The organism is Pseudomonas sp. NCIMB 10586, from assembly GCF_023127895.1.
Lineage (GTDB): Bacteria > Pseudomonadota > Gammaproteobacteria > Pseudomonadales > Pseudomonadaceae > Aquipseudomonas > Aquipseudomonas synxantha_A.
This window is the reverse complement of record NZ_SPKQ01000042.1, coordinates 337,568-440,460: the sequence shown is the minus strand read 5'-3', so window position 1 is coordinate 440,460 and position 102,893 is coordinate 337,568. Positions and strand designations below refer to the sequence as shown.

The 102,893-nt window shown below is 59.6% G+C and carries 93 protein-coding genes and 1 pseudogene (1 of these 94 cut by a window edge); 61 read left to right on the top strand and 33 right to left on the bottom strand.

Annotation, left to right across the window (positions count from 1 at the left end; all coding sequences use genetic code 11):
• Positions 1 to 297: 297 nt before the first annotated feature.
• Genes E4P01_RS17345 through E4P01_RS17315 form a run of 7 tightly spaced genes read left to right on the top strand, consistent with a single transcriptional unit; the run spans position 298 to position 8,720 of the window.
• Entirely contained in the window at positions 298 to 1,920 is a 1,623-nt protein-coding gene (locus tag E4P01_RS17345) for a methyl-accepting chemotaxis protein (protein WP_032877491.1), read from the top strand.
• Positions 1,920 to 2,432: a chemotaxis protein CheW gene (locus E4P01_RS17340; protein WP_005785488.1), complete on the top strand. Its 513-nt coding sequence runs from the start codon at positions 1,920 to 1,922 to the stop codon at positions 2,430 to 2,432. Before E4P01_RS17345 ends, E4P01_RS17340 begins: the two co-directional genes overlap by 1 nt.
• A complete protein-coding gene (locus E4P01_RS17335; protein WP_032877489.1) occupies positions 2,429 to 3,685 on the top strand; it encodes a protein-glutamate O-methyltransferase CheR in 1,257 nt (418 codons plus the stop codon). Before E4P01_RS17340 ends, E4P01_RS17335 begins: the two co-directional genes overlap by 4 nt.
• The gene (locus E4P01_RS17330) at positions 3,682 to 4,383 is read left to right on the top strand and encodes a chemotaxis protein CheW (protein ID WP_032877488.1); all 702 of its coding nucleotides are present in this window, start codon (positions 3,682 to 3,684) and stop codon (positions 4,381 to 4,383) included. The genes E4P01_RS17335 and E4P01_RS17330 overlap by 4 nt, the downstream gene beginning before the upstream one ends.
• Positions 4,380 to 6,659, top strand: coding sequence for a hybrid sensor histidine kinase/response regulator (locus E4P01_RS17325; RefSeq protein ID WP_032877487.1), 2,280 nt, complete (start codon positions 4,380 to 4,382; stop codon positions 6,657 to 6,659). Before E4P01_RS17330 ends, E4P01_RS17325 begins: the two co-directional genes overlap by 4 nt.
• Positions 6,656 to 7,666: a chemotaxis response regulator protein-glutamate methylesterase gene (locus E4P01_RS17320; protein ID WP_032877486.1), complete on the top strand. Its 1,011-nt coding sequence runs from the start codon at positions 6,656 to 6,658 to the stop codon at positions 7,664 to 7,666. Before E4P01_RS17325 ends, E4P01_RS17320 begins: the two co-directional genes overlap by 4 nt.
• 52 nt (positions 7,667 to 7,718) lie before the next feature.
• Positions 7,719 to 8,720: a PleD family two-component system response regulator gene (locus E4P01_RS17315; protein WP_032877485.1), complete on the top strand. Its 1,002-nt coding sequence runs from the start codon at positions 7,719 to 7,721 to the stop codon at positions 8,718 to 8,720.
• Positions 8,721 to 8,863: 143 nt separating this feature from the next.
• Here E4P01_RS17315 and E4P01_RS17310 read toward each other — a convergent pair whose 3' ends face one another.
• Entirely contained in the window at positions 8,864 to 9,118 is a 255-nt protein-coding gene (locus E4P01_RS17310) for a bacteriocin immunity protein (protein WP_103733596.1), read from the bottom strand.
• Between the two features lie 44 nt (positions 9,119 to 9,162).
• On the opposite strand from E4P01_RS17310, the pseudogene E4P01_RS17305 reads away from it, so the two are divergent.
• Positions 9,163 to 9,318, top strand: a pseudogene (locus E4P01_RS17305) (diguanylate cyclase); the annotation flags it as partial.
• A gap of 146 nt (positions 9,319 to 9,464) precedes the next feature.
• Here E4P01_RS17305 and E4P01_RS17300 read toward each other — a convergent pair.
• Positions 9,465 to 9,719 (bottom strand): bacteriocin immunity protein, encoded by a 255-nt coding sequence (locus E4P01_RS17300; protein WP_078820448.1) that lies wholly within the window; start codon positions 9,717 to 9,719, stop codon positions 9,465 to 9,467.
• A 1-nt stretch (position 9,720) separates the two neighbouring features.
• A complete protein-coding gene (locus tag E4P01_RS17295) occupies positions 9,721 to 11,988 on the bottom strand; it encodes an S-type pyocin domain-containing protein (protein WP_216090823.1) in 2,268 nt (755 codons plus the stop codon).
• A gap of 535 nt (positions 11,989 to 12,523) precedes the next feature.
• Between E4P01_RS17295 and prfB the strand changes: the two genes are divergently transcribed.
• The 7 genes from prfB (at position 12,524) to E4P01_RS17260 (ending at position 19,153) form a co-directional block, all read left to right on the top strand.
• A protein-coding gene (gene prfB / locus E4P01_RS17290; RefSeq protein ID WP_098465888.1) for a peptide chain release factor 2 occupies positions 12,524 to 13,619 on the top strand; the annotation gives its coding sequence in 2 pieces (ribosomal slippage) (positions 12,524 to 12,595 and positions 12,597 to 13,619; 1,095 coding nt in all).
• Between the two features lie 80 nt (positions 13,620 to 13,699).
• The gene (lysS, locus tag E4P01_RS17285; protein WP_005785507.1) at positions 13,700 to 15,202 is read left to right on the top strand and encodes a lysine--tRNA ligase; all 1,503 of its coding nucleotides are present in this window, start codon (positions 13,700 to 13,702) and stop codon (positions 15,200 to 15,202) included.
• Between the two features lie 84 nt (positions 15,203 to 15,286).
• On the top strand, positions 15,287 to 16,003 hold the full coding sequence (locus E4P01_RS17280) for a TetR family transcriptional regulator (RefSeq protein ID WP_078820451.1): 717 nt from the start codon (positions 15,287 to 15,289) through the stop codon (positions 16,001 to 16,003).
• 53 nt (positions 16,004 to 16,056) lie between these two features.
• On the top strand, positions 16,057 to 17,334 hold the full coding sequence (locus E4P01_RS17275) for a flavohemoglobin expression-modulating QEGLA motif protein (protein WP_005785511.1): 1,278 nt from the start codon (positions 16,057 to 16,059) through the stop codon (positions 17,332 to 17,334).
• Positions 17,335 to 17,442: 108 nt separating this feature from the next.
• Positions 17,443 to 18,348: an alpha/beta hydrolase gene (locus tag E4P01_RS17270; RefSeq protein ID WP_032877483.1), complete on the top strand. Its 906-nt coding sequence runs from the start codon at positions 17,443 to 17,445 to the stop codon at positions 18,346 to 18,348.
• Entirely contained in the window at positions 18,345 to 18,671 is a 327-nt protein-coding gene (locus E4P01_RS17265) for a hypothetical protein (protein ID WP_017529735.1), read from the top strand. The genes E4P01_RS17270 and E4P01_RS17265 overlap by 4 nt, the downstream gene beginning before the upstream one ends.
• A gap of 125 nt (positions 18,672 to 18,796) precedes the next feature.
• Complete coding sequence (locus E4P01_RS17260) at positions 18,797 to 19,153, top strand: hypothetical protein (RefSeq protein ID WP_248130098.1); 357 nt, start codon at positions 18,797 to 18,799, stop codon at positions 19,151 to 19,153.
• Between the two features lie 404 nt (positions 19,154 to 19,557).
• Here E4P01_RS17260 and E4P01_RS17255 read toward each other — a convergent pair whose 3' ends face one another.
• The 3 genes from E4P01_RS17255 to E4P01_RS17245 form a co-directional block, all read right to left on the bottom strand.
• Positions 19,558 to 20,343 (bottom strand): OmpA family protein, encoded by a 786-nt coding sequence (locus tag E4P01_RS17255; RefSeq protein WP_005785517.1) that lies wholly within the window; start codon positions 20,341 to 20,343, stop codon positions 19,558 to 19,560.
• Positions 20,344 to 20,399: 56 nt separating this feature from the next.
• Positions 20,400 to 20,825 (bottom strand): DUF4398 domain-containing protein, encoded by a 426-nt coding sequence (locus E4P01_RS17250; RefSeq protein WP_005785519.1) that lies wholly within the window; start codon positions 20,823 to 20,825, stop codon positions 20,400 to 20,402.
• A gap of 283 nt (positions 20,826 to 21,108) precedes the next feature.
• Positions 21,109 to 21,453 (bottom strand): hypothetical protein, encoded by a 345-nt coding sequence (locus E4P01_RS17245; RefSeq protein WP_005785520.1) that lies wholly within the window; start codon positions 21,451 to 21,453, stop codon positions 21,109 to 21,111.
• Between the two features lie 196 nt (positions 21,454 to 21,649).
• On the opposite strand from E4P01_RS17245, the gene ppc reads away from it, so the two are divergent.
• The 6 genes from ppc to E4P01_RS17215 all read left to right on the top strand — a co-directional run bounded on the left by ppc (position 21,650) and on the right by E4P01_RS17215 (position 28,104).
• Positions 21,650 to 24,295 (top strand): phosphoenolpyruvate carboxylase, encoded by a 2,646-nt coding sequence (gene ppc, locus E4P01_RS17240; RefSeq protein WP_216090825.1) that lies wholly within the window; start codon positions 21,650 to 21,652, stop codon positions 24,293 to 24,295.
• A 280-nt stretch (positions 24,296 to 24,575) separates the two neighbouring features.
• Positions 24,576 to 25,223 (top strand): adenylate kinase, encoded by a 648-nt coding sequence (gene adk, locus E4P01_RS17235; protein ID WP_005785523.1) that lies wholly within the window; start codon positions 24,576 to 24,578, stop codon positions 25,221 to 25,223.
• Positions 25,224 to 25,314: 91 nt separating this feature from the next.
• The gene (gene tsaB, locus E4P01_RS17230; protein ID WP_216090826.1) at positions 25,315 to 26,001 is read left to right on the top strand and encodes a tRNA (adenosine(37)-N6)-threonylcarbamoyltransferase complex dimerization subunit type 1 TsaB; all 687 of its coding nucleotides are present in this window, start codon (positions 25,315 to 25,317) and stop codon (positions 25,999 to 26,001) included.
• A 160-nt stretch (positions 26,002 to 26,161) separates the two neighbouring features.
• A complete protein-coding gene (locus E4P01_RS17225; RefSeq protein WP_032877477.1) occupies positions 26,162 to 26,464 on the top strand; it encodes a hypothetical protein in 303 nt (100 codons plus the stop codon).
• Positions 26,464 to 27,324 (top strand): DUF72 domain-containing protein, encoded by an 861-nt coding sequence (locus tag E4P01_RS17220; RefSeq protein ID WP_216090827.1) that lies wholly within the window; start codon positions 26,464 to 26,466, stop codon positions 27,322 to 27,324. The genes E4P01_RS17225 and E4P01_RS17220 overlap by 1 nt, the downstream gene beginning before the upstream one ends.
• A gap of 81 nt (positions 27,325 to 27,405) precedes the next feature.
• Positions 27,406 to 28,104 (top strand): extensin family protein, encoded by a 699-nt coding sequence (locus E4P01_RS17215; protein ID WP_216090828.1) that lies wholly within the window; start codon positions 27,406 to 27,408, stop codon positions 28,102 to 28,104.
• Positions 28,105 to 28,107: 3 nt separating this feature from the next.
• On the opposite strand, the gene E4P01_RS17210 is transcribed toward E4P01_RS17215, so the two are convergent.
• On the bottom strand, positions 28,108 to 28,728 hold the full coding sequence (locus E4P01_RS17210) for an energy transducer TonB (protein ID WP_216090829.1): 621 nt from the start codon (positions 28,726 to 28,728) through the stop codon (positions 28,108 to 28,110).
• A 96-nt stretch (positions 28,729 to 28,824) separates the two neighbouring features.
• On the opposite strand from E4P01_RS17210, the gene E4P01_RS17205 reads away from it, so the two are divergent.
• Complete coding sequence (locus E4P01_RS17205; protein WP_032877472.1) at positions 28,825 to 29,607, top strand: class I SAM-dependent methyltransferase; 783 nt, start codon at positions 28,825 to 28,827, stop codon at positions 29,605 to 29,607.
• A 91-nt stretch (positions 29,608 to 29,698) separates the two neighbouring features.
• Here E4P01_RS17205 and E4P01_RS17200 read toward each other — a convergent pair whose 3' ends face one another.
• Positions 29,699 to 30,352, bottom strand: coding sequence for a TetR/AcrR family transcriptional regulator (locus E4P01_RS17200; RefSeq protein WP_032877471.1), 654 nt, complete (start codon positions 30,350 to 30,352; stop codon positions 29,699 to 29,701).
• 93 nt (positions 30,353 to 30,445) lie between these two features.
• Here E4P01_RS17200 and E4P01_RS17195 point away from each other — a divergent pair, with 93 nt between their 5' ends.
• From E4P01_RS17195 to E4P01_RS17185, 3 genes are all read left to right on the top strand, one after another.
• Positions 30,446 to 31,546: an efflux RND transporter periplasmic adaptor subunit gene (locus E4P01_RS17195; RefSeq protein WP_032877470.1), complete on the top strand. Its 1,101-nt coding sequence runs from the start codon at positions 30,446 to 30,448 to the stop codon at positions 31,544 to 31,546.
• Positions 31,547 to 31,551: 5 nt separating this feature from the next.
• The gene (locus E4P01_RS17190; RefSeq protein ID WP_216090830.1) at positions 31,552 to 34,617 is read left to right on the top strand and encodes an efflux RND transporter permease subunit; all 3,066 of its coding nucleotides are present in this window, start codon (positions 31,552 to 31,554) and stop codon (positions 34,615 to 34,617) included.
• 235 nt (positions 34,618 to 34,852) lie between these two features.
• Positions 34,853 to 35,104 (top strand): hypothetical protein, encoded by a 252-nt coding sequence (locus E4P01_RS17185; protein WP_143508414.1) that lies wholly within the window; start codon positions 34,853 to 34,855, stop codon positions 35,102 to 35,104.
• Positions 35,105 to 35,185: 81 nt separating this feature from the next.
• Here the strand turns inward: E4P01_RS17185 and E4P01_RS17180 are convergent, their stop codons facing one another.
• The 3 genes from E4P01_RS17180 to plsB are packed head-to-tail and all read right to left on the bottom strand — an operon-like array spanning position 35,186 to position 38,874.
• A complete protein-coding gene (locus E4P01_RS17180; protein WP_005785540.1) occupies positions 35,186 to 35,875 on the bottom strand; it encodes a DUF4197 domain-containing protein in 690 nt (229 codons plus the stop codon).
• Positions 35,876 to 35,901: 26 nt separating this feature from the next.
• Positions 35,902 to 36,303, bottom strand: coding sequence for a YbaY family lipoprotein (locus E4P01_RS17175; RefSeq protein WP_216090831.1), 402 nt, complete (start codon positions 36,301 to 36,303; stop codon positions 35,902 to 35,904).
• 51 nt (positions 36,304 to 36,354) lie between these two features.
• Complete coding sequence (gene plsB, locus E4P01_RS17170) at positions 36,355 to 38,874, bottom strand: glycerol-3-phosphate 1-O-acyltransferase PlsB (protein ID WP_005785543.1); 2,520 nt, start codon at positions 38,872 to 38,874, stop codon at positions 36,355 to 36,357.
• Between the two features lie 180 nt (positions 38,875 to 39,054).
• Here plsB and E4P01_RS17165 point away from each other — a divergent pair, with 180 nt between their 5' ends.
• Positions 39,055 to 39,264: a cold-shock protein gene (locus E4P01_RS17165; RefSeq protein WP_003219353.1), complete on the top strand. Its 210-nt coding sequence runs from the start codon at positions 39,055 to 39,057 to the stop codon at positions 39,262 to 39,264.
• 132 nt (positions 39,265 to 39,396) lie between these two features.
• Here E4P01_RS17165 and E4P01_RS17160 read toward each other — a convergent pair whose 3' ends face one another.
• The 4 genes from E4P01_RS17160 to E4P01_RS17145 all read right to left on the bottom strand — a co-directional run bounded on the left by E4P01_RS17160 (position 39,397) and on the right by E4P01_RS17145 (position 44,636).
• Positions 39,397 to 39,774 carry a hypothetical protein gene (locus tag E4P01_RS17160; RefSeq protein ID WP_216090832.1) on the bottom strand — a complete coding sequence of 126 codons (378 nt, stop codon included), beginning with the start codon at positions 39,772 to 39,774 and terminating at the stop codon, positions 39,397 to 39,399.
• Between the two features lie 55 nt (positions 39,775 to 39,829).
• Positions 39,830 to 40,639, bottom strand: coding sequence for a putative RNA methyltransferase (locus tag E4P01_RS17155; protein WP_122736030.1), 810 nt, complete (start codon positions 40,637 to 40,639; stop codon positions 39,830 to 39,832).
• The gene (gene dapE, locus E4P01_RS17150) at positions 40,639 to 41,790 is read right to left on the bottom strand and encodes a succinyl-diaminopimelate desuccinylase (RefSeq protein ID WP_005785553.1); all 1,152 of its coding nucleotides are present in this window, start codon (positions 41,788 to 41,790) and stop codon (positions 40,639 to 40,641) included. The genes E4P01_RS17155 and dapE overlap by 1 nt, the downstream gene beginning before the upstream one ends.
• 254 nt (positions 41,791 to 42,044) lie before the next feature.
• Positions 42,045 to 44,636, bottom strand: a complete 2,592-nt coding sequence (locus E4P01_RS17145) for a glycosyltransferase (protein ID WP_005785555.1) — start codon at positions 44,634 to 44,636, stop codon at positions 42,045 to 42,047.
• Between the two features lie 217 nt (positions 44,637 to 44,853).
• Between E4P01_RS17145 and tcdA the strand changes: the two genes are divergently transcribed.
• Positions 44,854 to 45,663 (top strand): tRNA cyclic N6-threonylcarbamoyladenosine(37) synthase TcdA, encoded by an 810-nt coding sequence (tcdA, locus tag E4P01_RS17140; RefSeq protein ID WP_005785557.1) that lies wholly within the window; start codon positions 44,854 to 44,856, stop codon positions 45,661 to 45,663.
• Between the two features lie 477 nt (positions 45,664 to 46,140).
• Here the strand turns inward: tcdA and E4P01_RS17135 are convergent, their stop codons facing one another.
• The 4 genes from E4P01_RS17135 to E4P01_RS17120 form a co-directional block, all read right to left on the bottom strand.
• Entirely contained in the window at positions 46,141 to 46,554 is a 414-nt protein-coding gene (locus E4P01_RS17135) for a SufE family protein (protein WP_103733446.1), read from the bottom strand.
• Positions 46,551 to 47,756, bottom strand: coding sequence for a cysteine desulfurase (locus tag E4P01_RS17130; RefSeq protein WP_216090833.1), 1,206 nt, complete (start codon positions 47,754 to 47,756; stop codon positions 46,551 to 46,553). Before E4P01_RS17130 ends, E4P01_RS17135 begins: the two co-directional genes overlap by 4 nt.
• A gap of 68 nt (positions 47,757 to 47,824) precedes the next feature.
• Positions 47,825 to 48,859 carry a 2,3,4,5-tetrahydropyridine-2,6-dicarboxylate N-succinyltransferase gene (gene dapD, locus E4P01_RS17125; RefSeq protein WP_032877456.1) on the bottom strand — a complete coding sequence of 345 codons (1,035 nt, stop codon included), beginning with the start codon at positions 48,857 to 48,859 and terminating at the stop codon, positions 47,825 to 47,827.
• A 31-nt stretch (positions 48,860 to 48,890) separates the two neighbouring features.
• Complete coding sequence (locus E4P01_RS17120) at positions 48,891 to 49,199, bottom strand: arsenate reductase (protein WP_241092152.1); 309 nt, start codon at positions 49,197 to 49,199, stop codon at positions 48,891 to 48,893.
• A gap of 266 nt (positions 49,200 to 49,465) precedes the next feature.
• Between E4P01_RS17120 and E4P01_RS17115 the strand changes: the two genes are divergently transcribed.
• Entirely contained in the window at positions 49,466 to 51,109 is a 1,644-nt protein-coding gene (locus E4P01_RS17115) for a Na+/H+ antiporter (RefSeq protein WP_032877381.1), read from the top strand.
• Here the strand turns inward: E4P01_RS17115 and E4P01_RS17110 are convergent.
• The 4 genes from E4P01_RS17110 to map form a co-directional block, all read right to left on the bottom strand.
• Positions 51,102 to 51,845 carry a M12 family metallopeptidase gene (locus E4P01_RS17110; RefSeq protein WP_179119796.1) on the bottom strand — a complete coding sequence of 248 codons (744 nt, stop codon included), beginning with the start codon at positions 51,843 to 51,845 and terminating at the stop codon, positions 51,102 to 51,104. The two genes, E4P01_RS17115 and E4P01_RS17110, sit on opposite strands and share 8 nt — an antisense overlap.
• Positions 51,846 to 51,969: 124 nt before the next feature.
• The gene (dapC, locus tag E4P01_RS17105; protein WP_078820466.1) at positions 51,970 to 53,169 is read right to left on the bottom strand and encodes a succinyldiaminopimelate transaminase; all 1,200 of its coding nucleotides are present in this window, start codon (positions 53,167 to 53,169) and stop codon (positions 51,970 to 51,972) included.
• 143 nt (positions 53,170 to 53,312) lie between these two features.
• Positions 53,313 to 56,015, bottom strand: a complete 2,703-nt coding sequence (locus tag E4P01_RS17100; RefSeq protein ID WP_032877378.1) for a [protein-PII] uridylyltransferase — start codon at positions 56,013 to 56,015, stop codon at positions 53,313 to 53,315.
• Positions 56,016 to 56,081: 66 nt separating this feature from the next.
• A complete protein-coding gene (map, locus tag E4P01_RS17095) occupies positions 56,082 to 56,864 on the bottom strand; it encodes a type I methionyl aminopeptidase (protein ID WP_032877377.1) in 783 nt (260 codons plus the stop codon).
• Between the two features lie 387 nt (positions 56,865 to 57,251).
• Between map and rpsB the strand changes: the two genes are divergently transcribed.
• The 23 genes from rpsB to ispD all read left to right on the top strand — a co-directional run bounded on the left by rpsB (position 57,252) and on the right by ispD (position 83,406).
• A complete protein-coding gene (rpsB, locus tag E4P01_RS17090) occupies positions 57,252 to 57,989 on the top strand; it encodes a 30S ribosomal protein S2 (RefSeq protein WP_003189158.1) in 738 nt (245 codons plus the stop codon).
• A 191-nt stretch (positions 57,990 to 58,180) separates the two neighbouring features.
• Positions 58,181 to 59,044, top strand: coding sequence for a translation elongation factor Ts (gene tsf / locus E4P01_RS17085; protein WP_005785711.1), 864 nt, complete (start codon positions 58,181 to 58,183; stop codon positions 59,042 to 59,044).
• A gap of 210 nt (positions 59,045 to 59,254) precedes the next feature.
• Complete coding sequence (gene pyrH, locus E4P01_RS17080; protein WP_003189161.1) at positions 59,255 to 59,998, top strand: UMP kinase; 744 nt, start codon at positions 59,255 to 59,257, stop codon at positions 59,996 to 59,998.
• The gene (gene frr / locus E4P01_RS17075; RefSeq protein WP_032877376.1) at positions 59,995 to 60,552 is read left to right on the top strand and encodes a ribosome recycling factor; all 558 of its coding nucleotides are present in this window, start codon (positions 59,995 to 59,997) and stop codon (positions 60,550 to 60,552) included. The genes pyrH and frr overlap by 4 nt, the downstream gene beginning before the upstream one ends.
• A 17-nt stretch (positions 60,553 to 60,569) precedes the next feature.
• Positions 60,570 to 61,325, top strand: a complete 756-nt coding sequence (gene uppS / locus E4P01_RS17070) for a polyprenyl diphosphate synthase (RefSeq protein ID WP_032877375.1) — start codon at positions 60,570 to 60,572, stop codon at positions 61,323 to 61,325.
• A complete protein-coding gene (locus tag E4P01_RS17065) occupies positions 61,326 to 62,132 on the top strand; it encodes a phosphatidate cytidylyltransferase (protein WP_032877374.1) in 807 nt (268 codons plus the stop codon).
• Positions 62,129 to 63,319 carry a 1-deoxy-D-xylulose-5-phosphate reductoisomerase gene (gene ispC / locus E4P01_RS17060; protein WP_216092227.1) on the top strand — a complete coding sequence of 397 codons (1,191 nt, stop codon included), beginning with the start codon at positions 62,129 to 62,131 and terminating at the stop codon, positions 63,317 to 63,319. Before E4P01_RS17065 ends, ispC begins: the two co-directional genes overlap by 4 nt.
• Before the next feature lie 51 nt (positions 63,320 to 63,370).
• Positions 63,371 to 64,723, top strand: a complete 1,353-nt coding sequence (rseP, locus tag E4P01_RS17055) for a sigma E protease regulator RseP (protein ID WP_216090834.1) — start codon at positions 63,371 to 63,373, stop codon at positions 64,721 to 64,723.
• A gap of 74 nt (positions 64,724 to 64,797) precedes the next feature.
• Positions 64,798 to 67,185, top strand: coding sequence for an outer membrane protein assembly factor BamA (gene bamA / locus E4P01_RS17050; protein ID WP_078820469.1), 2,388 nt, complete (start codon positions 64,798 to 64,800; stop codon positions 67,183 to 67,185).
• Positions 67,186 to 67,230: 45 nt separating this feature from the next.
• Positions 67,231 to 67,734, top strand: coding sequence for an OmpH family outer membrane protein (locus tag E4P01_RS17045; RefSeq protein ID WP_003172279.1), 504 nt, complete (start codon positions 67,231 to 67,233; stop codon positions 67,732 to 67,734).
• A gap of 3 nt (positions 67,735 to 67,737) precedes the next feature.
• Positions 67,738 to 68,793: a UDP-3-O-(3-hydroxymyristoyl)glucosamine N-acyltransferase gene (gene lpxD, locus E4P01_RS17040; RefSeq protein WP_005785724.1), complete on the top strand. Its 1,056-nt coding sequence runs from the start codon at positions 67,738 to 67,740 to the stop codon at positions 68,791 to 68,793.
• Positions 68,794 to 68,904: 111 nt separating this feature from the next.
• Entirely contained in the window at positions 68,905 to 69,345 is a 441-nt protein-coding gene (gene fabZ, locus E4P01_RS17035) for a 3-hydroxyacyl-ACP dehydratase FabZ (protein WP_005785726.1), read from the top strand.
• A complete protein-coding gene (gene lpxA / locus E4P01_RS17030; protein ID WP_005785728.1) occupies positions 69,342 to 70,118 on the top strand; it encodes an acyl-ACP--UDP-N-acetylglucosamine O-acyltransferase in 777 nt (258 codons plus the stop codon). Before fabZ ends, lpxA begins: the two co-directional genes overlap by 4 nt.
• A 2-nt stretch (positions 70,119 to 70,120) precedes the next feature.
• Positions 70,121 to 71,260, top strand: a complete 1,140-nt coding sequence (gene lpxB, locus E4P01_RS17025; protein WP_032877371.1) for a lipid-A-disaccharide synthase — start codon at positions 70,121 to 70,123, stop codon at positions 71,258 to 71,260.
• The gene (gene rnhB, locus E4P01_RS17020; protein ID WP_216090835.1) at positions 71,257 to 71,889 is read left to right on the top strand and encodes a ribonuclease HII; all 633 of its coding nucleotides are present in this window, start codon (positions 71,257 to 71,259) and stop codon (positions 71,887 to 71,889) included. The genes lpxB and rnhB overlap by 4 nt, the downstream gene beginning before the upstream one ends.
• Positions 71,890 to 71,965: 76 nt before the next feature.
• The gene (dnaE, locus tag E4P01_RS17015) at positions 71,966 to 75,487 is read left to right on the top strand and encodes a DNA polymerase III subunit alpha (protein WP_032877369.1); all 3,522 of its coding nucleotides are present in this window, start codon (positions 71,966 to 71,968) and stop codon (positions 75,485 to 75,487) included.
• A gap of 128 nt (positions 75,488 to 75,615) precedes the next feature.
• Entirely contained in the window at positions 75,616 to 76,563 is a 948-nt protein-coding gene (locus E4P01_RS17010; RefSeq protein ID WP_003189182.1) for an acetyl-CoA carboxylase carboxyltransferase subunit alpha, read from the top strand.
• A gap of 163 nt (positions 76,564 to 76,726) precedes the next feature.
• Positions 76,727 to 78,046 (top strand): tRNA lysidine(34) synthetase TilS, encoded by a 1,320-nt coding sequence (gene tilS, locus E4P01_RS17005; protein WP_078820473.1) that lies wholly within the window; start codon positions 76,727 to 76,729, stop codon positions 78,044 to 78,046.
• A gap of 273 nt (positions 78,047 to 78,319) precedes the next feature.
• Entirely contained in the window at positions 78,320 to 79,951 is a 1,632-nt protein-coding gene (locus E4P01_RS17000) for a CTP synthase (RefSeq protein WP_005785740.1), read from the top strand.
• Positions 79,952 to 79,956: 5 nt separating this feature from the next.
• Complete coding sequence (kdsA, locus tag E4P01_RS16995; RefSeq protein WP_003189190.1) at positions 79,957 to 80,802, top strand: 3-deoxy-8-phosphooctulonate synthase; 846 nt, start codon at positions 79,957 to 79,959, stop codon at positions 80,800 to 80,802.
• A 157-nt stretch (positions 80,803 to 80,959) separates the two neighbouring features.
• The gene (eno, locus tag E4P01_RS16990) at positions 80,960 to 82,249 is read left to right on the top strand and encodes a phosphopyruvate hydratase (protein WP_032877366.1); all 1,290 of its coding nucleotides are present in this window, start codon (positions 80,960 to 80,962) and stop codon (positions 82,247 to 82,249) included.
• Positions 82,250 to 82,420: 171 nt separating this feature from the next.
• Positions 82,421 to 82,699, top strand: a complete 279-nt coding sequence (gene ftsB, locus E4P01_RS16985) for a cell division protein FtsB (protein WP_003189195.1) — start codon at positions 82,421 to 82,423, stop codon at positions 82,697 to 82,699.
• Positions 82,696 to 83,406 carry a 2-C-methyl-D-erythritol 4-phosphate cytidylyltransferase gene (gene ispD / locus E4P01_RS16980; RefSeq protein ID WP_005785745.1) on the top strand — a complete coding sequence of 237 codons (711 nt, stop codon included), beginning with the start codon at positions 82,696 to 82,698 and terminating at the stop codon, positions 83,404 to 83,406. The genes ftsB and ispD overlap by 4 nt, the downstream gene beginning before the upstream one ends.
• Positions 83,407 to 83,409: 3 nt before the next feature.
• On the opposite strand, the gene E4P01_RS16975 is transcribed toward ispD, so the two are convergent.
• Both E4P01_RS16975 and E4P01_RS16970 read right to left on the bottom strand, forming a co-directional pair.
• Positions 83,410 to 86,430, bottom strand: a complete 3,021-nt coding sequence (locus E4P01_RS16975; RefSeq protein ID WP_216090836.1) for a membrane-targeted effector domain-containing toxin — start codon at positions 86,428 to 86,430, stop codon at positions 83,410 to 83,412.
• A 69-nt stretch (positions 86,431 to 86,499) separates the two neighbouring features.
• The gene (locus E4P01_RS16970; RefSeq protein WP_005785749.1) at positions 86,500 to 87,396 is read right to left on the bottom strand and encodes a LysR substrate-binding domain-containing protein; all 897 of its coding nucleotides are present in this window, start codon (positions 87,394 to 87,396) and stop codon (positions 86,500 to 86,502) included.
• Positions 87,397 to 87,505: 109 nt separating this feature from the next.
• Here E4P01_RS16970 and E4P01_RS16965 point away from each other — a divergent pair, with 109 nt between their 5' ends.
• From E4P01_RS16965 to rpoS, 8 genes are all read left to right on the top strand, one after another.
• Entirely contained in the window at positions 87,506 to 88,618 is a 1,113-nt protein-coding gene (locus E4P01_RS16965; protein WP_005785751.1) for an S-(hydroxymethyl)glutathione dehydrogenase/class III alcohol dehydrogenase, read from the top strand.
• An 8-nt stretch (positions 88,619 to 88,626) separates the two neighbouring features.
• On the top strand, positions 88,627 to 89,472 hold the full coding sequence (fghA, locus tag E4P01_RS16960) for an S-formylglutathione hydrolase (RefSeq protein ID WP_032877364.1): 846 nt from the start codon (positions 88,627 to 88,629) through the stop codon (positions 89,470 to 89,472).
• A 54-nt stretch (positions 89,473 to 89,526) separates the two neighbouring features.
• Positions 89,527 to 90,000 (top strand): 2-C-methyl-D-erythritol 2,4-cyclodiphosphate synthase, encoded by a 474-nt coding sequence (ispF, locus tag E4P01_RS16955; RefSeq protein WP_032877363.1) that lies wholly within the window; start codon positions 89,527 to 89,529, stop codon positions 89,998 to 90,000.
• On the top strand, positions 89,997 to 91,055 hold the full coding sequence (gene truD / locus E4P01_RS16950) for a tRNA pseudouridine(13) synthase TruD (RefSeq protein WP_032877362.1): 1,059 nt from the start codon (positions 89,997 to 89,999) through the stop codon (positions 91,053 to 91,055). The genes ispF and truD overlap by 4 nt, the downstream gene beginning before the upstream one ends.
• Positions 91,043 to 91,792: a 5'/3'-nucleotidase SurE gene (gene surE, locus E4P01_RS16945; protein ID WP_005785760.1), complete on the top strand. Its 750-nt coding sequence runs from the start codon at positions 91,043 to 91,045 to the stop codon at positions 91,790 to 91,792. The genes truD and surE overlap by 13 nt, the downstream gene beginning before the upstream one ends.
• 41 nt (positions 91,793 to 91,833) lie before the next feature.
• Positions 91,834 to 92,469, top strand: a complete 636-nt coding sequence (locus E4P01_RS16940) for a protein-L-isoaspartate(D-aspartate) O-methyltransferase (RefSeq protein WP_010176736.1) — start codon at positions 91,834 to 91,836, stop codon at positions 92,467 to 92,469.
• Positions 92,470 to 92,678: 209 nt separating this feature from the next.
• Complete coding sequence (locus E4P01_RS16935) at positions 92,679 to 93,515, top strand: peptidoglycan DD-metalloendopeptidase family protein (protein ID WP_032877360.1); 837 nt, start codon at positions 92,679 to 92,681, stop codon at positions 93,513 to 93,515.
• Between the two features lie 106 nt (positions 93,516 to 93,621).
• Complete coding sequence (rpoS, locus tag E4P01_RS16930) at positions 93,622 to 94,629, top strand: RNA polymerase sigma factor RpoS (protein ID WP_032877359.1); 1,008 nt, start codon at positions 93,622 to 93,624, stop codon at positions 94,627 to 94,629.
• Positions 94,630 to 94,779: 150 nt separating this feature from the next.
• Here rpoS and E4P01_RS16925 read toward each other — a convergent pair whose 3' ends face one another.
• Complete coding sequence (locus E4P01_RS16925; RefSeq protein WP_002554837.1) at positions 94,780 to 94,989, bottom strand: cold-shock protein; 210 nt, start codon at positions 94,987 to 94,989, stop codon at positions 94,780 to 94,782.
• 387 nt (positions 94,990 to 95,376) lie between these two features.
• On the opposite strand from E4P01_RS16925, the gene dcd reads away from it, so the two are divergent.
• Both dcd and E4P01_RS16915 read left to right on the top strand, forming a co-directional pair.
• Positions 95,377 to 95,943: a dCTP deaminase gene (gene dcd / locus E4P01_RS16920; RefSeq protein ID WP_003189215.1), complete on the top strand. Its 567-nt coding sequence runs from the start codon at positions 95,377 to 95,379 to the stop codon at positions 95,941 to 95,943.
• Positions 95,944 to 96,051: 108 nt separating this feature from the next.
• Entirely contained in the window at positions 96,052 to 96,252 is a 201-nt protein-coding gene (locus tag E4P01_RS16915) for a hypothetical protein (protein ID WP_032877358.1), read from the top strand.
• 23 nt (positions 96,253 to 96,275) lie between these two features.
• Here the strand turns inward: E4P01_RS16915 and pdeM are convergent, their stop codons facing one another.
• The 7 genes in view from pdeM to E4P01_RS16880 are tightly spaced (at most 57 nt apart) and all read right to left on the bottom strand, a layout consistent with a single transcriptional unit that may run on beyond the window.
• Positions 96,276 to 96,926, bottom strand: coding sequence for a ligase-associated DNA damage response endonuclease PdeM (gene pdeM, locus E4P01_RS16910; protein WP_078820477.1), 651 nt, complete (start codon positions 96,924 to 96,926; stop codon positions 96,276 to 96,278).
• A complete protein-coding gene (locus tag E4P01_RS16905) occupies positions 96,926 to 99,406 on the bottom strand; it encodes a ligase-associated DNA damage response DEXH box helicase (protein WP_216090837.1) in 2,481 nt (826 codons plus the stop codon). Before E4P01_RS16905 ends, pdeM begins: the two co-directional genes overlap by 1 nt.
• Before the next feature lie 57 nt (positions 99,407 to 99,463).
• Entirely contained in the window at positions 99,464 to 100,228 is a 765-nt protein-coding gene (locus E4P01_RS16900; RefSeq protein WP_005785775.1) for an ATP-binding cassette domain-containing protein, read from the bottom strand.
• A 13-nt stretch (positions 100,229 to 100,241) separates the two neighbouring features.
• Positions 100,242 to 101,360 carry a succinylglutamate desuccinylase/aspartoacylase family protein gene (locus E4P01_RS16895; protein WP_216090838.1) on the bottom strand — a complete coding sequence of 373 codons (1,119 nt, stop codon included), beginning with the start codon at positions 101,358 to 101,360 and terminating at the stop codon, positions 100,242 to 100,244.
• A 9-nt stretch (positions 101,361 to 101,369) separates the two neighbouring features.
• Entirely contained in the window at positions 101,370 to 102,080 is a 711-nt protein-coding gene (locus E4P01_RS16890; protein WP_005785779.1) for an ABC transporter permease, read from the bottom strand.
• Positions 102,077 to 102,805 (bottom strand): ABC transporter permease, encoded by a 729-nt coding sequence (locus tag E4P01_RS16885; RefSeq protein ID WP_005785781.1) that lies wholly within the window; start codon positions 102,803 to 102,805, stop codon positions 102,077 to 102,079. Before E4P01_RS16885 ends, E4P01_RS16890 begins: the two co-directional genes overlap by 4 nt.
• Positions 102,806 to 102,861: 56 nt before the next feature.
• Positions 102,862 to 102,893: the final stretch of a transporter substrate-binding domain-containing protein gene (locus E4P01_RS16880; protein WP_005785784.1), read on the bottom strand. Its footprint extends 748 nt past the window's final position; the window shows 32 of its 780 coding nt (coding positions 749-780); its start codon lies off the right edge, out of view — the gene reads right to left on this strand; its stop codon occupies positions 102,862 to 102,864.

The following is a 102,893-nucleotide window of genomic DNA, read 5'->3' as shown; positions in this document are numbered from 1 at the left end:
ATTCCGGGCTCTTTTCCAAAAGTGACCCGCTGTAAAAGCGGAACCAATAGCAACCGTTACCGCAGCAATGGATATGTACTCGGTCTGATCCAAGATCCCGGTCGACTACAAGACCGCCATCGGGAGCAAGCCCCCCTCCCACATTTGAACTGCGGCCCATCAGTTGGATCTCCCTAGGCACACGTACCACCCATCCCACTTACGCATTCTGTGGATCCCCCCTCAAAAGCGTTGATAAACCCGAGCATCCGCTCAGCTATACTCCCCTCCATTTGAATGCCCCTGTGAGGAATTACTGTGAAGAACTGGACCCTGCGCCAAAGGATTTTGGCGAGCTTTGCGGTAATTATCGCCATCATGCTGCTGATGGTGGTGCTCTCCTATTCGCGCCTGCTCAAGATCGAAGCCAGCGAAAACTCCGTGCGCGACGACGCCGTGCCCGGCGTGTTTTTCAGTTCGATGATCCGCAGTGCCTGGGTCGACAGCTACCTGCAAACCCAGGAACTGGTCGGGATCCACGAAAACCAGGGCATTTCCGATGAAGACAAGCAGGACTACAAGTCATTCGAAGCGCGGCTTGAGCAGCACATGGCCAGTTACGCGGGCACGATCAATATCACCCAGGATCGCACCGAATTCGATGCCTTCGAAAAACTGCACCAGAACTACAACGCCATTCTTGCCCAGGTCCTGGCGGCTCATCAGAGCAACAACCCGGCCGAGGCGCTGAGGCTGTTCAACGAGCAACTGACCCCCGCCTGGACCGCAGGCCGCATGAAGCTCAACGACATCATCAATGAGAACAAACAGGTAGCCGACAATGCCACCGCTGCCATCGATGATGCCGTAGCAGCGGCAAAGGTCAGCATGGGCGTCTCGCTGCTGCTGGCGATTCTCGCCGCGGCGCTGTGCGGCCTGTTGCTGATGCGCGCGATCATGGCGCCGATGCAGCGTATCGTGCAGATCCTCGAAGTCATGCGTACCGGCGACCTGAGCAAGCGCCTGAACCTGGAGCGCAAGGACGAATTCAACGCGGTCGAAACCGGCTTCAACGACATGATGACCGAGCTGACTGCCCTGGTGTCCCAGGCGCAGCGTTCGTCGGTGCAGGTCACCACCTCGGTCACCGAGATCGCCGCGACCTCCAAGCAGCAACAGGCCACCGCCACGGAAACCGCAGCCACCACCACGGAAATCGGCGCCACCTCCCGCGAGATTGCGGCCACGTCCAAGGACCTGGTGCGTACCATGACCGAAGTGTCCACCGCCGCCGACCAGGCCTCGGTGGCCGCCGGTTCCGGCCAGCAGGGCCTGGCACGCATGGAAGAGACCATGCACTCGGTGATGGGCGCCGCCGACCTGGTCAACGCCAAGCTGGCGATCCTCAATGAGAAGGCCGGCAACATCAACCAGGTGGTGGTGACCATCGTCAAGGTGGCTGACCAGACCAATCTGTTGTCTCTCAATGCCGCCATCGAGGCGGAGAAAGCTGGTGAGTACGGTCGCGGCTTTGCCGTGGTGGCCACCGAAGTGCGCCGCCTGGCCGACCAGACTGCCGTGGCAACCTACGACATCGAGCAAATGGTGCGTGAGATCCAGTCAGCGGTGTCGGCGGGCGTGATGGGCATGGACAAGTTCTCCGAGGAAGTCCGCCGGGGTATGTTCGAAGTGCAGCAAGTGGGCGAGCAACTGTCGCAGATCATCCACCAGGTACAGGCCCTGGCGCCGCGGGTGTTGATGGTCAACGAAGGCATGCAGGCCCAGGCCACCGGCGCCGAACAGATCAACCACGCGCTGGTGCAACTGGGCGATGCCAGCAGCCAGACCGTCGAATCCCTGCGTCAGGCCAGCTTTGCCATTGATGAGCTGAGCCAGGTCGCGGTGGGTCTGCGCAGTGGCGTGTCGCGTTTCAAAGTCTGATGAGCGATCTCGCGGCTAAACGCGTCGCCGTCCCGGCAGCGAAAACGGCGTTGTTCCTGGTGTTTCGCATCGGCAACGAACGCTTTGCCCTCAAGGCCACCGAAGTGGCGGAGGTGCTGCCGCGCCTGCCGCTCAAACCCATCGCCCATGCACCACTGTGGGTGGCGGGTATCTTTGCGCATCGCGGCGCGCTGGTGCCGGTAATCGATGTCAGTGCCCTGACGTTCGGCACCCCGGCCCAGGCTCGCACCAGCACGCGGCTGGTGCTGGTCAACTACCAGCCGCAACCCTGGAGTGAAGCGCGTGGGCTGGGGCTGATCCTGGAGCAGGCCACCGACACCCTGCGTTGCGACCCCGCCGAGTTCCAGCCTTATGGCGTGGACAACCAGCAGGCGCCCTACCTGGGGCCGGTACGCGAGGATGCACAGGGCTTGATGCAGTGGATTGGCATTGCCGAACTGCTGAGCGCTGAAGTACGCGCCTTGTTGTTTTGCGCCGAGTTAAGCCTATGAGCAGTGACCCGCGTTTTTCGGCGTTCTTGAAAGAACGCATCGGCCTGGACGTTGCCTCGGTGGGCGAGGCGATCATCGAGCGTGCGGTGCGCCAGCGCTGCCAAGCCTCCCAGGCGCAGTCGACGGAGGCCTACTGGCAGCTCCTGCAACATTCCCACGACGAGCAGCAGGCACTGATCGAAGCGGTGATCGTTCCCGAGACCTGGTTTTTCCGCTATCCCGAATCCTTCGCGACCTTGGCTCGCCTGGCCCTGCTGCGCCTGGCCGAGATCAAGCAGATGCGCGCGCTGCGCATCCTCAGCCTGCCGTGTTCGACTGGCGAAGAGCCCTATTCGATTGCCATGGCCTTGTTGGATGCGGGCCTGGCGCCCCATCAGTTCAAGGTTCAGGGGATGGACGTCAGCCCGCTGTCGGTGGAACGTGCCCGGCGCGGTGTGTACGGCAAGAACTCGTTTCGCGGGGCCGATCTCGAATTTCGCGACCGCCACTTCACAGAAGAAACGGGCGGTTACCGCATCGCCGACCGGGTGCGCGAGCAAGTGCGTCTGCAAGTGGGCAACTTGCTCGACCCGACACTGCTGGCCAACGAGCCGACCTACGATTTTGTGTTCTGCCGCAACCTATTGATCTACTTCGACCAGCCGACCCAGAAGCAAGTCTTTGATGTGCTCAAGGAACTGACTCATGTGGACGGTGTGCTGTTTATCGGCCCGGCCGAGGGCAGCCTGCTGGGGCGCCATGGCATGCGTTCGATTGGCGTGCCGCAATCCTTTGCCTTCAGTCGACACATAGAGCAGACCCCGCCGCCGGTATTCGTGCCGATGCCTGCGCCAGCACCGCAGCGCAGTGCAGCACCGATACCACTCAAGCCGCGTCCGTTCAGCACGGTCAGCACTCAGGTGCCGCCGGTCAAGGTGCCCCACACCGACGCAGGGGATTTGCTCGGCCAGATCGCGACCCTGGCCAATGAAGGCAAAAGTGCCGAGGCCCGGGCCGCCTGTGAGCGTTATTTAAGCAGCCACCCGCCGGTTGCCCAGGTGTTCTACTGGTTGGGGTTGCTCAGCGATGTTGCCGGCAGCGCCTTGGAAGCCCAGGGGTATTACCGAAAAGCCTTGTACCTGGAACCGCAGCATTCGCAGGCCTTGATGCATCTGGCTGCGTTGCTCGAATCCCAGGGCGACAGTGCGGGAGCGCGCCGGCTACAGGCCCGCGCCGCCCGTAGCGAGCGAGCACACAGTGAGTCCGAACGATGAACAGCCCTGACGCGCTCGACACCGCAGGCCTGGACCTGACGCTGACCGATACCCAAGCCATCGATGACTGCTGGAACCGTATCGGCATTCATGGCGACAGGTCCTGCCCACTGCTGGACGAGCATATTCACTGCCGCAACTGCTCGGTGTATTCCGCCGCCGCCACGCGCCTGCTCGACCGCTATGCCCTGCAGCAGGATGATCAGCGCCCGCAGGCCGCCGCCGAAGCGGGTAGCGAGGTGGTCACCCGTTCGCTGTTGATGTTCCGCCTCGGTGAAGAATGGCTCGGTATCGCCACCCGCTGCCTGGTGGAAGTGGCGCCATTGCAACCGATCCACTCCTTGCCGCACCAGCGTTCCCGTGCGCTGCTGGGGGTGGCCAACGTGCGAGGTGCGCTGGTGGCGTGCCTGTCGCTGGTGGAACTGCTGGGCCTGGACAGCACCAGCAGCGTGCCCAGTGGCGGGCGGATCATGCCGCGCATGTTGATCATTGCCGCCCAGGACGGTCCGATCGTCGTGCCGGTGGATGAAGTGGATGGCATTCATGCCATCGATGAGCGCACCTTGAACGCGGCCTCGGCCTCCGGTACCCAGGCCAGCGCACGCTATACCCAAGGTGTGTTGCAGTTCAAAGGCCGCAGCCTGCGCTGGCTGGACGAAACGCAATTGTTGTCCGCCGTGACCCGGAGCCTCGCATGACCCCCGATCAGATGCGTGATGCCTCGCTGTTGGAGCTGTTCAGCCTGGAGGCCGATGCGCAAACCCAGGTCTTGAGCGCCGGCCTGCTGGCCCTGGAGCGCAACCCGACCCAGGCGGATCAACTTGAAGCCTGTATGCGCGCCGCACATTCGCTCAAGGGCGCGGCGCGGATTGTTGGCGTGGATGCCGGGGTCAGCGTGGCCCACGTCATGGAGGATTGCCTGGTCAGCGCCCAGGAAGGTCGTCTGTACCTGCAACCGGAACATATCGATGCGTTGTTGCAAGGCACTGACCTGCTGATGCGTATCGCCACACCAGGCAACAGCGTGGGGCCGTTGGATATCCAGGCGTACGTGGCGTTGATGGAGCGTCTGCTTGACCCGGCGCAGCCACCCGCTACGCCTGCGCCAAAAGCTGAGCCCGAGCCTGCTCCGGCGCCTATCGTTGAAGCATTGCCGCAAGAGCCAGAGGTTGCACCGCCCGTCAGCAGTGAGCCACCGCGTCAGAACAAGCGCATCACCGAGGGTGGCGAGCGTGTGCTGCGGGTCACCGCCGAGCGCTTGAACAGCCTGTTGGACCTGTCGAGCAAGTCCCTGGTGGAAACCCAGCGGCTCAAGCCTCACCTGGCCAGTATGCAACGCCTCAAGCGCATTCAAAGCAACAGCCTGCGCGCCCTCGATACCCTGGACGGTCACCTCAAGCACCTGGATTTGAATCTTGAGACTCAGGAAGCCCTGGCCGATACCCGCCGCTTGTTGAGCGAAGCTCAGGCACTGCTGGCGGATAAAAACGCGGAACTTGACGAGTACGCCTGGCAGGCAGGCCAGCGCGCCCAGGTGCTATACGACACCGCGCTGGCCTGCCGCATGCGACCGTTTGCCGACGTGCTGGCGGGGCAGGTGCGCATGGTGCGTGACCTCGGTCGCAGCCTGGGCAAGCAAGTGCGCCTGGAAATCGAAGGCGAAAAGACCCAGGTCGATCGAGACGTCCTGGAAAAACTTGAAGCACCGCTCACTCATTTACTGCGCAATGCTGTCGACCACGGCATCGAAACGCCCGAGCAGCGGCTGCTGGCAGGCAAACCGGCGGAAGGCCTGATCCGCCTGCGTGCGTCCCATCAAGCCGGGTTGCTGGTACTGGAATTGAGCGACGACGGCAATGGTGTCGACCTGGAGCGCCTGCGCGGCACCATTGTCGAACGTAATCTGTCGCCGGTGGAAACTGCCCTGCGCCTGAGCGAAGAGGAACTCCTGACGTTCCTGTTCCTGCCGGGGTTCAGCTTGCGCGACAAGGTCACCGAGGTGTCCGGTCGTGGCGTTGGCCTGGATGCGGTGCAGCACATGGTTCGCCAACTGCGTGGCGCGGTGGTACTGGAGCAGACGGCGGGGCAGGGCAGTCGCTTCCATCTGGAAGTGCCGTTGACCTTGTCGGTGGTGCGCAGCCTGGTGGTGGACGTGGGCGAAGAAGCCTATGCCTTCCCCCTGGCCCACATTGAACGCATGTGTGACCTGGCTCCCGACGACATTGTGCAACTGGAAGGCCGCCAGCATTTCTGGCACGAGGGCCGGCATGTGGGCCTGGTTGCCGCCAGCCAGTTGCTGCAGCGCCCACCGGGGCAGAGTCCTTCGCAAACCCTGAAAGTCGTGGTGATCCGCGAGCGCGATGCCGTGTACGGGATTGCCGTGGAGCGCTTTATCGGTGAACGCACCCTGGTGGTGTTGCCGCTGGATGATCGTCTGGGCAAGGTCCAGGATATTTCCGCAGGGGCCTTGCTCGATGACGGCTCGGTGGTGTTGATCGTCGATGTCGAAGACATGTTGCGTTCGGTGGATAAATTGCTCAACACCGGCCGCCTGGAACGTATCGCCCGGCGCAGCCAGCAGGCCACCGAAGCACCGCGCAAGCGCGTGCTGGTGGTAGACGACTCGCTGACCGTACGCGAGCTGCAACGCAAATTATTACTCAATCGTGGTTATGAAGTCGCTGTTGCGGTCGATGGCATGGATGGCTGGAACGCATTGCGCTCCGAGGACTTCGACCTGCTTATCACTGATATTGATATGCCTCGCATGGACGGTATTGAATTGGTCACACTTTTGCGTCGTGACAGTCGCCTGCAATCGTTGCCGGTGATGGTGGTTTCCTACAAGGATCGTGAAGAAGACCGACGTCGTGGACTCGACGCGGGCGCCGACTATTATTTAGCCAAAGCCAGTTTTCATGACGACGCCTTGCTCGACGCCGTGGTTGAACTGATTGGAGGCGCCCGGGCATGAGGATTGCGATCGTCAATGACATGCCCCTGGCGATAGAGGCCTTGCGCCGCGCCTTGAGCTTTGAGCCCGCCCACGAGGTGGTGTGGGTGGCCAGCAATGGCCTGGAAGCGGTGCGGCGCTGTGCCGAGCTGACCCCGGACCTGATCCTGATGGACCTGATCATGCCGGTGATGGATGGGGTGGAGGCTACCCGGCAGATCATGGCCGACACGCCTTGCCCTATCGTGATCGTTACTGTCGACCGGCAGGCCAACGTCAGCCGCGTATTCGAAGCCATGGGCCACGGAGCGCTGGATGTGGTGGATACCCCGGCGCTGGGCGTAGGCAACCCCAAGGATGCGGCGGCACCGCTATTGCGCAAGATCCTCAATATCGGTTGGTTGATCGGCCAGCGCGGCACGCGCGTGCGTGCCGAAACCCCACCGCAACGGGTCACCGGCAAGCGTCAACGGCTAGTGGCCATTGGTTCTTCAGCGGGTGGGCCGGCGGCCCTCGAGGTTCTGCTCAAGGGCTTGCCGCGGGATTTTCCCGCCGCCATCGTGCTGGTGCAGCATGTGGACCAGGTCTTCGCCGCCGGCATGGCCGAGTGGCTGAGCAGCGCCTCCGGCCTGCCCGTGCGCCTGGCCTGTGAGGGCGAGCCGCCCCAGGCCGGCGTGGTATTGCTGGCCGGCACCAACCACCATATTCGCTTGTTGAAAAATGGCACGCTAGCCTATACCGCAGAGCCGGTGAACGAGATTTACCGGCCCTCCATCGACGTGTTTTTCGAAAGCGTCGCCAGTTACTGGACCGGTGACGCCGTCGGCGTACTACTGACCGGCATGGGGCGCGACGGGGCCCAGGGCCTCAAGCTGATGCGCGAACAAGGATATTTGACCATCGCCCAGGATCAGCAGAGCTCGGCGGTGTACGGCATGCCCAAAGCGGCGGCGGCGATTGATGCTGCTGTTGAAATTCGCCCACTGGATAGAATTGCGCCCCGATTGCTGGAGGTCTTTGCAAAATGATCGAAAATCTCCCGCCGTGCTGGCTTGCAGGTAGTAATTCAGGTGACTGCACATGAATGATTTACAACTCGACGACTTCAAGACCGATGAGAACGCCGCCATGGTGCTGCTGGTCGACGATCAGGCCATGATCGGCGAAGCCGTGCGGCGCGGCCTGGCCCATGAAGAAAACATCGACTTCCACTTTTGCGCCGACCCGCACCAGGCGATTGCCCAGGCGATCCGCATCAAGCCGACGGTGATCCTGCAGGACCTTGTAATGCCCGGCCTCGACGGCCTGACCTTGGTGCGTGAGTACCGCAATCACCCGGCGACCGCGAATATCCCGATCATCGTGCTGTCCACCAAGGAAGACCCGCTGATCAAGAGTGCGGCCTTTGCGGCCGGCGCCAACGATTACCTGGTCAAGCTGCCCGACAACATCGAGCTGGTGGCGCGTATCCGCTATCACTCGCGCTCCTACATGACCCTGTTGCAGCGTGACGCGGCTTACCGTGCGCTGCGGGTCAGCCAGCAACAGTTGCTGGATACCAACCTGGTGCTGCAACGCCTGATGAACTCCGACGGCCTGACCGGGCTGTCCAACCGCCGCCACTTCGACGAATACCTGGAATTGGAGTGGCGCCGTGCCATGCGCGACCAGACCCAACTGTCGCTGCTGATGATCGACGTGGACTTCTTCAAGACCTACAACGACAGCTTCGGCCACGTCGAAGGCGATGAAGCCTTGCGCAAAGTCGCCGCCGCTATCCGCGACGCCAGCAGCCGCCCTTCGGACTTGCCGGCGCGCTACGGCGGAGAAGAATTTGCCCTGGTCCTGCCCAACACGTCGCCGGGCGGTGCGCGCTTGGTGGCAGAAAAACTGCGTATGGCAGTTGCAGCTCTGAAAATCCCGCACATTGCCCCGGCAGAAGGGGCGAGCCTGACCATCAGCATTGGCCTGTCGACCTTGACGCCGGTGCAGGGCACGGACTGCCGGCAGTTGATCATGGCGGCGGACAAGGGGCTGTATACGGCCAAGCATAATGGGCGTAATCAGGTTGGTATCGAGTAATTAGAGGCCAATTCCAATGTGAGAGGGGGACTTCCCCCTTGCACTCATGAGTTTCGTACTCATCCGAATTGATTACATATGAAAGTTTTTGAGCTAAGAAATCTGCCATCGTTGTAGAGCCGATGGCAGGGGGCAGGACGGCGTTATTCTATTCTGAATCCAGGCTTGCCATTATTCGCCCGCCACTCTTTGACCTCTTTTACAATGCCTTCTGGGCTGTCCTCTCTGCCATCTCTTGGGTAGTAGATTAGATCTGCTCCGTCCGGGTGCTCCGTCAGGCGTTCAAACTCGAAAACCATTTCAATGTCTTCTTCTTCGGTGCGAACGCTGCTGTCACAAAGAGAGATTACAAAGCTTAAAAATTCGCTTTCTGTGTACTCGGAAATTGAGGTTTTCATCTTAATTACCTTTGCCGTGAATACGCTTGTGAAGTTTTGGAGCATCAGCCCCGGCTGAAGGTGCCAGCCTGACCATCAGTATTGGGCTGTCGACGTTGACGCCGATCTAGGGTACGGACTGCCGGCAGTTGATCATGGCGGCGGACAAGGGGCTGTATACGGCCAAGCATAATGGGCGCAATCAGGTGGGGATTGAGTGAGTTGGGACCAGCGTAACTCCAGGTGAGGAATTTATGCCCATCCTACACCTGGAATTTCAAAGCTTGTGAGTTGAGTGCGAATGAAGAAAGGTTGAAACAAGAACTCCGCCATCAATGCCTAGCCGATGACGGAGTTTGCCGGGGCGTTACCCCTCTTTAAAGCCAGGCTTACCATTAGCGGCGCGCCATTCTTTGACTTCTTTTACGATGCCTTCAGGGCTGTCTTCTCTGTCATCTCTCGGATAATAGACGAGATCTGATCCGTCAGGATGTTCTGTAAGGCGCGTGAACTCTAATAGCATTTCGTCATCTTCTTCCTCAGTACGAGCACTCGCGTCACAAAGAGAGATTACGAAGTTTAAAAATTCGGTTTCTGTGTACTCGGAAATTGAAGTTTTCATCCTAGTTACCTTTACCATGAATTTGTTTGTGGAGTTTTGGCGTGACTATGTAGATGTTGTCTATGTCGAAAACGTCTCCGCCTTTGGAGATGAATATCTTATGGTGGAGCTCGAATTTACCAGATTTTCCTGCATGCTCTAATTCGCTTGTATATGGGGCTTTGCCGTTAAGTATTCTTTGTAGGTTTTGACGGTTGAACTGATTCGCCAGTTCCGAGTCGTTCGCAATAGATTTCCAGAAGGCTTCGCGAAATGCTCTGAAGTTTTTAAACTCCTGACCTTTAAGCTTGTCGGCAATTTGCGAAGGTATAGGGGAGCCTTCCCCTTGTGAGGCCGCTCCTAGCCAGGAGCCGGTTATAGATTGCCCGTTGCCTGTCACAACTCCTGGGTCTTCCCGTCGATCCCTGAAAAACACATAGATGGGAGGTAAGCCAGAGTTGACCGGGAAGACAGTGATGAAGTCGTCAAATCCCGCCTCAGCAGCGGCCGGAAAACTGTCAATCCTTCCTTCAACGGGAGTTACGGTAGCTCCCGCATAGACAGGCGGTTCAGGTTGATCAACGGGCAGCGTTGTTGAGCTATCCCCAGGGGCAACGATAGGTGTCCAGATCAACGTTCTTGGTGGAATGTCACTTGTCGTGACGGTGTATACCTTCTGCCCAGGATCATAGGTCGCAGCAACCACCTTGACCTTGGAAGGCACGCTTGTACCGTCGGCAGTGACCACGAATACTTCTGACCGCCCATCGGTAGCCGTCTTCGAACTCATTCGAACCGGCAGGTCGATTGTGCCGTTGACTGCCGAGGTTATCGTCGACTCGTTGAGGTCTGGTACCAAGGTTGAGATCGGTGTACCAAGCGCATAACGCTCTGGAAGTTCTCCATTTGCGAGTTTGGGGGAATAGACCAACGCTGAAACACCGACCATTAAGCCACTCGCGGTACTTGCGACCAACTCCGTCAATGCGGCCACTGCTGACCGAATAGCAGCTTGCAGCGTGATGGTAATCCCTTCTGCTGTAGCGATAGTCCCGACTGAGGTCATGACTATCGCTTGAGTCGCAGCAGCGGTGCCCGACAGTCGATAGGTATTGGTTACTCGTACCGCTTCAATACGCGCCTGGGCCGTGGCTACCTGCTGCGCACGTCCCGCGAGGTCGCTGATTGCATTGGAGGCGTTGGCAAGAAACCGCGCGGACTCTGACTTCAGCACAAAATCATGGTGGCTGAGCCATCTCACCCCAAGCGCGGTGTTCTGCTGCAGATAAATAAGTTGTTTCAGCCCCTCAAGCTCGGGTTTGCTCAGTGGCGGTGTAACCCGTGGGTTGGCTGCGGGATAATAAATCATCAACCCGTTCCGGTTTATGGCTAACGGTGGGTCGATAGGTTTGATCGCAGCCATCGTTTCTTCGATCATTTTGTCCAGCGTGTGTTTGTAAAGCATGAGGGTCTGGTCGGGTGTCAATCCAACGACAGAACCTGCAAGAGAGGCGAGTTCCACCTGCAAATATTCCGGCAGCAACTGCACCTGAATTTCCAACTCATCGGCAATGGCCTTCAGATACTCATTGTGTAAATTTGCCCAGCCAGGATCATGTTCGGCTAAATTGGCCTCCAGCGTTTGCCGGGCCTTTGCCAACCCTGAAAGTTTTTCAGCCAGAATGTCTATGGAGAGCGAGAGAGCCTTGAGTTCTTGCGCGGCTCTCCAAACGTTGTCGTAAAGTGTGTACGTATCGCCCAAATTTTTTATCGGGTCAGAGGATGCAAGCGTTTCACGTAGTTTTGTATAGGTTAAGTTTTCCATCAGATAAAAAGGGCTTTGATCATAGAGCCCATAGATGAGTGGCGCAGTATTGGCGTATTTGGTTTTTTTCGCATCGATGATTTCAAGTGCGATTTTTTGATCGAGAATGGCTGAGGCTGTCTCTGTGAGTGGCTGTGAAGCTTTCGCGGCTTGCTGTTTCTCTGCGAGTTCGCGTTCAGTTTCAGTCGTTAGCGTTGCGAACCGTGCGCTGTACTCTGCGTCAATCAAGGATTGGTTGTACTTTTGCTCTCCAATGAAATCAGCGGTGGTGCTAGGGAAGTCAAACTGCTTGAAGCGGCTCCGGTCTCCTTCACCTCGACGAGGCCCTTCTTGAAGGCCCCAGCCATCTCCACTTCCTGCGTAGCCTCCGCCTTCGCCACCCCAATAAGTATTTCGTCTCCAGGCGGTAATTATCGTGGGTTTGAGTTCTAAAGGTTGTCCTGGTTGCCACCCTTGCTGGGCCATAGGGTCTCTCCGTTTTTTGTGAGAGTGATCGAGTTTGAAAGTTTGTACGTCCTGAAGAAAAAGCTCAGTCGCTTTGATCGAACTTATTTGAGCGGGAAGGAATAAAAAACTGATGGCGTTTTGATTTGATTTTATGTCTGTAGGAGTATTTGTAAGACAGGTCTGAAACTGATGTATTTATATTCTTGTATATTTGTGACTTGAGTCTTGGGGCGATTTGGCTAGAAACCTAATTGTTTGTTTTTGTTAGGGTGGGTTGGATTGTGCTCTTTTAGGCGGGCTCTGATTTTGATGTTCAGATTGTTTGTATAAACAGATGAACGGTCATTTTTCAGCGAGTAGTAGGTGTGGTTTTTCTAACGCGGGGTATCGCCCTCCCGCAGGAAACGCTTTGGTGGTCGCGCATCTGTTAGCGAAGCTAGCATGAGGAGAGGAAGCGCCGCCTTGGCAGAATCGGCCAAGCGGACTGCCGTTCCCAGCCGTTTGCCGTTATACTCGCCGGCTTTCAAAAGTTCGCCAACGAGTGCTGCCCGCCATGGAAATCAACCCGATCCTTAACACCATCAAGGACCTGTCCGAGCGCTCCGAAACTATTCGGGGGTATCTTTGACTACGATCAAAAGCATGAGCGTCTGACCGAGGTCAACCGCGAGCTTGAAGATCCGAGTGTCTGGAACAAACCTGAATACGCCCAGGAACTGGGGCGCGAGCGCGCTGCGCTGGCGCAGATCGTCGACACCCTCGACGAGCTGAACACCGGTCTGGCCGATTGCCGTGACCTGCTGGACATGGCTGTCGAAGAAAATGATGAAGGCGCAGTGGGCGATGTCGTCGCCGAGCTGGCCCGTCTCGAGGAAAACCTCGCCAAGCTCGAATTCCGCCGCATGTTCAGCCATGAAATGGACCCGAACAACGCCTACCTGGACATCCAGGCCGGTTCCGGCGGCACCGAGGCCCAGGACTGGGCCAACATCCTGCTGCGCATGTACCTGCGCTGGGCCGACAAGCGCGGTTTCGACGCGACCATCATGGAACTGTCCGCCGGTGAAGTCGCCGGTATCAAGGGCGCGACCGTGCATATCAAGGGTGAATACGCCTTTGGCTGGCTGCGTACCGAAATCGGTGTGCACCGCCTGGTGCGCAAGAGCCCGTTCGACTCCGGCAACCGTCGTCACACTTCGTTCTCCGCCGTTTTCGTCTCGCCAGAGATCGACGACAAGGTGGAAATCGAGATCAACCCAGCCGACCTGCGCATCGACACCTACCGTTCCTCCGGTGCCGGTGGTCAGCACGTAAACACCACTGACTCGGCCGTACGTATTACCCACGTACCGACCAACACCGTGGTCAGTTGCCAGAACGAACGTTCCCAGCACGCCAACAAGGATACCGCCATGAAAATGCTGCGGGCCAAGTTGTACGAGCAGGAAATGCAGAAGCGCAACGCCGCTTCCCAGGCGCTGGAAGACACCAAGTCGGATATCGGCTGGGGTCACCAGATCCGTTCGTATGTACTCGATGCGTCGCGGATCAAGGATCTGCGCACCAACATCGAACGCAGCGACTGCGACAAGGTACTCGACGGTGATATCGACGAATACCTGGAAGCCAGCCTGAAATCCGGCCTGTAACACCCCTGTAGGAGCGAGCTTGCTCGCGATCCCCAGCCGAAGGCTGGGGAAAACGTACCTGTGATGGAATTTCAAAAGACATGAGCGACCAACAACTCGACCCGCAAGCCCTGCAACAGGAAGAAAACTCCCTGATCGCCCTGCGCAAGGAAAAGCTTGCTGCCGAGCGCGCCAAGGGTAACGCCTTCCCCAACGACTTCCGCCGCGACAACTACTGCGATGCCTTGCAGAAACAGTACGCGGACAAGACCAAGGAAGAGCTGGCAGAAGCGGCGATCCCGGTCAAGGTGGCAGGTCGCATCATGCTCAACCGTGGCTCGTTCATGGTGATTCAGGACATGACCGGGCGTATCCAGGTCTACGTCAACCGTAAAACCCTCTCGGAAGAAACCCTGGCCTCGGTGAAAACCTGGGACATGGGTGACATCATCGCCGCAGAAGGCACCCTGGCCCGTTCCGGCAAGGGCGACCTGTACGTCGAAATGACCAGCGTGCGCCTGCTGACCAAGTCCTTGCGCCCTCTGCCGGACAAGCACCACGGCCTGACCGACACCGAGCAGCGCTATCGCCAGCGTTACGTTGACCTGATCGTCAACGAAGACGTGCGCCAGACCTTCCGTGTGCGTTCGCAAGTCATTGCCCACATCCGCAGCTTCCTGATGCAGCGTGACTTCCTGGAAGTGGAAACGCCGATGCTGCAAACCATCCCCGGTGGTGCCGCAGCCAAGCCATTTGAAACCCACCACAACGCGCTGGACATGGAAATGTTCCTGCGTATCGCGCCGGAGCTGTACCTCAAGCGTCTGGTGGTCGGCGGGTTTGAGAAGGTGTTCGAGATCAACCGCAACTTCCGTAACGAAGGCGTCTCGACCCGTCACAACCCTGAATTCACCATGTTGGAGTTCTACCAGGCCTACGCCGACTACGAAGACAACATGGACCTGACCGAAGAACTGTTCCGTGAACTGGCGCAGCTTGTTCTGGGGACTACCGACGTGCCGTACGGCGACAAGGTGTTCCACTTCGGCGAGCCGTTCGTGCGTCTGTCGGTGTTCGACTCGATCCTCAAGTACAACCCTGAGCTGACCGCTGACGATCTGAACGACATCGACAAGGCTCGCGCCATCGCCAAGAAAGCCGGCGCCAAGGTGTTGGGCTTTGAAGGCCTGGGCAAATTGCAGGTGATGATTTTCGAAGAGCTGGTCGAGCACAAGCTGGAGCAGCCACACTTCATTACCCAGTACCCGTTCGAAGTGTCGCCGCTGGCGCGTCGCAACGACGACAACCCGAACGTCACTGACCGTTTCGAACTGTTCATCGGCGGCCGCGAAATCGCCAACGCCTACTCCGAGCTTAACGACGCGGAAGATCAGGCCGAGCGCTTCATGGCTCAGGTGGCCGACAAGGACGCCGGTGATGACGAAGCCATGCACTACGACGCCGACTTCGTACGTGCCCTGGAGTACGGCATGCCGCCGACTGCCGGTGAAGGCATCGGCATCGACCGGCTGGTGATGTTGTTGACCAACTCGCCATCGATCCGCGATGTGATCCTGTTCCCGCACATGCGGCCACAAGCGTAACCGTTGCGAAATCCGAAGCCGCCTTTTATAAGGCGGCTTTTTTATGTGGCGTATTCCAGCGTCACTTTTAAAGGAAGAAGTGTGGTGAACCGCGTAATGGCTCAAGAAGGTGCCGCCGGCATTGCTGCTGCCGTGGCTGAAAGCGTTCAGTACCAGGGCCGCAAGGCCAGCCGCCGGGGCAGCGAACAACGCCGCCAGGACATTCTCGATGCGGCCATGCGCATCGTGGTGCGCGAAGGGGTGCGTGCCGTACGCCATCGAGCCGTCGCGGCGGAGGCGGGTGTGCCGTTGTCGGCCACCACCTACTATTTCAAGGATATCGATGACCTGCTCACCGACACCTTCGCCCAATACGTCGAACGTAGCGCGGCCTTCATGGGCAAACTGTGGGTGCGTAACGAGGGCTTGTTGCGCGAGATGGTTGCCTATGGCGATGGCAGCCCGCAGTCGCGCGCGCAACTGGCCGATGACATTGCCCGGCTGACCGCCGATTACGTGCTGCGCCAGCTGACCAATCGCCGCGAATACCTGATGGCCGAGCAGGCGTTTCGACAGGAGGCCCTGCTGAACCCGCGACTGGCTGAACTGGTGCGCTCCCATCAACAGATTCTGTTGCAGGGCACCGGGCAGTTTTTTCAGGTGTTGGGCTCCCGTGAGCCGCAGCAGGATGCCAAGGTGTTGACGGCTATCATCAGTCGGATGGAATATCAGGGCCTGTTGGGCGGCGCAGAGCCTCTGACCGGTGAAGAGATGCTTGAAATCCTCAAGCGTTACATGCACCTGGTATTGGCCTCGGTCTGACAGCATTCGAGCAAAGCCTGACAACGCTCAACGTTTAAAGAGGAAAACACCGGGTGGACGATTACCAGCAGACGATACGCAGCTTGTCCGATCGCATTGTGCTGGCGCAGACACCGATCCGGGTTCTCGACGCAGTAAAGTGGGACGAGAACATCCGCCAGGGATTCCTCAAGGCCAAGGGCAAAGCCATGCCTGCCGTGGACCGCGATTACTACCTGAACCGGCCCCTGTCTTTCGATTCCAGTGCGGTGAAGCTGGAGTTCCAGAACATCGAGCGCGACATCACCCGCCGCCTGGGCCAGTTCAGCCCGGTGGGGCAGATCATGCGGCGCATGTGCCGCGAATACCGCATGGTGGTGCGTATGCTTGAAGCGCGCGGCACCGAGGACTTTGGCCTGATATCCCAGGAACTGTACGGCGCTGCCTCCGATGCGTTCCACGCCGGCGACCCGACCCTGGCAGACCTGGGGCTGATGCTGTCGGACTACCTGAACAATATCGATGGCCGGGGCGATCTGAAGGACGAAGCCAAGACCCTCACCGCCAAGGATGCGGTGAGCCTGCTGCAAACGCGTCTGAACAAGGTGTTTGGCGAGGCAGAAGAGACCATCCGCGTGTTCGAGTCCGACGGTATCGTCGCGGATGCGGCGGCGGGCGCCGACTATATCAAGATCCGCGCCGACGCGATGTTCAACGACCGCGACGTGCGCGCCCTGGAAGTGCATGAAGGGCTGGTGCATGTGGGCACCACGCTCAATGGCCAGAACCAGCCAATCTGCACGTTCCTGTCCAAGGGTCCGCCGTCGTCCACCGTGACCCAGGAGGGCCTGGCGATCCTGATGGAAATCATCACGTTTGCCTCCTATCCCAGCCGCTTGCGTAAATTGACCAACCGTACCCGCGCCATCCATATGGTGGAGGAGGGCGCCGACTTCCTGCAGGTGTTCGAGTTCTTCCGTGAGCAAGGCTTTGAAATGGCCGAAAGCTATGGCAACGCCAGCCGGGTGTTCCGTGGTTCAGTGCCGACCGGTCTGCCGTTTACCAAGGATTTGTCCTACCTCAAGGGCTTTATCATGGTCTACAACTACATCCAGCTCGCCGTGCGCAAAGGCAAGTTGGAACAAGTGCCGCTGCTGTTCTGTGGCAAGACCACCCTGGAAGACATGCGCACCCTGCGCCAACTGGTAGACGAGGGGCTGGTGGTACCGCCCAAGTACCTGCCGGAGCAGTTTCGCGATATGAACGCGCTGGCGGCGTGGATGTGTTTTTCCAACTTCCTCAACCACTTGAGCCTGGATCGGATCGAGGCGGATTACTCCAATATCCTTTAGGTATTTCATTGAAGCAACCGGGTCACCGTGTGGGAGGGGGCTTGCCCCCTCCCACCATTGGATCTTCACAAGGCTTCAGGTTTCAACTCACCTACGAGGTTTCAACGGATGAGAATCCTCGGCATTTTATGCCTGCTACTCACATTGAACGGCTGCAGCTCCTTGCTGTTCTATCCCGAGCCGGGCCTGCCCTTCACGCCGGAAAAAGCCCGCCTGCAATACCGCGACGTCACTATCACCACTGCTGACGGCCTCAAGCTCCACGCCTGGTGGTTGCCGGCTAAACCCGGCGTACCTCTGAAGGGAACGGTGCTGCACCTGCACGGCAACGGCGGTAATCTCGCCTGGCACCTGGGCGGCAGTTGGTGGTTGCCGGAGCAAGGCTATCAAGTGCTGTTGCTCGATTATCGCGGCTATGGGCTTTCGCAAGGCAAACCGTCCTTGCCGGCGATCTATCAGGATATAGACGCAGCATTCAGCTGGCTCGACAAAGCTCCTGAAACCCAGGGGCAACCGTTGATTGTGCTCGGCCAAAGCCTGGGCGGCGCGCTGGCGGTGCATTACCTGGCGGCCCATCCGGCGCGTCAACCCCAGCTCAAGGCGCTGATACTGGATGGCGTACCCGCCAGTTATCGTGACGTAGGACAATTCGCCCTGAGCACGTCCTGGTTAACCTGGCCGTTGCAGGTGCCCCTGTCGTGGCTGGTGCCCGACGCCGACAGTGCAATCAATGCCATGCCCCAACTGACCGGTGTGCCAAAACTGTTGTTCCACAGCCTGGATGATCCCATCGTGCCAGTGGCCAATGGCATCCGCCTGTATCAAGTGGCCCCTGCGCCAAGGGTGTTGCAACTGACCCGTGGCGGCCATGTGCAGACGTTTGCCGACAAGACCTGGCAAACCGTCATGCTGCGTTACCTGGACGACCCGCAGCACTTCAACGGCCTGCGCCGGCTGGGCGAGATTCCGAATTATCCAATTCCTAAAGTTGATTCATCAGAGAGCCCGCAATGAGTGAAGAACGCAACATGATCCCGCTGATCCTCACCGGCATCGGCACTATCATCGGTACCGTTGGGTGCTTGTGGTATTACGGCTACCTGCACTTCGCCAAGCCGCAAGACGCGTTGCTGCTCAGCGACTTCACCATGCTCAAAACCGTGCCGGGGGAGGATTACAAAATTTCCCTGACCCCTGCCGCGCAGGTGGCGCAGTGCGTTGACGGCGTGTTGGTGATGTTTGATACCGAGCAAAAAGGCTTGAGCGGCGTGCTGGTGAACAACAAGAAGCAGGCCGTGCGTTGCATGGGGCAGGAAACTCCGCAACTGCAGCAGTGAGTCCTAACACCACCGTTGTATGAAAACGTCCTTCAAGTCTCCTGATTAGTCAGGCGAGGTCTGTCCGAATCTATATAGCCTGGAACCATCTGTACTCGCTTGCCACAGATCGTGGACTGATCAGCTTGTCTGATCAGTGCATTGTATTAACTAATCTGGAGTACGAGTTTATGGACGGTATCGGCGGTTCACTTTCAGTTGGCGCGGGCTATTCAGTTGGCTCCGAGGCACCCTCGCAGGGCCTGGATCAGCTAATTCAGGACATCCGGGATAAAATTCAAGCCAAGCGCGGCGAAGGTTCGCAGGGTTCGGGCGGGGCCCAGGGGGCTGGAGGCGGGGAGAGCCTTGAAGAACTGCTCGAAAAGCTGAAGAAGTTGTTGGAAGAAAGAGCCGCCCTGGAGGCAAAAGACCCAGGTGGCACATCTGGCCAAGGCCGGATTCAGATGGGCGGCGGCCACAGCCCGGGCTCTATCGCGTTTTAATCCCCTGCCTTTGAAAGCCTGCCAGTGATTTGGGGGGGGGGCATGAGTGTGGCCGGCCCACGGCGTGCCGGTGCCACCACAGTATCTCCTCAAGAAGTCGCCTGGAACTGAATTGCGTAAACCGCCACAAACGGTGGTGTGACTTCTTTACAGCGGGGCTGGGACGGTGGTGATAAATATTGATGCGATACGCAATATGCTGGCGATGGTCAGGGCGCATCAGGCGTTAGAACGACAAGATGCGCTGGAGCAGGCGCGTAACAAGTCGGCAGGCAGTTCGGCGCAGGGTTGCAAAGACCCCGGCATGATAAAACCGCCTGATGAAGACACAGATCGCCCAATCAATTTTTCCTAGCCAAAAAAAACCCACCGCGAGGTGGGTTTTTTTATCCGGCAACAATCAATCAGTTAGCAACGGAAGACCGTGGCTTGACTGGCTGGTTGTCGTTGGAGATGGTCACTTCAACGCGACGGTTCATGGCACGGCCCGAAACGCTGCCGTTGTCGGCAACTGGATATTCCTTGCCGTAGCCCTGGGTCACGATGCGCGAGATATCCACGCCTTGTTGAGCCAGTGCACGTTGCACGGAAGCTGCGCGACGCTCCGACAGGCTCTGGTTGTACGAGTCGGAACCCGTGCTGTCGGTGTAGCCTTCAACGATCACTTTACGATCCGGGTTATCGCGCAGGAACTGCGCCAGCTTGGTGATGTTCACCAGGCCGCTGGATTTCAGGTCGGACTTGTTGGTGGCGAACAGTACGTCACCGAAAGTCACCAGGGTGCCGCGATCGGTTTGCTTGGCGTTCAAGCTGTTTTGCAGTTGCTTGATTTGCGCGTCACGGGCGTCCAGCAGGGCTCGGGCACGTTCGTCACCGGCATTTTTCAGCTTGGCTTCGGATTCGCGCAGGACGATGGTGTCCTTGGCAACTTCAACACGCTGGTTGGTCAGGTAAGCGAGTTGGTCGACTTTCTTCTCGTCTTCGTTGTCGCGGTATGCCTTGTCAGCCTTGTCCAGCCATTCGCTGGCGTCTTTGGTTTCCAGGGCTGCCAGTTTGGTGGCTTGCGGGTTGGTTTGCAGGGCCGAGAAGTTAGTCCGTGCATTTTCCAGGTTCGCGTTCGGCGGGGTGGAGCAGGCCGCCAAGGCAACGCTCATCGCTAGCAGGGCAGGGATCATCAATTGTTTACGCATAGTCGTGTCGTCCTTTCAATTCGATATCAGGTGCGATGCAATCAAGGGGCAGTGGCTTACTTCTGCATGATTGCAGCTGGGCGCATGCCTTCCTTACGCAGTTCTTCAACAGCCTTCTGGGAATCCTTCACAGCCTGTTGAGCCTTGGCAGCCTGGGCTTTACGCTCGGCGACGCGGGCGTCCCATTCGGCTTGTTCAGCCAGCTGACGAGCTTTCTCGTAGTTCTTGTCGTGCATCGCGATTTCAGCTTCTTTGAGCTTGTCCTGAGCCGACTTCATTTCCACGGCTGCAAACTCGGTACCGCCAGCGCTCACGGCGCTGTTAACGGCCGATTGGGTCACGGCGTACTGCTCGGTTGGAGGGTTGCCGGCGCAGCCTGCCAGAACGAAGCTGGTGCCGATTGCCAGCGCGGCCAATTTGAGCCCGCGCAGGTGGTTAAACGAGGATTTGGCGGTGCTGGTGTTCATCGTCTTCAACTCCATTGGATAACTCCTGAAAAACATCAAAATCCATCGTGGCGTATCGGTTGCGGGCCCGGCGGTAAAGCTCATGAGGCCAGTTCAAACGACCGTTCCACAAGTGATGGCTACTGGCTGTGACCTGAGGCTTTTTTCAAAAGTTCAGCGGATATGGCGAATTGCCTGAAAAAATATCTGACTGAGTGGTCAGTGTTCAAAAGATGGAACTTTCGCAGCGCGCAGCGGTACTCCGAGCCTGTAAAAAGCCCGGAATACCTGGGTTGGATTGACGTCAATAAAATGTTGTTCAGTGTTTCTGTTCGTCAGCGCTGGCGGACAAATCATGTAAATAGCGGCGGGACAACGTCAGAAACCGGGGTGTGAGCCCCACGTCTTCATACAGCGGGTCCCCCTCTTCATCGGTGGCAATCACTTGGTCGCCCTTGATATAGGGAAAGCTTTCTTCCAGCTCTTCAAGGGCGGCGCCGATCAGCTCGCCGAGCAGTTCTTCGACGTGGCGCTTGGGGTACATCTCGGCAATGGCGGCCAGCCTTGCGGCAGATTCCACATCCAGATGAATCGCGTACTCAGTCTTGGTCAGGCGACCCTTGGCGGTTTCTTCCCAATGCTGGGCCAGTTCTCGAATTTTCATGGCTACCTCAATAAGCCTGCGTTGGCAGGCGGTGATGAGTGACCAGCCGCCTGCGTGAATAACGCGACGGCTCATGCTTGAGACTAGCTTTAAGCCACAAGGTTTAAAGTCGTTTGCGTTCGGCCTTGTCAGAAACCGACGCCGACGGCACTCTGGAACACCTGCGCGTCCCGGATTTCTGGCTGGAGATTGGCTGATGAGTGATATCGATGCACGCTTGCGTGAGGATGTTCACCTGCTGGGTGAACTGTTGGGCAACACCATTCGAGAGCAGTACGGCGATGACTTTCTCGACAAGATCGAGCAAATCCGCAAAGGCGCCAAGGCTGACCGCCGCGGCGCCGTCTCGGACAAGGCGGCCGGCGACGAACTGAGCGCCAGCTTGAATCAGTTGCAAGAGGACGAGTTGCTGCCTGTTGCCCGGGCCTTTAACCAGTTCCTCAACCTGGCCAACATTGCCGAACAATATCAACTGATTCATCGGCGCGATGAATCGCAACCAGCGCCTTTTGAGTCCCGGGTGTTGCCGGAGTTGCTGGCGCGCCTGAAAAGCGAAGGGCACAGCCATGAATCCCTGGCCCGGCAGTTGGCACGGTTGGAGATCGAGCTGGTGCTCACCGCCCACCCCACCGAAGTGGCTCGCCGTACCCTGATCCAGAAATACGATGCCATCGCCGCGCAACTGGCCCTCCAGGACCACCGTGACCTCACCAGCGCCGAACGCGAGCAGATCCGCGAACGCTTGCAACGGCTGATCGCCGAAGCCTGGCACACCGAAGAAATTCGCCGCATCCGGCCCACCCCGGTGGACGAAGCCAAGTGGGGCTTTGCGGTGATCGAACATTCGCTGTGGCACGCCATTCCCAATTACCTGCGCAAGGCTGACCAGGCCCTGCACGCTGCTACCGGCTTGCGCCTGCCCCTGGAGGCTGCGCCGATTCGCTTTGCCTCGTGGATGGGCGGCGATCGTGACGGCAACCCCAATGTCACCGCGCCGGTTACCCGCGAGGTGCTGTTGTTGGCGCGCTGGATGGCAGCGGATTTGTACTTGCGCGACATCGATCAGCTGGCCTCCGAGCTGTCGATGCAACAGGCCAGCCCGGCGTTGCAAGCCAAGGTCGGCGACAGCGTCGAACCCTATCGCGCCTTGCTCAAGCAACTGCGCGAACGCCTGCGCGCCACGCGCCAGTGGGCCCACGCTTCGTTGACGGCCAGCACCCCGGCGCCTGCCGAAGTGTTGCAGAACAACCGCGACCTGCTGGACCCGCTGGAGTTGTGCTACCAGTCCCTGCATGAATGCGGTATGGGCGTGATCGCCGATGGGCCGCTGCTCGACTGCTTGCGCCGTGCGGTGACCTTCGGGCTGTTCCTGGTGCGCCTGGATGTGCGTCAGGACTCCAGCCGTCACTCGGCGGCCATGACTGAAATCACTGACTACCTGGGCCTTGGGCGTTATGAGGATTGGGACGAAGACGCACGCATCAGCTTCCTGACCCAGGAACTGGCCAGTCGTCGGCCGTTGCTGCCGGGGTATTTCAAAGCGTCGGCAGACACCGCCGAGGTGCTCAATACCTGCAAGGAAATCGCCGCCGCACCGGCTGCCTCATTGGGCTCGTATGTTATCTCCATGGCGGGTGCCGCCTCGGATGTGCTGGCGGTGCAGTTGCTGTTGAAAGAGTCGGGCGTACAACGACCGATGCGTGTGGTGCCGTTGTTCGAAACGCTGGCTGACCTGGATAACGCCGGGCCGGTGATGGAGCGGCTGTTGCAACTGCCGGGTTATCGCGCGCGGTTGCAGGGGCCTCAGGAAGTGATGATCGGCTACTCCGACTCGGCCAAGGACGCAGGCACTACCGCCGCCGCCTGGGCGCAATACCGGGCGCAGGAGCGTCTGGTCGATATCTGCCGCGAACAGCAGGTGGAACTGCTGTTGTTCCATGGTCGTGGTGGCACCGTTGGTCGTGGCGGCGGCCCGGCCCACGCGGCGATCCTGTCGCAGCCGCCGGGCTCGGTGGCAGGGCGTTTCCGCACCACGGAACAAGGCGAGATGATCCGCTTCAAATTCGGCCTGCCGGATATCGCCGAGCAGAACCTCAACCTGTATCTGGCCGCCGTGCTGGAAGCGACACTGCTGCCGCCGCCACCACCGGAGCCTGCCTGGCGTCACTTGATGGACGAATTGGCGGCAGACGGTGTCAGCGCTTACCGCGCCGTGGTGCGGGAAAATCCGCAGTTCGTCGAGTATTTTCGCCAGTCCACGCCGGAGCAGGAGTTGGGCCGTTTGCCCCTGGGCAGCCGCCCGGCCAAGCGTCGCGCAGGTGGGATTGAAAGCTTGCGCGCGATCCCGTGGATCTTCGGCTGGACCCAGACGCGCCTGATGCTGCCTGCCTGGCTCGGCTGGGAGGCGGCATTGAGCAAGGCGCTGGAGCGGGGGGAAGGTGAGTTGCTGGCGCAGATGCGTGAACAGTGGCCGTTTTTCCGCACGCGCATCGACATGCTGGAAATGGTGCTGGCCAAGGCCGATGCCGATATCGCCCGTCTTTATGATGAGCGCCTGGTGCAGCCAGACCTGCTGCCATTGGGTGCGCATTTACGCGACCTATTGTCGCAGGCCTGTAATGTGGTGCTTGGCTTGACCGGCCAGTCGCAGTTGCTGGCCCATAGCCCTGACACCTTGGAGTTCATCCGCCTGCGCAACACCTACCTAGACCCGTTGCACCTGTTGCAGGCCGAGTTGCTGGCGCGGTCCCGTCGGCAAGAGGCGGCGCAAGACAGCCCTCTGGAACAGGCGCTGCTGGTGTCCGTGGCCGGTATTGCCGCCGGTTTGCGCAACACCGGTTGAGGTTTCTTGCGTGTTCTCAACGGCTTGCGGATCAACCACGACGACCGTCCTGAAAAGGGCGGTCGTTGTTTGAGGAGGCAGGTTGCGCTCAGGCACACCCTGTCGCTGACGTATGCCGGGTGCGGGTTTCTCCTACTTTTGGCGGCTTGTATGGTGAGGGCCCGCTGTGTATCTTGATCAGCCTTTGGCCGTTTGATCGGCCTGGACCCATATTTTTACGAGATTGGCCCCACGCGGCGAATCCGAGCGTCATCTCTATAAAAAATTGAGGAGCACATCGATGCGCGTCATTCTGCTGGGAGCTCCCGGGGCCGGTAAAGGTACTCAGGCAAAGTTCATCACTGAAAAATTCGGCATTCCACAAATCTCCACCGGCGACATGCTGCGTGCTGCTGTCAAAGCCGGCACCGAGCTGGGCCTGATCGCCAAGAGCGTGATGGACAGCGGCGGCCTGGTCTCCGATGATCTGATCATCAACCTGGTCAAGGAACGCATCAGCCAGGAAGATTGCAAGAACGGCTTCCTGTTCGACGGTTTCCCTCGCACCATTCCCCAGGCTGAAGCCTTGGTGAAGGCGGGTGTTGAGTTGGATGCGGTGGTTGAAATCGCCGTAGAAGACGAAGAAATCGTCCAGCGTATTGCCGGTCGTCGCGTTCACGAAGGCTCGGGCCGCGTTTACCACATCGTCTACAACCCGCCAAAAGTGGCAGGCAAGGACGATGTCACCGGTGAAGACCTGGTGCAGCGTAAAGACGACACCGAAGAAACCGTGCGTCATCGCCTGTCGGTCTATCACTCCCAGACCAAGCCACTGGTGGACTTCTACCAGAAGTTGTCCGCGGCCCAAGGCAAGCCGAAGTACAGCCATATCCCTGGCGTGGGTTCGGTAGAAGCCATTACCGCCAAGGTGATGCAAGCACTGAGCTGATCCCGCCATCAGCTTTGCGTACAACGGCCCGCTTGCGGGCCGTTGTTGTTTATACTGGCGCACTTTTTTCCCGATTTGGACACCCACACCGATGAGCACCCTGCTGGCCCTGGACACCGCGACTGAAGCTTGCTCCGTTGCCTTGCTGCACGATGGCAAGGTAACGAGCCACTACGAGGTGATCCCGCGCCTGCACGCGCAGAAGTTGCTGCCGATGATCAAGCAGTTGCTCGAAGACGCCGGTATCACCCTGGCTGCCGTGGATGCCATCGCCTTTGGTCGCGGCCCCGGTGCCTTTACTGGTGTGCGCATTGCCATTGGCGTGGTGCAGGGCCTGGCGTTTGCGTTGGAGCGCCCGGTGTTACCGGTGTCCAACCTTGCCGTGCTGGCCCAGCGCGCACTGCGTGAACGCGGCGCCACGCAAGTGGCCGCGGCGATTGATGCGCGGATGGATGAAGTCTATTGGGGCTGCTACCGCGAAACTGCCGGTGAAATGCGTCTGGTGGGCGTGGAGGCAGTGCAGCCGCCAGAAGCGGCAGGGTTGCCGGCTGATGCCAGCGGTGAGTGGTTCGGTGCCGGCACCGGCTGGGGTTATGGCGAACGCATCGACGTGCATTTGGTAGGGCAGGACGCTGCGATGTTGCCCCATGCCGAAGATCTGCTGGCGTTGGCACGTTTTGCATTCGAACGCGGTGAGGCGGTCCCGGCGGATCAAGCGGCACCGGTTTACCTGCGCGATAAAGTGGCGCAGACAAAGGCCGAGCGCGGAATTATTTGACGCCAAAAATGTGGGCATTCGGTGGCAAATTTCGCCAATCGTCAGAATTTGCCGCGGTTTTTAAACCTTTTACAAATTATGTGTTCTAGTTATCACCAGAGCATTTGCGCACTACGGAAAGTGCCGCTAAATTGCCATCATTGATACCGAGTCTGCATGTATGCGTATAGACGGCTTCTCCTCACAGTCCTACCCTCTCAAGCGTAAGCCACGCAAGGCGAACGTGACGGTAGACGAGTCCGTAGAGGATTCGCCGGACTTCATTGAAGTCCACGCTGATTCGCCCTCCAGCGCCAAGGGGGCCGGGAGCGCACGTATCAGCGGCGTTCCTGCCCGCCAGCAAGACATGGTCTTCCCCCGCTCCATGAGCAAAAGCGTTGCCACCGCCCTGGCCAGTTACCTGACCACCGCCGGCTTTGTCGAATGGGATATGGAAGTGCTGGGTCTCGACATTCATATCTGATGGGTTTGCCTTATTACATTGGTTGCCCGTCCTGGAGTGAAAACGCCTGGCGCGAGTACCTGTACCCGGTGGAGGCGCGTTCCAGCGATTACCTCGGGCTCTATTCTCAAGTCTTCAATGCGGTTGAAGGCAATACCACGTTTTATGCTCGACCTTCGGCCGCTACCGTGCAGCGCTGGGCCGAGATCATGCCGGCTGACTTTCGCTTCACCGCCAAATTCCCAGGGGATATCAGCCATGCGGGTGACTTGCGTGAGCAATTGCCCGCGGCAGAGAGTTTTGTCAGTTTGATGAGCCCTTTGGGTGAGCGCGTTTCACCGCTGTGGCTGCAGCTCTCAAAAGCGTTTACCCCGCAGCGCCTGGCCGAACTGGCCGGTTTCCTCGATGGCATTGATCGTCCATTGGCCGTGGAAGTCCGGCACGAGCAGTTCTTCGCCAAGGGAGACGCCGAGCGTATGCTCAACCGCCTGTTGCGCGATCGTGGCGTCGAGCGCATCTGCCTCGACCCTCGCGCCCTGTTCAGTTGTACGTCAACCTCGGCGGCAGTGCTGCACGCCCAGTCCAAAAAGCCCAAGGTGCCACCGCGACCGGCGGCGCTGACCCAGTTTCCCCAGGTGCGCTTCATCGGGCATCCGGAGCTGGAGGCCAATGACCCGTTCCTGATCCCATGGGTGGAAAAGATCGCCAGTTGGATCGAAGAGGGACGCACGCCGTACATATTCCTGCACACCTCGGACAACCGCCTCGCGGCACAACTGGCGTTGCGCTTTCATGCACAGCTGATGGCGCGCCTGCCCGGCCTGCCGCCGCTGCCCACCCTGCATCGAGAGCCCGTTGCGCAGCAACTGGGGTTACTCTAGGGGGCGTTCTCAATTAGTTTCCCCGGCGGGGAAACTAATTGAGAACGCCCCCTAGACATCCGATTTTTCAAGGATTGAGTCGTGGGTTCGATAAAAGTGCTGGGCCTGCTGTTGCTGCTGGCGGGCGCTTTCGCGCTGGGCGTCTGGCGTGGCTGGGTGCCGATGCCGGCTGAGTGGAACCCCTGGGCACCCCTGGATGTGCGCGCCAGTCCCAACCTGCTCACGCGCTACAAGCTCAGCCGTTTGCAGGATGATCCGGCGCTGTGTGACCAGGTCTTGAAAACTGCCGGCCTGCGGGTGAGCCGTCAGGCGGATACCGCTGCCGATGCGGCGTGCCCGTTGCGCAATGTCCTGCGTGTGCAGGGCGCTGAGGTGGCTCTGAGCAGCAGCTTTCTGGCCAGTTGCCCCCTGGCTGTGGCGTTCGCGTTGTTCGAGCGTCACAGCCTGCAACCGGCGGCCCAGGCAGTGTTCGGCCAGGCGGTGAGTCGGGTCGAGCATTTGGGCAGCTTTGCCTGCCGTAATGTTTACAACCGTGTCGACGGGCGCCTGAGCCAACATGCCTCGGCCAATGCCTTGGATATCTCCGGTTTTCGTCTGGCGGACGGGCGCAGCATCAGCGTGTTGAAGGATTGGCCGGGGGAGGGCGACAGTGCGCGTTTCCTGCGCTTGGTGCGCGATGGTGCCTGTGATGATTTCAACGTGGTGCTGAGCCCGGATTACAACGCTGCTCACCGCAACCATTTTCACCTGGATATGGGGCGATGGTGGGTGTGTCGCTGAGGCTTAAGCGGCCAGGCGCAGGTTGTGGGTCACCAGTGGGCGCGCCCAGTAGTAGTCGAAATCCAGCGCCTTCTGTTGCGCCATCAATTCTTCTTCGGGGTATGGCTCGGCAGCCGGTGGCAACAGGTCCAGTTCGAACTCGGCAATCGGCAAGTGCAGTGTGCGTGGCTCGGGGGCCGGGCCGGGCTCTGGTAGTGGTTGGCCGGCGTTCAGCACAATCGGGCGGACCCAACCGCTGTCGAAGTCCTGCTGGCGCTGCTGGGCGACGAGTTCTTCTTCCGGGAAGGGTATCGGCGCCGGTGGCAGCAACTCGGTTTCGAATTCGGCAATCGGCAGGAACAGCGGCTCAGGCGGGGCGATCTCGGTGTCTTTCACGTCACACTCACGCTGGGTGAGGATCTGCGAGAGCATGTCGGCGCCTTCGCCGGGTTCGACCGAAGGGTCGGCAGGTGCAGGCGCCTTGGCGGCCAGTGCCTGCGGCGCTTCACCTAGCTGTTCGGCCAGCGCCCGGGCGAAGAAGTCCTGCCACACATGACTCACCCCGGCCAGCGCTTGAGTATTGCGCAGGCCGTAGTGGTTGTGGGTCGGCAGTACACCGATGGTTAGGGGAAGAATGTCTGACATTTTTCTCGGTCGACGCTCAGCTCTGGCAAAATACCTGACTGCTGTTTTTATCGGCCGCTGTTTGCCGATCCTTAATATTTTTGAGCGTAGCGATTGATGAACGAACAACCAGCGGCCAGCCGCATCCAGGTCGAGGCGTTGGCCGACAGTTTCCAGGCCTGCGCCGAGCAGTGGGCTTCGCTGCTGGGCTTGCCTTTACAGGTGGCGGATGCGGATTTTTCCCTGCAAGTGGGCGAGCAGGGCCTGCAATTGCAGCAGCTTGGGCCCGATGCGCCGGGGCCGGTGCGGGTCGACTTTGTCGAAGGCGGCGCGGCACATCGGCGTTTATATGGCGGTGGCAGTGGGCAAATGATCGCCAAGGCCGTGGGCATCGCCCAAGGCGTACGGCCCAAGGTGCTGGACGCCACGGCCGGGTTGGGCAAGGACGCGTTCGTATTGGCCAGCCTGGGGTGCGAGATGAGCCTGATCGAACGCCAGCCGTTGATCGGTGCCTTGCTCGAAGACGGCCTGGCACGCGCTGCGCAGGATTTTGAAGTGGCACCGATTGTGGCGCGCATGAAGCTGCTCAAGGGCAACTCCATCGATGTGATGCTCAATTGGGAGGGCGAGCCGCCCCAGGTGATCTACCTGGACCCGATGTTTCCACACCGTGAGAAAACCGCCCTGGTGAAGAAGGAAATGCGCCTGTTTCGACCGTTGGTGGGCGATGATCCGGATGCACCGGCCTTGCTCGCTGCCGCCCTGGCTTTGGCCAGCCACCGTGTGGTGGTCAAGCGCCCGCGCAAGGCGCCGTGCATTGACGGGCCCAAGCCGAGTCATGCGTTGGATGGCAAGTCCAGCCGCTACGATATTTATCCCAAGAAAGCGCTCAAGCCATAAGCTGCAAGCAACAGCACTCATATTCGTGATGCTGCGAGATCCAAATGTGGGAGGGGGCTTGCTCCCGATGGTTACGGTCGGTTGCTGCACCCTACGCTGTTGTCGAGACCGGGCTGCGATAGGCCCGCATAAACAACTTCACCACGTCCTGCACATGTTCTTCTGCCTCTTCTGCGCTCAGTTGCCCGCCGCAGCCGTACAACAGGCGAAAGTTCGCCGTGCCCTTGAGCAGGCAAAAGAAGTGCTCCGCCGCTTTGAAGGGGTTGTCGATGTGTAAGGCACCGCTCTGGTCGATCTTGCCGAGCAGGCGCTCCATGCCTTGCAACATGCGCATGGGGCCGGCTTCGAAGAAGATCCGCGAGAGCTTCACGTCCTGATTGCCGGTGGTCATCATCAGGCGATGCAGGTTCACCGACTCCTCGCTGTTGATCAGCCGATGAAAGCCCCGTGCGATGTTCAGCAATACCGTCTCTACGGGCATGCCTTCGGGGAGCTCGAAATACATCACCGGCAATTGCTCTTCACATTTGGCCACTACCGCCGCGGTGAACAACGTCTCTTTATCGGTGAAGTGGCTGTAGACGGTGAGTTTCGAGACGCCCGCCGCAAGCGCGACGGCATCCATGCTGGTGTTCGCGTAGCCATTGCCCAGGAACAGGGATTTCGCGGCTTCGAGGATTGCCTGGCGTTTTGCCATGTCCTTGGGACGCCCGGGGCTGGCGGTGTTCACAGGATTGTCGGACATTTTCACCTTTAATACTGGACTGGCGAGTTTGGTATTAATAACATACCGGCCAGTATAATTATTCCAAGCTCCATTTGCGAAAGGTCCTTCAGCATGCGCAGCGCGTTCCTGCCCCTTGCTTTGCCTGTCAGCCTGGTCTTTTTATTGGCCGCCTGCGGCCATGAAGAAGCGACCCAGGCCACCGTCCGCCCCGCCATGGTGGTGCAGCCGCAGCCCTCGGCACAGGCAATGGACAGCTACCCCGGTGAAGTACGTGCCCGTTATGAGCCGGACCTGGCCTTTCGCATCGGCGGCAAAGTCAGCAAGCGGCTGGTGGAAGAGGGCGAGCGGGTCAAGGCCAACCAGCCACTGGCTGAACTTGACCCCCAGGATGTGCGCCTGCAACTGGAAGCCAGTCGTGCCCAAGTGGCCGGCGCTGAGGCCAATCTGAACCTGGTGCGCGCTGAGCGCGATCGCTACAAGACCCTGATGGACCGTCAGATGGTCAGCCGCTCGCAGTACGACAACGCCGAAAACCTCTACCGAGCAGGTGAAGCGCGCCTGAAGCAGATCAAGGCCGAGTTCGACGTGTCGAGCAACCAGGCCGGATATGCCGTGCTGCGCGCGCCCCAGGACGGTGTGGTCGCCAAGCGTGCTGTCGAAGTCGGCCAAGTGGTCTCGGCGGGGCAGACCGTGTTCACCCTGGCCACCGATGGTGAGCGCGAAGTGCTGATCAGCCTGCCCGAGCAAGGCTTCGGCCGCTTCAAGGTCGGCCAGCCGGTGTCGGTAGAGTTGTGGAGCCAGCCCGAACAGCGCTTCGCCGGACGCATCCGTGAACTGTCACCCGCAGCCGACCCGAAATCCCGCACCTTCGCCGCCCGTGTAGCCTTCACCGGCGGTAAAGTCCCTGCCGAACTGGGCCAGAGCGCGCGCGTATTCATACAAACCGACGGCGTCATTGCGCTCTCGGTACCGCTGTCTGCCCTCAGCGCAGAGAACGGCGCGTCCTTCGTCTGGCGGGTAAAGCCGGACAACACCCTTGAGCGTACGACGGTGCGCATTGGTGCGTTCGGTGAAAAAAACGTGCCGGTGCTCGAAGGCTTGGCTCCCACCGACTGGGTGGTCGCCGCAGGCGTGCATGTGCTGCATGAGGGCCAGCAAGTGCGCCCTGTGGATCGCTCCAACCGTGTCGTGAATCTGGCGGCCAAGGAGTAATCCCGATGGGTTTCAATCTTTCCGAATGGGCGCTGCGTAATCGCCAGATCGTACTGTTTTTGATGATCCTGCTGGCCGTGGTCGGCACCTTGTCCTACACCAAGCTGGGGCAAAGCGAGGACCCGCCCTTTACCTTCAAGGCCATGGTGATCAAGACCAACTGGCCCGGCGCCACGGCCCAGGAGGTGTCGCGCCAAGTTACCGAACGCATCGAGAAAAAATTGATGGAGACCGGTGAGTACGAGCGCATTGTGTCTTTCTCGCGCCCTGGCGAATCCCAGGTCACTTTCATCGCCCGCGACTCGATGCGTTCGGCGCAAATTCCTGAGTTGTGGTACCAGGTGCGCAAGAAAATCAGCGACATCCGCCACACCTTGCCACCGGATATCCAGGGGCCATTTTTCAACGACGAGTTCGGCACCACCTTCGGCAATATCTACGCCCTGACCGGCGATGGTTTTGACTATGCGGTGCTCAAGGACTACGCCGACCGCATCCAGATTCAGCTGCAACGGGTGCCGGACGTGGGCAAGGTCGAGTTGCTTGGCCTGCAGGACGAGAAGATCTGGATCGAACTGTCCAACCTCAAGCTTGCCACCCTGGGTTTGCCGTTGGCCGCAGTACAGCAGGCGTTGCAGGAACAAAATGCCGTATCGACCGCCGGCTTTTTTGAAACCCCGAGCGAGCGTGTGCAGTTGCGCGTGTCGGGCAACTTCAAAACCGTGGAGCAGATTCGCGACTTCCCGATTCGAGTGGGCGATCGCACCTTTCGTATCGGAGACGTGGCCGATATCCATCGGGGCTTCAACGACCCACCGGCACCGCGCATGCGTTATATGGGCGCGGACGCCATCGGCCTGGCCGTGGCCATGCGCGACGGTGGGGATATTCTGGTACTGGGCAAAGCTCTTGAGAGTGAATTCGCACGCCTGCAAAAGAACCTTCCTGCGGGCATGGAGCTGCGCAAGGTGTCCGACCAACCGGCAGCGGTGAAGACCAGCGTCGGCGAATTCGTCCAGGTGCTCGCCGAGGCATTGGCCATTGTATTGCTGGTGAGTTTTTTCTCCCTCGGTGTGCGCACCGGCATGGTGGTCGCCCTGGCGATCCCGCTGGTACTGGCGATGACATTTGCCAGCATGTATTACCTGGGCATCGGCCTGCACAAGATTTCCCTTGGCGCTCTGGTGCTGGCCCTGGGTTTGCTGGTGGATGACGCGATCATCGCTGTGGAAATGATGGCGATCAAAATGGAGCAGGGCTACGACCGGCTCAAGGCTGCGAGCTTCGCCTGGACCAGCACAGCATTCCCCATGCTCACCGGTACCTTGATCACGGCGGCGGGTTTTTTGCCGATTGCCACTGCGCAGTCGAGCACCGGTGAATACACCCGCTCGATCTTCCAGGTGGTGACCATTGCCTTATTGGCCTCCTGGGTGGCTGCCGTGGTCTTTGTACCGTATCTCGGGGAAAAGCTGCTGCCGGACCTGGCGAAAATTCACGCGGCCAAGCACGGCACCGACGGCCCGGATCCCTACGGCACGCCTTTCTACCAGCGTGTAAGACGTTTGGTGGAGTGGTGTATACGTCGGCGCAAGACGGTCATCGTGTTGACCCTGCTGTTGTTTATCGGCTCGGTCGCGTTGTTCCGCTTTGTACCGCAGCAGTTCTTCCCTGCTTCCGGGCGCCTGGAACTGATGGTCGACCTGAAACTGGCCGAAGGCGCCTCCCTGAGCAACACCGCCGAGCAGGTCAAGCGTCTGGAGGTATTGCTCAAGGCGCACGCGGGTATCGACAACTATGTGGCCTACGTGGGCACCGGCTCGCCGCGGTTCTACCTGCCGCTGGACCAGCAACTGCCGGCCGCCAGCTTCGCGCAGTTCGTGGTGTTGGCCAACACCATCGAGGAGCGTGAAAGCCTGCGCACCTGGCTGATTGAAACGCTCAACGAGCAGTTCCCCGAGCTGCGCTCGCGGGTCACTCGCCTGGAGAATGGCCCGCCCGTGGGCTATCCGGTGCAGTTTCGCGTGACCGGCGAACACATCGAAGAGGTCCGCGCCCTGGCCCGCAAAGTGGCGGCCAAGGTGCGCGAAAACACCCACGTGGTTAACGTGCATCTGGACTGGGAAGAGCCGAGCAAAATCGTGTATCTGAATATCGACCAGGACCGGGCGCGCGCCCTTGGCGTGAGTACTGCCAACCTGTCGAAATTCCTGCAGAGTTCCCTGACCGGTTCCAGCGTCAGCCAATACCGGGAGGACAACGAATTGATCGAGATCCTCCTGCGCGGTACCGTCCACGAACGCACCGAGTTGTCGCTGCTGCCGAGCCTTGCCGTACCCACCGACAATGGTAAAAGCGTGGCGCTGTCGCAGATCGCCACCCTCGAATACGGTTTCGAAGAAGGCATCATCTGGCACCGCAACCGCCTGCCGACCGTGACCGTGCGTGCCGATATCTACGGCAAGGAACAACCGGCGACCTTGGTGCAGCAGATCCTGCCGACGCTCACAGGTGTGCGTGCCGAACTGCCGGACGGTTACCTGTTGGAAGTGGGTGGCACCGTCGAAGACTCTGCTCGCGGGCAAAACTCGGTGAAGGCCGGCGTGCCGCTGTTCATCGTGGTGGTGCTGACTTTGCTGATGCTGCAATTGCGCAGTTTCTCACGCACGGCGATGGTTTTTCTGACTGCCCCCCTGGGCCTGATCGGTGTGACCTTGTTCCTGCTGGTATTCCGCCAACCCTTTGGCTTCGTCGCCATGCTCGGCACGATCGCGTTGTCGGGAATGATCATGCGTAACTCGGTCATTCTGGTGGACCAGATCGAGCAGGACATCAAGGCCGGACTGGCGCCGTGGCAGGCGATTATCGAAGCGACCGTGCGACGCTTTCGTCCGATTGTGCTGACGGCCCTGGCGGCGGTACTGGCGATGATCCCACTGTCGCGCAGCGTGTTTTTCGGGCCCATGGCTGTGGCGATCATGGGCGGGTTGATTGTGGCGACGGCGTTGACGCTGTTGTTTTTGCCGGCGTTGTACGCGGCGTGGTTCAGAGTCAGGAAGGAGGTAGCGTAGCGAGGTGTTTGCTGTTTCCCGTACATGTGTTTTTTGCGGGTTTCTCTGCCAGGCCGGTGCCTGGCCATCCCCTGATTCCCACCGGGCAGTATTTACATACCAATGCAAACACGCAGTCGCTCAGATGGAACGCTTGCCCTTGTAACTCCACTCAGGCAATGCCTGACGGACAGGCAGAGGACTTGGCACTGCCATGTGGCGGCCAGGCCTTTTCATTGAGTTCATGGAGTTTTACATGTCGTTCTTTAATGCGATTGCGGCTTTCAAAGGGGCTTTTCTCGGGGCCTTGCTGGGTAATCATGCGCCGCGAAATGATTTCGCGGTTACCCAACCGTATAGACCTCATCATGGCAGTTCAGGTCATTACCACCGCCCGCATTTTAGCTATGCCCAACCCACCAGGTATCACAACCCGTCATACCTGCATCAACAACCGGTCAACGGGTATCAATCACCCAGCAGACCTTTGTATCCGCTGTTTCGTTAAACCCGTGACAGGCTTGACCTGAAACAACTGCGCCAAGGCCCGTTACCAGCGGCCTTGGCGCAGTAGGGTCGTAGTGCGGGGTTACAGCGCTCCAAACACCTTCTTTGCCAAACTGGTGGCAGCAGCCGCCGGATTCTTGCGAATCGTCTCTTCCTGCTGCGCAATCATCTTGAACAAACCATCCAGCGCTTGCTCGGTCACGTAGTTTTCGACGTTGGCGCTCTTGGCATCCACGGCGCCGAAGGCCGCGGCCTTGCCGGCCAGGGCGTTGTACTGCTGAGCCACGCCGACCTTGTCGGTAGCGGCCTTGACGATGGGCAGGAACTTGGCGCGGATTTCCTCTCGGCTGCTTTTGTTCAGGTATTGGGTGGCAGAGTCCTGACCACCGCTGAGAATGCCCTTGGCGTCGGTCACGCTCATGTTTTTCACCGCATTGACCAGAATCGGCTGGGCCTGGGTCACGGCGGTTTCAGCCGCTGCGTTCATGCTGGTTTCCAGCTGTGTGACCTGGTCACCCATGCCGAACATTTTCAGCTTGTCGGCGACTTTGCCGAGCTTGCCTGGCAGGCCGATTTTTACTTCCGGGTTGTTGCTGAAACCACCGGGCTTGCCCAGTTGTTTGACGGCAATCTGCGCACCTTGGGTCAAGGCATCCTTCAGGCCGCCGCTGGCGTCGCCCTGGGACAGGCTGCCAAGGTCGAGGGCCATGGCGTTGGCACCGAACAGCAAGCCGGCACACAGGGCGGTGAGGCGAAGAGATTTGCGGAGCATGGGCGCTTCCTTATGACGTGAATTGATCAGTGTGCGACCGCATCAACCCGCAGGCGCAACGGTTGTGGATCCTGGCCATTGAGTTGCACGGCGTGCCGCTCTGTAGTGATGAACAGTAACTTGCCCTCCAATTCGATGCGAGCGCTGACCGAGTAAGTATGGCCTGGCTTGACCTGGGCCGGGTCGTAGCTCAGGTGAAACGGCAACGGCACCTGGCCTTTGACCGGGCCTTTCTGTTCGGCGAGGGTCACGGCCGGGGCGTCCATGAGGGACACATCTTGCAGGCTGACGCTCAAGGTGGCAGCAGGCGGCAGGGCAATACGTTGCAGATAGAACACTTCGCCGTCGAGGCTGGCTTTTGGGGTTGGGGTCATTGATTGGCAGGCTCCGAGCAGGGCGGTCAGGCCCAGGAGAATGATCTTTTTCATGGTGCAGCTCCTTTTCAACGGCGCCGGAATCCGCCCGGCGCCTCAGTCAATCTAACGGCTTTGTTCAGGTGTGACCGCTTCTGCTTGCGCCAGCGCTTCGGCTGCGCCATCTACGCGGTGCAAGGCCACCTGGCGGATCGACAGGCGAATATCGGCCGGCAGCACGCGTTTGGCGGCGCCTTCAGCCAGTTCGCCGAGCAGGTCGTGATAGCCCAACTTGCCGGCTTCATCGCGACGCAGCACATCTTGCTCCAGCAACGTCTGAATAAAATGTCGGAAAAGACTCTTGTCGAAGAATTCCGGGGCGTTGAGACCGTGCAGGATTGATAGGCGCTGGGCCATGATCGTGCACAGGTCTTCCAGTTCTTCGGCGCTGATGCTGTTCTGGCCGCTGTTGAGCAGCAGCGATATCGCCATGTAGAACCGTTGCAGGGTCTGGGCGATGCTCTTGGACAACAGCGTCAACAGCACAAATTGTCGCGAACTCGGCGCCGGGCGCAGGTACACAGCGTTTTCGAAGCGCAGCAGGCCTTGTTCGACAAACGCGTCCAGCCACTGGTCGACCACGGTGTCCAACTCCTCCAGCGACCAGCGGATAAACAGCTCCGATTGCAGGTACGGGTAGAGCGCACGGGTGTAGCGCAGGATCTGTTCGCGGCTCATCCGCGAGCTGCTCTGGAAGAAGCTCGCCAGCAACGCCGGCAGGGCGAAGATATGCAGCACGTTGTTGCGGTAGTAGGTCATCAGGACGGCGTTCTGTTCGTCCAGGTAGACAATCTTGCCCAAGGCGTCGCTTTGTTCCGACAGCAGCTTCATGTCCTTGACGTGCTTGATCAGCGCCAGGCCATCGCCCTCCGGCAAGGTCGTGTGGGGCGAGTAGGGAACGCGACGCAGCAGCGCCAGGTACAGGTCGAGCTGGCGCGCCATGGCTTGTTCATCCAGGGCCAGGCGTGTGGTCGACAGCAGGGCCAGGGCCACCAGGTTCACCGGGTTGATCGCCGCGGCTTCGTTCAAGTGCCGCGCCACCTGCTCGCCAAGGCGGTTGGTGGTTTCGTTGAGCCACGCCGGCTTGTAGTTCGGGCCCAGTTCCTGGGCGCGCCAGTCCGGTTGCTCGGCGTCGAGAAATTCGGCCAGCTTGATCGGCTCACCGAAGTTGACCGCGACCTGGCCGAAGCGCTGCTTGAGGGCGCCGACCACTTTGAAAATATCGAAGATCGACTCTTTCTTCTTGCTCGCGCCACGCAATTCGCCGAGGTAGGTGCGGCCTTCGAGCACGCGTTCATAGCCGATATACACCGGCACGAACACGATCGGCATACGCGAGGAGCGCAGGAAGCTGCGCAGGGTAATCGCCAGCATCCCGGTTTTCGGTTGCAGCATACGCCCCGTGCGCGAGCGGCCGCCTTCGACGAAGTACTCCACCGGGAACCCCTTGGTGAACAGGGTGTGCAGGTATTCATTGAACACCGAGGTGTACAGCGGGTTGCCCTTGAAGGTGCGGCGCATGAAGAACGCACCGCCACGGCGCAGCAGGCTGCCGATCACTGGCATGTTGAGGTTGATACCGGCCGCGATGTGCGGCGGGGTCAGGCCGTTCTTGAACAGCAGGTACGACAGCAGCAGGTAGTCGATGTGGCTGCGGTGGCAAGGCACATAGATCACCTCGTAGCCTTGGGCCACCTTCTGCACGCCTTCGATGTTATTGACCTTGATACCGTCGTAGATCTTGTTCCAGAACCAGCTCAGCACCACTTCCAGAAAACGGATCGCGGTGTAGGTGTAGTCCGAGGCAATCTCGTTGCCGTAGCGCAGCGCCAGGGCCTTGGCTTTTTCCGCAGAGATTTTTTCTCGTTCGGCTTCATCAACAATGGCCTGGCGCACCAGCGGCATATTCACCAGCCCCTTCACCAGGTTACGGCGGTGAGACAGGTCGGGACCGATCACTGCCGTCTTCAGGTTACGAAAGTGCACGCGCAGGATGCGCTGGGCCATGCGCACGGTGCGTTCGTGACCTTTATTGTGCTCGATCAATTCACGCAGGTTGATTGGCGCGGAGAATTGCACGCGGGTCTTGCGCCCCAGGATCAGGATGCTCAGCAACCGGCGCAGACGCCCGGTCACTGCCCAACTGTCGGCAAACAGCAGTTTCCACGGGCTGGACTCGCTTGCAGGAGACTGGCCCCAGAACACGCTGACGGGAATGATTTGTGCATTCTCTTCGGCGTGCTCGGTGAGGGTATTGACCAGGCGTGTCAGGGTGGGCGGTGCACCGCGCTTGTCCTGGCGGCCGAGCCAATCCGGATCCGGCGTGAGATAGAAGAACGCCGCGGGCTCCATCAATGGGCCTACCGACACTGGCAGCACCGGGCGCGGCAAGCCGGCCTTGGTGCACTCGGCATCGACCACCGCCAACTCGGTGAGGGAGGGTGATTGCAGGACGTAGAAAACCGGCCGGCTGCGGTCCAGGTTAAGGGTGAGGGACGACTGGTTGATCGTCTCCGAGCGAACCCAGAGGTACAACAGTCGGCGCAAGGTGCCAAACACCAGACGGCGGAACGGGGAGCGGGTCATAGGCGAACTGCTTCAAGTGGAAAAAACCGAGCAGATGCTCGGGCAGGTAGTGTGCCGTATTCACCGAAAATCGGCAAAAAAGCAGCGATGTAAACTTGAGTTGATGGTTTTTGAGCCTGTCTTATACTCGGCAGTTCAATACGTGCGACTCAACAATAAAAAACCAGTGGGAGTGAACAGATGGCAACGCGCGAAACCGGCAATGTGAAGTGGTTCAACGATGCAAAGGGCTACGGCTTTATCCAGCGTGAAGACGGCAAGGACGTGTTTGTGCACTACCGCGCGATTCGCGGTGAAGGCCACCGCTCGTTGGCCGAAGGCCAGCAGGTGGAATACGCCGTGGTCACGGGCGAGAAGGGCTTGCAGGCCGAGGATGTGGTGGGCCTGTAGGGTTACCATCGAGCAAATGTGGGAGGGGGCTTGCTCCCGATTGCAGAGTGTCAGTCACTAAATATATAGACTGACCCACTGCTATCGGGAGCAAGCCCCCTCCCACATTTTGATTGGGTTTACAGATCAGGATCAGGTGGTCTTCCAGGTGATCTGCTCTTCACCGTCTACGCTGATGCGAATCCAGGTATCGGCACTTTCCTCGCCTTCTTCCTCAACCCACGTCCCCGGTGCGCAGCGCACTTCAACATTCAATGCGGCAAACGCGGCGCGGGCGCAGGCGATGTCGTCGTCCCACGGGGTCTGGTCGCTTTCCAGGTACAGGCTGTTCCATTTGCCTACAGCCTTGGGTAGCCAGGTAACTGGCACGCTGCCGGCCTTGCACTTGTAGGTCTGGCCTCTCTGGACCCAGTCGGAGCAAGAGCCCAGGGCGGCGCCCAGCCAGGCGGCGATGGCCTTGTGATCGACGTCGGCGTCTTTCAGGTAAATCTCGATATCGGGTTGGCGCATGGATGTTCCTCGTTGCGGGATTCGAAAATCCATTCGCGGATATTTGTAAAGTCAGCTATTGAAGCACGAAATAATCGTAGCGCATCGACACCGTGACCTGCAGCGGCTCGGCCGCCTCGATCACTTCGGCGCGGCGCTCGGCACTGGCCCGCCAGCCATGAGGCGTCATGGCCAGCAGGTTGGCGCGGTCGGCAGGCTCGGCCAGGCTCAGGGTGAACTCAAGGGTTTCACTGTGCGCCAGGCTCATGCCCTCCGGCACCAGGGCCAGGTGTTTATCATCGGTGTACTCGCGCACTTCGTCGTACAGGCGCTCGCGCAGTTCCATCAAGTGGCCGCTGGTCGGGCCGACCTTCATCAAGCCGCCGCCGGGGCTGAGCAGGCGCTTGGCTTCTTGCCAGTCCAACGGGCTGAACACGCTCGCGAGGAACTGGCAGCTGGCATCGGCCAAGGGTACTCGGGCCATGCTGGCGATCAACCAGGTCAGCGCCGGGTTGCGTTTGCACGCGCGCTTGACCGCTTCCTTGGATATATCCAGGGCATAGCCATCAGCGTCGGGCAGCGCCTCGGCGATTTGCGCGGTGTAGTAACCCTCGCCACAGCCGATGTCGACCCAGCGCTGCGGTGCGCGCTCGGCGGCCAGTGCGGCCAGGCGCTTGGCCACCGGGGCATAGTGCCCGGCGTTGAGGAAGTCGCGGCGTGCCTCGACCATGGCCAGGTTGTCGCCCGGGTCGCGGCTGTTCTTGTGCTGCACCGGCAACAGGTTCAGGTAGCCCTGGCGCGCACGGTCGAAACGGTGCCCGACCGGGCACGCCACGCCATTGTCCACCGCGTTGAGCGGTGCGCTGCAAATGGGGCAGGCAAGCATCAGGCGAGCAACTTGATCAGGGTCTGGTAATAGATTTCGGTCAGCACATCGAGGTCGCTGGCCAGGATGCGTTCGTTGACCTGGTGGATGGTCGCGTTGACCGGGCCCAGCTCGACCACCTGGGTGCCCAGCGTGGCGATAAAGCGCCCATCGGAAGTACCGCCGCTGGTGGACGCCTTGGTCTCACGCCCGGTGATCGCCTTGATACTGGCAGATACTGCATCCAGCAGCGCACCCGGCTCGGTGAGGAACGGCAGGCCCGACAGCGCCCAATCCACATGCCAGTCCAGGCCATGTTTATCCAGGATGGCCGCGACCCGCTGTTGCAGGCCCTCGACGGTGGATTCGGTCGAGAAGCGGAAGTTGAACACCGCCGTCAGGTCGCCGGGGATCACGTTGGTGGCGCCGGTGCCGGAATTGAGGTTGGAAATCTGGAAGCTGGTCGGCGGGAAGAAGGCGTTGCCGTCATCCCAATGCTCGGCAGCCAACTCGGCCAGAGCCGCTGCAGCCAGGTGGATCGGGTTCTTCGCCAGGTGCGGGTAAGCCACGTGGCCCTGTACGCCGCGTACGGTCAAGGTGGCACCGAGGGAGCCACGACGGCCGTTCTTGACCACATCGCCCACCAGGGTGGTGCTCGACGGTTCGCCGACGATGCACCAGTCCAGGCGTTCCTTGCGTGCAGCCAGGCGTTCGATTACGGCCTTGGTGCCGTGATGCGCCGGGCCTTCTTCGTCGCTGGTGATCAGGAAGGCGACCGAGCCCTTGTGGTCCGGGTAGTCGGTGACAAAGCGTTCCGCCGCCACCAGCATCGCCGCCAGGCTGCCTTTCATGTCTGCCGCGCCACGGCCGCAAAGCATGCCGTTTTCATCGATCAAGGCGTCGAATGGGTCGTTCTGCCAGGCCTGCACCGGGCCGGTCGGCACCACGTCGGTATGGCCGGCGAAGCACAGCACCGGGCCTTCGTGCTTGCCGTGGGTGGCCCAGAAATTGTCTACGTCTTCGATACGCATCGGTTCAAGCGCAAAACCGGCGTCGCCCAGGCGCTGCATCATCAGCTTCTGGCAATCGGCATCGATCGGCGTGACCGAGGGGCGACGGATCAGGTCGATGGCCAGTTGAAGGGTCGGCGAAAGGTCGGCATGGGCCGTCATGGGGAAACTCCGGAAAGCGTGTGATGGGCGCAGGACGAATGTGGAAATATCGAGCCTGGAGCGACGCAATTCCAATGTGGGAGCTGGCTTGCCTGCGATAGCATCACTGCGGTGTGCCTGTCAGACAGCGGCGTCTGCATCGCAGGCAAGCCAGCCCCCACATAGAATTGGGCCAGGCCAAGTCTCACAAAAGGGCCGTTATCTTATAGCAAAACGGCGGCCAGAGGCCGCCGTTTAGTGCATTGCGCAAGTTTTTACACAGCCGTGGCGGGCTCAGCCTTCGGCGCCGGTTTCGGCAGCGACGACAAGAACGCCATGATCAGCGCAGCCACGTAGGGCAGCGACTGCACCAGCAACATCACGACCCAGAAGCGAATGTCATTGCTTGGCAGGCCCTGCACCAGGTAGATCCCCAGCGCGGCGCCCCACAGCAGCAGCATGATGAACATTTCTTCGCGGGCTTCAGAGATCGCTACCCAGAAGCCATGGTTGTCCGCGTTTTTCGGCGTGCGAAAGAACGGAATGCTGGTGGTGAAGAAGCCATACAACACCGCCTTGGCGATGGTATGGGACAACGCCAACCCGGCCAGGGCCGCGCAGAACGCATCTTTCAAGTTCACCCCTACGGCACGACGGTAGAGGAAGATGATCTTGCCGACCTTGAACACGAACAACGCCAACGGCGGGATTGCGAAAATCAGCAACGGCGGGTCGACCCGTGTCGGCACGATGATCATCGCCGCCGACCACAACAGCGCGCCGACGGTAAAGAAGATGTTCATGCCATCCGCTACCCACGGCAACCAGCCCGCGAGGAAGTGGTAGCGCTGGCCGCGAGTCAATTCGGTGTCTTTGCCACGTATCAGGCTGGCGGTGTGACGCTTGATAATCTGGATCGCGCCGTAGGCCCAGCGGAAACGCTGTTTCTTGAAGTCGATAAAGGTATCCGGCATCAGGCCCTTGCCGTAGCTGTCGTGGTAGTACGCTGCCGACAAGCCTTTCTCGAACACGCGCAGGCCCAGTTCGGCGTCTTCACAGATGCACCAGTCGGCCCAGCCCAGTTCCTCAAGCACCGAGCGACGGGTCATGGTCATGGTGCCGTGCTGAATGATCGCGTCACGGTCGTTGCGGGTAACCATGCCGATATGGAAGAAGCCTTTGTATTCGGCGTAGCAGAGCTTCTTGAAGGTGCTTTCGTTCTGGTCGCGGTAATCCTGGGGCGACTGCACCACGGCGATTTTCGGATCGGCGAAGTGCGGCACCATGTGCTTGAGCCAGTTGGGTGACACGCAGTAGTCCGAGTCGATCACCGCGATCACTTCGGCATCCTTGGCGGTGTGCGGGATCAGATAATTCAACGCGCCCCCCTTGAAACCAGCCAGGGGTGCGACGTGGAAAAACTTGAAGCGCGGGCCCAGGGTTTCGCAGTAGTCGCGCACCGGTTCCCATACCGCCGGGTCCTTGGTGTTGTTGTCGATGATCAGGACTTCGTAGTCCGGATAGTCGAGGGCAGCCAGAGCGTCGAGGGTCTGTTTGACCATCTCCGGTGGCTCGTTGTAGCACGGCACGTGGATCGACACTTTCGGACGGTAGTCCGAATCGCCTTCTACCGGCAGGAATTCACGCCGGCGCTTGTGGGTCCATACCGCTTCCGCCAGTTCGTGGGCTTCGGTCAGCAACACGATAAATACGCCGAGAGCACCGAGGGCCAGCAACACGCCGACTATCAGGCTGAACCAGGTGCTGTATTGCTGGCTGTAGTCGTAGCCGATCCATACCAGCACCGACCCGCACAGAAACGCAATAAAGGTCAGGAAGGTCCGGCCCCGCTGGCGCAGCGCCGAGCCGTCGATCATCAACAGGGTCAGGGACAGCAGTGCAAGCACCACCGAGCCGATGGCCAGCACCCGCCATTGCGGGATAGCAACGACCGGGCCTTCAAAATTGAATTTCTGCTGGCGCGCGGCGTTGAACACGCCCCAGTAAGCACCTGCCGAGCCTTCGTCACTGACTTTCCACGGCTGATCGAAGGCCTCGATCACGAAGTAGTTGTAACCCTGGCGGTTAAGCTTGTTTACCAGCGTGCGCAGGTAAATGGCCTGGTCAGCCGGCGACGATTCATTACCACCGCGCATACGGCCGTTACTCGGCCAGCCAACTTCCGACAGCAGCAGCGGCTTTTTCGGGAAGGCTTTCTTCAGATCCTTGGCACGGTCGAGTACGTACTGGCCGGCCTTGTCCATCGGGATGTACTCCCAGAACGGCAGGATGTGCGCGGCGATCAGGTCGACGTGCTTGGCCAGTTGCGGGTTCTTTTCCCAGATGTGCCATTGTTCGGAAGTGGTCACCGGCACTTTCACGGCAGCGCGCACGCGGTCCAGCAACACAATCAGCGCTTCAGGGGTGATTTCGTCACGGAACAAGGCTTCGTTGCCGACCACCACGCGCACGACACTGCGCGAGTTATTGGCGATCTCGATGGCACGCTGGATTTCACGCTCGTTGCGTTCAAGGTCCGGGCTGATCCAGATCCCCAGGGTCACGCGCAGGCCGAACTCTTCGGCCAGCTTGGGGATTTCGCCCAGGGAGCCATCGACCGAGTAGGTACGGATGTTGTCCGTCAGCTTGCTCATGATCGCAAGGTCCTGACGCATCTGCTCTTCAGTCGGAAACTGATTCTTCTGCGGGTACTGGCCTTGCTGGAACGGCGAGTAGGAAAACCCGGAGATCTGTTCAGGCCAGTTGGGAGCGGTGACTGGGCGGTTGATCAGCGCCCAGAAACCGGTGAACAGCGCGGCGATGGCCAGCACGATCACCAGGTTGAGTCCAAATTTACGCGATGCCATGGTTATGTCGGGTTCCAAAAGGTGCGGAACGAAAAGAGGTGTCGGCCTACGCCGAACGGCGCGCATCCTACACCGGCCTTTCCCTGAGCGTATAGCAGACAGAGAAAAGCCGGACGTTAGTCTGCGAAAGTCCACCTAAGTTCTTTACTTGTAGCTGGAAGCTTCGAACTTGTCGCGCTGTAGTCCATAATGCGCGCCGGTTTTTGGGGTAATGATCATGAGTACAGAAGATCCGCGGTTTGCAGGCGTCGCCCGCTTGTACGGCATCGAAGGGCTGGAACGCTTGAAAGCGGCCCATGTGGCGATTGTCGGCGTCGGCGGCGTGGGCTCCTGGGCGGCGGAAGCGATCGCCCGTTGCGGGGTGGGCGAGATTTCGCTGTTTGACCTGGACGATGTCTGCGTGAGTAACAGCAACCGCCAGTTGCACGCCCTGGACAGCACCGTGGGCAAGCCCAAGGTCGAAGTGATGGCCGAGCGCCTGCGAGGCATCAACCCGGCGTGCACCGTGCATGCCGTGGCGGATTTCGTCACCCGCGACACCATGGCCGAGTACATCACCCCGAACATCGACTGCGTGATCGACTGCATCGACGCCGTCAACGCCAAGGCGGCGCTGATTGCCTGGTGCAAGCGCCGCAAGATCCAGATCATCACCACCGGCGGCGCTGGCGGGCAGATTGACCCGACGCTGATCCAGGTGTGCGACCTGAACCGCACCTTCAATGACCCGCTGGCCTCGAAGGTGCGCTCCACCCTGCGCCGCGACTACGGTTTCTCGCGCACCGTCACCCGTCATTACAGCGTGCCGTGCGTGTTTTCCACCGAGCAACTGCGCTATCCGAAGCCGGACGGCAGCATCTGTTTGCAGAAGAGTTTTGTTGGCGACGGCGTAAAGTTGGACTGCGCGGGCGGGTTTGGCGCGGTGATGATGGTCACGGCTACCTTCGGGATGGTGGCGGCGACCAAGGCGGTGGACAAGATTGTGGCTGGGGTGCGCAGACCTTCGGAGCGGGTCAAGCCCCTCTGAGTCTCAGAGTTTCACACCGTTCAAAATGTGGGAGGGGGCTTGCTCCCGATGGCGGCCTCAGGGCCGACCAGGATGTTGGATTAGACCGAGTACATATCCGTTATTTAGGTAACGGCCGCTATTGGTTCCGCTTTTACAGCGGGTCACTTTCGAAAAGCGCGAAAGTAACCAAAGCGCTCTTGCCCCACCACTCGGCACCTCGCTTAGGCTCGGTGTGCCCGTAATCCGCCATGGATTTGGGGGGCCGCCGCCACGCGCCATCCATGGCGCGGGGCGGCTAAACCGGCATCCCTGCCGGTTTACCCCCCAAATCCCTGTCGAATTCCGGCCAGCGTGGTTTGACGGGGCGCCTAAGATCAAGATCAAGAGCGGCTCGCTTCGCATCGTGGTTACCGTCGGTTGCTATCAAGTTGGAGTGTCAGATTGATAGATCTGGTGGCTGATACGCCGCCATCGGGAGCAAGCCCCCTCCCACATTCAGTTGTGTGTATGGCTTAGTTCGCGCATACGTTGCAGGACTGCATTCAAGCCGTTGGTGCGCGATGGTGACAGCTGCCGGGACAGGCCCAGTTGTGCAAACCAACCCGGCAAATCCACCGCTTGCAGTTCATCAGCCGACAACCCATTGACCCGCGCCAGCAACAGCGCCACCAACCCGCGAATCATCCTTGCCTCGCTGCTGGCAGCAAACTGCCAATGGCCGTCCTGCAAATGCCCCACCAACCACACTAGGCTTTCACAGCCTTGCACCAGGTTGGCGTCGACCTTTTCATCATCCGCCAACGCGGGCAGTCGCTCGCCCCATTGCATCAGCATCCGCGCGCGCTGCTCCCAACCGCCGACAGCCTGGAATGCCTGCAGCGCAGCCATCGCGTCCACTGGCAAGCTCATCGCAACATATCCAGCGCCTGGTCCAACGCTTCAAAGAAGCGCTCCAGGTCATCGGAGTCGTTGTACAGCGCCAGGGACACTCGAATGGCGCCGGATAAGTGCATGGCCTTGAGCAGTGGCATTGCACAGTGATGCCCGGCGCGCACGGCGATGCCTTGCTCGGTCAACAGGTGAGCCAGGTCGGCGCTATGCACACCGTCCACCACAAAGCTCACCAGCGCTGCTTGCGGTGATCCCAGTACGCGCACGCCATTGCGTGCTTTCAGCCCGCGCAGCAAATAGTCGTGCAGTGCCGCTTCATGGGCGGTCACGGCGTGCTGATCCAGTGAGCTCAGGTAATCCAGGGTGGCACCCAGGCCGATCACGCCGGCAATGGGCGGCGTGCCGGCTTCGAACCCCAGTGGGGCAGGGCGGAAGCTGGCGCCTTGATAATCTGCCTGCTGCACCATCTCGCCGCCAAACTGCCAGTGGCGCAGGTGATGCAGGGAAGCGTTGCGACCGAACAGCACGCCGACGCCGTCCGGGCCGTAGAGCTTGTGGCTGGAAAATACGTAGAAATCGCAGCCCAGGGCCTGTACGTCGTGGCGACCATGCACGATGCCTTGGGCGCCATCCACAACAGTCAGGGCACCGTTTGCCTGGGCCAGCGTCAGTAGCGCTTCCAGCGGCTGCCAGGTGCCCAGCACGTTGGACAACTGGCTCACCGCCAGCAGGCGCGTGCGCGGGCCGATCAATGATGCGGCGGCTTGCAGGTCGATCACGCCGTCATCGTCCAGGGGCAATACCACCAGCGTCAGCGCACGCCGTTTGGCCAATTGCTGCCAGGGCAACAGGTTGGCGTGGTGTTCCAGGGCGCTGATGGCTATCTCATCGCCCGCATTGAATAGGTGCTCAAGGCCATAGGCCAAGAGGTTCAGCGCAGAGGTTGCGCCGTGGGTGAATACGACCTGCCCGCTGTCGCCTGCATTCAACCACTGCGCGACCTTGCTGCGACTGTCCTCAAAGGCTTGGGTCGCATGGGCCCCCGGCAAATGCTGGGCGCGGTGCACATTGGCTGCGCCATTGGCGTAGTAATGGCTGATGGCATCCAGCAGGGCCTGGGGTTTTTGGGCGGTGGCGGCGCTGTCCAGATAGGTCTGGTCTTGCCTTTGCAGGGTGGCGATCGCCGGGAAATCGGCGCGCCAGGGGGAGGGCACAAGCATGGTGATCAAGACTCGTATAAGCGAGCCGCACCCGAAGGTGCGGCCCGCTAGTGGCATCGAGTGGCTGCTTAGTTGTGAGCGTGCAGCGCTTCGTTCAGTTCGATGGCCGATTTGTGGGTTTTGCACTCCACGGCACCGGTCTCGGAATTGCGGCGGAACAGCAGGTCCGGTTGACCGGCCAACTCGCGCGCCTTGACCACCTTGACCAACTGGTTCTGCTCGTCAAGCAGCGCAACCTTGGTGCCGGCGGTGATGTACAGGCCCGACTCCACGGTGTTGCGGTCGCCCAACGGGATACCGGTGCCGGCGTTGGCGCCAATCAGGCAGCCTTCGCCCACCTTGATCACGATATTGCCGCCGCCCGACAGGGTGCCCATGGTAGAGCAGCCGCCGCCCAGGTCCGAACCCTTGCCGACGAACACGCCTGCCGATACACGGCCTTCGATCATGCCTGGGCCTTCGGTGCCGGCGTTGAAGTTGACGAAGCCTTCGTGCATCACGGTAGTGCCTTCGCCCACGTAGGCGCCCAGGCGGATACGCGCAGCGTCAGCGATGCGCACGCCGGCCGGTACCACGTAGTCGGTCATTTTCGGGAACTTGTCCACCGAGAACACTTCCAGCAGCTCGCCACGCAGACGCGCTTCGAGCTGACGCTCGGCAAGTTCGGCGATGTCGATGGCGCCCTGGCTGGTCCAGGCCACGTTCGGCAACTGCGGGAACACGCCTGCCAGGTTCAGGCCGTGAGGCTTGACCAGGCGATGGGACAGCAAGTGCAGCTTGAGGTAGGCCTCTGGCGTGGAGGTCAGCGCGGCGTCTTCGGCCAGCAGTGTGGCAACCAGTGGGGTGTGGCTTTCAGCCAGGCGATTCAGCAGCGCGGCTTGAGTGGCGTCGACGTTCTTGAGTGCATCTGCCAGTTGCAGCGCTTGGCTGATGGTGAACGTGATCGCCTGGTTGCCCTCGGTGTAACCCAGGATCGGCGCAATGGCGGCAACGATCTCGGCTGACGGGTTGAGCAACGGTTGTGCGTAAAACACTTCCAGCCAAGCACCTTGGCGGTTCTGAGTGCCGACGCCGAAGCCCAGGCTGAACAGGGAATTGGACATGCTGTTACCTCTACAAAAATGGAAGGCTGGCCTACTTGAGGGCCGCCGAATAACTATCTGGCTTGAAGCCAATCAGGGTTCTGTCACCGAGATCAAGCACCGGGCGCTTGATCATCGAGGGTTGTGCGAGCATCAATTCAATGGCTTTCGACTGATCGAGATCGGCTTTGCGTTCGTCTTCGAGTTTGCGAAAGGTGGTGCCCGCACGGTTCAAAACCACCTGCCAACCGTGCTCGTTGCACCATTGGGTCAAGTGTTCGCGGTCGATACCGGCCGTTTTGTAGTCATGGAACTCGTAGCTCAGCGCGTGCTCATCGAGCCAGGTGCGCGCCTTTTTCATGGTGTCGCAGGCTTTGATGCCGAAAAGGTGCAGGGTTTTGCTTGAAGCGGTCAAGGAATTGCCCCCCTTTGGACCAATGAAAAATGAAAGATCACGGATTATGCCACGACCAGCCGGTTTCGGCGCCGCTCGTCAGCATCCTGCGACTTTTGTGCAAAAGCCGGTGCGCGGCTTAGGCGAGTAACATAGCGGGGTAATATGGCACTTCAACGGCCAGTTGTTGCCTGATGTGTCGTTGCAAGTCGATTGTCCGGGAAACCCGCGTTATGCAAACCGCCTACACCGTTCTTATCCTGCTGATGCTGGTCAGCTTTTCGCGTCTGGTCGGGCGCATCATCCCACTGCCGTTGCCCTTGCTACAGATTGCCGCCGGTGCCTTGCTGGCCTGGCCCACATTGGGGCTGCATGTGGCGTTGGACCCGGAGCTGTTCCTGTTTCTGTTCCTGCCGCCGCTGTTGTTTTCCGATGGCTGGCGCATGCCCAAGCGCGAACTGTGGCGCCTGCGTGGCCCGATTCTGACATTGGCGGTGGGCCTGGTGCTGTTTACCGTGGTCGGCGCCGGCTACTTCATTCATTGGTTGCTGCCCTCGATCCCCTTGCCGGTGGCCTTTGCCCTTGCGGCGGTTTTATCCCCGACGGATGCCGTGGCGGTGTCGGCCATTTCTCAGAATCGCTTGCCTAAACCGCTGATGCACATGCTTCAAGGCGAGGCGCTGATGAATGACGCGTCAGGCCTGGTGACCTTCAAGTTTGCCCTGGCGGCGGCGTTGACCGGGGTGTTTTCCCTGGCGGATGCCAGCCTGACCTTTGTATTGGTCGCCGTGGGCGGCTTGGCGGTCGGGGTGGCGTTGAGCTGGCTGGTCGGCCGTCTGCGCGCGTGGATGATTGCGCGGGGCTGGGATGACCCCGCGACCCATGTGGTGTTCATGCTGTTGTTGCCCTTTGCTGCCTACGTGTTGGCTGAGCGTCTGGGCGCTTCGGGCATTTTGTCGGCGGTGGCGGCGGGCATGATGCAGAGCTGGCTCGACCTGCTGCCGCGCCAGACCAGTACGCGTTTGCTCAACCGCAGCGTCTGGTCGCTGCTGGAGTTTGCCTTCAATGGCCTGATTTTCCTGCTGCTCGGCCTGCAACTGCCGGACATCATCAAGGCTGTGGTCAGCCACGAAACCACCCTGTGGCCCACCCTGTTGTACCGCTGCCTGGACGTGGTGGCGATCTTTCTGGTGCTGGTGGTGCTGCGGTTTATCTGGGTGCAGAGCATCTGGCGGCTGTCGGGGTTGCTGCGCAGGCTGCGTGGCAAAAGCGCGCTGACCCTGGTGCCGACGGCCCGCTCCTGCTGGTTGCTGACCGTCGGCGGTGTCCGCGGTGCGGTGACGTTGGCGGGTGTCATGTCGGTGCCCTTGCTGCTGGCGCCGGGCCAGGATTTCCCTGAGCGTGACCTGCTGATCTTTATCGCCGCCGGGGTCATCCTGCTATCGCTGGTCGCCGCTTGCATTGCCCTGCCGTTGCTGTTGCGTGGCGTGGAGAAAAGTCCGGATGAGAAGCGCCACAACGAAGTGCGCGAGGCCTGGAAAAAGACCGCCGTGGCGGCGATCCATGCGTTGGAGGTCGAAGAACCCGTCGAAGCCGAAACGCCGGATGCCGCTCAGGCTGCATTGGCCACCGAGCTCAAGGCGCGGCTGATGGCGGAGTATCGTCATCAGTTGGACGTATTCAATGACTCGGCCGAGGCTCAGGCACTGGCGCTGCAAATGGATCAACTGGAGCGCAGGCTGAGGCTCAAGGCGTTACGTGCGCAGCGCCTGGAGCTCTACCGTTTGAGTCGCCAGCATCAGATTGGCGACGATGTACTGCGCGAGGTATTGGCGGATCTGGATATGAGTGAAGCGAACTTGGGAAGTGTTAAGTAGGGCTGGAACTGATCATTGCCCGGATGCTTGAATTGAGCAGTTTGCCCAAGAGAGTTTTATCTTCTGGATAAAGCGACTGCATGAACTTTTTATCGTCTTCAGACAGTTTGAAGTTGCGCGGGATGGGGGGGCCACTGTTGAGTCTTGAAGCAGGAAAGCCATAGTGCATGATGGATTTGTCATCATAGTTTGCAGAGGCTGTTACCTGGGGGCGTGAAAAAGTCCTGATGATATTGTTATCGGCCTCATAGCTGAATTGCCTACGCGACTCGTACTCGTCATAGATATTCTGTCTATTCAGGTCCAGTGTGCGATCCGGATGCTGGTGCTCATGCTTCAAACCCAGGGCGTGGCCGAATTCGTGTTGAACCGTCGCGGCAATGCCGTCCGGTGAATCTTTGAAGCCAATACTCATGGTCGGTTTGGAGAGGGGGACGTTTTTTGCATCGGTTCCCACGCTTGACCATCCGGCGTGACTGTTATTGTCTGCAGTAATGCGTATGTCACCGTTTGGGCTGTCAATAAATTTCAAGTAGAGGTTAGTGTGCGGCGCCCATTTATTGATGTTGTGCTGTACCAGATCCTTTTGTTCCTGTGTCATGTTCAGTCGCGAGATGGTCAGCACTGAATGTTGAGGCCATAGTTTGTCCGGCATGGCGACGCCGCGTTTGGCTCTACTGTGAGGTGCGTTCACGGAGTGAGGAGAAACGGGACGGGTTGGGATGGTGAGGGGCATGTCGTTCACCTGAGCGTGCGTACCAGATGAACGTGGGTGGAGCATTTAACAGGCTTTGTTCCCATTGATGGGTGCAAGATACATCGGTAATGGCCGCTCCCACGGTGTGGGAGCGGCTTGAAACTCAAACGCGGCGCTGTATGAAATCGCGAATCCGCTCAGCCGCTTCGACACATTCGGCCAATGGCGCAACCAATGCCAGGCGCACACGCCCTGCGCCTGGGTTGAAACCGTCGACTTCGCGGGACAGGTAAGAGCCCGGTACTACCGTCACATGTTCTTCCACAAACAGATCGCGGCAGAAGTCCGCGTCGTCACCGTTCACCTTCGGCCACAGATAGAAGCCGCCGTCCGGGCTTTGTACATCCAGCACCGGTTTGAGGATCGCCAGCACCGCATCGAACTTTTCGCGGTACAGGTCACGGTTGGCCAGTACATGGGCCTCGTCCTGCCAGGCAGCGATGCTGGCTAGCTGGGTTTGCACCGGCATCGCGCAACCATGGTAGGTGCGGTACAGCAAAAAGGCCTTGAGGATGTCGGCGTCGCCGGCCACGAAACCTGAGCGCAGGCCTGGCAGGTTGGAGCGCTTGGACAGGCTATGGAACACCACACAGCGTTTGAAATCCCGGCGCCCCAGTTCGACGCAGGCGCTGAGCAGGCCAGGCGGTGGGGTTTGTTCGTCGAAGTAGAGTTCGCTGTAGCATTCGTCGGCGGCGATCACGAAGTCGTATTCGTCGGCCAGGGCGATGAGTTTTTTCAGTGTGTCGACCGGGATCAGCGCGCCGGTCGGGTTGCCTGGGGAGCACAGGAACAGGATTTGGCAACGTTTCCAGATGTCGGGGGAGACGGCGTCGAAGTCCGGGTTCAAGCCATTGCTATCCAGGCACGGCAGGTAATGCGGCTTGGCCCCGGCCAGGAACGCGGCGCCTTCGTAGATTTGGTAAAACGGGTTGGGGCTAACCACCAGCGCATCGTCGCCACGGTTGACCACGGTCTGGGTGAAGGCGAACAGGGCTTCACGGGTGCCGTTGACCGGCAGGATGTTCCGCGCCGGGTCCAACCAGCCCTTGGGCACATTGAAGCGGCGTTCGCACCAGGCGCCGATGGCTTCACGCAGGGCAGGGGTACCCAGCGTGGTGGGGTACACCGCCATCTGGTCGAGGTTGTTGCTCAGCGCCTCGGCGACAAAGGTCGGGGACTTGTGCTTGGGTTCGCCGATGGACAGTGCAATCGGGCGTTTGTCCGGGTTCGGCGTCACGCTGCCGAGCAGGGCGCGCAGTTTCTCGAAAGGGTAGGGCTGCAACTGGTTAAGGGCGTTGTTCATATAAGCCTCTATCACGGTGAGCGCGGCCCCTGTGGGAGCTGGCTTGCCTGCGATGGCATCACTGCGGTCGACCTGACGGACCGAGGTGTCTGCATCGCAGGCAAGCCAGCTCCCACATGACTCGTGTTCACAAAGTTAAGAATTCAAATAGTCAGTCGGGTCAGCTCAACGCCGGGTTCCTGGGTCACGCTCAATTGTTCCACGATCGCATCCTGCAGGCGGCGACACAGCTCAGGGTCGGACAGCGGCTGGTTATCAGCGTCGGTGATGAAGAACACGTCTTCCACCCGTTCGCCGAGGGTCGCAATCTTGGCGTTCTGCAACGACAGGTCGAACTCCAGGAAAATCCCGCCGATGCGCGCCAGCAGGCCCGGGCGATCCGGCGCGCTGAGTTCCAGCACCGTCACCGGTCGCTGCGCGTCGTTGGAAATGGTCACCTGGGGCGCAAAGGCAAAATGCTTGAGCTGGCGTGGTACCCGGCGTTGGATGATGGTTGGGTAATCGTCCGGGTTGCGCAGGGCTTCGGTGAGGCCTTCGCGGATCTTTTTCACCCGCGCCGGGTTATCGCCAATAGAGTCGCCGTCGGTGTCGAGCACGATGTAGGTGTCGAGGGTGAACTGGCTGCTGGAGGTGATGACCCGAGCGTCATGGATGTTCAGGTTGAGCTGGTCCATGGCGGCCACGGTCACGGCGAAAAAGTCGTGCTGGTCCGGCGCGTAGATGAAGATCTGCGTGCCGCCTTCGAATTCGCGCTGGGTGGTTTCCTTGATCAATACCAGCGGGCCACCGTCGGCCGGCTGCTGCAGGATCGCATCGCTGTGCCAGGCCACGTCGCCGGCTGTGTGGCGCAGGAAATAGTCGTCGCCCAGTTGCGACCAGAGCTGTTCGACGTCGTCCGGGTCGTTACCACCGCGTACCAGAATATCCAGGGCCGCACTTTGGGTGCGGCGGATCTGCTCTTCGCGGTCCACCGGGTTCTCCAGGCCGCGGCGCAGGGCGCGCTTGGTCTCGGTGTACAGCTGGCGCAACAGGCTGGCGCGCCAGGAGTTCCACAACGTGGGGTTGGTGGCGTTGATGTCGGAGACGGTCAGCACATAAAGATAGTCGAGACGGGTTTCATCGCCGACGATTCCTGCGAAATCGTGGATTACCTGTGGATCGGACAAATCCTTGCGCTGGGCAGTGGTCGACATCACCAGGTGGTTTTGCACCAGCCAGACGATCAGACGGCTGTCCCACAGGGGTAACTGGTGACGCTGGCAGAAGGCTTCGGCGTCCACTGCACCGATTTCCGAGTGATCGCCATGGCGACCCTTGCCGATGTCGTGATACAGGCCCGCCAGGTAGATCAGCTCAGGCTTGGGCAGCTTGGCCATCAGTTTACTGGCCAGTGGGAATTTCTCTGACACCTGGGTGTACTGCAACTTACGCAGGTGCTTGATCAGGTTCAGGGTGTGGGCATCGACGGTGTAGATGTGGAACAGGTCGTGCTGCATTTGCCCGACGATAAAGCCGAACTCCGGCAGGTAGCGCCCGAGAATGCCGTAGCGGTTCATGCGCCGCAGGTTGCGGTGGATGCCGATGCGGCACTTGAACAGTTCGATAAACAGGCTGGTATTGCGGATGTCGTTGCGAAATTCGTCGTCGATCAGGTGACGGTTTTCCCGCAGCAAACGGATAGTATCGGCGCGCACGCCTTTGATGTCCGGCTGCTGGGCCATCAGCACGAAGATTTCCAGCATGGCGAACGGGGTGCGGCGGAACACGTTGTCGTTACGTGCTTCGATATAACCGTCATGCAGTTGGAAGCGCGCATTGATCGGCTGCGGCGGCGCTTCGTCTTCGGGGGCCAGGATCACCTCCTCGAAGTGCTGGATGATCAAGTCGCTGAGCTGGGCGATGCTCATGACCACCCGGTAGTACTGTTGCATGAAGCTTTCGATGCTGGTCTTCGCGTCTTCGCCCTCAAAGCCCAGCAGGGTGGCGATGGAGCGTTGGTGATCGAACAGCAGGCGGTCCTCGGAACGCCCGGCGAGCATGTGCAGGGCGTAGCGCACCTTCCACAGGAACTCCTGGGACGAGGCCAGCAGGGTGTTTTCGCTCTCCACCAGGAAGCCTTCGCCAGCCAGGGCGCGCAGGTTCAGCGTGCCGTATTGGCGGCGCGCCACCCACAAAATCGTCTGGATATCCCGCAGCCCACCCGGAGAGCCCTTGACGTTGGGTTCCAGGTTGTATTCGGTGTCGTTGTACTTGTGGTGCCGCGCCTTCTGTTCGGCGCGCTTGGCCAGGAAGAAATCCTTGCTCGGCCACATGTGTGCGGTGCTGGTGACTTCGAGCATGCGCTGGCGCAGGCGCTCGGGGCCGCAGATGGTGCGGCTTTCCATCAGGTTGGTGACCACCGTCAAGTCGGCACGGGCCTCTTCGGCGCATTCATCCACCGAGCGCACGCTCTGGCCGACTTCCAGGCCGATGTCCCACAGCAATGTCAGAAAACGCTCGATGGAATCGCGGAAGGTTTCGTGGTCGGCGCTGTCCAGCAGAATCAACAGGTCGATGTCGGAGTAGGGGTGCAGTTCGCCGCGACCGTAGCCGCCGACCGCCACCAGGGCGATATCGGCGTCTGCACTCCAGCTGAACTGTTCCCAGGCTTTCTGCAGGATGTTATCGACGAACCAGGCGCGGTCTTCGATCAGTCGTCTGATGTCCCGACCACTGCGAAAACGCGCGTCGAGCACCTCGCGCGCCTGGCGGATGGCTTTCTTGAAGGCGGCGATGGGGCTCGCCTTCAATGCCAGCTCGGCCTGGAACTGGCCACGGTCGAAGAGTTCGGGATCCACCTGGGGCATCGGTCGGCTTTCCTATCTATCTATTGAGTCAGTCACACGGTTGAAGCTGGAAAACCGAAGCAACCCTCACGCCGAAACGCGAGGAATGGTGTCGTCTGCGCGCAACGTGAAGATCTCGTAGCCGGTTTCGGTGACCAGCAGCGTGTGTTCCCACTGGGCCGAGAGCTTGCGGTCCTTGGTGATAGCGGTCCAGCCGTCGCCCAGCACCTTGGTATCGGCCTTGCCCTGGTTGATCATCGGCTCGATGGTAAAGGTCATGCCTGCCTTGAGTTCCATGCCGGTGCCGGCGCGGCCGTAGTGCAGGATCTGTGGTTCTTCGTGGAACACGGTGCCGATGCCGTGGCCGCAGAATTCGCGCACCACCGAGAAGCCGTTCTTTTCGGCGTGCTTCTGGATCACTTCACCGATGTCACCCAGGCGGCAGCCTGGCTTGACGATTTCGATGGCCTTGTACATGCATTCCTGGGTCACCTGGGACAGGCGCTCGGCCCAGACCGGCACGTTGCCGACGTGGAACATGCGACTGGTGTCGCCGAAGTAGCGGTCCTTGATCACGGTGACGTCGATGTTCAGGGTGTCGCCGTCCTTCAACGGCTTGTCACCGGGAATGCCGTGGCACACCACGTGGTTGACCGAGGTGCAGATCGACTTGGGGAAGCCTTTGTAGTTCAGCGGCGCAGGGATGGCCTTTTGCACATTGACGATATAGTCGTGGCAGATCTGGTTCAGGGTTTCGGTGGTGACGCCCGGCTTTACATGCTCTGCAATCATTTCCAGCACGTCAGCGGCCAGTTTGCCGGCGATGCGCATGCCGGCGATGTCTTCGGCGGTTTTCAAACTAACGGTCATACAGGCTCTCTCTAGCGCGACGCGCTGAAATCAATACGGTTTACGGGCGTGCGACAAAAGGTTGCTGAATTCGCACAAGCCACAAAAAACGCGATTCTAACAGACGCGGGCGGTAAACCATGAGCCCCTGACGATCGCTTCTATCTATAGGGTGGGGGTAAATCCGCTCTATTCAACGGCTTGCGCACAGATCGCTGCGGTCAGGTGTGATTGCGGGTTTCGTTTTCGCCCTTGCTGTGGTATAAAATGCGCCGCTTTCCGGGGATACCCCGAAAAGCTTAAATCCACACACGTGTCGACACGATGACCTGGGTGCCGGAGGCCTTGATGCCGCTGGTTGGTCATTGGGATACGTGGAGGCCAAACCCGACTTATTAAGGAACTATCATGTCCCAAGTCAACATGCGCGATATGCTGAAGGCCGGTGTGCACTTCGGTCACCAGACCCGTTACTGGAACCCGAAAATGGGTAAATACATTTTCGGCGCGCGTAACAAGATTCACATTATCAACCTTGAAAAAACCCTGCCAATGTTCAACGAAGCTCTGACTTTCGTAGAGCGTCTGGCCCAGGGCAAAAACAAGATCCTGTTCGTCGGCACCAAGCGTTCCGCTGGCAAGATCGTTGCTGAAGAAGCAGCACGTTGCGGTTCGCCGTACGTCGATCACCGCTGGTTGGGCGGCATGCTGACCAACTTCAAAACCATCCGTGCTTCCATCAAGCGTCTGCGTGACCTTGAAGTGCAAGCCGAAGACGGTACTTTCGCCAAGCTGACCAAGAAAGAAGCGCTGATGCGCTCCCGTGACCTGGAAAAGCTCGATCGTTCCCTGGGTGGTATCAAGGACATGGGCGGTCTGCCTGACGCACTGTTCGTTATCGACGTTGATCACGAGCGCATCGCGATCACCGAAGCCAACAAGCTGGGCATCCCGGTTATCGGCGTAGTCGATACCAACAGCAGCCCGGAAGGCGTTGACTACATCATCCCAGGCAACGATGACGCAATCCGCGCTATCCAGCTGTACATGGGTTCGATGGCTGACGCTGTAATCCGTGGTCGCAACCACGTTGCTGGCGGTACCGAGCAGTTCGTTGAAGAAGCTCCGGTAGCTGCCGCTGAGTAACTGACGCCCTGGCGTTGACTCAGTAAGCAAAAAGGGGGCTTGGCCCCCTTTTTGCCACCTCGAAAACCATTTGTCGGCAGCGCAGCTACATCATTTGTAACGTGCAGCGGCCTACAACGGAAATTCGGGAAGAATTGATCGCCCGTTTGATCGGGTGGAATGGTTGAAAACCTATCCAAGAGGATTTTGAAATGGCAGAGATTACTGCAGCGTTGGTTAAAGAACTGCGTGAGCGTACCGGCGAAGGCATGATGGATTGCAAAAAGGCCTTGACCAAGGCCGGCGGCGACATCGAAAAAGCCATTGATGACATGCGTGCTTCCGGCGCCATCAAGGCTGCCAAGAAAGCAGGCAACGTCGCTGCTGAAGGCGCTATCGCCCTGAAGGAAGACGGCAAATCCGCCGTTCTGCTGGAAGTCAACTCGCAGACCGACTTCCTGGCTCTGCAGGATGACTTCAAGGCATTCGTTGCTGCCAGCGTCGAAAAAGCCTTCGCTGACAAGCTGACCACTGTTGAGCCTCTGATCGAAGCTCAAGAAGCAGCTCGTCTGGTACTGGTCGGCAAGGTTGGCGAAAACGTCAACATCCGTCGCCTGGTTCGCGTTGAAGGTGATGTTGTTGGTGGTTACCTGCACGGCAACAAAATCGGTGTAGCAGTTGTTCTGAAAGGCGGCGACGTTGAGCTGGCCAAAGACATCGCTATGCACGTTGCTGCAAGCAACCCTGAGTTCCTGCTGCCTTCGGAAGTGTCTGCCGAAGCGATCGAGCGCGAAAAAGCTGTGTTCCTGCAGCTGAACGAAGAAAAAATCAAAGGCAAGCCAGAAAACATTGTTGAGAACATGGTCAAAGGCCGTATCAGCAAGTTCCTGGCCGAAGCAAGCCTGGTTGAGCAGGCGTTCGTCAAGAACCCTGAAATCAAGGTTGGCGAACTGGCCAAGAAAGCCGGTGCTGAAATCGTTTCCTTCACTTACTTCAAAGTAGGCGAAGGCATCGAGAAGCCGGTCGACAACTTCGCTGAAGAAGTTGCTGCCCAGCTGGCTGCCGCCAAGCAATAAGACAGTCCCAAACTGTCGCCGAAAGAGGCTGCCCGCTCACGCGCGCAGCCTCTTTTCAAATGGGAAGGCCAATTTTATTTGGTTTCCTCTCGGAACTGGCTTACAAAGCCGTGTTCCGATGGCGCTGTGACAGCGTCCAGCTAGAGTGAACGCAAGCCGTAAACGGCTCGCCAAGAATTTTTAAAAAATACGCCGCAGGAGAGATTCGCAATGGCTCAGCAGGGCAGTGGTTATCAGGCTCGCTATAAACGCATTCTACTCAAGCTCAGCGGCGAGGCCCTCATGGGCTCGGAAGAGTTCGGGATCGACCCCAAGGTGCTTGACCGCATGGCGCTGGAAGTCGGCCAATTGGTCGGTATCGGTGTGCAGGTCGGCCTGGTGATCGGCGGCGGCAATCTGTTCCGCGGCGCGGCACTGAGTGCGGCTGGTATGGATCGGGTCACTGGCGACCACATGGGCATGCTGGCCACTGTGATGAACGCCCTGGCCATGCGCGACGCCCTGGAGCGTGCCAATATCTCGGCCATCGTGATGTCGGCTATCTCCATGGTTGGCGTGACCGATCACTACGATCGCCGCAAAGCCATGCGCCACCTGAACTCCAAGGAAGTGGTGATCTTTGCCGCTGGCACAGGCAACCCGTTCTTCACCACGGATTCGGCGGCGTGCCTGCGCGCTATCGAAATCGATGCCGACGTGGTGCTCAAAGCCACCAAGGTAGATGGCGTATACACTGCAGACCCATTCAAAGACCCGCATGCCGAGAAGTTCGATCATCTGACCTACGATGAAGTGCTGGATCGCAAGCTGGGTGTGATGGACCTGACTGCTATCTGCCTGTGCCGCGACCACAAGATGCCGCTGCGCGTATTTAACATGAACAAGCCCGGCGCCCTGCTGAATATCGTACACGGCGGCGCGGAAGGGACTCTGATCGAGGAAGGCCAACAATGATCAATGAAATCAAGAAAGACGCCCAGGCGCGTATGCAGAAATCCCTGGAATCCCTGAGCCATGCATTTGGTCAGATCCGTACCGGCAAGGCGCACCCGAGCATCCTGGGCAGCGTGATGGTGCCTTACTACGGTTCCGACACCCCGCTCAGCGGCGTGGCCAACGTGACCGTGAAGGACTCGCGCACCCTGCAAGTCGTGGCCTTCGAGCGCAACATGCTCGCGGCAGTCGACAAGGCGATCCAGAGCGCCGGTCTGAACCTCAACCCGACCAACCTCGGCGAGTTGTTGTTGATCTCCATGCCAGCCCTGACCGAAGAAACCCGCAAGGGCTTCACCAAGCAGGCGCGCAGTGCCGCTGAAGATGCGCGCGTTGCCGTGCGTAACATCCGTCGCGATGCGTTGGGTGACCTGAAGAAGCTGGTCAAGGACAAGGAAATCAGCGAAGACGAAGAGCGTCGTGCCGTTGCTGATATCGACAAGTTGACCAAGGACGCCGAAGCCAAGATCACCCAGGCTACCGAAGAAAAAGAAAAGGACCTGATGGCCGTATAAGGGGTCAGGACGCCTTTATGGAAAAGACCAAGCAGACTGTGCCCTCCGTGGTGCCGCGCCATGTCGCGATCATCATGGATGGGAATAATCGCTGGGCGAAAAAACGCTTTATGCCGGGTGTTGCCGGGCATAAAGCGGGTGTTGACGCGGTAAGAGCGGTGATTGAGGTGTGCGCCGAGGCCAAGGTCGAAGTGTTGACCTTGTTCGCCTTTTCCAGTGAGAACTGGCAGCGGCCCGCCGACGAAGTCAGTGCCTTGATGGACCTGTTTTTCAAGGCGCTGCGTCGTGAGGCCAAGCGCCTCAATGACAACAACATCAGTCTGCGCATCATTGGTGATCGCTCGCGGTTCCACCCGGAACTGCAAGTGGCCATGCGCGAAGCCGAGGCTATCACCGCAGGCAGTAATCGTTTTGTGCTGCAGATCGCAGCCAATTACGGCGGCCAGTGGGATATCGCCCAGGCTGCGCAACGGCTTGCCCGCGAAGTGCAGGCCGGCCATCTGCGCCCCGACGACATCACGCCCGAACTGTTGCAAACCTGCCTGGTGACCGGCGACCTGCCGTTGCCGGACTTGTGTATCCGTACCGGTGGTGAGCATCGCATCAGCAATTTCCTGTTGTGGCAGCTAGCCTATACCGAGTTGTACTTCTCCGACCTGTTCTGGCCGGACTTCAAACACGATGCCATGCGCAATGCGCTGGCCGATTTCGCTTCCCGTCAGCGTCGTTTCGGTAAAACGAGCGAGCAGATCGAAGCTGGAGCCCGGGTTTAAATGCTTAAACAACGAATCATCACGGCGCTGATCCTGCTGCCGATTGCCTTGTGCGGTTTCTTCCTGCTTGAAGGGTCCGGCTTTGCGCTGTTTATCGGTCTGGTCGTGAGCCTGGGTGCCTGGGAATGGGCGCGCCTGGCAGGCTTCGGCAACCAGTTGCCGCGTGTGGCGTACGCCGCAGTGGTCGCGGTGTTGTTGTTCCTGATGTACATCCTGCCGGACATCGCACCCTGGGTATTGGGGGCGGCGGTGCTGTGGTGGGCGTTGGCAACATTCCTGGTGCTGACTTACCCACGCACCAGCGGTCAATGGTCCAGCGTGGCCTGCAAGCTGGTGATCGGCTTGCTGATCCTGCTGCCGGCCTGGCAAGGGCTGGTGGAAATCAAGCGCTACCCCATCGGTAATGAATTGATCCTGGCCGTGATGGTGCTGGTATGGGGGGCCGATATCGGCGCCTACTTCTCTGGTCGCGCATTTGGCAAGCGCAAGTTGGCTCCGGCCGTCAGCCCGGGCAAGAGCTGGGAAGGCGTATACGGTGGCCTGGCCTTGACGCTGCTGATCACGCTGGTGGTCGGTTTGGTGCGTGACTGGTCGGTGAAAGAGGTTCTACTGGCCTTACTGGGCACCGCTATCGTCGTGTTTATCTCGGTGGTGGGTGACCTCACCGAGAGCATGTTCAAGCGCCAGGCCGGGATCAAGGACAGCAGTAACCTGCTGCCGGGTCATGGTGGCGTGCTGGACCGCATCGACAGCCTCACTGCCGCGCTGCCGATCTTCGCGGTGTTGCTGTGGATGATCGCTTCGTGAACGGCCTGCAGCAGGTTACCGTACTGGGCGCGACCGGCTCCGTGGGGCTGAGTACCCTGGATGTCATCGCTCGTCACCCGGATCGTTACCAGGTTTTCGCCCTGACCGGCTTCACGCGTTTGCGCGAATTACTGGCCTTGTGCGTGCGCCACTCACCGCGCTTTGCCGTAGTGCCTGAGGCCGCGGCGGCCCGTGGGCTGCAGGATGATCTGCGGGCTGCGGGGTTGACCACCCAGGTGCTGGTCGGGGAAGCGGGGTTGTGCCAGGTGGCGGCCGACGCCGATGTGGATACCGTGGTGGCGGCGATTGTCGGCGCGGCGGGGTTGCGTCCTACCCTGGCGGCAGTCGATGCCGGCAAGAAAATTCTGTTGGCCAATAAAGAAGCCCTGGTCATGTCTGGCGCACTCTTCATGCAAGCCGTGCGCAAGAGTGGGGCGGTCCTGCTGCCGCTGGACAGCGAGCACAACGCAATCTTCCAGTGCATGCCCGGGGATTTCGCCCGCGGCTTGAGCCAGGTCGGTGTGCGTCGGATTCTGCTGACGGCGTCCGGTGGCCCCTTCCGGCAGACTCCGCTGGCTGAGCTTGAGCATGTGTCTCCCGATCAGGCCTGCGCTCATCCGAACTGGTCCATGGGGCGCAAGATTTCCGTGGATTCGGCGAGCATGATGAACAAAGGCCTGGAGCTGATCGAGGCGTGCTGGTTGTTCGATGCACGGCCTGATCAGGTCGAGGTGGTGATTCACCCGCAAAGCGTGATCCACTCCCTGGTCGATTACGTGGACGGTTCGGTGTTGGCGCAGCTGGGCAACCCGGATATGCGCACGCCGATCGCCAATGCCTTGGCCTGGCCGGAGCGGATCGATTCCGGCGTGGCGCCCCTGGATCTGTTTGCGATTGCGCGCCTGGACTTCGAAGCTCCGGACGAGCAGCGTTTTCCGTGCCTGCGCCTGGCGCGGCAAGCGGCCGAGGCGGGTAACAGCGCGCCGGCCATGCTCAATGCGGCCAATGAAGTGGCCGTGGCGGCGTTTCTCGAACGGCGCATCCGCTTTCCGCAGATCGCGAGTATCATCGAGGACGTCCTGAATCTTGAGCCAGTCGTGGCTGTAAATGACCTGGGAGCGGTATTTGAGGCTGATACCAAGGCCCGAGCCTTGGCCCAGCAATGGCTGGATCGCGACACACGTTAGGGTGGGCGCGTTTGAGCCTTCAGGCATCGGATTGAAATGCGGAGAAATTAGATGAGTGCGCTCTACATGATTGTCGGCACCCTGGTTGCTCTGGGTGTGCTGGTTACCTTCCACGAATTCGGCCACTTCTGGGTGGCGCGTCGTTGCGGCGTCAAGGTATTGCGCTTTTCCGTTGGTTTCGGCATGCCATTGTTGCGCTGGCATGATCGTCGTGGCACCGAGTTCGTGATTGCCGCTATCCCGTTGGGTGGCTACGTCAAGATGCTCGATGAGCGCGAAGGTGAAGTGCCGGCTGATCAATTGGATCAGTCTTTCAATCGCAAGACCGTTCGTCAGCGTATCGCAATTGTTGCAGCGGGCCCGATCGCCAACTTCCTGTTGGCAATGGTGTTCTTCTGGGTTCTGGCCATGATGGGCAGCCAGCAGGTGCGCCCGGTCATCGGTGCAGTCGAGGCGGACAGCATCGCGTCCAGGGCCGGCTTGGTGGCAGGGCAGGAAATTGTTTCCATTGATGGCGAGCCGACCACCGGTTGGGGCGCGGTCAATTTGCAGTTGGTGCGCCGCCTGGGTGAAAGCGGCACCGTCAATGTGGTGGTGCGTGACCAGGATTCCAGTGCCGAAACCCCGCGGGCGTTGGCTCTGGACCACTGGCTCAAGGGCGCCGATGAGCCTGATCCGATCAAATCCCTGGGGATTCGTCCTTGGCGTCCGGCCTTGCCGCCGGTACTGGCTGAGCTGGATCCGAAAGGTCCGGCCCAGGCCGCAGGCCTGAAAACCGGTGATCGCCTGCTGGCCCTCGATGGCCAGGCGCTGGTTGACTGGCAGCAAGTGGTCGACCTGGTACGTGTGCGTCCTGATACCAGAATTGTGCTGAAAGTTGAGCGCGAGGGTGCTCAAATCGATGTTCCCGTGACCTTGTCGGTTCGCGGGGAGGTCAAGGCGGCCGGGGGTTACCTGGGTGCCGGGGTCAAAGGTGTCGAATGGCCGCCATCGATGGTTCGAGAGGTCAGCTTCGGGCCTTTGGCCGCGATTGGCGAGGGTGCGAAACGCACCTGGACCATGAGCGTACTGACCCTCGAATCCCTCAAGAAAATGTTGTTCGGTGAGCTCTCGGTAAAAAACTTGAGTGGACCGATAACCATTGCTAAAGTGGCGGGCGCTTCTGCCCAGTCGGGTGTCGCGGATTTCCTGAATTTCCTGGCTTATCTGAGTATTAGCCTTGGGGTTCTGAATTTGCTGCCCATTCCAGTATTGGATGGGGGGCATCTGCTGTTTTATCTGGTCGAGTGGGTGCGTGGTCGCCCCTTGTCGGATCGGGTGCAGGGTTGGGGGATACAGATCGGTATCAGTTTGGTGGTCGGGGTGATGTTGTTAGCTCTGGTCAACGATCTGGGACGACTGTAACGCTTCGCTGAATTGCGAATCTGCCGCATTTTGCGGCAGTTTGTTTATTGCCAGTTGGAATAAGAAAGGACTTCATGAAACGTCTGCTGCTAACTGCGGTTCTCACCGTATTGATGATCGCCGAAGTTCACGCCGAGTCCTTCACCATCTCCGATATTCGCGTCAACGGCCTCCAGCGGGTTTCCGCGGGTAGCGTCTTTGGTGCCTTGCCGTTGAACGTCGGGGAACAGGCGGATGATCGTCGCCTGGTGGAATCCACTCGTGCGCTGTTCAAAACCGGGTTCTTTCAAGATATCCAACTGGGTCGCGAAGGCAACGTCCTGGTCATCACGGTCGTCGAACGACCTTCCGTTGCGAGTATCGCGATCGAAGGTAACAAGGCCATCTCCACTGAAGACCTGATGAAGGGCCTGAAGCAATCCGGCCTGGCCGAAGGCGAGATCTTCCAGCGCGCGACCCTTGAGGGTGTGCGTAACGAACTGCAACGCCAGTACGTTGCCCAGGGCCGCTACTCCGCGACCGTGGAAACCGAAGTGATCCCGCAGCCTCGTAACCGTGTGGGCCTCAAGGTCAACATCAACGAAGGTACCGTCGCGGCCATTCAGCACATCAACGTGGTGGGCAACACCAAATTCGCTGATGACGACCTGATCGACCTGTTCGAGCTCAAGACCACCAACTGGCTGTCGTTCTTCAAGAACGATGACAAATACGCCCGTGAAAAACTTTCCGGTGACCTTGAACGCCTGCGCTCCTACTACCTGGACCGTGGCTACATCAACATGGACATCGCTTCGACCCAGGTGTCCATCACCCCGGACAAGAAGCACGTCTATATCACCGTGAACGTCAACGAAGGCGAGAAGTACAAGGTTCGTGACGTCAAGCTCAGCGGCGACCTGAAAGTCCCTGAGGACCAGGTCAAGTCCCTGCTGCTGGTGCAGAAGGATCAGGTGTTCTCGCGCAAGCTGATGACCACTACCTCCGAACTGATCACTCGCCGCCTGGGTAACGAAGGCTATACCTTCGCCAACGTCAACGGCGTGCCGACCCCGAATGATGAAGATCACACGGTAGACATCACCTTCGTCGTCGATCCTGGCAAGCGTGCCTACGTAAACCGCATCAACTTCCGTGGCAACACCAAGTCTGCGGACGAAGTGCTGCGTCGTGAAATGCGTCAGATGGAAGGTGGCTGGGCTTCGACCTACCTGATCGACCAGTCCAAGACCCGTCTTGAGCGTCTGGGCTTCTTCAAGGAAGTCAACGTCGAAACCCCTGCCGTACCAGGTGTGGATGACCAGGTTGACGTGAACTACGCCGTTGAAGAGCAAGCTTCGGGCTCGATCACCGCCAGCGTCGGTTTCGCACAGAGCGCCGGCCTGATCCTGGGTGGCTCGATCACCCAGAACAACTTCCTCGGTACCGGTAACAAGGTTTCCATCGGCCTGACCCGAAGCGAATACCAGAGCCGCTATAACTTCGGTTATGTCGACCCCTACTGGACAGCTGACGGTGTGAGCCTGGGCTATAACGCCTTCTACCGCACCACCGACTACAAAGACCTCGACGTCGACGTTGCAAGCTATGCGATCGACAGCCTGGGTGTGGGCGCAAACATCGGTTACCCGATCAGCGAAACCTCGCGCCTGACCTTTGGCATCACTGCGCAACAGGATGAGATCAAGACCGGTGTGTACACTGTGGACGAGATCTTTGACTTCACCCGTCGTGAAGGCGACAAGTTCCTGAACTTCAAGGCGTCTGCCGGCTGGTCCGAGTCGACCCTGAACAAAGGTGTGCTGGCAACCCGTGGTCATTCCCAGAGCCTGACTGCGGAAGTCACCACGCCGGGCAGCGACCTGTCGTTCTTCAAACTCGATTACCGCGGCCAGTTGTTCCAGCCGTTGAGCGATAACTACACCATGCGCCTGCACACAGAGCTGGGCTATGGCGACGGTTATGGTTCGACCGATGGCTTGCCGTTCTACGAGAACTACTACGCAGGTGGTTTCAACTCGGTGCGTGGCTTCAAGGACAGCACTTTGGGGCCTCGTGGTACCCCAAGCCGCGGTGTTGACCAAACCGGTAACGTCGGTACTCGCCGCGATGATGACAACGACCCGCTGCCGTTCGGTGGTAACGTGCTGATCCAGGGTGGTGCCGAAATCCTGTTCCCGCTGCCGTTCGTCAAGGACCAGCGTTCCCTGCGGACTTCGGTCTTCTGGGACGTGGGTAACGTGTTCGACTCCAAGTGCGAGCAGATCAAGAACCCAAGCGGTCTGAAGTCCAACACCCAGTGCAACGACGTGAGCCTCAGCAACCTGGCGAGCTCCGTGGGTGTGGGTGTGACCTGGGTGACTGCGCTGGGCCCGTTGAGCTTTGCTCTGGCCATGCCGATCAAGAAACCGGATAACGCTGAAACCCAGATTTTCCAATTCTCCCTCGGCCAGACGTTCTAAGCGTCTGACCCAAGATAACGACAACGGATTCTGTAGGAGTACATCGTGCGTAAGTTGACTCAATTGGTCCTGCTGGCCACTGTGCTGGTAACCACCCCGGCCTTCGCCGAAATGAAAATCGCCGTCCTGAACTATCAGATGGCTCTGCTGGAATCCGACGCGGCCAAGAAGTACGCCGTGGATGCCGAGAAGAAATTCGGTCCGCAACTGACCAAGCTCAAAACCTTGGAAAGCAGCGCCAAGGGCATCCAGGATCGTCTGGTAGCCGGTGGCGACAAGATGCAGCAAGGCGAGCGCGAGCGTCTGGAGCTTGAATTCAAGCAAAAGGCCCGTGACTACCAGTTCCAGTCCAAGGAGCTGAACGAAGCCAAGGCTGTTGCCGACCGTGAAATGCTCAAGCAGCTCAAGCCCAAGCTCGACAGCGCCGTGGAAGAAGTCATCAAGAAGGGTGCCTTTGACCTGGTGTTCGAGCGCGGCGCCGTGATTGACGTCAAGCCTCAATACGACATCACCCGTCAGGTGATCGAGCGCATGAACCAGCTGAAGTAAGCCATGACCGCGACTATCAAACTCGGCGAGTTGGCCGAGTTCCTGGGAGCCACCTTGCGTGGCTCCCCGGAGAAAGAAATCACTGGGCTAGCCACCTTGCAGGAGGCTGGCCCAGCTCAGTTGAGCTTCCTCGCAAATCCCCAATACCGTAAATACCTGGTTGATTGCCAGGCCGCAGCCGTGTTGCTGAAGGCCGCTGACGCTGAAGGGTTTATCGGGGATGCGCTGGTGGTGGCCGACCCGTACCTGTCGTACGCCAAGGCGTCACACCTGTTCGATCCCAAGCCGAAAGCGGCCGGTGGCATTCACCCATCTGCGGTAATTGCCGATGATGCCCAGGTTGACCCTGCGGCCAGCATCGGTGCGTTTGCAGTGATCGAGAGCGGGGCGCGTATTGGTGCAGGTGTCACCGTGGGCGCCCACTGCTTTATCGGCGCACGCTGTGAAATCGGTGCCAATGGTTGGCTGGCCCCACGTGTAACCCTCTACCACGATGTGCGTATTGGTCAGCGTGTGGTCATTCAGTCCGGCGCTGTTATCGGCGGCGAAGGCTTTGGCTTTGCCAACGCCAAAGGTGTCTGGCACAAGATTGCCCAGGTCGGCGGCGTATTGATCGGCGACGATGTGGAGATCGGTGTAAACACTGCGGTGGATCGTGGGGCTTTGGCCGATACGGTGATCGGTAACGGCGTGAAGCTCGACAACCAGATCCAGATCGCCCACAACGTACAGATTGGCGATCACACCGCCATGGCTGCGTGCGTGGGTATTTCCGGCAGCACCAAAATCGGCAAGCATTGCATGCTCGCCGGCGGCGTCGGGCTGGTGGGGCATATCGATATTTGCGACAACGTCTTTATCACCGGCATGACCATGGTGACTCACTCGATTACCGAGCCGGGGGCCTATTCTTCCGGTACCGCCATGCAACCTGCGGCTGAATGGCGCAAGAGCGCGGCGCGTTTGAGGAAGATCGACGACATGGCACGACGTATCAAACAGCTGGAAAAGCGTGTTGGGGACGTGACCCCTGGCGGTAATGCTTCATCTGAAGGCTGATACCATTTCCATATCAAGTGTGCACAGCCGCTAGACTGCCTCCTTGATTTGCTAGCGGGGCGTGCGCTTAGTTCGCCCGCCCCCAATCTTTATTACAGGCTTCCCCCCGAAATGATGGACATCAACGAGATTCGCGAATACCTGCCTCACCGTTACCCGTTCCTGCTGGTGGACCGCGTAGTGGACCTCAATGTCGAGGAAAAGCGCATTCGTGCCTACAAGAATGTCAGCATCAACGAACCATTCTTCAACGGTCACTTCCCAGCGCATCCCATCATGCCGGGCGTGTTGATCATCGAAGCGATGGCCCAGGCTGCCGGTATCCTTGGTTTCAAAATGCTCGACCTCAAGCCTGCCGACGGCACGCTTTACTATTTCGTGGGCTCCGACAAGCTGCGTTTTCGCAACCCGGTCACCCCGGGTGACCAGTTGATCCTGGAAGCCAGGTTCATCAGCTGCAAGCGCCAGATCTGGAAGTTCGAATGCCAGGCCTCGGTAGATGGCAAGCCGGTATGCTCTGCCGAGATCATCTGTGCGGAACGCAAACTATGAGTTTGATTGACCCTCGCGCAATCATCGATCCGTCGGCCGTACTGGCCGCCGACGTTGAGGTCGGCCCCTGGTCGATCGTCGGCGCAGGTGTGGAAATCGGCGAGGGGACTGTCATCGGGCCACACGTGATCCTTAAAGGTCCGACCCGTATTGGCAAACACAATCGTATCTACCAGTTTTCCTCGGTAGGCGAAGACACCCCGGACATGAAGTACAAGGGTGAAGAAACACGCCTGGTAATCGGTGACCACAACATCATCCGTGAAGGCGTCACCATTCACCGCGGCACCGTACAGGATCGCGCTGAAACCACTTTGGGTGATCACAACCTGGTCATGGCCTATGCGCACATCGGCCATGACAGCGTGATCGGCAACCATTGCATCCTGGTCAACAACACTGCGTTGGCAGGCCATGTGCACGTTGACGACTGGGCGATCCTGTCCGGTTTCACCCTGGTGCATCAGTACTGCCATATCGGCGCCCACAGCTTTTCCGGCATGGGTACCGCCATTGGCAAGGATGTCCCTGCATTCGTGACGGTGTTCGGCAACCCTGCCGAGGCTCGCAGCATGAACTTCGAAGGCATGCGCCGCCGCGGTTTCAGCGAAGAGGCGATCCACGCTCTGCGCCGTGCCTACAAGACGGTTTACCGTCAGGGGCTGACGGTTGAGCAGGCGCTGACCGAACTGACCGAGCCGGCAACCCTGTTTCCGGAAGTCGCGGTGTTCCGTGACTCGATCCAGGCGTCGACTCGCGGCATCACTCGCTGATCATGGCCAATCTGCGTATTGCACTCGTGGCCGGTGAAGCGTCCGGCGATATTCTGGGTGCTGGCCTGATGCGAGCCCTCAAGGCCCAGCATCCTGCGGTGGAGTTTATCGGTGTGGGTGGGCCGCTGATGCAGGCCGAAGGGCTTGCCTCCTACTTCCCCATGGAGCGGCTGTCGGTCATGGGGTTGGTGGAGGTGTTGGGACGCCTGCGTGAGCTGCTCGCTCGCCGCAAGCTGTTGATCAAGACGCTGATCGATGAAAAGCCTGACGTCTTTATCGGCATCGATGCACCGGATTTCACGCTCAATATCGAACTAAAATTGCGTCAGGCCGGGATCAAGACCGTGCACTACGTCAGCCCATCCGTATGGGCGTGGCGGCAGAAGCGCGTGTTGAAGATCCGCGAAGGCTGCGACCTGATGTTGACCCTGTTGCCGTTCGAAGCCAGGTTCTACGAAGAGAAGGGCGTACCGGTGCGGTTTGTCGGTCATACCCTGGCCGATGCCATTCCGTTGCAAGCCGATCGTGCTGCCGCGCGTGCCGAGCTGGGTTTGCCCGACGGCCCGTTGGTGGCGTTGATGCCGGGCAGTCGTGGCGGAGAGGTAGGGCGTCTGGGTGCGCTGTTTTTTGATGCCGCCGAACGTCTGCAGGCACAAAAGCCGGGGGTTCGCTTCGTGCTGCCGTGTGCCAGCCCGCAACGCCGCGCACAGATCGAGACCCTGCTGGAAGGTCGCAACCTGCCGCTGACCCTGCTTGACGGCCAGTCCCATCTGGCTCTGGCAGCCTGCGATGCGGTGTTGATTGCGTCGGGCACTGCCACCCTTGAAGCCTTGCTGTACAAGCGGCCAATGGTTGTAGCCTATCGCCTGGCGCCGCTGACCTTCTGGATTCTCAAGCGCATGGTCAAGAGCCCTTATATCTCCCTGCCCAACCTGCTGGCCCAGCGCCTGCTGGTGCCAGAGTTGTTGCAGGACGATGCAACGCCTGAAGCGCTTGCGCAGACCCTACTGCCCTTGATTGACGGCGGCGAAGAGCAGACCCGTGGTTTCGACGACATTCATCGCACGTTGCGTCGTGATGCCTCGAACCAGGCGGCCGACGCCGTGTTGACCTTGATCGGCCATAAACAGGAAGCCTTATGACCACGCAAATGGGGCTGGATTTCAGCCTGGTTGCCCAAGCTCACGAACTGGTGGCCGGTGTTGACGAAGTAGGACGCGGCCCGCTGTGTGGCGCAGTGGTCACGGCGGCGGTAATCCTAGATCCGAACCGCCCGATCCTGGGCCTCAATGATTCGAAAAAGCTTACCGAAGCCCGTCGCGAAAAGCTCTATGACGAGATCTGTGAAAAGGCCCTGAGTTGGCATATCGCTCGCGCTGAAGTCGAGGAAATCGACGAACTTAATATCCTCCATGCAACCATGTTAGCCATGCAGCGTGCTGTTGAAGGGCTGCATATCACCCCGAAAATGGCGATGATCGATGGCAACCGTTGCCCGAAGCTTACGATGCCGTCGGAAGCGGTGGTCAAGGGCGATAGCAAGGTTCCAGCCATTGCCGCCGCCTCGATCCTGGCTAAGGTCAGCCGTGACCGTGAAATGGCTGCGTTCGAATTGATCTACCCCGGCTACGGGATTGGCGGCCATAAAGGCTACCCGACGCCCGTTCATCTGGAAGCTCTGGCTCGGCTGGGCCCGACCCCGATCCATCGCCGCTCGTTTGCCCCGGTACGCCTGGCTTATGAGGCCCGCGAAAGTCTGATCGAGGTTTAGCAGCAAGGCTGATGTTTTTACCAAGGCCCGGTACAATCCGGGCCTTGTTGTTTTCATGTATCAAGACAGGATCACTATGCCGGCTTCATTCGTTCACCTGCGCCTGCACACTGAGTACTCCCTGGTCGACGGCCTGGTACGGATCAAACCACTGGTCAAAACCCTGGTGGGCATGAATATGCCTGCGGTGGCGGTAACCGATCAGAACAACATGTGTTCCCTGGTCAAGTTCTACAAGAACGCCATGGGCGCCGGCATCAAGCCGATCTGTGGCGCCGACCTGTGGCTGTCCAACAAGGACCCGGATAACCCACTGAGCCGCATCAGCCTGCTGGCGATGAACGGCGTGGGTTATCGCAACCTCACTGAACTGATTTCCCGCGGCTTTATCGACGGCCAGCGCAACGGCTCGATCATCATCGAGCGCGAGTGGGTGGCCGAAGCCAGCGAAGGCCTGATCATGCTCTCGGCGGCTAAAGAGGGCGAGATCGGTATCGCGTTGCTGGGCGGTAATCCCCAGGAAGCCGAGGTGCTGGCACGTGAGTGGATGCAGGTATTCCCGGACCGTTTCTACCTGGAAGTCCAGCGTACCAACCGCCCCAACGATGAAGAACATCTGCATGCTGCCGTAGCCCTGGCCGATAAGCTGGGGGCGCCGCTGGTGGCGACCAACGATGTGCGGTTTATCAAGAAAGAAGATTTCGAGGCCCATGAAACCCGCGTGTGCATCGGCGAAGGCCGGGCCCTGGATGACCCGCGCCGCTCGAAGAATTACAGCGAAGAGCAATACCTCAAAAGCGCCGATGAAATGGCGCAACTGTTCAGCGATTTGCCCGAGGCCCTGGAAAACTCCGTCGAGATCGCCAAGCGCTGCAACATCGAAGTGAAACTGGGCAAGCACTTTTTGCCCAACTTCCCGATACCCGATGGCATGACCATCGACGAATACTTTCGCAAAGTGTCGTTCGATGGCCTGGAAGAACGCCTCAGCGTCCTGCTGCCCAAGGACACCACTGAAGACTACGAAGCCAAGCGCCAGGTCTACGTTGATCGGCTGAATTTCGAGCTGGATATCATCATCCAGATGGGATTCCCCGGCTACTTCCTGATCGTAATGGACTTTATCCAGTGGGCCAAAAACAACGGCGTACCGGTAGGTCCCGGCCGGGGGTCAGGTGCTGGCTCGCTGGTGGCCTATGTTCAGAAGATCACCGACCTTGACCCGCTGGAATATGACCTGCTGTTCGAACGGTTCCTGAACCCGGAACGGGTGTCGATGCCCGACTTCGACGTCGACTTCTGCATGGATGGTCGTGACCGCGTGATTGAATACGTGGCCGAGAAATACGGCCGCAACGCGGTAAGTCAGATCATCACCTTCGGTTCCATGGCGGCGAAAGCGGTAATTCGCGACGTGGCGCGGGTGCAGGGCAAGTCCTACGGCCTGGCCGACCGCCTGTCGAAGATGATCCCGTTCGAAGTCGGCATGACCCTGGAAAAAGCCTACGAGCAGGAAGAAATCCTGCGCGACTTTATCAAGGTCGATGAAGAAGCCGCCGAAATCTGGGACATGGCGCGCAAGCTCGAAGGCGTGGTGCGTAACGTCGGTAAACACGCCGGTGGTGTGGTCATCGCGCCGACCAAGCTCACCGACTTTTCACCGATCTACTGCGATGAAGAAGGCGACGGCCTGGTCACCCAGTTCGACAAGGATGACGTGGAGGCGGCCGGCCTGGTGAAGTTCGACTTCCTCGGCCTGCGTACCCTGACGATCATCGACTGGGCACTCAAGACCATCAACCGCGACCGCGCCAAGGTCGGCGAAGAACCGCTGGATATCGCGTTTATCCCGCTGGACGACAAACCGACCTACAGCCTGCTGCAAAAGGCCGAAACCACGGCGGTGTTCCAGCTTGAATCCCGGGGCATGAAAGAGCTGATCAAAAAGCTCAAGCCCGACTGCCTGGAAGACTTGATCGCACTGGTGGCGCTGTTCCGTCCGGGCCCGCTGCAATCGGGCATGGTGGATGACTTCATCAACCGCAAGCACGGTCGCGCCGAGCTGGCTTACCCGCACTCCGACTATCAATACGAGGGCCTCAAGCCTGTATTGGCGCCGACGTACGGCATCATCCTGTATCAGGAACAGGTGATGCAGATCGCCCAGGTAATGGCCGGCTACACCCTCGGTGGTGCGGACATGCTGCGTCGCGCAATGGGTAAAAAGAAACCTGAGGAAATGGCCAAGCAGCGCGGCGGTTTCATTGAAGGTTGCGCCACCAACAACATCGACGCCGACCTGGCCGGTAACATCTTCGACCTGGTAGAAAAATTCGCCGGTTATGGTTTCAACAAATCCCACTCCGCCGCCTATGGCCTGGTGTCGTACCAGACCGCCTGGCTGAAAGCCCACTACCCGGCGCCGTTCATGGCTGCGGTACTGTCGGCCGATATGCACAACACCGACAAGGTCGTGACCTTGATCGAGGAAGTGCGCACCATGAAGCTGCGCCTGGATGCGCCGGACGTGAACGCCTCTGAGTTCAAGTTCACGGTGAACGACGAAGGCCGCATCATCTATGGCCTCGGCGCGATCAAGGGCGTGGGCGAAGGCCCGGTGGAGGCCATCACCGAAGCGCGTCAGGATGGGCCATTCAAGGACCTGTTCGACTTCTGCGCGCGTGTTGACCTCAAACGCATCAACAAGCGTACCCTTGATGGCTTGATCCGCAGCGGCGCGCTCGACCGTCTCGGCCCGTATTTCCATGATGAGCCGAAGGCTTACCAGGCCAATATCGACCGTAACCGTGCGGTGCTGCTCACCGCCATGGAAGAGGCGATCAAGGCTGCCGAACAGACTGCCCGCACCCATGACAGCGGCCACGCCGACCTGTTTGGCGGGCTGTTCGTCGAAGAGGATGCGGATGTCTACGCCAATCATCGCAAGGCCAAGGAGCTGACCCTCAAGGAACGCCTCAAAGGTGAGAAAGACACCTTGGGCCTGTACCTCACCGGCCACCCGATTGACGAGTACGAAGGCGAAATCCGCCGTTTCGCCCGCCAGCGCATTATCGACCTCAAGCCCGCGCGGGATACCCAGACCGTCGCCGGCATGATCATCGCCCTACGGGTGATGAAAAATAAAAAGGGCGACAAAATGGGCTTCATCACCCTGGATGACCGCTCGGGCCGGATCGAAGCGTCACTGTTTGCCGACGCGTTCCACTCCGCCCAGTCGCTTTTGCAGACCGACGCCATGGTGGTGGTGGAAGGGGAGGTCAGCAATGATGACTTCTCCGGTGGCCTGCGCCTGCGTATCAAGCGGGTGATGAGCATGGAAGATGCGCGCACCAACCTGGCCGAAAGCCTGCGCTTGAAGGTCAAGACCGAAGCGCTCAAGGGCGATCAGCTACGCTGGTTGGGTGACCTGCTCAAACGTCACCGCGGCGCGTGCCCGGTAACCATGGAGTACACCGGCAGCGACGCCAAGGCCATGTTGCAGTTTGGTGAGACGTGGCGGATTGATCCGGCTGATGGCTTGATTCAAGCTTTGCGTGACCAGTTCGGGCGAGACAACGTCTTCCTCCAATACCGTTGACGGTCAGTACCCCTGACCTCGGCTGAACATTTAATCTCGACCTAAACGCGCCTCTCCCTTAAGGTAGGGCGCGAATAGACAACCGGCTGGCCAGGCACTCCTTGGCCGTCGACCCAAGACGGACGCTTATGAACCCGAATTTTCTTGATTTCGAACAGCCGATCGCTGACCTGCAAGCCAAGATCGAAGAGCTGCGCCTGGTCGGCAATGACAATTCGCTGAATATCGGCGACGAAATCGCTCGCCTGCAAGACAAAAGCAGCACGCTCACCGAAGACATCTTCGGCAAGCTGACCAGTTGGCAGATCGCGCGCCTGGCTCGCCACCCGCGCCGTCCGTACACCCTGGACTACATCGAACACATCTTCACCGAGTTCGATGAGCTGCACGGCGACCGCCACTTCTCCGACGACGCGGCCATTGTGGGCGGTATCGCTCGCCTGGACGACCAGCCGGTAATGGTGATCGGCCATCAGAAAGGCCGTGAAGTGCGCGAGAAAGTCCGTCGCAACTTCGGTATGCCGCGTCCGGAAGGCTACCGCAAGGCTTGCCGCCTGATGGAAATGGCCGAGCGCTTCAAGATGCCGATCCTGACCTTCATCGACACACCGGGCGCATACCCGGGTATCGACGCCGAAGAGCGCAACCAGAGTGAAGCGATTGCCTGGAACCTGCGCGTCATGGCTCGCCTGAAAACCCCGATCATCGCCACCGTGATCGGTGAAGGTGGTTCCGGCGGTGCGCTGGCCATTGGCGTGTGCGACCAGTTGAACATGCTGCAATATTCGACCTACGCGGTGATTTCGCCGGAAGGTTGCGCCTCGATCCTGTGGAAAACCGCAGAGAAGGCGCCGGATGCGGCTGAAGCCATGGGCATCACCGCCGATCGCCTCAAGGGCCTGGGTATCGTGGACAAAGTGATCGCCGAGCCACTGGGCGGCGCCCACCGTGACCCGGCCGCGGCTGCCGCGACCATCCGTGCTGAACTGGGCTCGCAACTGGCGATGCTCAAGAAGCTGGATAACGAAGCGCTGCTGGCCCGTCGTTACGAACGCCTTATGAGCTACGGTCTCTAAAGTCTACGCCGTAACTCAATGTGGGAGGGGGCTTGCTCCCGATAGCGGTGGATCAGTCACCAGATGCAGTGACTGACACTCAGCAATCGGGAGCAAGCCCCCTCCCACATTTGCTTTGTGTATGCTCGGCTTATGTATTCCAGATTTGCGGCGGGGACATCTGATGAAACCGGCTCTACCCGCCAGACTCCTGAAAACCCTGGCCCCCTGGCGCAATGCTCCGGCCTGGCGCATTGCATTCTCCGGTGGCCTCGACTCCACCGTCCTGCTGCACCTTCTGGCTTCCCTGGCAAACACCGAAACCCTGCCGCCCATCAGCGCTGTGCATGTCCATCATGGGCTGCAAGCGGCCGCTGACGCCTGGCCCAGTCATTGCCAAGCGTTATGTGACAGCCTGGGCATACCTTTGCAGGTCTTGCGTGTGCAGGTGCAACCCGGTGCCAGCCTGGAGCGTGCCGCGCGTAACGCACGTTACCAGGCGTTTACCGAGGTGATCGGGGCAGGGGAGGTGCTGCTCACCGCCCAGCATCGCGACGATCAAGCCGAGACCCTGCTGTTCCGCCTGTTACGCGGAGCCGGAGTGCGTGGGTTGGCGGCAATGCCCGAGCGTCGCCCGTTGGCGACGGGGCACTTGGTGCGGCCATTGCTGGCGGTTTCCCGCGGAGCACTGCAAGCCTACGCCCACGAACACCAATTGAAGTGGATTGAAGACCCTTCGAACGCCGATCCACGGTTCTCTCGCAATTACCTGCGTCGCCAAGTCTTTCCAGCGCTGACTCAACGCTGGCCCCAGGCAGTCTTGAGCCTGGCCCGCACTGCCGAGCACCTGAGTGAAGCCCAGGGCCTGCTCGACGAACTGGCGCACATGGATCTGACCGCCGCCGATCAGCCTTCAGCGTTTCCCTGGCTGCCTTTGCCTTCCTTGGTCCTTGCTCCGTTGCGCGATCTTTCCGATGCGCGCCAGCGCAATGCCTTGCGTCATTGGCTGAATCCCCTGACTCGTCTGCCCGACAGTGACCACTGGGCCAGTTGGTACGCCCTGCGCGATGCCAAGGGGGACGCACAGCCGTTATGGCGCCTGGCTGACGGTCAGCTTCATCGTTGCGGCGAGCGCATTTGGTGGCTGCCTTCCACGTGGTCGGAATTTTCCGACGTGTCGGTGAGCTGGCCCGATCCGCGAAATCCACTAGAGTTACCCGGGAACGGCCAACTGATGTTTGCCGGCAAGGCTCCCGAGGGACCCTTGTCGATTCGTTATCGCCAGGGTGGCGAAATCGTCGAAGTGCCAGGTCGAGGCCGGCGTGATCTCAAGCGCCTGTTGAATGAAAGTGGTATGCCGGGCTTCGTCCGTGGCAGATTGCCGCTGGTCTATCGGGGCGAGCAATTGCTGGCTGTACCAACGCTTGCGGGGCTGAGGGCCAGTCCGCTGGATGACTGGCAATTACATTGGTTGCCACAGACCTGCGATCAAGGTTTGAGCTGATAGCGCCTTTCCGGTAGACTACGCTCCCTTCTTGATACAACTTCTGTGGATTCGACTGAATCGCAGCAGTTGCCGATTACCAAGCAGTCTTTGCTGGGCGATTCCAAAAAATGTGTAGCGATCAACGTACCGGTGTTTCCTTGCTGGTCTGTCACAACGCGGCGGTTTTTTTGAAAGGTGCACTGTGATTAATGCAGGTGATCGGGGGCTTCGGCCTTCCTTCGCTTTCCCCGGCGGCTCGGACCGCTTTAACGCAGACTTCTAGGGTTTTTCATGACGCGCTACATATTCGTCACGGGCGGTGTTGTTTCTTCATTGGGGAAAGGCATTGCCTCCGCTTCATTGGCGGCCATCCTGGAGGCGCGGGGGCTTAAAGTCACCATGCTCAAGCTGGACCCGTACATCAACGTCGACCCGGGCACCATGAGCCCGTTCCAGCACGGTGAAGTGTTCGTCACTCACGACGGCGCCGAGACCGACCTGGACCTGGGCCACTACGAGCGGTTCATCCGCACGACCATGACCCAGAACAACAACTTCACCACTGGCCGTGTCTACGAGCACGTGCTGCGCAAAGAGCGCCGTGGTGACTACCTGGGTGCAACCATCCAGGTGATCCCGCACATCACCGACGAAATCAAGCGCCGCATCATCAAGGGTGCAGGCGATGCCGACGTGGCCATGGTCGAGATCGGTGGCACCGTGGGTGACATCGAGTCCCAACCGTTCCTCGAAGCCATCCGCCAGCTGCGTTTCGAAGTCGGCGCCAAGCGCGCGATGCTGATGCACCTGACACTGGTGCCGTACATCGCCACTGCCGGCGAAACCAAAACCAAGCCTACCCAGCACTCGGTCAAGGAGCTGCGTTCCATCGGCCTGCAACCGGACGTACTGGTTTGCCGTTCCGATCACCCGATCGACATTTCCTCGCGCCGCAAGATCGCGCAATTCACCAACGTTGAAGAGCGTGCGGTGATCGCGCTGGAAGACGCCGACACCATCTACAAGATCCCGGGCATCCTGCATTCGCAGGGGCTGGATGATTTTGTGGTCGAGCGTTTCGGCCTGCAGTGCAATGGCGCGGACCTGTCCGAGTGGGAAGCCGTGGTCGACGCCAAGCTCAACCCTGAGCATGAAGTCACCATCGCCATGGTCGGCAAGTACATGGAGCTGCTGGACGCGTACAAGTCGCTGATTGAAGCGATGAGCCACGCCGGCATCAGCAACCGTACCAAGGTCAACCTGCGCTACATCGATTCCGAAGACATCGAGAACCAGGGCACTGCGCTGCTCGAAGGCGTTGACGCGATTCTCGTGCCGGGCGGTTTCGGCCTGCGTGGCGTGGAAGGCAAGATCACCGCGGTGCAATACGCTCGCGAGAACAAGGTGCCCTACCTGGGTATCTGCCTGGGCATGCAAGTGGCCGTTATCGAGTTCGCCCGTAACGTGCTGGGCTGGAAAGACGCCAACTCCACCGAGTTCGATCACAGCAGCGGCCACCCGGTCGTCGGCCTGATCACCGAGTGGGAAGACGCCACCGGCGCCGTTGAAACCCGTACCGAAACGTCCGACCTGGGCGGCACCATGCGCCTTGGTGCGCAGGACTGCTTGCTGGAAGCCGGCTCGCTGGTACACGACTGCTACGGCAAGGACGTAATCGTCGAGCGTCACCGTCACCGCTATGAAGTGAACAACAATCTGCTGCCGCAGATCAAAGAGGCTGGCCTGAAGATTTCCGGTCGCTCCGGTGACGGCAAGCTGGTTGAAGTGGTCGAAGCGCCGGATCATCCGTGGTTCGTGGCCTGCCAGTTCCACCCGGAGTTCACCTCGACGCCGCGCGACGGTCACCCGTTGTTCAGCGGTTTCGTCAAAGCAGCACTGACGCAACATCAGAAGAAGGCGTAACCCTGATGGCCCAGAAGATCATTCGCGTAGGCGATATCGAGATTGCCAACGACAAGCCCATGGTGCTGTTCGGCGGCATGAACGTGCTGGAAAGCCGCGACATGGCGATGCAGGTCTGTGAAGAATACGTGCGGGTTACCCAGAAGCTGGGCATCCCATACGTGTTCAAGGCCAGTTTCGACAAGGCCAACCGTTCTTCCGTGACCTCCTATCGCGGCCCGGGCCTTGAAGAAGGCATGCGGATCTTCCAGGACATCAAGCAAGCCTTCGGCGTGCCGATCATCACCGACGTCCACGAGCCTGAGCAGGCTGCCGTGGTCGCCGAGGTGTGCGACATCATCCAGTTGCCGGCCTTCCTGTCGCGCCAGACCGACCTCGTGGTCGCCATGGCCAAGACCGGCGCTGTGATCAACATCAAGAAAGCCCAGTTCCTCGCCCCTCAGGAGATGAAACACATCCTGAGCAAGTGCGTGGAAGCGGGTAACGACCAGTTGATCCTCTGCGAGCGTGGTTCGAGCTTCGGCTACAACAACCTCGTGGTGGACATGCTCGGTTTCGGCATCATGAAACAGTTCGAATACCCGGTGTTCTTCGACGTGACCCACGCGCTGCAAATGCCCGGTGGTCGTTCGGACTCTGCCGGTGGGCGACGTGCCCAGGTCACCGACCTGGCCAAGGCGGGCATGAGCCAGTCGCTGGCGGGCCTGTTCCTTGAAGCCCACCCGGACCCGGACAACGCCAAATGTGATGGCCCATGCGCCCTGCGCCTGGACAAGCTGGAGCCATTCCTGGCCCAACTCAAGCAGTTGGACGAGCTGGTCAAGAGTTTTCCGACGGTAGAGACCGCGTAACTGCCATTTCTCCGGTAGAATTTCCCACGCTAAATGCTCAGGCCCTTGGGCCTGAGCCTTGTCGTCTGCAAGCCTGCCCCGTTGTTCCACCCTTGCGGTCGGTCAAAAGATTTCCTTCAGCTGCGTCGTTTTCGTCAACTTTGGAGTGTTTACAACAATGGCAAAAATCGTCGACATCAAAGGTCGTGAAGTTCTCGACTCCCGTGGCAACCCCACCGTCGAAGCCGACGTGCTTCTCGATAACGGCATCATCGGCAGCGCCTGCGCGCCGTCCGGTGCTTCCACCGGTTCGCGCGAAGCGCTGGAACTGCGTGATGGCGACAAGAGCCGTTACCTGGGCAAGGGTGTACTCAAGGCTGTAGCCAACATCAACGGTCCGATTCGTGACCTGTTGCTGGGCAAGGACCCGCTGGACCAGAAAGCCCTGGACCACGCGATGATCAAGCTCGACGGCACTGAAAACAAAGGCAGCCTCGGCGCCAATGCAATCCTCGCCGTGTCCCTGGCTGCCGCCAAGGCAGCAGCTCAGGACCAGGACCTGCCGTTGTACGCGCACATCGCCAACCTGAACGGCACCCCGGGCGTCTACTCGATGCCGGTACCGATGATGAACATCATCAACGGTGGCGAGCACGCGGATAACAACGTCGACATCCAGGAATTCATGGTGCAGCCGGTGGGCGCCAAGTCCTTCTCCGAAGGCCTGCGCATGGGCACCGAGATTTTCCATCACCTCAAGGCTGTACTGAAGGCCCGTGGCCTGAGCACCGCTGTGGGTGACGAAGGTGGTTTCGCACCGAACCTGGCCTCCAACGAAGATGCACTGAAAGTGATCTCCGAAGCCGTGGCCAACGCCGGCTACAAACTGGGCACCGACGTGACCCTGGCCCTGGACTGTGCGGCCAGCGAATTCTTTGAGGATGGCAAGTACAACCTGTCCGGCGAAGGCCAGGTGTTCAACTCAGAAGGTTTCGCTGAATACCTGAAGGGCCTGACCCAGCGCTACCCGATCATCTCGATCGAAGACGGCCTGGACGAGTCCGATTGGGATGGCTGGAAAATCCTCACCGACAAGATCGGCGAGAAAATCCAGCTGGTGGGCGACGACTTGTTCGTGACCAACACCAAGATCCTTAAAGAAGGCATCGACAAGAAGATCGCCAACTCGATCCTGATCAAGTTCAACCAGATCGGCACCTTGACCGAAACCCTGGAAGCCATCCAGATGGCCAAGGCTGCGGGCTACACCGCCGTGATCTCCCACCGCTCCGGCGAAACCGAAGATTCCACCATTGCCGACCTGGCCGTGGGCACTTCGGCGGGCCAGATCAAGACCGGCTCCCTGTGCCGTTCCGATCGCGTTTCCAAGTACAACCAATTGCTGCGCATCGAAGAGCAATTGGCAGGTAAAGCCAAGTACAACGGTCGCGGCGAGTTTCGCGGCTAAGCAGTAAATGGTAAAAAGTCGGCGGGTTGCGTCAGAAATTTCACGAAAGTGTGAATTTCGGCGCTAATCTGCTGACTGACAAGCGCAAGCCTGGTTTTTCCAGGCTTTGTGCTATCAGTTGCTGCAAAAGGTTTGCATGACTGTCTTTTTTCACTGGATATCCGGATTTCGATGCGCAGTCCCAATTGGTTGTTCCTCGTCTTGCTCTTGTTGCTGGCTGGCCTGCAGTACCGCCTATGGGTCGGTAATGGCAGCTTTGCGCAGGTGGAAGAGCTGACCCAGCAAATTGCCGACCAGCGTGCCGAAAACGAACGCCTGCTGGAGCGCAACCGTGTCCTGGACGCCGAAGTGCTTGAGCTGAAAAAAGGTACGGAGACCGTTGAAGAGCGGGCTCGTCATGAGTTGGGCATGGTCAAGGAGGGCGAGACCCTCTACCAGTTGGCCCAATGAATAACGATCTACCGGCCTTCTGGGCCGTGATTCCTGCCGCGGGCGTCGGTGCCCGTATGGCCGCGGACCGTCCCAAGCAATACCTGCAATTGGGCGGGCGCACTATTCTCGAACACAGCCTCGGCTGTTTTCTCGACCACCCCTCGCTCAAGGGCCTGGTGGTCAGTCTTGCTGTTGATGATCCTTATTGGCCCACCCTGGCGTGCGCCACAGACCCGCGCATCCAGCGTGCGGACGGTGGCTCGGAACGCTCGGGCTCGGTGCTTAATGCACTGCTGCACCTTAATGCCCTGGGTGCCAGTGATGATGACTGGGTGCTGGTGCATGACGCGGCGCGGCCTAACTTGAGCCGTGATGACCTCGACAAACTCTTGGCTGAACTGGCGGATGACCCGGTGGGCGGTCTGCTGGCGGTGCCGGCTCGCGACACGCTCAAGCGCGTCGACAAGCATGGCCGCGTGGTGGAAACCGTTGACCGCAGCCTGATCTGGCAGGCTTATACGCCGCAGATGTTCCGCCTGGGGGCCTTGCACCGCGCCTTGGCCGACAGCCTGGTGGCGGACGCCGTGATCACCGACGAAGCGTCGGCCATGGAATGGTCCGGCCAGGCGCCGCGGCTGGTCGAAGGGCGTGCGGACAATATCAAGGTCACCCGCCCCGAAGACCTTGAATGGCTGCGTCAGCGCCGGGCTTATCAGGCGTCCTGACCCTCAGCCGTAGACTTGCTCCAACCCGGGCAGGGTTTTCAGCTCGCTCACCAATGCCTCAATGTTGTCGAATGGCTTCTCATCAATAGGCCAGCCGACCACGTTGATGGAGTTCCGGCCTTCCTGGCTGTTGATCCTGAAACTGCGCAGGTCCCCGCGTCGGGACCGATAGTCAATGTGGGTGGCCTCGGTGAGCATGAATTGGCCTGGCCGTGTCAGCAGTGCCTGGGCCGACTTCACCACTCGACTGTGCGAAGGGCCGGGCTGTGATTCCATTGAGTGCTGCAACGCGGCAGGATCAACGCGCAAGACCAGGTTGGCTTTGACCGTGCCTTCCCCTTTGTTCAGGCCCAGGCTGGCGGTGCGCCCCGGATCGACTTCGATGCCCAACGGGTGGGTGCCCATCCTATCTTCTATCCGCAGGCCGATGCTGCCGGTGAGTTCGGCCAGCCCAGGGATGTCCTTGAACGTATTGGTATGGGTATCGCCCACCAGTGCGACCCATTTACCGGGTTGGCGCTTGGAGGTCTGGATCCACTGAATCACCTCGGTAGCGTAATAGTTCATCATCCGCTGGCGCAGGGTTCCCGCACTGTCGCGCATATCGCGAAGTATGTAGCTCACGGTGCAGTCGATCGGCTGGATCTTGATTCCGGCCTCTCGGGCTTTGGTCACGACGTTTGTGAATGAGTAATAGTGGTTTCGGGGCAATGGGTAGATCCCGTTCAGGAAGTTTGTCAGCGCCTCGGCCATAGGGGCGTTCTTCGACCGGTAAAAAGCCTTCAGCATCGGAATATGCACATCCGTCAGCAGATGTTCGAAGTAGATGCGTTTGACACCTTGGCTGGCGAGTATCTGCATGTTGTCGATCAGAAAGGCTTTGCTCGATTCGGCGCTGTGGCTTTCGCCGATCACGAGGCCGTCACTGGCACGTAGCAGTTTCTCGATAATGCTTTGCTGTGATTCGTTCAAGCTCAAGCGGGGGAGGACCGGCTGCAGGGGCGAGTAGGGCAGGTGGTGAAAGAAGATCGCCGAATCCTGGTTTAATTGGCTCCTTTTCTCAAAGAACAGTCTCCGGGCGTTGCTGATCGACTGTGCATCCATTCCGAAGGGTTCGAAATCTTCCGAAAATGAGCTGGTGTCGGTGAGCATCTGCACGACGGTCTCGCGCACGGGCGCTGGCATCTGGTAGGCGCTGAAGAAACTCAACTGCTGGGTGCTATCGAACAGTTTGTAAACCCGTTGCCAGGCATTGCGAAATGCCCCCCCTCCGGTCAATCCGGCACGTCGCCATTGCAGGTCGGAGCTCTGAATAGCGTAGAGACCCGTGGCTTGAGTCTTCTCGGGGGCTTCTGGATTATTCACGAACAGCTCAAAAGAACCCCAGTCATTCGGGCTTTTGTAGGTCAGGAAGGTCTCGCCCTGAATCTTGACGGTCTGCAGGCCGCTGGGAGATGTTGCAGCGACCAGGGGGCGAGTCTCGGTTTGGGCGGAGGCCTGAGTGATCACCTTGACGTTGATCTGGCCCTCCTCTGCCCGCGTAGCCGGGCCAAGCACGGGGCGTAACGCCTCGAGACTGCTCGCGCCTTTGCTGATGCCGTGGATAACCACCGGGAGCGCGTTCAGGGCGCCGAACACCATGCGCTCAACGGCGTGGGGTTTGTCCTTGAGCACGTCATCGGCGCCGATCGCCATGCCAGTCAAACCTGAGGTAATGAAACAAAACTCCGCCAGCAACGCGGTGCCCATGGTCAGCGCCACGGGGATCGCCAGCAGGCAGGCTTTATCCAAGGCGTCGAGGGTGTCGGCTTTGAATGTGTCCAAGGGCGAGACAACGGTTTTGGCTGCCAATTTTGCAATCCGACTGCGGATCTGTCGTGCGATAAACGCAAATGGGTTGCTTCTGAGCGCCGGATACATTGGGTTATTAATGTATTGCTCGGGGTCCCAATAACCGTTGCGCAACAAGCTATTGAAAAAACCGGCGGGGCTGGAAGATTCCGGGTACATCGCCATACCGATCAATGCTTCCTCGACACCACAGTAGATCAGGCCGGAGTCAATCGAGTCGGGTTCAAAGTGGTTGGTCAGCGCTTTGCGCTGGGTCGGGTCCTTGGCCACTTTTACCAGCGCATTGCGCATGTCCGTTGGGCTGTTGAAACCATGGATGGGGGAGGAGTTGCCGGGGACGTACAGCAGGGTGATCTGGCTCTGGGTGTCGGTAATCGTAAGAATGTCGGTGGCGTCGAACTGATGAATGCGCAGCACGCGCACGGATAAGTTTTTATCCGGTGAGTAGGGCGCCTGAAAATCTTCAAGGGTCAGGTTGCTGGCGTCCCTGTCGACGCCGATACCTGCCGCTCGTGCGGCCAGTTGCCGTTCTGCTTCGGTGAGCGTGAATTCTTCGTACTGATTGAGGTAAGCCTTGGCGAAGGCAATGCGCATCAGGGTGGTGTAATTGTCCCGATGCTCCCCCCAGAATTGGGTGATGGCCTTGTCATAGGTTTGTTCAAAGTTGCTTGAGTCAATCACCTTTCTGAGAACGGCTGGCGCGATCTCCAGTTGGGTGGTCGGGTCGTAGGCCTGAGGTTCGCTTTGCCGGTAAAGCGCCTCATACCGTCTGGGCGGGATCCAGCCGGAAGTGATGAACTCTTCGTTGAACATTTGCGGTATGCGGTTATCCATCAGGCGCGGCAGTTCATCGACGATATTGAAGTACGGCGCGATAGTGGAAAAGCCCGTGTTGTTGATCATGCCGCCAGGGGCATGGGGCGCATTGCAGATCATGGCCTCGGTCAGGCTCATGGATTGGACGATCACTGCAGTGTAGGGTGCATTGGGATTGTCGAGGTTGTATTCCAGAGTGGTCAGGAACGTAGTATCCGGGTCCAGTTGTTCCTGAGTGAATGGTTGTAGATGCTCGCAAAGCAATTGGGCTGCGATTGCGCTGGGCACCGGAAAGTCGGCCAGAACCTTTCGGACAAAATGATTGATATGCTGGAGTTGCCGAGTGTTGGACGTCATGGGCTTGCCTGGTTTTCTAATGAAAGCGGTTATTAACCGGTGTCCAGGCAATGCACGAACGGTAGCTGTTTATGTTCGATAGACCGAATTGTCACCCAAGCCTTCTTTGAGAAAGTCCACCAGCTTCCTGACCTTCGGCGACAAATGCCGCTGCTGCGGGTACAGCGCCCACACCGCCGTATTCGGTGGCTGATGCGCCTCCAGCAATGACACCAGCGCACCACTGTGCAAATGCTCCAGCACGTAATAATCCGGCAACTGACACAGCCCTACACCTTGCAGCGCCGCATCCAGCACCGCCTGCCCACTGTTACAGCGCCAGTTTCCCTGAACCCTTTGGGAAAATTCCCGCCCGTCCTGGGCCAGTTGCCAGATATCCGAGCTGCCGATCAGGCAGTTATGCCGACTCAATTCCGACAAGCTATGGGGCCGACCATACCGTTCCAGGTAGGAAGGGGAGGCGCACAGGTACATGCGTCGCGGTGCCAGGCGGCTGGCGACCATGCGCGAGTCTTGCAGGCGACCCAGGCGGATGGCCAAATCCAGGCCCTCGTGCACCAGATCCAATTGACGGTTGCTCAGTTCGATATCCACCCGCAGTTGCGGATAGAGCGCCATGAACCGGGTCACCAGTGGCACGATAAAGCGCTCGCCATAGGCGACTGCGCAGGTCATGCGCAACATGCCCTTGGGTTCGCTGGTGAGGTCGCCTACTGCCCGCAGGGCTTCTTCGCGACCATCCTGCAAACGCTGGCAATGTTGCAGAAACGTCTGACCCGCTTCGGTCAGCGTCACCTTGCGTGTACTGCGATACAACAGGCGCGTTTGCAACCGCTCCTCCAGGCGTGCCACCTGGCGGCTTATATGGGACGACGATACTCCCAGGCGCTCTGCCGCCGCCGTGAATTGGCTGCACTCGGCCACTGCGACGAATTCGTCGATGCCTTCCCAGCGGTTTTCCAGCATGGTCATTATCCCTGTACAGCAATAAAGTTTTGCTTTCGCCTGGATTATTAATCAGGCAGCCATGTTTTACACTGCTGCAATCAATTTTTAACCCCCTGGAGAAACCCGGATGATCAAGTCCCGCGCCGCCGTAGCCTTCGAAGCCAAGAAGCCCCTTGAGATCGTGGAAGTGGACGTCGCCATGCCCAAGGCTGGCGAGGTGCTGTTGCGGGTGGTTGCCTCCGGCGTGTGCCACACCGATGCCTATACGTTGTCGGGTGCGGACCCGGAAGGCATTTTTCCGTCGATCCTGGGTCACGAAGGCGGCGCAGTGGTCGAAGCCATCGGCGAGGGCGTAACTTCAGTCGCTGTCGGCGATCATGTGATCCCGCTGTACACCCCGGAATGTGGCAAGTGCAAATTCTGCCTGTCGGGCAAGACCAACCTGTGCCAGGCCATCCGTTCTACCCAAGGCAAAGGCCTGATGCCGGATGGCACTACGCGCTTTTCCTACAAGGGCCAGCCGATCTTCCACTACATGGGCACGTCGACGTTCTCCGAGTACACCGTGTTGCCGGAAATCTCCGTGGCCAAGATTCCTAAGGAAGCTCCGCTGGAAAAAGTCTGCCTGCTTGGTTGCGGCGTCACCACAGGCATCGGCGCGGTGCTCAACACCGCCAAGGTCAAACCGGGGGACACCGTGGCTATCTTCGGGCTGGGCGGTATTGGCCTGTCGGCCGTGATCGGCGCGGTCAAGGCCAAGGCCGGTCGCATCATTGCCATCGACATCAACCCGGCCAAGTTCGAAATCGCCAAGCAACTGGGGGCTACCGACTGCATTAACCCGAAAGATTACGACCGCCCAATCCAGGACGTGATTGTCGATTTGACCGACGGCGGCGTGGACTTTTCCTTCGAGTGCATCGGCAATGTGCAACTGATGCGTGCGGCGCTTGAGTGCTGCCATAAAGGCTGGGGCGAGTCGGTGATCATCGGCGTGGCCGGTGCCGGCCAGGAAATCGCTACGCGTCCGTTCCAACTGGTCACCGGGCGCGTCTGGCGCGGTTCGGCATTCGGTGGCGTGCGTGGGCGCACAGAGCTGCCAAGCTACGTGGAAATGGCCCAGACCGGTGAGATCCCGCTGGACACCTTCATCACCCACACCATGGGCCTTGAAGATATCAACAAAGCGTTTGACCTGATGCATGAAGGCAAGAGCATTCGTACCGTCATTCACTTCTGAGGTCGGCCATGAGTCTGGAAAACCTGTCATGCCAGAAGAGCTTCGGCGGCTGGCATAAACGCTACAAGCATCATTCCGATGTGCTCGGTTGCGACATGACCTTCGCCGTCTATCTGCCGCCGCAAGCAGAGCAGGGCGGTAAGTTGCCGGTACTGTACTGGCTGTCCGGCTTGACCTGCACCGATGAGAACTTCATGCAGAAGGCTGGCGCCCAGCGCATGGCCGCCGAGCTGGGTTTGATTATCGTCGCACCGGACACCAGCCCGCGCGGCCCCGGTGTGCCGGACGATCCGGACAACGCCTGGGACTTCGGCCTCGGCGCTGGTTTCTATCTGAACGCCACGCAGGAGCCCTGGGCCCAGCACTATCGGATGCATGACTACGTAGTGCAGGAGTTGCCGGCCTTGGTGGAGGCGCATTTCCCTGCGTCGGCTAAACGCGGCATCAGCGGTCACTCCATGGGCGGACATGGCGCATTGGTATGCGCGCTGCGTAACCCGGGACGCTACCAATCGGTGTCGGCGTTTTCGCCAATCAACAATCCGATGGACTGCCCCTGGGGCCAGAAAGCTTTTTCCCGTTACCTGGGCGAAGAGCGTTCCAAGTGGCGTGAATGGGATGCCTGCGTGCTGATCAGCGAAGCCTCGGAAAAACTGCCGCTACTGGTGGACCAGGGCGATCGTGACGATTTCCTTGCGGTTCAGCTCAAGCCCGAGGCCCTGCAGCAAGCGGCCAAGGCGGCCAACCATCCGTTGGAACTGCGCCTGCAACCTGGCTACGACCACAGCTACTTTTTCATCGCCAGCTTCATCGAAGACCATTTGCGCCATCATGGTCGTGCTTTGCTCGGTTAATGTGAGGCAAAAGTAGGTAGAATCACGCCCTGAATAAAATCGGGGCGTTTTTTTATGCGTATTGGCCACGGCTACGATGTGCACCGTTTCGCTGAGGGCGATTTCATCACCTTGGGCGGCGTGCGCATCGCACACCACCATGGGTTGCTGGCTCATTCCGACGGCGACGTTGTCTTGCATGCCTTGAGCGATGCCTTGCTCGGCGCGGCGGCATTGGGCGATATCGGCAAGCACTTTCCGGACACCGATCCGACCTTCAAAGGTGCGGACAGTCGTGTGTTGCTGCGCCATGTGGTCGGGTTGATCCATGCCAAGGGCTGGAAGGTCGGCAACGTCGACAACACCATCGTGGCCCAGGCGCCCAAGATGGCCCCCCATATCGAAGCGATGCGTGCGCTGATTGCCGCAGACCTGCAAATTGAACTGGATCAAGTCAACGTGAAAGCCACCACCACCGAAAAGCTCGGATTTACCGGTCGTGAAGAGGGCATCGCCGTGCACTCCGTTGCCTTGTTGCTGCGCGCATGAACGATTTGCAACTGCTGGGCCCGCGGGCCTACGGCGAGGCCTTGGGCAGCGCGGTGCTGAAGGCGACGGCAGAAGACTTCCAGGTTGATGAGGTGCTGGACATTCCGTTGACTGGTGACGGTGAGCACCTGTGGCTGTGGGTGGAAAAGCGCGGCTTGAATACTGAAGAGGCCGCACGGCGTATCGCCAAGGCCGCCGGTGTGCCGCTGCGCACCGTCAGCTATGCCGGGCTCAAGGACCGTCAGGCCCTGACCCGCCAATGGTTCAGCGTACAGTTGCCCGGCAAGGCCGACCCGGACCTGAGCGGTGCGGAAAACGACACCCTCAAGATCCTGAAAACCACCCGCCACAAGCGCAAGTTGCAACGTGGTGCGCATTCGGCCAACGGCTTTACCTTGCGTCTGACCCAACTGGCCGGCGATACCGCCGCCATCGACGCGCGTTTGCAGTTGATTGCCCGGCATGGCATTCCCAATTATTTCGGCGCCCAGCGCTTTGGCCACAACGGTGGCAACGTGGTGGATGCCCGTGAATGGGCTGCTCGCAAGGCCCTGCCGGAGCAACGCAACGTGCGTTCGCGGTTGCTGTCCACCGCTCGTAGCTACTTGTTCAACAAAGTGCTGGCAGCGCGTGTCGCCGACGGTTCCTGGCAGCGCGCCCAGGTGGGTGACCTGCTGGCCTTTACCGACAGTCGCAGCTTTTTCCCTGCCGGGGAGGCTGAATGCAGCGACCCGCGCCTGGCGATCCTGGACTTGCACCCGACTGGCCCACAATGGGGCGAAGGCGACTCGCCGGCGAAAGGTCTTACGCATGATCTGGAACAATCTGTCGCTGCCAGCGAATCCGACCTACGTGATTGGCTGGTGAATGCAGGAATGAGCCAGGAACGTCGCATTCTGCGACTGCCCATTGGCGGGTTGACGTGGCATTATCCCGGGCCTGACATTCTGCAATTGGAATTCGTCCTGCCGGCCGGATGCTTCGCCACTGTCTTGGTGCGCGAGCTTGTTGATCTGGTGCCGGTGGGGCAGACGGACAGCCCATGCGTATTCTGATATCAAACGATGACGGTGCCACCGCACCCGGTCTTGCCGCGCTCTATGCTGCGCTGCAGGATTACGCCGAGTGCGTGGTGGTTGCCCCCGACCAGGACAAGAGCGGCGCCAGCAGTTCGCTGACGCTCGACCGTCCGCTGCACCCGCAGGTTCTGGCCAATGGCTTTATCAGCGTAAACGGCACCCCCACCGACTGCGTGCACCTGGCAATCAACAGTTTGCTGGAGCATGAGCCGGACCTGGTGGTGTCGGGAATCAACCTGGGCGCCAACCTGGGTGATGACGTGCTGTATTCCGGCACCGTGGCGGCGGCCCTTGAAGGGCGCTTCCTGGGGCGCACCGCGTTCGCCTTTTCCTTTGCTTCGCGGCAACTGGATAACCTGGCGACCGCGGCGTATTTCGCGCGCAAGCTGGTGCAGGCCCATGAGTCTCTGGACCTGCCGCCGCGTACGGTACTCAACGTGAATATTCCCAATCTGCCCCTCGACCGTATCCGCGGTATCCAGCTGACGCGCCTGGGCCATCGCGCGCGAGCGGCGGCGCCCCTGAAGGTGGTCGACCCGCGTGGCAAGGAAGGCTATTGGATCGCCGCGGCCGGTGATGCCGAGGATGGCGGGGAAGGCACGGATTTTCATGCGGTGATGCAAGGCTATGTGTCAATTACCCCGTTGCAATTGGATCGCACCTTCAGTGATGCCTTCAGTGGCCTCGATGGCTGGCTGGAGGGACTGCGTTGATGGCTCGTGAACAAGACGACTTGTTGCGCCGTGGCATCGGGATGACTTCCCAGCGCACCCGGGAGCGGTTGATCCAGCGTCTGTACGAAGAAGGCTTGTCCAACGCCCAGGTGCTGGAAGTGATTCGGCGTACGCCGCGGCACCTGTTTGTCGATGAGGCCCTGGCGCACCGCGCCTATGAAGACACGGCGTTGCCTATCGGCCACAACCAGACCATCTCCCAGCCCTACATGGTTGCGCGCATGAGCGAGCTGTTGCTGGCGGCCGGGCCCCTGGACAAGGTGCTGGAGATCGGCACCGGCTCCGGTTACCAGACAGCTGTGCTGTCACAGTTGGTAGAGCGAGTGTTTTCGGTAGAGCGCATCAAGGTGCTGCAGGACCGTGCCAAGGAGCGCCTGGTAGAACTGAACCTGCGCAACGTGGTGTTTCGCTGGGGCGATGGCTGGGAAGGCTGGCCGGCGCTGGCGCCGTACAACGGCATTATTGTCACCGCCGTGGCCACCGATGTGCCTCAAGCTCTGTTGGATCAGTTGGCGCCGGGCGGGCGGCTGGTCATCCCGGTGGGCTCCGGCGAAGTGCAACAGTTGATGCTTATTATCCGCGAGGAAGAAGGTTTTTCCCGGCACGTGCTGGGCGCGGTGCGCTTCGTGCCGCTGTTGAATGGCCCCTTGGCCTGAGCATTTATTCCCTGGCAGTGAATTCTGCTGGCGAGGATGTGTCTTACGCCGGGGTCTATTGAATCAACAGGCTTGGCAGCCGCAATTGAACAAGATGAATTTTTCGTTTCAGTCGGGTGCCAGTAAAAAGCCAATGCCCAGTTATACTTGCGTCATATTTCAAGCCTGATCCAGGCGTTAACGTTCAGCCACCACAAAGGGAGCGGCGGGTGAGTCTCACAGGTCCTGCGCAGCGAATGAGTAAAACAAGCTTTCAGCGACTGGTGCTTGGCCTTGTCTTGAGTTCCTTATTGGCCGCCTGCTCGAGCACGCCATCGGGCGGTGCGCGTGTCGTTGACCGCACCAACGCAGCACCGCAGCGGCCCACGGTGACCACGGGCCAGTATGTGGTGCGCAAAGGCGACACACTGTTCTCCATTGCCTTCCGTTATGGCTGGGACTACAAGGCGCTGGCCGCTCGTAACAACATTCCCGTGCCCTACACCATTCATCCAGGGCAGACCATTCGTTTCGATGGCCGCACAGGTTCGGCGGCTACGGCAGTTGTGACAAAGTCGGGATCTTCGCCATCGTCTTCGAGCAAAACCACCGTCATCACCCGGCCTGCAGGCAGTGCTTCGCCTAGCGTTGCAAGCAAGCCCGCACCCGCGCCGTTGCCACCTGCAGGGCCGGCGCCGACCGGCTGGGGATGGCCTTCAAATGGCGTACTGATTGGAAAATTCTCTTCAAACGGTAGTTTGAATAAAGGCATTGATATCGCCGGGGATTTGGGACAGCCTGTTTTAGCTGCGTCTGATGGGACGGTGGTGTACGCCGGGAGTGGTCTACGAGGCTACGGCGAGCTGGTCATCATCAAACACAGCGATACCTACGTCAGTGCCTACGGTCATAACCGCAGGCTGTTGGTTCGGGAGGGGCAGCAGGTCAAAGTCGGACAGACAATTGCCGAAATGGGTTCAACGGGCACAGACCGGGTGAAACTGCACTTTGAGATTCGCCGCCAAGGGAAGCCTGTAGATCCGCTGCAATTCCTGCCCCGTCGTTGATGTGTTGCACAGCCTGTTCCCTCACGTAGAAGGAACAGGCTCCAGCGTTGCCAAGGATAAAGGCGTCGCTTGAGCTTGAGGTCGAACTCACCAAAGGACTATAACAATGGCTCTCAGTAAAGAAGCGCCGGAGTTTGACATCGACGATGAGGTTCTCCTTATGGAGGCCGGCATCGATACGGATCCGATGTCAGATAATGAAGGAGCGGCACCACCTTCAGTTCGTACCAAATCCAGGAACGCCTCCGCGTTAAAGCAACACAAGTACATTGACTACACTCGGGCGCTCGATGCGACTCAGTTGTACCTCAATGAAATCGGCTTTTCCCCTCTGCTCACTCCCGAAGAAGAAGTCCATTTTGCGCGCTTGTCGCAGAAGGGCGATCCGGCTGGGCGCAAACGCATGATTGAAAGCAATCTGCGCCTGGTGGTGAAAATCGCCCGACGCTACGTCAATCGTGGGCTGTCGCTGCTGGACTTGATCGAAGAGGGCAACCTGGGCTTGATTCGGGCGGTGGAGAAGTTCGACCCCGAGCGGGGCTTCCGCTTCTCGACGTATGCCACCTGGTGGATTCGCCAGACCATCGAACGGGCGATCATGAATCAGACCCGCACGATCCGGCTGCCGATCCATGTGGTCAAGGAGCTCAACGTCTACCTGCGGGCGGCGCGTGAGCTGACGCAAAAACTCGATCATGAACCTTCGCCTGAAGAGATCGCCAACCTGCTGGAAAAACCGGTAGGGGAGGTCAAGCGCATGCTGGGCCTTAACGAGCGTGTATCGTCGGTCGATGTCTCGCTGGGGCCGGATTCGGATAAAACCCTGCTGGACACCCTGACGGATGATCGCCCGACCGATCCCTGCGAGCTGTTGCAGGACGATGATCTTTCCCAAAGTATTGACCAGTGGCTGTCAGAGCTTACGGACAAGCAGCGTGAGGTGGTGATTCGCCGCTTCGGCCTGCGTGGTCACGAGAGCAGCACCCTGGAAGATGTAGGCCTGGAGATTGGCCTGACCCGTGAGCGGGTGCGGCAGATCCAGGTGGAGGGCCTCAAGCGCTTGCGTGAGATCCTTGAGAAGAATGGCTTGTCGAGTGAGTCGTTGTTCCAGTAAGCGACGCCGCTTGAAAGCTTGGATGTGGGAGGGGGTACGCCCCCCCTCCCACATTTTTTATGCCCGGCTTTTGTTCAGGCCTCTCTCAAAATCCAGGCATAAAAAAACCCCGCTTTTAAGGGCGGGGTTTTTCGACTGAGTCAGTACAAGTTAGATAACTTGAACTTCTTCAGCTTGCATGCCTTTCTGACCGCGGGTAGCGATGAAAGAAACCTGTTGGCCTTCTTTCAGGCTTTTGAAGCCGTCGGATTGGATAGCTTTGAAGTGAACGAACAGGTCGTCACCGGATTGTGGAGTGATGAAGCCGAAGCCTTTTTCATCGTTGAACCACTTAACGGTACCAGTTTGGCGATTAGACATGGTGTAACTCCTTGGACAAAGTTAACTGCGACTCAGGAAAAGCCCTGGCCGAGACTGAGTGCAAAGAGCAGGAAAAATTCTTGGAGATGGTTGGATCGAAATTCAACATATCGTGTAGAGATTCTCAGTGACACAAGCAGCACAGTGGCGCCACCTTAACCCTTTTTCCGGAACGTGCCAATGGTATTTCCGAAGGTTTCTCTATTTTCGTGACTGGCGGTGGTATTTACAGCCATCCCTGACGGCAATCCCGGCCCCGGCCGCGTTGGCTGAGGCTTATAGCGGGCAGGGCTTTGATCAAGAAAACCCTTGCGGCCTTTGAACCCCAAGGCTGGCCCCGGTAAGATGGCCCACAGATTTTTCCACCTCGCTATTCAGGACACCGCCATGAGCATCAAATCGGACAAGTGGATTCGCCGCATGGCGCAGGAACACGGCATGATCGAGCCGTTCGTCGAGCGCCAGATTCGTGGCGAAGGTGATGAGCGGGTGATTTCGTACGGGGTCTCCAGCTATGGCTATGACGTGCGTTGCGCCGATGAATTCAAGGTGTTCACCAACATCAATTCGGCGATTGTCGATCCGAAGAACTTCGATGAAAAAAGCTTCGTCGACGTCAAGAGCGACGTGTGCATCATCCCGCCCAACTCCTTCGCCCTGGCGCGTACCGTGGAATTCTTCCGCATTCCCCGCGACGTATTGACCATCTGCCTGGGTAAAAGCACTTACGCTCGTTGCGGCATTATCGTCAACGTCACCCCGCTTGAGCCGGAGTGGGAAGGTCATGTGACCCTGGAGTTCTCCAACACCACCACCTTGCCGGCAAAGATCTATGCCAATGAGGGCGTGGCACAGATGCTGTTCCTGCAGTCCGACGAGGCTTGTGAAGTGTCCTACAAAGACCGCGCCGGCAAGTACCAGGGCCAACGTGGCGTCACTCTCCCACGCGCTTGATCGAAAGCTCCTACGGTTAAAGGGAATTAGTCTGCACAAAGTGACTCTATTCAGGTGTACTGCCTCGGCGCGTGCAAAACGCGTCGGGCCACGCTTGAGGAGTACCTTATGAAGATCGACCCGCGAATCAGCGCAGAACTCGCCCGGCTTGAACCCAACCAGATTGGTGTTCTGGCCTGGTCCCTGATGGCTAACCCCGCTCACGCGGGCGGCATTCCCCCCGGCCAACCAGAGCCCGATTACCCACAGCCCACCGAACCAGGTGAGCCTACCCTGCCTGACGAGCCACCACCGGCCCCCGTCGCCTGATATTCGGACGGCCGGTCAGCACTTCACTGAATCGGCCAAACGGTTTGATCGCCGATCACAAAGATTCGGCGGTCATCACCCTGCTCCACGGCATAACCTCCCGTAAATGCGCCAAACGCCGGCAGCAGGCTGACCCGCTCACCGATCTGGAAGCACGGCAGGCGCAAGCGCTGACGGCCTTTGCCGCGCAAGCGATACACCGGATGCACGTGCCCCGCCAATACGTGGTGGCTGGGGTGAACGTCGGGTTCGTGTTGCAAGGCGAAAGGGCCCATCAATAGCGGCTCCGGGACCACCTCAATTCTCAAGTCGTCCGGGGGATCGCCGGCGCGTTTATCGTGATTGCCGCGAATCAAGGTCAAGGCCAGTTCGCCATTGCGTGCACGCCAGGCCCGGATCGCGCTGAGGGTGCCGCTGGCGTGAGAACCTGGGCCATGCAGGAAGTCACCGAGAAAGATCAACTGCGCGCACGGCAGTGCCGACAACAGCCTGTCCAGGCGTTCCAGATTCGTCGTGGTGGTGCCCTGGGGCACAGGTTGTCCCAGGCTGCGATAGGCCGATGCTTTGCCAAAGTGCGCATCGGCAATAAGCAGGCACTGACGAGCGGGCCAGTACACGGCCTTGTCCGCCAATAACCACAGTTCTTCGCCTGCAAGCGTCAGTGCACAATGCATCAAGCTTTTCCTTTGTCGGCGACTTTTTCCAGGTCCTTGACCATCCGTGCGATGCGCTCCGACAACTTCTCCGAACTCATGCTTTCGCGCATCCGTTCCACCAACAGCGGGAAGGCCAGGGGCGTGGGCCGCTGAATCGTATGCACGTCCAGTTTCAGTGCCGATAGATGACTTAATGTCTCTTCCAGCCGACGAATATCCAACTCATCGCGCAAGACTTCTTCCCCTGCCTGGGCCAGCAGCAGGTTCTGCGGGTCATATTGCTTGAACACTTCAAAGAATAATCCGCTGGAAGCCTGCACCTGCCGCGTGCTTTTCGGCGCACCGGGATACCCGGCGAACACCAGCCCGGCGATCCGCGCGATTTCGCGAAAGCGGCGCAGGGCCAGTTCTCCTGCGTTAAGGCTGGCGGCCACATCCTCCAGCAAGCGCTGTGGGCTCAGCAACGCCGTATTCAACAACAACGACCAGTTCACTGGCGTGGCGCTCAACAGTTCCAGGCCATAATCATTCACGGCTATGGAGAAGGTCACCGGCTGCTGCTGACTGACCCGCCACGCCAATAAGCTCGCCAAGCCCAGGTGTACCTGACGGCCGGCGAAGGGGTACAGAAACAGGTGCCAGCCTTCTCGCGATTGCAGGGTTTCGGCGAGCAGGTTGTCGCGCGTCGGCAGGCCAGACCAGCGCAGTTGGGTGTGCAACAACGGTTGTACCGCCTGCATCTCCGGGCCGTCGAAGTGCCCATGCGCCGCCGCATCAAAACGTTCGACCACCGCCTGGGCCAGTTCATTGGAAAGCGGCATACGCCCGCCATTCCAGCGTGGCACCGCGGCTTTTTTCGCTCTGCTGCGGCGCACGTAGGCGGTCATGTTTTCCACGCGTACCAATTCCAGCAAACGCCCGGCGAACAGAAACCCATCCCCCGGCTTGAGCCGCGCAATAAAGCCCTCTTCGACACTGCCCAGGTTCTTGCCGCCGCCACCCTTGCTCCAGAATTTCAACTGGATACTGGCATCGCTGACGATGGTACCGACGCTCATGCGGTGACGGCGTGCCAGGCGGGCATCCGGGACACGCCAGATGCCATGCTCATCGGGCTCAACACGGCGGTAATCCGGATAGGCGGTAAGTGACAGGCCACCATGGCGTACAAACCCCAGGGCCCAGGCCCAATCCGCTTCGGTGAGATCGCGATAGGCCCAGGCGCCGCGCACTTCCGCCAGCAGCGCATCCGGGGTAAACCCACCCCCCAGGGCCATGCTGACCAAGTGTTGCACGAGCACATCCAGCGGCTTGTGTGGCGATTCCCGCGCTTCGATGTGCCGCTGCGCAATTGCATCCTGGGCGGCAGCCGCCTCCACCAGCTCCAGGCTATGGGTCGGCACCAGCGTCACCCGTGACGGCCGACCCGGTGCATGGCCGGAGCGCCCGGCGCGTTGCATCAGCCGCGCCACACCTTTCGCGGAGCCGATCTGCAACACTCGCTCCACCGGCAGGAAGTCCACACCCAAGTCGAGGCTGGAGGTGCACACCACCGCCTTGAGCTGCCCATCTTTCAATGCTCGCTCCACCCAATCCCGGGTCTCCCGCGATAACGAGCCGTGGTGCAGGGCAATCAATCCGGCCCAGTCCGGGCGGGCATCGAGAATCGCCTGATACCAGATCTCCGATTGCGCCCGGGTGTTGGTAAAGACCAGGCAACTGCTGCTGGCCTCTACCTCTGCGACCACTTGCGGCAACATCTTCAAGCCGATATGCCCGGCCCAGGGAAAGCGCTCGGTGACGGGCGGCAGCAAGGTGTCGACCTGCAGTGCCTTGGCCGTCTGCCCCTGTACATTGATCCCACCGCCCTGTGGGACCAGAACCTCCAAAGCGTGGGCCTGATTACCCAGCGTCGCGGAAATGCCCCACACCATCAACTCAGGGTGCCAGCGCCGCAAGCGCGCCAGCGCCAGTTGCAACTGCACGCCGCGCTTATTGCCGATCAGCTCGTGCCATTCATCCACGATCACCATGCGCAGGTGCGCCAGGCTCGTCTCACTGTCGGCCCGTGCGAGCATCAGCGTCAGGCTTTCCGGGGTGGTGACCAGAGCGGTGGGTTGGCGGCGGGTCTGGCGTGCGCGCTCGCTGCTGCTGGTGTCGCCGGTACGCAGGCCCACGCTCCAGGGAATTTGCAGGGCGTCCAAGGGTGCCTGCAGGGCACGTGCGGAATCGGCAGCCAAGGCACGCATCGGCGTGATCCACAGCACCGTCAATGGTTCAGCGGGTGGCTTGCGCTTGCCGGTAGCGGGCGGGCGGGTGATGGCGAAACGGTTGAGGGCGGCGAACCACAAGGCATAGGTTTTACCTGCACCGGTACTGGCATGCAGCAGCCCTGACTGGCCAGCCTTGACCGCTGCCCATACATGTTTCTGAAAGGCGAACGGTTTCCAACCTTTGGCGGCAAACCATTGTTTGGCGAAATCGGGGTTTTTTGCCATGCGGCAGCGGACGCTCTGGAGGCTCTATTGCAGAGACCCTCCAGGCGTCACAAAGGTTTACTTCAAATTGCCACTTAGAAACTGCTGCAGGCGCTCGCTTTTCGGATTGCCCAGCACATCCTCGGGGGTGCCTTGCTCTTCCACCAGGCCCTTGTGCAGGAACAGCACCTGGCTTGAGACCTTGCGCGCAAAGCTCATCTCGTGAGTCACCATGATCATGGTGCGGCCTTCCTCGGCCAGGCCCTGGATCACCTTCAACACTTCACCCACCAGTTCCGGGTCGAGGGCCGAGGTGGGTTCATCGAACAGCATCACCTCAGGCTCCATCGCCAGGGCGCGGGCGATGGCTACCCGCTGTTGCTGGCCGCCAGACAGGAACGCCGGGTACTGATCGGCTACACGTGCCGGCAGCCCGACCTTGTCCAGATAGCGGCGGGCGCGGTCTTCGGCGTCTTTCTTGCTGCACCCCAGCACGCGGCGCGGGGCCATGGTGATGTTTTCCAGCACGCTCATATGGCTCCACAGGTTGAAGTGCTGGAACACCATCGCCAGCCGTGTGCGCAAGCGTTGCAGCTCGGCGTCGTCGGCCACGCGCATACCGTGGCGGTCGCTGACCATGCGGATCGCCTGGCCGTCCAGGGTCATGGCGCCATCGTTGGGGGTTTCCAGGAAGTTGATACAGCGCAGGAACGTGCTCTTGCCGGAGCCGCTGGCGCCGATCAGGCTGATCACGTCACCGGTCCTGGCCTTGAGCGAAACACCTTTGAGCACTTCATTGTCGCCATAGCTTTTATGCAGGCCTTCAACGGTCAGTTTGTACATGGGGCGTGCATCCTCAAGGCGAAAGTAGATAGCCGCTGCGGTAGGCCTGCGTGCCGGCGATATGGCCGATGACCATCCCGGCAGTGGCCATGCGTCGCAGCGAACGGGCGTACAGCAGGCCGGCGTGCTCGCAGCGCACCGGCGTTACGCGGTCGGTAATGGGATCGATGATTTCGGCGAGCAGTTGCCCGGCCTCCAGGTATTGACCCGGCAAGGCACTGAACACCAGCAAGCCGCCGACTGGGCTGGTGACGGGCTCCACACCGGCCAATGGCGTGGCCGGGTAAGCCAGGGCGGGCAGGGGCGTCACATCGCCGGTAATGGCGCCGAAGTGGATCAGGTAATTGATGATGGCCTGGCAGTCCAGCGCGGCAAGGCCATGGTTTACATCGCCCTGGCCGCGCAGTTCGACGGTCACCGAAAAACTGCCCATGGGAATCGGGAAGCGCTCGCCGAAACGTTGCTGCAACTGCCACCACACCAGGGTGAAACACTCATCAAAGGACTGCCCGCCGGAGTCGGTGGCCAGCAGGTTGGCCTCGGAGCCGAGGTACCGCGCCAATGGCTCTACCTGTGGCCAGGCTTCAGGTGTGGTGTACAGGTGCGCCACGGCTTCGAAGTCGCAATGCAGGTCGAGCACCATGTCGGCATCACAGGCCAGGCGTTGCAGTACCAGGCGTTGGGATTGCAGTTGGGTCTGGGCGGTGTGCGCGGCGAGGGCGCTGGACAATGCGCTGCGGATCAAGCGGGCATTGTGCTGGGGATCATCGCCCAGCAGCTCTTCGACCTGGTTGCCGACCTCTTCGCCAAGGTCGACGAACAGGCGATTGAAGTTCTGCCCGCTTTCCAGTTCATAGCGGCCCAAGGGGATGTCCATCAACACTTGTTCGAGGCCCACCGGGTTGGCGACCGGCACCAGCACGATTTCGCTACGCAAGCGCCCGGCCGCGGCCAACTCCGCCAGGCGTACTTTCAAATGCCAGGCCACCAACATGCCCGGCAATTCATCGGCGTGCAGCGACGACTGGATGTAGACCTTGCCTGCGGCCTGCTGCGGGCCGAAGTGAAAACTGTGGATCTGCCGCGCCGTGCCGGGCACCGGCGCGATCAGGTCATGTCGCTGATGGCGCATGAAGGCTCCTTAGTGGCTCGGCCCGAGAAAGGCCAGCCAGCGGCGCTCCGCCAGGCGGAACAGGCCGACCAGGGCAAAGGTCACCGCCAGGTAGATCAACGCGGCGATGCCAAATGATTGAAAGGTCATGAAGGTGGCGGAGTTGGCGTCCCGTGCCACTTTCAGGATGTCCGGGATCGTTGCGGTAAACGCCACCGTGGTCGAGTGCAGCATCAGGATCACTTCGTTGCTGTAGTAGGGCAACGCACGGCGCAGCGCTGACGGCATGATCACGTAGGCGTACAACTTCCAGCCGCTGAGGCCGTAAGCCTTGGCCGCCTCGACTTCGCCATGCGCCATGCTGCGGATCGCCCCGGCGAAAATCTCCGTGGTGTAGGCGCAAGTGTTGAGCGCGAAGGCCAGGATGGTGCAGTTCATCGCGTCGCGAAAAAACGCATCCAGCAGCGGTTGTTCGCGTACGGCGGCAATGCTGTAGATACCGGTGTAGCAGATCAGCAACTGGATATAGAGCGGCGTACCGCGAAACAGGTAGGTGTAGAACTGCACCGGCCAACGTACCAGGCGCTTGCGCGAGACGCGGGCGATGGACAGCGGGATCGACACCAGAAAGCCGATGACCAGTGCAGCCGTCAGCAACCACATCGTCATGGCAAGGCCGGTGACGTGCTGGCCGTCGCTATAAAGGAAGGGGCGCCAGTATTCCTGCAATAGCTCGATCATCGCACTGCCTCCCGGGCGCCGGCGGAGTAGCGACGTTCCAGACGGCGCAAGACAAAGTTGGAGGCGCTGGTGATCAACAGGTAGATCAGCGCGGCGAGTACCAGGAAGTAGAACAGTTGATAGGTACTTTTGCCCGCATCCTGGGCGGCTTTCACCAGGTCTGCCAGGCCGATGATGGATACCAGCGCGGTGGCCTTGAGCATCACCATCCAGTTATTGCCTATGCCCGGCAGGGCGAAGCGCATCATCTGCGGGAAGGTCACGTAGCGAAACCGCTGCCCGCGCTTGAGCCCGTAAGCAGTGGCGGCTTCCAGTTGGCCGCGGGGCACGGCGAGGATAGCGCCGCGAAACGTTTCGGTGAAATAGGCGCCGTAGATAAAGCCCAGGGTGATCACCCCGGCGCTGAACGGGTCGATCTCGATATATTCCCATTCCATGAAGTCGGTAAAGCTGCTGAGCCAGGTTTGCAGGCTGTAGAAAATCAGCAGCATCAGCACCAAGTCGGGCACCCCGCGAATCAGCGTGGTGTAGAGCTGGGCGGGAATGCGCAGGAACGGCAGGCTGGACAGTTTGGCGCTGGCGCCGAGCAGGCCCAGCAGTACGCTGACGGCCAGGGACAGCACCGACAACTTGATGGTCATCCAGGTGCCTTGCAGCAACAGCGGGCCGAAACCCTTCAAGCTGAGCGCGCTCAACCCGAGGGTTTGCAACAGTTCTTCGAACATAAATCAGGACCTATGGCGATAGAAAAGCGCCCCTGCAGGGAGGGGCGCTCCAGGCATTATTTGCCGCTGTACAGGTTCAAATCGCCAA

Excerpts from the sequence above, each read along its gene's own strand:
- E4P01_RS17340 (WP_005785488.1), top strand. The coding sequence starts at position 1,920 with ATGAGCGATCTCGCGGCTAAACGCGTCGCCGTCCCGGCAGCGAAAACG.
- E4P01_RS17335 (WP_032877489.1), top strand. The coding sequence starts at position 2,429 with ATGAGCAGTGACCCGCGTTTTTCGGCGTTCTTGAAAGAACGCATCGGC.
- E4P01_RS17330 (WP_032877488.1), top strand. The coding sequence starts at position 3,682 with ATGAACAGCCCTGACGCGCTCGACACCGCAGGCCTGGACCTGACGCTG.
- E4P01_RS17325 (WP_032877487.1), top strand. The coding sequence starts at position 4,380 with ATGACCCCCGATCAGATGCGTGATGCCTCGCTGTTGGAGCTGTTCAGC.
- E4P01_RS17320 (WP_032877486.1), top strand. The coding sequence starts at position 6,656 with ATGAGGATTGCGATCGTCAATGACATGCCCCTGGCGATAGAGGCCTTG.
- E4P01_RS17315 (WP_032877485.1), top strand. The coding sequence starts at position 7,719 with ATGAATGATTTACAACTCGACGACTTCAAGACCGATGAGAACGCCGCC.
- E4P01_RS17310 (WP_103733596.1), bottom strand. The coding sequence starts at position 9,118 with ATGAAAACCTCAATTTCCGAGTACACAGAAAGCGAATTTTTAAGCTTT.
- E4P01_RS17300 (WP_078820448.1), bottom strand. The coding sequence starts at position 9,719 with ATGAAAACTTCAATTTCCGAGTACACAGAAACCGAATTTTTAAACTTC.
- E4P01_RS17295 (WP_216090823.1), bottom strand. The coding sequence starts at position 11,988 with ATGGCCCAGCAAGGGTGGCAACCAGGACAACCTTTAGAACTCAAACCC.
- lysS (WP_005785507.1), top strand. The coding sequence starts at position 13,700 with ATGAGCGACCAACAACTCGACCCGCAAGCCCTGCAACAGGAAGAAAAC.
- E4P01_RS17270 (WP_032877483.1), top strand. The coding sequence starts at position 17,443 with ATGAGAATCCTCGGCATTTTATGCCTGCTACTCACATTGAACGGCTGC.
- E4P01_RS17265 (WP_017529735.1), top strand. The coding sequence starts at position 18,345 with ATGAGTGAAGAACGCAACATGATCCCGCTGATCCTCACCGGCATCGGC.
- E4P01_RS17255 (WP_005785517.1), bottom strand. The coding sequence starts at position 20,343 with ATGCGTAAACAATTGATGATCCCTGCCCTGCTAGCGATGAGCGTTGCC.
- E4P01_RS17250 (WP_005785519.1), bottom strand. The coding sequence starts at position 20,825 with ATGGAGTTGAAGACGATGAACACCAGCACCGCCAAATCCTCGTTTAAC.
- E4P01_RS17245 (WP_005785520.1), bottom strand. The coding sequence starts at position 21,453 with ATGAAAATTCGAGAACTGGCCCAGCATTGGGAAGAAACCGCCAAGGGT.
- ppc (WP_216090825.1), top strand. The coding sequence starts at position 21,650 with ATGAGTGATATCGATGCACGCTTGCGTGAGGATGTTCACCTGCTGGGT.
- adk (WP_005785523.1), top strand. The coding sequence starts at position 24,576 with ATGCGCGTCATTCTGCTGGGAGCTCCCGGGGCCGGTAAAGGTACTCAG.
- tsaB (WP_216090826.1), top strand. The coding sequence starts at position 25,315 with ATGAGCACCCTGCTGGCCCTGGACACCGCGACTGAAGCTTGCTCCGTT.
- E4P01_RS17225 (WP_032877477.1), top strand. The coding sequence starts at position 26,162 with ATGCGTATAGACGGCTTCTCCTCACAGTCCTACCCTCTCAAGCGTAAG.
- E4P01_RS17220 (WP_216090827.1), top strand. The coding sequence starts at position 26,464 with ATGGGTTTGCCTTATTACATTGGTTGCCCGTCCTGGAGTGAAAACGCC.
- E4P01_RS17210 (WP_216090829.1), bottom strand. The coding sequence starts at position 28,728 with ATGTCAGACATTCTTCCCCTAACCATCGGTGTACTGCCGACCCACAAC.
- E4P01_RS17205 (WP_032877472.1), top strand. The coding sequence starts at position 28,825 with ATGAACGAACAACCAGCGGCCAGCCGCATCCAGGTCGAGGCGTTGGCC.
- E4P01_RS17200 (WP_032877471.1), bottom strand. The coding sequence starts at position 30,352 with ATGTCCGACAATCCTGTGAACACCGCCAGCCCCGGGCGTCCCAAGGAC.
- E4P01_RS17195 (WP_032877470.1), top strand. The coding sequence starts at position 30,446 with ATGCGCAGCGCGTTCCTGCCCCTTGCTTTGCCTGTCAGCCTGGTCTTT.
- E4P01_RS17190 (WP_216090830.1), top strand. The coding sequence starts at position 31,552 with ATGGGTTTCAATCTTTCCGAATGGGCGCTGCGTAATCGCCAGATCGTA.
- E4P01_RS17185 (WP_143508414.1), top strand. The coding sequence starts at position 34,853 with ATGTCGTTCTTTAATGCGATTGCGGCTTTCAAAGGGGCTTTTCTCGGG.
- E4P01_RS17180 (WP_005785540.1), bottom strand. The coding sequence starts at position 35,875 with ATGCTCCGCAAATCTCTTCGCCTCACCGCCCTGTGTGCCGGCTTGCTG.
- E4P01_RS17175 (WP_216090831.1), bottom strand. The coding sequence starts at position 36,303 with ATGAAAAAGATCATTCTCCTGGGCCTGACCGCCCTGCTCGGAGCCTGC.
- plsB (WP_005785543.1), bottom strand. The coding sequence starts at position 38,874 with ATGACCCGCTCCCCGTTCCGCCGTCTGGTGTTTGGCACCTTGCGCCGA.
- E4P01_RS17165 (WP_003219353.1), top strand. The coding sequence starts at position 39,055 with ATGGCAACGCGCGAAACCGGCAATGTGAAGTGGTTCAACGATGCAAAG.
- E4P01_RS17160 (WP_216090832.1), bottom strand. The coding sequence starts at position 39,774 with ATGCGCCAACCCGATATCGAGATTTACCTGAAAGACGCCGACGTCGAT.
- E4P01_RS17155 (WP_122736030.1), bottom strand. The coding sequence starts at position 40,639 with ATGCTTGCCTGCCCCATTTGCAGCGCACCGCTCAACGCGGTGGACAAT.
- dapE (WP_005785553.1), bottom strand. The coding sequence starts at position 41,790 with ATGACGGCCCATGCCGACCTTTCGCCGACCCTTCAACTGGCCATCGAC.
- E4P01_RS17145 (WP_005785555.1), bottom strand. The coding sequence starts at position 44,636 with ATGGCATCGCGTAAATTTGGACTCAACCTGGTGATCGTGCTGGCCATC.
- tcdA (WP_005785557.1), top strand. The coding sequence starts at position 44,854 with ATGAGTACAGAAGATCCGCGGTTTGCAGGCGTCGCCCGCTTGTACGGC.
- E4P01_RS17135 (WP_103733446.1), bottom strand. The coding sequence starts at position 46,554 with ATGAGCTTGCCAGTGGACGCGATGGCTGCGCTGCAGGCATTCCAGGCT.
- E4P01_RS17130 (WP_216090833.1), bottom strand. The coding sequence starts at position 47,756 with ATGCTTGTGCCCTCCCCCTGGCGCGCCGATTTCCCGGCGATCGCCACC.
- dapD (WP_032877456.1), bottom strand. The coding sequence starts at position 48,859 with ATGTCCAATTCCCTGTTCAGCCTGGGCTTCGGCGTCGGCACTCAGAAC.
- E4P01_RS17120 (WP_241092152.1), bottom strand. The coding sequence starts at position 49,199 with ATGAAAAAGGCGCGCACCTGGCTCGATGAGCACGCGCTGAGCTACGAG.
- E4P01_RS17115 (WP_032877381.1), top strand. The coding sequence starts at position 49,466 with ATGCAAACCGCCTACACCGTTCTTATCCTGCTGATGCTGGTCAGCTTT.
- E4P01_RS17110 (WP_179119796.1), bottom strand. The coding sequence starts at position 51,845 with ATGCCCCTCACCATCCCAACCCGTCCCGTTTCTCCTCACTCCGTGAAC.
- dapC (WP_078820466.1), bottom strand. The coding sequence starts at position 53,169 with ATGAACAACGCCCTTAACCAGTTGCAGCCCTACCCTTTCGAGAAACTG.
- E4P01_RS17100 (WP_032877378.1), bottom strand. The coding sequence starts at position 56,015 with ATGCCCCAGGTGGATCCCGAACTCTTCGACCGTGGCCAGTTCCAGGCC.
- map (WP_032877377.1), bottom strand. The coding sequence starts at position 56,864 with ATGACCGTTAGTTTGAAAACCGCCGAAGACATCGCCGGCATGCGCATC.
- rpsB (WP_003189158.1), top strand. The coding sequence starts at position 57,252 with ATGTCCCAAGTCAACATGCGCGATATGCTGAAGGCCGGTGTGCACTTC.
- tsf (WP_005785711.1), top strand. The coding sequence starts at position 58,181 with ATGGCAGAGATTACTGCAGCGTTGGTTAAAGAACTGCGTGAGCGTACC.
- pyrH (WP_003189161.1), top strand. The coding sequence starts at position 59,255 with ATGGCTCAGCAGGGCAGTGGTTATCAGGCTCGCTATAAACGCATTCTA.
- frr (WP_032877376.1), top strand. The coding sequence starts at position 59,995 with ATGATCAATGAAATCAAGAAAGACGCCCAGGCGCGTATGCAGAAATCC.
- uppS (WP_032877375.1), top strand. The coding sequence starts at position 60,570 with ATGGAAAAGACCAAGCAGACTGTGCCCTCCGTGGTGCCGCGCCATGTC.
- E4P01_RS17065 (WP_032877374.1), top strand. The coding sequence starts at position 61,326 with ATGCTTAAACAACGAATCATCACGGCGCTGATCCTGCTGCCGATTGCC.
- rseP (WP_216090834.1), top strand. The coding sequence starts at position 63,371 with ATGAGTGCGCTCTACATGATTGTCGGCACCCTGGTTGCTCTGGGTGTG.
- bamA (WP_078820469.1), top strand. The coding sequence starts at position 64,798 with ATGAAACGTCTGCTGCTAACTGCGGTTCTCACCGTATTGATGATCGCC.
- lpxD (WP_005785724.1), top strand. The coding sequence starts at position 67,738 with ATGACCGCGACTATCAAACTCGGCGAGTTGGCCGAGTTCCTGGGAGCC.
- fabZ (WP_005785726.1), top strand. The coding sequence starts at position 68,905 with ATGATGGACATCAACGAGATTCGCGAATACCTGCCTCACCGTTACCCG.
- lpxA (WP_005785728.1), top strand. The coding sequence starts at position 69,342 with ATGAGTTTGATTGACCCTCGCGCAATCATCGATCCGTCGGCCGTACTG.
- lpxB (WP_032877371.1), top strand. The coding sequence starts at position 70,121 with ATGGCCAATCTGCGTATTGCACTCGTGGCCGGTGAAGCGTCCGGCGAT.
- rnhB (WP_216090835.1), top strand. The coding sequence starts at position 71,257 with ATGACCACGCAAATGGGGCTGGATTTCAGCCTGGTTGCCCAAGCTCAC.
- dnaE (WP_032877369.1), top strand. The coding sequence starts at position 71,966 with ATGCCGGCTTCATTCGTTCACCTGCGCCTGCACACTGAGTACTCCCTG.
- E4P01_RS17010 (WP_003189182.1), top strand. The coding sequence starts at position 75,616 with ATGAACCCGAATTTTCTTGATTTCGAACAGCCGATCGCTGACCTGCAA.
- tilS (WP_078820473.1), top strand. The coding sequence starts at position 76,727 with ATGAAACCGGCTCTACCCGCCAGACTCCTGAAAACCCTGGCCCCCTGG.
- E4P01_RS17000 (WP_005785740.1), top strand. The coding sequence starts at position 78,320 with ATGACGCGCTACATATTCGTCACGGGCGGTGTTGTTTCTTCATTGGGG.
- kdsA (WP_003189190.1), top strand. The coding sequence starts at position 79,957 with ATGGCCCAGAAGATCATTCGCGTAGGCGATATCGAGATTGCCAACGAC.
- eno (WP_032877366.1), top strand. The coding sequence starts at position 80,960 with ATGGCAAAAATCGTCGACATCAAAGGTCGTGAAGTTCTCGACTCCCGT.
- ftsB (WP_003189195.1), top strand. The coding sequence starts at position 82,421 with ATGCGCAGTCCCAATTGGTTGTTCCTCGTCTTGCTCTTGTTGCTGGCT.
- ispD (WP_005785745.1), top strand. The coding sequence starts at position 82,696 with ATGAATAACGATCTACCGGCCTTCTGGGCCGTGATTCCTGCCGCGGGC.
- E4P01_RS16975 (WP_216090836.1), bottom strand. The coding sequence starts at position 86,430 with ATGACGTCCAACACTCGGCAACTCCAGCATATCAATCATTTTGTCCGA.
- E4P01_RS16970 (WP_005785749.1), bottom strand. The coding sequence starts at position 87,396 with ATGCTGGAAAACCGCTGGGAAGGCATCGACGAATTCGTCGCAGTGGCC.
- E4P01_RS16965 (WP_005785751.1), top strand. The coding sequence starts at position 87,506 with ATGATCAAGTCCCGCGCCGCCGTAGCCTTCGAAGCCAAGAAGCCCCTT.
- fghA (WP_032877364.1), top strand. The coding sequence starts at position 88,627 with ATGAGTCTGGAAAACCTGTCATGCCAGAAGAGCTTCGGCGGCTGGCAT.
- ispF (WP_032877363.1), top strand. The coding sequence starts at position 89,527 with ATGCGTATTGGCCACGGCTACGATGTGCACCGTTTCGCTGAGGGCGAT.
- truD (WP_032877362.1), top strand. The coding sequence starts at position 89,997 with ATGAACGATTTGCAACTGCTGGGCCCGCGGGCCTACGGCGAGGCCTTG.
- surE (WP_005785760.1), top strand. The coding sequence starts at position 91,043 with ATGCGTATTCTGATATCAAACGATGACGGTGCCACCGCACCCGGTCTT.
- E4P01_RS16940 (WP_010176736.1), top strand. The coding sequence starts at position 91,834 with ATGACTTCCCAGCGCACCCGGGAGCGGTTGATCCAGCGTCTGTACGAA.
- rpoS (WP_032877359.1), top strand. The coding sequence starts at position 93,622 with ATGGCTCTCAGTAAAGAAGCGCCGGAGTTTGACATCGACGATGAGGTT.
- E4P01_RS16925 (WP_002554837.1), bottom strand. The coding sequence starts at position 94,989 with ATGTCTAATCGCCAAACTGGTACCGTTAAGTGGTTCAACGATGAAAAA.
- dcd (WP_003189215.1), top strand. The coding sequence starts at position 95,377 with ATGAGCATCAAATCGGACAAGTGGATTCGCCGCATGGCGCAGGAACAC.
- E4P01_RS16915 (WP_032877358.1), top strand. The coding sequence starts at position 96,052 with ATGAAGATCGACCCGCGAATCAGCGCAGAACTCGCCCGGCTTGAACCC.
- pdeM (WP_078820477.1), bottom strand. The coding sequence starts at position 96,926 with ATGCATTGTGCACTGACGCTTGCAGGCGAAGAACTGTGGTTATTGGCG.
- E4P01_RS16905 (WP_216090837.1), bottom strand. The coding sequence starts at position 99,406 with ATGGCAAAAAACCCCGATTTCGCCAAACAATGGTTTGCCGCCAAAGGT.
- E4P01_RS16900 (WP_005785775.1), bottom strand. The coding sequence starts at position 100,228 with ATGTACAAACTGACCGTTGAAGGCCTGCATAAAAGCTATGGCGACAAT.
- E4P01_RS16895 (WP_216090838.1), bottom strand. The coding sequence starts at position 101,360 with ATGCGCCATCAGCGACATGACCTGATCGCGCCGGTGCCCGGCACGGCG.
- E4P01_RS16890 (WP_005785779.1), bottom strand. The coding sequence starts at position 102,080 with ATGATCGAGCTATTGCAGGAATACTGGCGCCCCTTCCTTTATAGCGAC.
- E4P01_RS16885 (WP_005785781.1), bottom strand. The coding sequence starts at position 102,805 with ATGTTCGAAGAACTGTTGCAAACCCTCGGGTTGAGCGCGCTCAGCTTG.